Below are 115,343 nucleotides of genomic sequence, written 5' to 3'. Positions count from 1 at the left end.
GCATGAAACAACTACAGCTGGCAGCGATAAATCAGCCAGATGCGAATGCGGGGATGCAGCAGCCTCGCACTACATCCAAGGAGGGCGGCTCAAGTGGAATACTTGACACTGATGTTCCGGACGCTTCTCATCTACTTTATCGTGTTTCTCATTATGCGGCTTATGGGGAAGAGGGAAATCGGCAAGCTGTCCGTTTTTGATTTAGTCATCTCCGTCATGATTGCCGAGATTGCCGTATTCGTCATCGAGGATACGCAACGCCCGTTACTTCACGGTATTTTGCCAATGGTATTTCTGCTCATCATTCAGATTGTCATTGCCGTCATTACGCTGAAAAGCCGTAAGCTGCGCATCCTGTTTGACGGTAAACCGGTTGTACTCGTGGAGCACGGTAAGCTCAATCGAGAAGCGATGCGCAAGCAGCGCTATAATCTGGATGACTTGATGCTTCAGTTTCGGGAAAATAAAACGAATATCGCCGATGTCGAGTTTGCCATCTTAGAGACGACAGGCAAACTATCCATTATCCAGAAGGATCGGCAAGAGCATCACCATCCGGGATCATCGGGCGGTGAGCATGGGGGACAAGGGCAAAGCCATGAAGCCCATTTCCCTAAGCCGTTTCCTAAGAATTACCGCTTCGAAACGCTGCCCGTCCCGCTCATCATGGACGGCGAGATTCAGAAAACGAATTTGGAGCAGCTCGGCAAAGACCGCTTCTGGTTGAATAATCAGCTGCGTCAGCGCGGAATTACCGATGTGAAGCAAGTCTTCCTATGCACGATTGATCACCGGGGCAAAATCTTTCTCGATGCAAGACGAGGCAGAAATCCACATAAGTAAGTGACGAACACCGGCTCATTGAAGCCGGTGTTTTCTTAGGATTTGAACCATCTGCCGAGATACGGGATGCGCTCCGCATCATAACGGTCGATGATGCGCATCATCACCATGAGGACGAGATAGACGACGATGCCAGCGGTGCAAGCGAGAATCAAGTTATGCCACAAGGCAGGAAGCGCCTGCAGATTCATCACCCATAACGACGCGGCACCCATGATGAACATCGCGGCGCCGACTTTTAGGAAATCAAGCAGATCCATGCTGAAACCGACGGAGCGAACAACGGCGATCCAGTGCAGCGCGGTAACAAGGACGATATTGACATTGATGGCAATTAAGGCGCCGTATATCCCGAGGGATGGATTGGATGCGAGCTCAACGATGAGGACCAGCTTCACGACAGCGCCGATAAAGGTGTTCAGGAGTGCAGTGGTCGGCTTATCGAGCGCCTGCAGCGCCGCTTGAAGCGGTGCCTGTAAATAAATGAATAAACCCACAGGGGCCATCCATTGCAGCATTGGAGCAATTTCCACATGATTGTAGAGGATACGGCAAAGCGGCTCTGCGAATAGGAGCATCACCACTACGAAAGGAGCTCCCGTAACAAGGGAGAGGCGCATGGATTGATGGAGTCGTTTATGGATTGTTGCGCGGTCTCCTTTGGCAGCGGCTTCCGAGAGGGAAGGAACGAGCGAAACGGCAAGGGAATAAGTGAGTGCTGTCGGAAGCAGGAGGATCGGGATAATCATCCCTTGCAGCGCACCATATTGAGAGGTTGCCGCTCCGACGGCTATCCCTGCAGCGAGCAAAGCTCTTGCAGTCAATATGGATTCGAGAAGGTAGGATAATGAGCCGATCATCCGGCTGCCCGTTACCGGCACAGACAAACTGATCAATCGGCGCATTACCGGAACACGCCGTTTATGAAAGGGAATATGAAATCGTGGTTTCGCTGCAGCAGGCGGAAGGTCTGATGAGGCGAGCTCAGAAACGGAATCCTCGCGAATGATTGCAAGCTTCACTCGTTTACGGTCAATCGCATATTGCCAGAGCAGAACAACCAGCCCCCCGATTTCACCGACGACCACGCCGAGCATCGCTCCCGCAGCGCCCCAGGCTAGTCCATATGGCAGCAGCCATTTTGCGAATAACAGTGCGAATACGATGCGAATCAACGTTTCGAGCGTCTGAGAAAGAGCGGTTGGGATCATGTTTTGCTTCCCTTGAAAATAGCCCCGATACACCGAAGAGATCCCGATTATAAGCAATAGCGGGCTCATCATGAGGAAGGTTTGATAAACACGCGGATCCGTCATTAACCGCGTCGTGATCCATGGCGTCAGCCACACGAATAAACCGGTTAGCAGGAGGGAGAGCAGTACCGTAAGCGCCATCGCGGAACGGAATATCTGTTTGACCCGCTTGGAATCGCCCTTGGATTCGGCTTCAGCAATCCATTTGGCAACTGCCAGTGGAATACCGCCGGTAATCAAAGTGAGCAAGACGATCAGAAACGGATAACCGAGCTGGTACAAGCCTACTCCCTCGGCACCGATAATGCGGGGAAGCGCAATACGCGGTACGAAGGCAAGGATTCGATTCACAATGCCTGCAAGCAGCAGAATTAACGCACCTTTAATAAAAGATTGCTTGGTCACAGTCGGTTCCTCTCCCTTTACGTTCGATCCCTTTCCTTCACTTCCGATTACCAGCAAGACCTGTCCTGTTCTATCCTTATGCTTATGCGCAGCATGTCCGAATCCATGTCAATTTTTCAAATGCTGATCCGAGAAGCAGGAAAGTGGCGAGCGGGCAGCGAATGAATATAGGATAAAGGGCATAGTAACGTGAGGAGGTCGTGAGTATGACAGGCGAACTAATACCATTAACGAATGAAGAATGGATCGCGACCATCGAGCATTTATGTGATAGCAAAGCGGATGAATTCCGATTGATCGGTTACGAGCATGTATCCGGGAATGATATTTGGCAGTGTGTCAAGGACCGGTATACCAAAACAGGCGAGCCGGCCATGCATCAGGTCGTCAACGATATTTTGTCGCTGAAAGTGACAAAATTTATGAACTTTTTGACGGTAAGTGCCTATAAAGGGACCCATTTTTAACGAGTGGGCTCTTTTTTTTGACTCGTTTTTCAGGCATCGCTATAATAGGAATGTTGACACAAGAGAATTTAAGGGGGAACTGAGGGTATTATGAATCGTCTGTTAGCATTCGTACTCATCGTCGTGCTATCTGCCGGCGTAGTAGCGGGAACAAGCTCTTGGCTTTTCAACGACGTGAAACTAGGACTTGATTTGAAAGGCGGATTTGAAATCCTGTATGAAGCCCAGCCTATAGAGGCAGGCGGGAAAGTGACGAAGGAGTCTCTGATCGAGACGGCTAAGAGCCTTGAGTCGCGTGCCAATGCAACAGGGGTAACAGAGCCGGAAGTTACGACCGAGGGCAGCAATCGGATTCGCGTCAAGATTGCCGGAGTTTCTGATGAGAACAAAGTAAGGGACATCCTCAAGAAACCTGCCGAATTGACTTTCCGCAGCGCGCGCGGCTGCGCGGCTGATAAAGGATACTGTAAAATCGAACTTCACGGCAGCGACTTCAAACAGAACGGAGCTTCCGTTCACCAAACGAACCTGAATGCTTACGAAATTGCGATTAAGCTTAAAAGCGCAAGTCAGTTCGCTGAAATTACACGCGAAATTGCCAAGCTGAGCCCGAACAACCAGCTTGCCATCTATTTGGATGAAACGCAGTTGTCTGCGCCGAACGTTGCTGCTGAAATTAACAGCAACGAAGCGGTTATTACGGGTAACTACACGCGTGAAGAAGCGAATGACCTTAAAAATACAATCAACTTAGGGGCGCTGCCGCTTAAGCTGACCGAGAAATACACACAGAGCGTCGGTGCGACACTGGGTAAATTGTCCCTGCAAGAGACGATTATTGCCGGTGCCATCGGTACCGTGCTGATTTTACTCTTCATGATGGTGTTTTACCGGTTGCCTGGCCTTATTGCGAGCTTCTGCATCATCGTATACATTTGGCTGCTGCTGCTTGGCTTTAACTTGATTGATGCCACGCTGACCTTGCCGGGTATCGCAGCCTTCATTCTCGGAATCGGGATGGCGGTGGACGCCAATATCATTATGGCCGAGCGGATCAAAGAAGAGATGCGCAGCGGCAAGAGCATTCTGTCCTCGCAGAAAGCAGGCTCCAAGAATTCGTTCCGCACCATTATCGATGCGCACGTTACAACTACAATCGCTGCTCTCGTGCTGTTCTTTATCGGTGTTGGTTCCGTTAAAGGGTTTGCGGTAATCCTGCTTCTAAGTATCATCATCAGTGTATTAACGAACGTGTTCTTCTCGCGCCTGCTCCTAACTTTGATTATCCGCAGCGGTCTTGTGAAGAAGAAATCCTACTTCGGTGTCAAGGAGAGTGAAGTACGTGCGCTTTAGTGGATTTGCAGAGGCTTCGGATCGTAAATTCGATTTCGTGAAGAAGGCTCGATACTTTTTCATTTTCTCGATTGTTATTACGGTGCTTGGTATTATTACACTTGGTATCCATGGCTTGAATTACGGAGTTGACTTCCGTGCAGGCTCCAGCGTTGATATTGCAGTGAAGAAAGATTTGACGGGTCAGAAGGATGAGATTGAGAAGTACCTTAAGGATAGCGGGTTCGGTGAACCTGGTTTAACAGTTGGGACAAGCCGTGTTACGCTTCGTTTCGACGATGTACTGACAGATGCGAAGGAAAAGACGCTGAAGGAAGGCTTTAACGAGAAATTTGACAAGGACGCTTCTGCCGAAGTCAATACGGTAGACGTTGAAATTGCCAAAGAGCTTCAGACGAATGCATTGTATGCCATGCTGGTTGCGAGCATCGGGATTGTTATTTATGTCAGCATCCGGTTTGAGTGGCGCTTTGCCATTGCGGCGATCGTTGCTTTGCTGCATGATGCATTTATCGTCATCAGCTTGTTCTCGATCTTCGAATTGGAAGTGAATCTGCCATTCATCGTGGCGATCTTGACTATTATCGGTTACTCCATCAACGATACGATCGTTATCTTTGACCGGATCCGTGAGAACTTGCGATTCGCGAAACTCAAAAATGCTGCGGATATCGCTAAACTGGTCAATGAGAGCATCTGGCAAACGTTGACGCGTTCCATTAATACGGTTATGACCGTTGTCGTGGCTGCGCTTTGCTTGCTTATCTTCGGAAGCGAGTCCATCAGACTGTTCTCGCTGGCTATCTTGTTTGGACTCGTAAGCGGAGCCTATTCGTCCATCTTTATCGCGAGTCAGCTCTGGCTTGTCCTGAAAAACAAACAAAAACCGAAAGCAGCAGTCAAGTCTCCGGCTGCATCGTAGTATGATAAGTAGAGGGTGGCCGAACCGGGCTCATCCACAGGTACAAAACTTAAGCGAACAGGCTTGAACAGGAGGCGTCCATGACAGCGACCCAACGTTATGCCAAAGCCGAGTCTGCCGCATGGACCGGACTTATAGGTAACGGTTGTATAGCAGTAATTAAAGGCGGAATCGGCATGTTGGCAGGCAGCAAAGCGTTAATGGCCGATGCATGCCGTTCCGCTTCGGATGCAGCAGCCTCATTCGTCTCCTTAACAGGTGTCCGTCGCTGCAGGCAGCTGGGATCACCACACGCGCCTGTACCGGCTACCAGAGGGCGAACGGAGGCAGCAACCGGCGTATTGGCATCCATTCTGCTTATGATTATCGGTTTGGAAATTGGCATCTCTGCCATCAAATCCATCGCAGACGGTGTTGATGAAGCACCTGGCTGGCCGGCAGCTCTTGTCGTGTTTCTTGCATTTATTCTTAAAGAGGTTCGCTTCCCGATCAAGGAGCGGGGAGCGGACTTATACGCTTCGCTTGCGGCGCTTGTCGGAACAGGCGGTGCGATGCTGGGCAAGCCGCTTGGCATGCCCGTCATGTACTACTTGGATCCGGCAGCTTCGCTCATCATCGTCGTGATTGTTTTCTCCAGCGGGTACCGGGTCGCTTCCGCTTCCGTCATGCGCAGCCGATACCTGGAAGTAGAGCCGGCAGATATGTCGGAGCTTAAGGCAGTCGTGCTTCGCATGGAAGGTGTAATCGGCGTCGAGGTGCTTCGTGCCAGAGAGCATGGTCACTATGCAGTTGCTGATGTGGTCATCAGCGTCAATCCTCGCATTTCAGTGTTGGAAGGCAATGAGATCGCGAAACGCGTGAAATATTTTCTGATGAAACGGTTTAGTCACATGACGGAAGTCACCGTGCACGTGGAGCCGTATGATCCGGGTTATCCGTACAAAACAAATCATGATCCAAGTCAGGAACAACTACCGACGCTACTGCAATAGCAGCAGCGTTGATTTTTTTTGAGAAAAGAGGTGTCAGGCCAATTGATGCAATCCAAAACACGCTGGAGTCTCGCTTCGTTTGATTTGGAGGGAGAGGCGCGTGCAGCAGGTTTAGCGCGCAGCTTGTCCCTCTCACCGCTTGTCGCGAGACTGCTGGTTCAGCGCGGCTATGACCGGGTTGAATCTGCGCGTCAGTTTTTGAACGGGGGCATCGAATGTCTGCATGATCCTTTTCTGCTAAAGGGCATGAATGAAGCCGTATCTCGTATTCGAGCGGCGGCCCAGAACGGCGAACGAGTGCGGATTTATGGCGATTATGATTGCGACGGCGTCTCGTCGACCACACTCATGACCTACTTGTTTACGCGGCTGGAGCTGAATTTTGATTATTATATTCCCCATCGGACGCTGGAAGGGTATGGACTCAATAAAGCTGCATTACGTGCCGCTGCCGATAGCGGGATTACCCTTGTCGTTACCGTCGATACCGGTATTAGTGCGGTAGAAGAAATCGCGTACGCGAACGAGCTTGGCATCGATATTGTCGTCACGGACCACCACGAGCCGCCTCATCAGCTTCCCGAAGCTTACGCCATCGTTAATCCGAAACAAGAGGATTGCAGTTATCCGTTCAAAGGGCTGGCCGGAGTTGGGGTTGCGTTCAAGCTTGCGCAAGCTTTGCTGGACGAGCCTCCGATTGAATGGACGGATGTCGTTGCGCTCGGCACAATTGCCGACCTGATGCCGCTTAAGGATGAGAATCGCGTGCTCGTCAGACTGGGTCTGGAACAGCTTCGTCAAACCGAGAAGCCGGGCTTCCGGGCGTTGGCCGAGGTCGGGGGTATCGAGCTTGCATCTATGCAGTCATCCAATGTCGCATTTGGAATGGCGCCTCGCATCAATGCAGCGGGCAGACTGGAGCATGCCAAGCAGGCGGTGGAACTGCTCACGTCAACCGATCATGAATCGGCAGCAGCGAGTGCCATCAGCTTAGATGCGTTAAACCGCCAAAGACAGCTCATTGTGGAGACGATCGTGCAGGAAGCGCAGGACATGTGGGCGGCCAAATGTAAAGCTGCCGCAGAAGCAGGCCTACCGGAGCCCTCTGTTATCGTGCTTGCAGGCGAAGGCTGGAACGTTGGCGTTGTCGGCATCGTGGCATCGAAGTTCATCGAGAAATACTATAAACCGACACTGATCCTCGGCATCGACGGCGAAACGGGCAAAAGCAAAGGCTCAGCCCGTTCCATTGAAGGGTATGACCTGCATGCGGCATTAACCGAATGCGATGCCTTGCTGGACCATTACGGGGGCCATCAAGCTGCGGCCGGCATGACCTTGCACCGCGACAACCTGGAAGCCTTTGAAGCGAAGCTTAGCGCGCTTGCGGACAGCTGGCTTACGGAAGAAGACTGGATTCCGAAAACGATGATCGATCTGACCTGCAAAATGGAAGATGCGACTTTGCGCGTCAGGGAGCAGCTCGCTCACCTGGAACCATTCGGAATCGGCAACGAAGCCCCTAAGCTGCTGCTCACCGGTGTTACGCTTGCCGATCGCAAAGCGATGGGGAAAGAAAGCAAACATTTGAAGCTGTCCATAAGCGGGCAAGGCAAAATGCTCGATGCGGTTTGTTTCGGCAGCGGACATCTTACGGAGCATCTCTCCCATGGCGCTGCCATCGAGCTGGTCGGGGAGCTTTCGGTTAACGAGTGGAACGGTCAGCGAAAAGCACAGTTTATGGTGAACGATTTGCGAGTGCCGCATATTCAAGTTTTCGATAAACGCGGGGATACCGGCAGTGAGTCGCTTCCAGCACTGAGGAAACAGCTTGCTGCAGGCAAGTACAGAGTACCTATAGTTCTGGTTCCGAGCGAGGTTTGGCTCGAAGCAGCTCAACCGTCGCAGGAAGCAGCGGATGTCTCTTTCATGACTTATGATGCATTTGTGAAGCAGCAGAAGGTCTCATGCTCCCACTTATTCGTTTTCGGCCGTCCTCCATCCGCAGAGAAACTATCCTATGCCCTGGCGGCTTGTGAAGGACTTGAAGCGGTCCATCTTCATTACGATACAAGCCGAACCCTACCGGCATTTCCAACACGGGAACAATTCGGGGACATGTATAAGCTGCTGCGCCGCGAATGCCCGATGGATGAAGAGGGCATAAGTAAACAATTGGCATCGAAGCTAAGCGGAATTACCGAGTCCACCGTTTCGTTCATGTTAAAGGTGTTTACGGAATTGGAATTTATTCACTCGGAAGAAGGGCTGGTTCAGCTGAGCCCTGTTACGGTGAAGCGAGAGCTGTCGCATTCGGCGGAGTACCGCGATGCACAGCGTTCTGCCGAACTCAACGAAATCATCAGCGCGCCGATCAAAGGGTTAACCGATTGGATTATCAAGGAAGTTCAGAACTCATTATTACACTTAAACGAAGGAGTCGTTATTTCATGAACTACAAAGACTACATCCGCATTATCCCTGACTACCCGCAGCCGGGTATCCGTTTCAAGGACATCACCACATTGACCAATAACGGTCCTGTCTACGCGCATGCAATTGACGCTATTCGTCAAGCCGTTGCCGACAAACAAATCGATTTGGTCGCCGGTCCGGAAGCCCGCGGTTTTATTATCGGTGCTCCCCTTGCCGTAACGCTTGGCGCCGGTTTTGTCCCTATTCGCAAGAGCGGCAAGCTGCCGGGCGAAGTCATTGAAGCCAGCTACGATTTGGAGTATGGCAATGACAAGCTGGCTATTCATAAGGATGCGATCAAGCCGGGTCAGCGCGTGCTGATTGCAGATGACCTTCTTGCTACGGGCGGAACGATTGCAACCACGATCAACCTGATTCGCCAGCTTGGCGGCGAAGTGGTTGGAGCCGCATTCTTGATCGAGCTGGGCTACCTGGATGGCCGCAAGAAGCTTGACGGAATCGATATTTTCTCGCTAATGACTTATTAATCTCTGCCAGACACGATAACGCCGGACACGGAAGGGTCATCCTTCTGCTGTCCGGCGTTCTCTATACCTGCCTTTACGGCCGGATAGCGAGAGGTTGACGGAAAGGCTTTAAAACAGGCATAATAATAGGAAAACTCGGGCGAATCTGATTATCGAAGTCAGGTTCATCACTTTTATTGATTTGGGAAGCAAAACGCGAGGCAGCGTGCTTTTCCGGAAAGGGACATTCATGGGCATAGAGCAGTTACTCGACAAAGCATCGACCTATATGAAGGAGCAAGATCTGACACGGATCAAAGAAGCATACGAGTTTGCCGATCAAGCCCATCACGGGCAAGTGCGTAAATCGGGAGAGCCGTATATTTTACATCCTGTCGCCGTAGCTGAAATTCTCGTCAACATGCAGATGGATGTGTTGTCGATTATCGCTGCGCTTCTTCATGATGTCGTTGAAGATACAACTGTCCCGCTTGAAGAGGTCAGAACCCGTTTCGGTGAGGCTTGTGCCGCTGTAGTAGACGGACTTACGAAGTTGGAGAAGATTCAATTCCGCTCCAAGGAAGAGCAGCAGAACGAGAACTACCGCAAAATGTTCGTTGCGATGGCACAGGACATGCGGGTTATCCTAATTAAGCTGGCTGACCGCCTTCATAATATGCGGACGCTGAAATATCAATCCGAGGAGGCGCAGCGGCGTATCGCGTACGAGACGCTGGAAATTTTCTGCCCGATCGCACACCGGCTCGGCATCTCGGCCATCAAGTGGGAGATGGAGGATATTGCGCTTCGTTATTTGAATCCGCAGCAATACTATCGCATCGCCAATCTCATGAAGAAGAAACGCGCGGAGCGGGAGCAATACATCGCAGATGTCATTACCCGGATCACGGAGAAGCTTGAGGATATGGGGATCGAAGGCGATATCTCCGGTCGTCCGAAGCACATATACAGCATTTATAAGAAGATGACCGCGCGCAGCAAGCAGTTTACGGAAATTTACGATCTGCTCGCCATTCGGATCATCGTTGATAATATAAAAGACTGTTACGCAACGCTCGGTATCATTCATACGTTATGGAAACCGATGCCCGGCCGTTTCAAAGATTATATCGCGATGCCTAAAGCAAACATGTATCAGTCTCTCCATACGACAGTCATCGGTCCTACCGGTGAGCCGACGGAAGTGCAGATTCGGACATGGGATATGCATCGCACGTCTGAATTCGGGATTGCTGCCCACTGGGCTTACAAAGAAGGCGGCGTCGTTCCGGGCGGTTCATTCGAAGAGAAAATGACGTTATTCCGCGAGATCATCGAGCTTCAGCATGAAGCCAGCGATGCCTCCGAATTTGTCGAATCGCTGAAGATGGACTTTTTCTCCGATCTTGTATTTGTGTTTACGCCAAAGGGAGAAGTATTCGAGCTTCCTGCCGGCGCGGTGCCGCTTGATTTTGCCTATCGGATTCATACTGAGGTCGGGAATCGCACCATCGGCTCCAAGGTTAATGGCCGAATCGTTCCGCTCGACTATAAGCTGAAGACCGGGGATATCGTTGAGATCTTGACCTCGAAGCATTCGTATGGCCCTAGCCAGGACTGGATCAAGATTGCGCAATCGTCTCATGCGCGAAGCAAGATCAAGCAGTGGTTTAAGAAAGAAAGACGCGAAGAGAACGTAGTTAAAGGCCGTGACAACATTGAGCGCGAGCTCAAACGCCTCGGACTTGAAGCGTCAGCCTTTATGTCGGATTCTCAGCTGCAGGAAGCCGCCTATAAATTTACGTTTAACGATATCGACGATATGCTGTCTGCTGTCGGGTTCGGCGGGATTACCGCTGCTCAGATCGTGACGAAGCTGACAGAGAAAATGCGCAAGGAAGCGGAAGAAGCGAATCAGATCGAGCTGACGAATGAGATGAAGGAGATGAAATCCTCCCCTTCGCTCCGTAAATCTCGTCCGACGCATGGTGTATCCGTTAAAGGGGTAGACAATCTGCTTGTCCGGTTTGCTCGTTGCTGTAATCCGGTGCCCGGCGATGCTATTGTGGGCTATATCACGCGCGGGCGCGGCGTGTCGGTTCACCGTTTGGATTGTCTGAATGTGAGTCCAAGCGCTGATGGCGAAGAGGCTGCTCGCGTTATTGAGGTGGATTGGGAACAATCGGTCGAGGCGAACTACAGCGTTGATATCGAAATTACCGGACATGATCGCCCGGGTTTGCTCAACGAAGTGCTGCAAGCCGTGTCTGAGAGTAAAACGAATATATCCGCCGTCTCCGGACGTTCGGATAAGAATAAGCTCGCCATGATTCATATGACGGTTTTGATTCGGAACATCGAGCATTTACAGTCTGTGGTGGAGCGCATCAAACGGGTGAAAGATATTTATTCCGTGCAGCGGATTATGCAATAACGGTAGATCTGATTTTTGATTACGTTTGGCAGGGAGAGTTCGTAAGGTTATGAAAGTTGTTGTACAACGAAGCAAACAGGCGTCCGTTACCGTAGATGGAGAAACGGTCGGCTCGATCGATATGGGGCTGATGCTGCTGGTGGGCATTACTCATGAGGATGATGAATCCGATATTCGCTGGATGGCGGAGAAGATTGCGGGCTTGCGCATTTTTGAGGACGAAGAAGGCAAGATGAATCATTCCGTCAAGGAAGTGGGCGGCGCAATTCTTTCGGTATCGCAGTTTACTTTATATGGCGACTGCCGTAAAGGCAGACGGCCGAATTTCATGGCTGCCGCACGACCGGAACAGGCGGAAGCGCTGTATGATGCATTCAACAAGCAGCTTCAATCGAATGGGCTGGCTGTGGAGACCGGCAAATTCGGTGCGATGATGGACGTATCCTTGATCAACTGGGGACCGGTTACCTTGATTATCGACAGTAAAGCTTAAGCCGGGCTTCTGTTGGTTTAAGTGTTAGAATAGCTTCGAACGGGAACACTAGCGTTAGAAGTGCACAGCTTTATTCGTGCACGACAACGGTGGAGGGATTCTCGTTATGCATCAGTCGCGTAAAGAGCAGAGTGTCGAAAGGATTTCGCGGAGACTGCTTCATGCGGATCGACGCGAAGCGCTTATATTCGCAGAGATGGAAGAAAATATTGAAGCATCCGCTGACTTTGGCGGCTTCGCTGCAACACCCAGACGTTCGCCGGTTGGCGAGCATAGGTAACGAAGCAGGAAGGACGGGCTGCCTCTTCGTCGAAGCGCTCCGTCCGTTGCTGTCGGTTGCTGTCGGTTGCTGTGGAAACGGCAAGAAATCGCTTTATATTTTGTAACCAAACTGTAATGTGTTTAAAATGATACTCTAACATAGGCGGGCTATAATGAAACCCGACCCCCTTTTTTGAATATATTACTTTGATGAACCTACAACTTGTTTGTGGGTTCTTTTTCTTTGTGGTGGAGACCCCCTAAATCCCCCTACAAGGGGGACCCCGAGGGACCCGTCCCTCTGGACACCCGGAAGTTGACTAACGTTGGAGTTACAGAGAAGCGCTCGCGAGTCGTGTTTGGTGTAGGATCGCTTTCGTCCCATACGGGACACGCTTAACTTTTGGCCGGGTTTATCGACCTGGTGTCCCTCACGGGACCATCATAACGTAGTCCGCCTCAGAGGCGCATGTGATCGGGTGCGTGCTAGTGCTCGCTTTCGTCCCGTTCGGGACACGCTTTACGTTCGGCGCGACAGGTTACCAGGTGCTCGCGGCTTTGCCGCTCGCACGGTAACCTGGAGGCCCGCTCGTAGCCCGCGGGGATGTTAGTTGGTTTGGTCGCTATCGCGACCGAAGAGCCAAGGGCGACGGCCGCAATCGCGACCTAAGGGCAAGAGCGAAGAGTATGGTCGCAATCGCGACCAAAGAGCGAAAGGCGACGGCCGCAATCGCGACCTAAGGGCAAGAGCGAAGAGTATGGTCGCAATCGCGACCAAAGAGCGAAAGGCGACGGCCGCAATCGCGACCTAAGGGCAAGAGCGAAGAGCATGGCCGCTATCGCGACCATAGGGCAAGGGCGAGAGGTATGCAATTCCGCAAGGCGGGAATAATGAGTGGAAATGATTGTGTGTTGATCTCTTGACACATGGTGAAGTGAACGATACAATAAAGGTTATATTATGTCGATCCGTTGAAGGGACCGATTCGTTCTACCCGCACCGATTCAGAGAGGGATTCCTTGGCTGGAAGAATCCTTGGCGTGCTTGAGCGGACAGACTTCCCAGAGGACATGCGGTGAACCTGCAAGAGCTTTACGCGCTTGCTCATTAGCTGTAATGCGTAGTCGGGGCGTTAACCGATTGAAGCGAATCACTTGGTGATTCGGAATGTGGGTGGTACCACGGTAGCTTTGTATCTAACAAGCTCTCGTCCCTTTGCCTTTTTGAGGCGGAGGACGAGGGCTTTTTTTGATGATTATCCTGGATTGCAGTACTTTTAGGGGGAATGGACATGGGCTTTCAGAAGCCTCCGGGCACGCAGGACTTTTTGCCGGGCTCGGTAGAGAAATGGCAGTTTGTCGAGAGCAAAGCGCGTGAGATTTGCCGTCGCTTTAACTTCCGTGAGATCCGCACGCCGATGTTTGAAATGACGGAGCTGTATAAGCGCGGCGTCGGCGAAACGACCGATATCGTGGAGAAAGAAATGTACACCTTCACCGACCGCGGCAACCGCAGTTTAACGCTGCGTCCGGAAGGTACGGCAGGCGCGGTACGTGCGTATGTCGAGAACAAGCTGTATGGCGAGCCTGATCTGACGAAGCTATATTATATCGGGCCGATGTTCCGTTATGAGCGTCAGCAAGCTGGGCGCTATCGTCAGTTCCACCAATTCGGCATTGAGGCGCTTGGTGCCGTAGATGCTGCGCTGGATGCTGAAGTGATTGCACTTGGCTATACGTTCTACTCCGAAGTGGGATTGAAAGACGTTCGCGTGGAAATCAATTCTGTCGGCACACCGGCTGTTCGGGCAGCGTTCCGCGAGAAGCTGCTTGGTTTCTTGGAGCCCAAACGCGAAATCCTGTGCAAGGATTGCCAATCGCGTATGGATCGTAATCCGCTGCGGGTGCTGGATTGTAAGAATGATCAGCATCATTTTGAAGGTGCGCCTTCCATTCTGGATAGCTTGGATGAAGAGTGCAGCACGCACTTCGAAGCGCTGCAAATGCATTTGACGGGAATGAACATTCCATATTCCATCAATCCACGCCTGGTGCGCGGTCTTGATTATTACACGCACACAGCCTTTGAGTACAAAGCCGAAGGCATCGGCGCCATCGATACGATCGGCGGCGGCGGCCGCTACAACGGGCTTGTGGCCGATATCGGAGGACCGGATCAGCCGGGCGTAGGTCTTGGACTTGGTCTGGAGCGTACGGTTATGCTGCTTGAGAGTCAAGGCGTGCAGCTGGCTAATTTGCATCAGGTCGATGTGTACATGGTAGGTCTTGGCGAGGCGGCCGATCGCGAAGTGACGCGGCTGCTGCACGGTCTGAGAATGCGGGGCATCTCAGCGGAGCGGGATTATCAAGGTCGCAAAATGAAGGCGCAAATGAAGTCTGCCGACCGCCTTCAAGTTCGATTTACAGCTATTCTCGGCGACGATGAACTGGAACGCGGGGAGATCATGCTGAAGAACATGACGACCGGTGAACAGCAGTCTGTTGCGCTTGATCAGCTCGCAGATGAAATTCTGAAATAAGGCAACGCCCCATAATCCCATTATAAAAGGAGCCACTAACCTATCATGATGTTGAAAACTCATTCTTGTGGAACATTGACGAAAGCGGAAGTAGGACAAACGGTTACGTTGAACGGCTGGGTACAACGCCGCCGCGACCTTGGCGGAGTATTGTTTATCGACCTGCGCGACCGTACAGGTATCGTGCAAATCGTATTCAACCCTGATTTCTCCGGCGATGCACTTGCAATCGCTGACCGCGCTCGTAACGAATTCGTGCTTGCCGTTCGCGGTCAAGTCGTAGAACGTGATGCCGAGACGGTTAACAAAAACATTTCGACCGGTGAAATTGAAATCCGCGTGACGGAAATCGAAATTATGAATGCAGCGAAGACGCCTCCATTCCCAATCGAAGATGGCGTTGAAGTGGATGAGTCGCTTCGCCTCAAATATCGTTACCTGGATCTGCGTCGCCCTGAAATGCAGAAGACATTGCTGCTTCGCTCCAAAGCGGCTAAAGTGTTCCGCGACTACTTGGACGGTCAAGGCTTCATCGACGTGGAAACGCCGATCTTGACGAAGAGCACGCCGGAAGGCGCACGTGATTACTTGGTGCCAAGCCGTGTTCATCCGGGCGAATTCTTCGCGCTGCCGCAATCGCCGCAAATTTTCAAACAGCTCCTGATGGTAAGCGGACTTGAGCGCTACTACCAAATCGCACGCTGCTTCCGCGATGAGGATCTTCGCGCAGACCGTCAGCCGGAGTTCACGCAAGTCGATATCGAGACTTCCTTCTTGTCGCAGGATCAATTGCTGAACCTGATGGAAGAGCTCGTTGTGAAATTGTTCCGCGAAACGGTTGGCGTTGAAATTCCAACTCCATTCCAACGCATCACGTATGCGGATGCAATGAACAAATACGGCTCCGATAAGCCTGACCTTCGTTTTGGCATGGAAATGGAAGACATCACGGATATCGTGGCCAACAGTGACGTGAAAGTATTTGCATCCGTCAGCGCAAGCGGCGGCGTTGTTAAAGTACTGAACGCGAAGGGCTGTGCGAGCTGGAGCCGTAAAGAGCTTGACGATCTGCAGCCGTTTGCAGCGCGTTACGGCGGTAAAGGACTGGCTTGGGTAACGGTGAAGGAAGGCGAATGGCGCGGCCCGATCGTGAAATTCTTCAAGCCTGAAGAAATCGCAGCGATGACCGAGCGTCTTGGCGTTGAAGAAGGCGACTTGCTGCTGTTCTCCGCGGACAAGAAGAAAGTCGTTGCGGATGTACTTGGCAACCTGCGTCTTAAAATCGGTAAACAGCTTGGTTTGATCGATGAGTCCAAATTCAAGCTGGAGTGGGTTGTAGACTTCCCGCTGCTCGGCTACGATGAAGAAGCGAAGCGTTATGTAGCGGAACACCATCCGTTCACACGCCCGAACGATGACGATCTGCCGTTGTTCGAGACAGATCCGGGCGCAATCCGCGCACAAGCTTACGACCTTGTCCTTAACGGCTACGAAGTAGGCGGCGGTTCGATGCGGATCTACAAACGTGACGTTCAAGAGCTTATGTTTAAAGCACTTGGCTTCTCCCTTGAAGAGGCACACGAGAAATTCGGCTTCCTGCTCGATGCATTCGATTACGGAACGCCTCCTCACGGCGGATTTGCATTCGGATTTGACCGCCTGGTAATGCTGCTTGCCGGACGCACGAATCTTCGTGAAACGATCGCGTTCCCTAAAACAGCAAGTGCAACCGACTTGCTCAGCGATGCGCCATCCGAAGTGGATATCTCTCAGCTCCAACAGCTGCATATCCGTACTATTCAGAAGCCTGCGAAACAGCCTGAGGCTGCGGCAGCCGGTGCTTCCGCACAGCAAACTAACTAATCCAACGACCGGCTTTCGTCCGCGTGTAGCGGCGAGAGCCGGATTATTTATGTTTATAGCAGGTACAAATTAAAGCCAAGAGGTGTATTTCCATTATGCTGCACCAATTTTCACGAACGGAGCTCGCTATCGGTCCGGAAGGTCTGGAACTGATGAAAGGCAGCACGATTGCCGTGCTCGGAATCGGCGGCGTCGGCGCCATTGCCGCAGAAGCGCTCGCGCGGACAGGCGTAGGCCGCATTATCCTGATCGACAAAGATGTCGTGGATATTACGAACGTTAATCGTCAAATCCATGCGCTTACGACGACGGTCGGCCAGCCCAAAGCGGACCTCATGCGTGACCGCATTAAGCTAATCAATCCGGAATGCGATGCGATTTCGCTGCGGATGTTCTATACGGAAGAAACATACGAGAAGCTTTTCGAATATCCGCTCGATTATGTTGTGGATGCTTCGGATACGATATCCTACAAGATCCATTTGATCAAACAATGCTTGGAGCGCAATATCCCGATCATCTCCAGCATGGGTGCGGCGAACAAAATGGATCCGACCAAATTCCAGGTAGCGGATATTTCCAAAACCTCGATGGACCCGATCGCACGCGTCGTCCGCCAGAAATTGCGCAAAGACGGCATTAAGAAGGGCGTAAAGGTCGTATTCTCGACCGAAGAGCCGATGAAGCCGCGGGAGGATGTCACGCAGCGTATCGTGCCTGAGAATGCGCCTGAAATTCGCAAGGCGAAGCAGCCGCCGTCCAGCAATGCTTTTGTCCCTCCGGTTGCGGGACTAATCATGGTGAGTGTAGTGGTGAAAGACTTGCTCGCTAAAGGAGGTATTTCCTAGATGAATGCGGAACTCGTTAACAAATTACGTCTATCGCTCGATATGCGCATCGCGGTACTGGAAGCGCCTGCTCCTTCCTACGAGGAAGAGCTCGGTGTTGAAGATCACGAGCCATTTGACGAAATGGACGCCGGTACGTATGATTTTGTCATGCTGTTCGCCAAAGACATTGCAAGCTTGAACGAACATGCGCCTAAGGCGCTCAAAGCGGTTAAGAAAGAGGGGCTCCTCTGGATCTGTTACCCGAAAGGAACGGCTAAGATTCGGACGGACATCAACCGTGACCGCGGCTGGAAAGTCGTTAAGGAAGAAGGCTGGGAAGGCGTTGCCCTCGTTTCGGTCGACGAGACATGGTCTGCCATGCGTTTCCGCCCGGTAGGGATGGCTCAGACTTCTGCGAGAGCCAGCCGCGCGGCCGATATCGGTCGTACAACGACTACAGCGGTGAAGGAACTGGTTATTCCGGATGATGTCACTGCAGCACTTACGCTGAAACCGGAAGCGGCAGCGTTCTTCGCAGAGCTCGCTCCTTCGCATCGCAAAGAATACATTCGCTGGATCAATGAAGCGAAGCAAGAAGTGACGCGCGCGAAACGGATCAATGAAATGGCGGAAAAGCTGGCGAAACAGCATAAGCGTCCCTCGGATAAATAACGTGAAAAAGCCCGAATTATGCAGCATTATCTGCATATTCGGGCTTTTTTATGCCAGAGTTTTGTCCTAGTCAACAAAAGTTGCCTTTGACAAACTTTTTTGTATGTGTACAATGAAATTAGGCAACAACAGTTTCACTCCTGCATATGTGTAAGGAGTGTACGATACATTTGATGTTTACATGAGGTGAGAACAATGAGTGATCAATCGGCCGCACAAGAGAAAGGCTGGCGACATAGAAGGACATCGAATACACTTCCTGAAGTGTATCGTTCCATGAAGATTCCAAAGACCGGTTCGTGGTTTCGCAAGTTTCTTGCTTTTGCCGGACCGGGTTACCTCGTAGCCGTTGGCTACATGGATCCGGGCAACTGGGCGACCGACCTGGCGGGAGGCTCAAAGTTCGGATATACGCTCTTATCCGTAATCTTATTATCCAACCTAATGGCGATTCTACTCCAAGCACTTGCTGGGAAGCTGGGTATTGTCACAGGACGCGACTTAGCGCAAGCTTGTAAGGACCATTACAGCAAACCGGTTGCCATGACGCTATGGGTGCTCTGTGAGCTCGCAATAGCTGCTTGCGATCTTGCAGAAGTAATCGGAACTGCGATCGCTCTGAATTTATTGTTTGGCATACCGCTTATAGCGGGGGTCATCATAACGGTATTGGATGTACTGCTAATACTGCTTCTGCAAAATAAGGGATTCCGATATATTGAAGCACTTGTTATCGTTCTGATCGTTACTATCGGCGGTTGTTTCTTGGTTGAACTCTTCTGGTCGCAGCCTCAAGTGGGCGAAGTGATGAGAGGCTTCATTCCAAGCACGGAGATTATTTCGAACCCGGCGATGCTCTATATCGCGATTGGTATACTGGGTGCGACGGTTATGCCGCATAATCTGTATTTGCACTCGTCTATCGTACAAACGCGTCAATTCGAACAAACAGAGCTTGGTAAACGCCAAGCGATCAAATATGCAACTTGGGATTCCACCATTGCTTTATTTTTCGCATTATTCATTAATGCAGCTATTCTCATCATCGCTGCGGCAAGCTTCTACAAGGCAGGACATACCGAGATCGCGGAGATCGGTGAAGCCTACCACCTGCTGGCACCAATGCTGGGAACAACAGCAGCAAGCGTATTGTTTGGCGTCGCGCTGCTCGCAGCAGGCCAGAATTCAACCTTGACCGGCACGCTCGCAGGTCAGATCGTCATGGAAGGGTTCCTGAACATCCGATTGGCTCCATGGCTGAGACGACTGATTACGCGGCTTATCGCGATCATCCCTGCTGTTATCGTAACTTGGCTGTACGGCGCAAGCGGAACGGCGCAGCTGCTCATTCTGAGTCAAGTCATCTTGTCGCTGCAGCTTTCATTCGCCGTCATACCTCTTGTTAAATTCACAAGCGACAAACAGAAGATGGGTAAGTTTGCAAATCCGCTTTGGCTTCAAGTGCTCGCTTGGTTTGTTGCAATCGTCATTGCCGGATTGAATATTTATTTGCTTTTCCAGACGTTTTTCGGTTAATAAAACCAATCGAATCCGAAGACCTTCTCCGCACGGGGGAAGGTCTTCTTGCATGAAGCCACGCGCAGCAATAGCGAACGTTTGTGCTAGTGTGCTATGATAAGCAGGAAAGGAACGGGTGAGCGATGGATTTATTTACCTATCAGAATGAGGAGCAAGCGCCAAGAGCAAAGCTGCTCGCAGACCGTATGCGTCCTCAAACGATTGAAGAATATATAGGCCAGTCCGACATTGTCGGACCGGGCAAGCTGCTTCGGCGCGCGATTGAAGCGGATCAAATCACCTCCATTCTGCTGTATGGACCTCCGGGCTGCGGCAAAACAACGCTTGCACATATCATTTCGAAACGAACGCAAGGGGAATTTGTGAAGCTGAATGCCGTAGATGCGTCCGTTAAAGACGTGCGGGAAGTGATCGAGCAGGCTAGGATAACCAAGTCGATGTATGGCCGAAAGACAATCCTCTTCTTAGACGAGGTTCATCGTTTCAATTCGGCCAGGCAGGACGCTTTGTTGCCGGCCGTCGAGCAGGGGATTATCATCTTCATTGGGGCTACTACGGAGAATCCGTTTCATTATGTGAACGGAGCTCTGCTTTCGAGATCGACGCTGTTTCAGCTGGAGGCTCTGACGCGCGAGGATGCCCTTACTGCGATGCGCCGTGCGCTGGCAGACCGTGATCGAGGGCTCGGCTTCATGGATTTGAATGTCGAGGATGATGCGCTGCAGCATATGGCATCCATGGCAGGCGGAGATATTCGCCGCGCGCTGAATGCGCTTGAGCTTGCAGCGGTGACGACGCCGTCACAGCCGGATGGTTCGGTTATTGTCACCTTGGCAGTAGCGGAAGAGTCCATTCGCAAGCCGACCATTCGGGCAGATGAATCGACACAATACGATGTGCTGTCCGCTTTTCACAAGAGTGTTAGGGGCTCCAGCGACGCGGCTTTATTTTGGTTTCTGTATGCGGTTGAGAAGCTGGGCATGGATCCCATGACATTCATAAGGCGGCTGATTGTGGCTTGCAGCGAGGATATCGGGCTTGCGAATCCGCAGGCGATGGTTCAAGCGGTGACGGCCATGGACGCGTATCACAAAATTGGCTGGCCGGAAGCGAAATATAATATCACCCAGGCGATTCTGTTTGCCGTGGAAAGTCCGAAGTCCAATGCCGCCGCGGTTGCGATCGGTAATGCCATGAATGCCATTGAGCAGCTTGGAGCAGCCGAAGTACCCCATCATTTGAGAGATACCCACTACAGCGGTGCTGCTCGTCTTGGGCATGTAGGCTATAAGTATCCGCACGATTACCCCGGACACTATGTGAAACAGGTGTATTTGCCTGAACGAATTGCGATGAAAACATTCTATCATGCCACCAATCAGGGGATGGAGGACAAGATTCGACAAAATCAGGAGCGGCGGAAATGACGAAAAAGCATCTGAATCCCCAAAAACGTTAGCAGGAGCTAGAAAATAGCGCATAAAGGCCGACCTTTATGGAATAAACATAACTAGAACCGCGAATACGGGCCAGAAGGTGGGATGACGGCATTTGACGTAAACTTGCTTCATCGACTACTCTAGTATTATAACGTTTCTTTATAATTTTAAGTCCCAGAAGGAGGTGCACCTGTTCGTCGCAATCGCGGCAAACAGGGAATCGTTGAGTAGTGACCCGTTACCCATATTTTTAAACTTACTTTTAATCGTTTTTCTCGTTTTTCTGAATGGTTTTTTCGTAGCTGCGGAATTCGCCATGGTAAAAGTAAGAAGCAGCCGGATTGATTCACTGGCGCTGGACGGCAATCGCCGTGCTCATTTTGCATCCAGGCTAACTAGCAATTTGGATGCGTATCTGTCGGCCTGTCAGCTTGGAATTACGCTGGCATCACTTGGTCTTGGTTGGGTTGGTGAACCTGCCATTGCAGCGATGCTTGAGCCTGTGCTTGAGAAGTTCCATTTTAGCCCAGTCGCCATTCATACGATTGCCTTTATTATCGCGTTTACGATCATTACGGTGCTTCACATTGTACTTGGAGAATTGGCTCCCAAGACGTTTGCGATTCGCAAAGCTGAAACGGTAACGATGTGGACGGCTATGCCGCTCATAGGTTTTCACAAAATCATGTATCCGTTTATCTATCTGCTCAATGGTACAGCCAACTGGTTGCTTATGCGCGTTGGTATCGAGCCTGCGGCAGAACATGAATCCGCCCATACCGAAGAAGAAATTCGCATCCTAATGAAAGAAAGCCATAAATCCGGACTAATTGATAATACGGAGCTAACGCTTGTCGATAATATATTTGATTTTGCCGAAACCCATGCGCGGGAGATTATGATTCCACGTACCGAGATGACATGCTTGTATGCCAATCTGACGTTCGACGAGAACCAGGCTATTGCGCTTAAAGAAATGCATACTCGATATCCGGTTTGCGACGGCGACAAGGACAATATCATCGGTTTTGTCCACATTAAAGATTTACTTAAAGTCACGCATCAGGGCTTGCTTGATATTCGAACGATTACGCGACCAATGACAACGGTGCCTGATTCTATGCAAATCAGCAACTTGCTTAAGCTGATGCAGAAGAAGAAGACTCAAATCGCCATCCTTATCGATGAGTATGGCGGCACGTCCGGTCTGGTAACGCTCGAAGACATCATGGAAGAAATCGTCGGTGAAATTCAGGATGAATTTGATGAAGAACGCCCCGATATCGAGCCAAGAGATGACCAATCCCATTCCATCAACGGCATGATGTTGATTGAAGAGGTGAACAGCTACTTCGGATTGGAAATCGAAAGCGACGATTACGATACGATCGGCGGCTGGTTCTATGCACAAATCGAGAATCCTCCGTCTAAAGGCCAACGTGTCGTGCATCCGGACGGCTTCGAGTTTGTAATCGAAGAGACAGACCACTTGCGGATATCCAGAATCATCATCCGCAAGCAAGGAAGTCAAATCGAAGAAGAGAGTATCGAATTGCAAGCCGAAACCGGCTAACTGCCATCATACCTATAACAGGCTGCCCCAAAAGTGCAAGATGACTTTTGGGGCAGCTTTTTTTTGGTCGGATCAATGATAATTTCTTATTACAGACAGCCGCCAATTCGCGGCCAAGCCGAACAGAAGCATTAAACCGCCGACGATCAGCATGATCAATCCTGAACCATACAGATCTGCGTAATAGGAAGACAGAACAAGTCCTAACGAAGGCGCAACACCTGTAAGCGAGCCTAAAGCGCCAAACATGCGGCCCTGCAGCTCTTCAGCCACTTCAACGCGCAGAATGATGTTAATAAGAAGCGTGCAGAATGAAAACATAAATCCGATGAGCACGATTAGAGGAAACGCAGCCGCAGCTGATTCTGTTCTTGCGAGCAGCATATAGAGCGGACCAAGCAGCATGAGATTGATCATAATCCATTTCCCCCGATGCCGCATACGGCTCCCAAGCATCACAATAAGGCCGGATCCGGCCATATAGCCGATGGGGATACAGGCCTCTATAAGGCCGAATTCAAAAGGGGAAGCATGCCAGATCTTGACGGCCATCACTTGAGTCAGCATGAAAGCAGTCATGAAGAACAGAAGCAAGCTCGGTATAAGGATCATAACGGACTTCGCGAATGGATTGCTCCGTACGCTGCGGAGGCCATCCATAAAGGCTGCTCGGAATGAGGAGCCAGATGTGTTCGGCATTGTTTGATCTGAAACGGATATACGGGTCAGGGATCCGGCGCTCCATACAAGCAGGAAGGATGCCAAGTACATTACAGCATCAATGGCGATGGCCCAAGCACCGCCGAAAGCGGCTACGAATATGCCACCGACCGCAAAGCCGATTGTGCGAGCAATGTTATCTGAAATGTTCATCAAGCCTACGGCGCGCTGAACGTGCGCTTTTCCGACGATAGGCGTGATTGAGGCTTGCAAGGCCGGGGATTGAAACAAACCCAATACGGTGACAAATGCAGATAAGACGGCAATGATTGCAAAAGGTGTATGCGGCATCGCGACGCAGAACGCGATGAGCAGCACGACGGCAAAGCGCAGCAGATCAGCGACCATAATAACGGTCCGCCTGTTCATACGATCAGTTACGGTTCCGGCAACGGTTCCGAGCAAAGCGCCGAGTACGAGATTGGTCACCATCATGACGGTCATCAGCTTCGCGCTCCCGGTAACGCTGAGAACCCATAAATTAATGGCTATGCTGTGGAAGGAATTGCCGAATATCGATAACGTGTATGCGGTAAATAGATGGATGAACGGAATGTTGCGAGATAAAGTCGGCTGTTGGGATGCCATTGAAATTGCTGCAGGGATGGACATTAGTTAGGGATACCTCCTGTTGAATAACAGCTTAAACGTTTAAGCCACTATCAAAAAAATCTATTGTACAGCTACTCTAAACACAGTTTGTTCGTCGAGTATGGACTGTTCGTCCCTAGCCAGCAACTTGGTCATTACTGAATAAGCAAGTGCTGCTTTGCTGGCGAAGGTGATGGGAATGATGTCGTTTCTTAGCATTTCGGGACAGCCGCATGAGCAAATTACGGCAAGCTTCTCCATAATCTCCTTGTTTCGGATATGGTTCGCGGTAAATTCATTCATGACGATTGCTTGTCGATAGGGTGCAACGGCATATAGCAAGGCATCCAGTTCATCCATGTTTCCATAAGGATAAGTGGGAATCCGGAGGGCAGTCGCACACTCCTCAATGTATGTCATGTAACCGGCATTATTGCTCTTCTCGATAAACAAGCAGTGCGGAGCATCGAGTGCTTCAACGGCCTTACTCAGTGCAGCCTCGTAGTCGTAAATAACTTGTTTGAACAGGTTATCCGAAATGAGACTGTCAATTAGAATTAAAGGGACGCCTATTCCGAAATTACCGGATACCGTGTAGAAAATATCGTCCATGACATCGAGCAGAAACACGACGTCGAGCTTCCGTTCCGTAATAACGTTCAAGGAGGCAGGATCTGTCCCGTCAAAAGTGAACATGATCAAATGATAGCCTGCGGCGGTGAGGAGACGCTCCAACTCGCTTATGAATGCCAATTGCTCAAACGTTGCTCTCGAAGAGGGCATGCCGGTTTTGTTAATGAGTATCCCTGCCAGGCCCGTTTTGTTCTTGATCAGCGAACGGGCAGCCAAATTGGGCACATACCCGATTTCCTTTGCGATTTGCAGCACTTTCACCCGCGTGGATTCCGGTATGGATTGGTTGCTGGCATTATTAATGATGTAACTGACGGTTGCGACAGAGACGCCGGCTTGTTCCGCAATATCTTTCATCGTTGCTTTACGCATAAGTCTTAATCATCTCGCTTTCAATTGAACTGACGACGCAGTCCCTGATATCAAGTAGTAGGATAACATATTTCGCAATTAACTTAAACGATTAAGTGAAATATTTGACGCAGCAATGCAAAATAAAAGCATCTCCGATCGTAGGATCGGAGATGCTTCCTCGTTTACATTCAAGCTTACTTATTCACGATATCGATGGTTCCGCCGCCCAGACAGACTTCGCCGTCGTAGAAGACTGCAGCTTGTCCCGGTGTGATGGCTTTCTGCGGTTTCTCGAATACAACATCGCCTGTTGTGCCATCTTCGCGCAGCGTCAATGTGACGGTTTGGTCGGCTTGTCTGTACCGGAATTTCGCCGTCACCGTAATTGGAACTTCCGGTTTAACCGGGGAAATCCAGTTGATTCCGGTTGCAGTCAGGCTAGTGGAATACAAACTTGCATGCTGATCGCCTTGCACGACGTACAGAATGTTTTCTTTCAAATCCTTGTCAGCTACGAACCAAGGCTCGCCATTGCCGGACCCGCCGATGCCAAGTCCTTGCCGCTGACCAAGCGTGTAATACATAAGGCCGTCATGACGGCCTTTCGTTTCGCCCGATTCAATGTCAATCATCGGACCGGGCTGAGCAGGCAGGTAGCCGCTGAGGAACTCTTTGAAATTGCGTTCGCCGATAAAGCAGACGCCTGTGCTGTCTTTCTTCTTTGCCGTATGAAGACCGAATTCTTCGGCGATCCTTCTGACTTCCGGCTTCGGAAGATGGCCGATTGGAAACATCGCTTTGGCCAGCTGATCCTGACGAAGGGCGTGCAGGAAGTAAGTTTGGTCTTTGTTGGAGTCTACGCCTCGCAGCAGCTTAGCTTCTCCATCAGCTGTACGTTCCAAGCGAGCGTAGTGGCCGGTTGCCAAATAATCGGCGCCAAGCTCCATCGCTTTCTGCAGGAAGTCGCCGAATTTGATTTCGCGATTGCACATGACATCCGGATTTGGCGTGCGGCCGTTACGATATTCATCGAGGAAATAGGCAAACACCTTATCGAAATAGGCTTTCTCGAAATTTACCGTATAATAAGGAATGCCGATTTGATCGCAGACGCGGCGAACATCTTCCGCGTCCTCTTCAGCCGTGCAATGGCCGAACTCGTCGGTATCATCCCAGTTTTTCATAAATATGCCGATGACATCATAACCCTGCTGTTTAAGCAGCAATGCGGTAACGGACGAATCCACACCGCCGGACATGCCGACAACGACTCGAATAGAAGAATTGCTCATCTCAAATGCCACCACCTTGATAGTTCAAAGCCGCTGCGGAGGTCAATTCCACCGTGCGACCGATTCAATTTATCTATTGTAGCATAGATTGCGAATGATTTTCATGAAAGTGTCATCGTTTTTTCAACAAATTCTGTTTCCGGTATGTTAACATAGATATGATATGGGAATACCATGAATTGTAATCCATGATTGCTCCAGCCTTTAAATAAGATACAGTTTAGCCCGGGAAGAGGTGTCGTAGTTGAAAATTTCAACCAAAGGCCGGTACGGTCTAACCATCATGATGGAGCTTGCAGGTAAGTTCGGAGAAGGTCCAACATCACTGAAGAGCATCGCAGAGCGGAATCATCTATCAGAGCATTATCTCGAGCAGCTTATTGCGCCATTGCGTAATGCGGGGCTAGTTAAGAGTATCCGCGGCGCTTACGGCGGTTATATTCTATCGAAGGAACCGCAGGAAATTACGTCAGGCGACGTCATTCGTATTCTGGAAGGACCTATTTCGCCTGTCGATTTTACGGAAGAGGATGACCCGGCGAAGCGGAATCTCTGGCTCAGAATCCGTGACAGCATTGCAGAAGTGCTTGATTCGACAACGCTCGCGGATCTCGTAACCTATAAAGAAGAGGAGCCTCAGGACTCCTACATGTTCTATATTTAAGGATGATTGTATAATGGAACGCATTTACTATGATCATGCAGCAACTTCGCCCATGCACCCCGAAGCGGCGAAAGCCATGCTTGAAGTATTGACCGGCAATTACGGCAATGCTTCAAGTACGCATAGCTTTGGCCGTGCGGCTAGACAGCTTGTGAATCGTTCGCGCGATGTGATTGCGCAAGGAATCGGCTGTACGGCCGCTGAGCTGGTTTTTACCGGCGGTGGAACGGAAAGTGACAATACAGCGCTCATCGGCGCTGCCAGAGCTGCCCGCAAACAAGGCAAGTCCCATATCATTACGTCCTCAACCGAACATCAGGCAGTGCTCCAATCTTGCAAAGCGTTGCAGCGCGAAGGATTTCGCGTGACGCTTCTGCCGGTAGACGAGCAGGGCCTTGTGAAGGTTTCGGATGTAGAACAAGCTATTGAAGCTGATACAGCGCTTATTAGCGTCATGTATGTAAACAATGAGACCGGAACGATTCAACCGATTGCTGAGATCGGTGAACTCGCCCGGTCTCGTGGCGTGCTTGTACATGTTGATGCGGTACAAGCGTTAGGCACTATTCCGATCGATTTGCGTCAGCTTCCCGTCGACCTCATGAGCTTCTCTGCTCACAAGATTAACGGGCCTCAAGGTATCGGCGCTTTGTATATCCGTAAAGGCACGGCTGTGGAACCGTTGCTTAGCGGCGGTTCACAAGAGCGCAAACGGCGTGCAGGGACCGAGAACATCGCCGGCATCGTCGGATTCGGCAAAGCGTTTGAACTTTCTGTGAATTCGATGGAAGAACGGAAACTTTTCTTGGACAAGCTTCGTTATACATGGATAGAACGGTTGCGTGAGATCGCAGGGGCAGACCGACTTATCGTCAACGGCCATGCCGAACACTATGCTCCTCATATTCTGAATGTGAGCTTTATAGGAGTAAGCACGGAGTCGATGCTGATGAATTTGGATTTAGCCGGAATTGCGGCATCCGGTGGGTCTGCTTGCACGTCGGGAGCCATCGAACCCTCGTATGTGCTTGTAGCGATGAATGTTTCGGAAGAAAGGCAAGCATCCGCTGTACGTTTCAGCTTTGGTTTGGGAAATACTATGGAGGAACTCGAACGGGCTGCCAAGAAAGTTGAAACTTTTATGGAGCGTGTTCGTACTAATGCCTAGGAGGCTCTGCCATCGATGTTGCGTTTACAGCATTTGATTGGTCTTCCTGTCATCGAAATGAATGCCGGCAAGCTAGTCGGACATGTGAAAGATGCATGGTTTGACGAGCATTGGCAGCTTGGCGGAATCATTTTGGACGCCGGCAGACGTTTTCTGACTGCAATGAAATCAGTGATCTGGAATGAAGTAATGGTTTGCGGTGAGGATGCGGTAATCATCATGAATGAAGCATCCGTCCGGAAGACCAAACAAGCCGAAATTCAGCGCTCTTTTCATACCGGATCGATCCGATTGAAGGATCTGCCCGTCATTACGGTGGATGGAGAACAACTTGGTCGTGTATCTGATGTTTATTTTGACGAGATACAGGGTACACAAATAGTAGGATATGAGCTGACTGACGGATTTATCGCGGATATTATGGAAGGTCGCAAGTGGCTTCCTGCTCCGCGGCAAGCTGATGATGTTATGCTTGGTGAAAATGTAATCATAGTACCGGCCGGAAGTGAGGCTTTTCTCTCGCCGGTCGCAGTTTCTGAGTCGGATATAGGGAGAAATGAATGATGAAATGCCCAAATTGTAGTTCCAAGGATATCGGAAAGATCGGATCACACCAGTATTACTGCTGGGGCTGCTTCATTGAATTGACGGTTAACGGTGACAAAATGTCGGTCTATCAAGTTGAAGAAGACGGCACTCTGAGCTCACTGGACGATCTGTTTTTTGAAGACGAAATGCCGCAGGTTCACGCGAACTAAGCGGAGAATAGTCAATGAGGCGACCTTGCCGGGGTCGCCTTTTTTGTGTTTACGGGCGAACCGGAAGAATCCGAAGGATGAATCGAACAACTTGTACATATACTGACAGTAAAGGGTATCGCGAGTCGAGGGGGAGTGAAGCCGTGGAACGGTTTACGAATAACCGTCTTTTTGCATGGCTTGTCTATCTCATATTGGGGCTGACGGCTCTATATCTATTGCTGCTGTTGAAACCGATCATCATCCACATTTACGTTTTTTTGCGCGCGGTGCTGGCTCCGTTTCTCATTGCGATGATTATATCGTATGTACTCAATCCGATAGTCAGCCTTCTGAATGAACGAAAAGTGCCGCGCACAATCGCGGTGCTGCTTATTTATGCCGTTTTCTGTGCGTCGCTTACGGTTGTGCTCGTGAATGCCATTCCGATGTTTATGGACCAGCTTAAGGAATTGAACCGGCATATGCCGGATATCACCATGCAGGCGCGGAGTATGGTGAACGACCTGAACAATTCCTCCTTTCTCCCGGAGAGCATCCGGTCAGGAATCGAGAAGTCGCTGTACAAGCTGGAAAAGCAGGGCTCCGATGCCATATTTGCATTCATCAACAATATTGGGGAAATGATTAACGTGATCTTTATTGCGTTTATTATCCCGTTCCTCGCGTTCTACATCTTGAAGGATTTCGAGGTGTTTGAACGAACATTGCTCACTTATGTGCCGAAATCACATCGTAAGCATGCGGTCAGGCTGCTCAAGGATATCGATCATGCGCTTGGCAGTTATATTCGGGGGCAGTTTCTCGTATGCGTCATTGTCGGTACGCTGGCCTATGTCGGCTACTTGATCATCGGCATTCCGTATCCGCTCCTGCTGGCGAGTGTTGTCGCGGTGACGAACATCATTCCGTATCTGGGACCGTTCTTCGGGGCAGCACCTGCGCTCATTGTGGCTTCTACCGTTTCGATCAAAATGATGCTGCTGGTGGCGGTTGTGAACTCCGTTTGCCAAATCCTCGAGGGCAACATCATCTCGCCGCAAGTGGTCGGAAGAACGCTGCATATGCATCCGCTGTCGATCATTTTTGCCCTGCTGGTCGGAGGCGAGCTAGCAGGCATTGTCGGTATGATATTGGCAGTGCCGATCTTTGCCGCGGTGAAGGTCATTGTGCAGCATATCTTCGCGTATTATGTTAGGCGAAAGACGATTTGACAGACCATGCCAACAGTCGCTATACTTATGACAATTACGCCTGACTATCAATTAAAACGTTGATGAAACCGTAGTAGGTCATAGACCGCCAAGCAGAGAAAGAATTCCTTCGCGATTGCCGATTAGGCTCCGCGTTGGCTGAGAGAATTCTAGGGGTGAAGGATGACTGAAGGCTGGTTTCGGAGTGTGAATGAACTTCACCGGATCAGACCCGTTAACGTCTGTCTAAGGAGATCGTTTGTGCCTGCTCATCGTGAGCGGCTAGGGCGATAACCAGGGTGGTACCGCGAATGATTCGTCCCTGTTTTTTAGGGGCGTTTTTTTGTTTTTATTATAAAATTGGAGGTTGAACCGTGATGAAAGCAAGTGAAATCCGTTCCAAGTGGCTCGCATTTTTTGAGAGCAAAGGGCACAAGATTGAGCCCAGCGCTTCATTAGTTCCTCATAATGACCCTTCCTTGCTATGGATTAATGCAGGGATGGCACCGCTTAAGTCCTATTTTGATGGTCGCGTTATTCCTGACAATCCGCGGATTACGAACTCACAGAAGTGTATTCGTACGAATGATATTGAGAATGTCGGTAAAACACGTCGTCACCAAACGATGTTTGAGATGCTGGGCAACTTCTCGATTGGCGATTACTTCAAGGAAGAAGCGATCACTTGGGCATGGGAGTTTCTGACCAGCAAAGAATGGATCGGCTTCGATCCCGAGCGTCTGTCCGTCACGGTTTATCCTGAGGATGAAGAAGCATTCCGCTTCTGGAATGAGAAAATCGGCCTTCCGGAGAAGCGGATTTATCGTCTGCAGGATAACTTCTGGGATATCGGCGAAGGTCCATGCGGTCCTTGTACCGAGATTTTCTTTGACCGCGGCGAAGCTTTCGGTGATCTGAATGATCCGGAATGCTGGCCCGGCGGAGAAAACGAACGTTTCCTGGAAGTATGGAACCTTGTATTTTCGCAATATAATCATAATAAAGACGGCAGCTACACTCCGCTTCCGAATAAAAACATCGATACAGGCGCAGGTCTGGAGCGGATAACTTCGATTCTGCAAAATGTGGACTCCAACTTCGATACGGATTTGTTCCGTCCGATTATTGACCGCACTTGCGAAATTGCAAGAGTAACGTACCATACGAACGCGGACACGGACATCGCGCTGAAAGTCATTGCCGATCATATCCGTACCGTGGCATTCGCAGTCGGTGATGGCGTAATGCCTTCCAACGAGGGTCGCGGTTATGTCATCCGGCGTTTGCTTCGCCGCGCAGTGCGTTACGGCAAAACACTCGGCGTAGATCGTCCGTTCCTGCATGATCTGGTGAAAGTAGTCGGCGACATTATGGGCGGCCACTATCCGGAGGTTGTGGAGAAACGCGAGTTTATCGAGAAGGTTATCCGTACAGAGGAAGAACGTTTCCACGAAACGCTTTCGGACGGCTTAGCGCTTCTTGGCGAGCTTGTGAAGACGGCAAAGGCCGGCGGAGAAACGCTGATCAGCGGTCCCGATGCGTTCAAGCTTTACGATACGTATGGCTTCCCATTCGATTTGACCGAAGACTATGCAGCTGAACACGGCATGACCGTCGACCGTGACGGCTTCGATGCTTCGATGGACGAGCAGCGTACACGCGCGCGTGCAGCTCGACAGGACACTGGCGGTATGAATGTTCAAGGCGGGCCGCTTGCTGATTTCACCGTGAAATCGGAATTTGTGGGCTATCAGGATCTGACGCTGGAAGGCGCTAAGGTGATTGCGATCGTTAATGGCGATGCTCTTGTGAACGCTGCCGTTGAAGGCAGCCACGTACTTGTTATCTTGGATCGTACAACGTTCTATGCAGAGAGCGGCGGTCAAGTAGGCGATAGCGGTACGATTACTGGCCAAGGCTTCACGCTGACGGTTGAGAATGTCACAAAAGCTCCGCATGGCCAATCGGTTCATCATGCCGTTGTGGCAAGCGGTACCGTATCTGTTGGTGATCAGGTGCAAGCGGCTGTTTCGACGCAAACGCGCGAAGATACGATCAAGAACCATACGGCAACGCATTTGCTGCACCGCGCGCTCAAAGACGTACTCGGCGAGCATGTTAATCAAGCAGGCTCCTTGGTAGAACCGGATCGACTTCGTTTTGACTTCTCGCATTTTGGCAGCATCAGCCAAGAGGAGCTTACTGAAATCGAACGCCGCGTCAATCAACAAATTTGGCTGGGCACAACGCTCCAGATCGACTACAAATCGCTTGCTGAGGCGAAAGAAATGGGTGCTATGGCACTCTTCGGCGAGAAGTACGGCGATGTTGTCCGGGTCGTTCGCGTTGGCGATTACAGCCTTGAGCTATGCGGAGGCTGCCACGTTACCAGCACGGCGCAAATCGGTTTGTTCAAGCTTGTGAGCGAGAGCGGTATCGGTTCAGGTGTGCGTCGTATTGAGGCTGTAACCGGCCGCAATGCGTACCTATACATGGAAAGTCAGCTTGATCTGTTGAAGCAAGCGGCTGCGCAGCTGAAGTCGAACCTGGCCGATGTGCCTAAACGCATCGAAGCGCTGCACGGTCAAGTGAAAGAGCTGGCGCGTGACAACGAATCGCTGCAAAGCAAGCTTAGCCGTATCGAAGCGGGTTCCCTGGAATCGAAAGCGAAGGTAGTAGGCGACGTCACTCTGCTAGCTGCAGAGGTTAATGCTCCGTCGATGGATGCGCTCCGCGGTATCGTGGATGAGCTGAAAACGAAGCTGGGCAAAGCGGTAATCGTGCTTGGTGCAGTTGCAGAGGATAAAGTAAACCTTGTTGCAGCTGTTTCGCCTGAGCTTGTGAAGCAGGGCTTCCATGCCGGTAAAATCATCAAAGAAGCAGCCGCGGCATGCGGCGGCGGCGGCGGCGGGCGCCCTGATATGGCCCAAGCCGGGGGCAAAGATCCATCTAAATTGGGTGAAGCGCTCCAAATTGCCGAAGAACTGGTTCTATCACAGACAAATGTGATATGATAAGAGTATTAAACGGCTGTTAAGCGGCTTGGAAAGTGAGGTGCTGGCGATGAATTCGATGGACAAGACAATGAAATTCGACGTGAAGGCGGAAGGGCTTCAAGCTTCCTCGAGGGAAATTATGCTGTCTGTATACGATGCGTTGCTCGAGAAGGACTATAACCCGATTAACCAGATCGTGGGTTATCTATTGTCCGGAGATCCCGCATACATTCCACGGCATAACAATGCCAGAAGTTTAATTCGCAGGAAAGAGCGAGACGAGCTAATTGAAGAACTAGTCCGTTCCTACTTAAGTCAGCACAGCAAATAATTACCTTCAAGGAAATGAGGCAATCTGTCGTATGCGTCTTATGGGATTGGATTACGGTGATCGCAGAATCGGCGTTGCCGTCAGTGATGCATTCCGCTGGACCGCGCAAGGTTTAGGCGTCGTTGAGAAACGCCGCGATAACAGCGAAGACGAAGTCATTGCCAAGCTTATGGTTGAACATGAAGTATCCGAGATCGTAGTCGGTTTACCGAAGAACATGAATGGCACCATCGGGCCGCGTGGCGAAATTTGCATCGCATTCGCACAACATTTGCAGCAAAAGCTAAATGTACCCGTACACCTTTGGGACGAACGGCTCACGACCGTAGCCGCGGAGCGTACGTTGCTCGAGGCCGACGTTAGCCGTAAGAAGCGAAAGTTAGTGGTGGACAAAATGGCGGCAGCGCTAATTTTGCAAAATTATCTCGATTCTAAAACGAAAAGGTGAGGGTAACGATGACAAAGGACAACATGCAGTTTGAAGAGCCGGAAATCATCTACATTCCGGATGAGGACGGCAACGAAGAAGAATTCGAGGTAGTCATGAAGTTCGAGGTAGACGGCTCCGATCAGAAATATATGATGGTAGTTCCGCTCAACGTGGATTCCGAAGACGAGCAAGACGAAGACTCCGATGAAGTCTACGCTTTCCGTTATGAAGAAGACGGCGATGATTTGAAACTGTATACCATTGAAGACGAAGAAGAGTGGAACATGGTAGAAGAAACCTTTAACACACTTCTTGCTGAAATTGACGATAACGACTAGTTAGCCATAGTCGAAGGGAGCTTAACGCGTGTCTGAAGTAAAACGTATTTCAGTCCTGAAGGACATCTACGGCACGGAAGTGGATCTCATTGGGGAAGAAGGCGCTACGGAACCATTCCAAATTATCGCCGAATTCCAAATGGGAGACAGTTCCTATGCTGGCTTGCAATCGCATGATATGCAGAAAGAAGACGAAATCGCATTCTTCCGCATTACTTTCAAGGAAGGCTCCGATCCGGAGCTGGAATCCATTGAAAGCGATGAAGAGTGGGAGCTTGTTTCTGAAGCGTATGACGATTTGTTGTTCGAAGGCGAAGATCAGCCTTAACATGCACCTCTAGCTTTAAACAGGGCAGCAAGAGCCCGGTTTTACTTATAGGAGTACGGAAGGGCGGCGCCGACCGCCCTTTTTCCGCGCTGATATAGAAATGGAGGATAGGTCGCTTGAGAAGAGCAGAGCATCAGAATTCAGAAGATTTTCCGGAAGAGGGAGCCGTACGGCCTTCCGGACCAAGACGCGGACGCATTACGTTCTGGGTAATTGTGACCATACTCGGCTTAATGCTTATTACCGCGGGAAGTCTTTATCTCTACATCTGGAATGGCTTGCGCCCTGCACCGACAGGCGATGTTGTTCAAGTAGAGCTTAAGAAAGGGACATCTCCATTCGGATTTGCTGAAGTGCTCGAAGATCAAGGGGTTATTCGGAATGCATTTATTTTTAAATATTACTTGCGCTACAAGAACGAAGGACCGCGGTTTCAAGCCGGCGTGTACGAGCTGTCACCGGGCATGGACAAGGATGCCATTATTGCTAAATTAAACGCCGGAGAGACGTTGAAGGAAGAAACGATGCGTTTCACGATTCCGGAAGGGTTTACGGTTGAGCAAATAGCGGAAACACTGGATAAAGCAGGCTATGCGAAGAAAGCGGATTTCATGGCGCTTGCGGATAAGGATCAAGTATGGAGCGACGTGGATGCAGTGAAGAAAATCCCGAAGAATCCTGACCTCCGCCATCGATTGGAAGGGTACTTATTCCCGGACACGTATGAGCTTGTGAAAGCAAGCAAGCCGGAGGAAATCATCAAGCGTCTGCTTCAAGAGCTGGATCATAAGCTGGATACACTTCCTGAGAATTGGGAGGATTCGCTTGCGACCAATAACGTGGATTTTCATGGCATGATGACCATTGCTTCTCTCGTGGAGCGTGAGGTTGTCGTGGATGCAGAACGTCCAATCGTTGCAGGCATTATCTACAATCGACTGAAGAAAGGCATGCCGCTTCAAATCGATGCGACCGTACAGTATTTGCTTGATAAACAGAAGGAACGGCTGCTGATTGACGATTTGCAGGTGGACAGCCCTTACAATACGTACAAAGTGGATGGTCTCCCTCCGGGACCGATCGCATCTCCGAGCTTGAAATCGATCGAAGCTGCGCTTTTCCCGAAAGAGACGGAATACTATTTCTATGTAACGAAGAAAGACGGCAGCCACGAGCATCTGTTTGCGGAAACGCTCAAGGAGCATAACCGCAACATCGAGAAGAGCAATCAAACGGCTGGACAATAGGAGGATTTACAATGGCTACAAAACCGGAGCTGCTCGTTGATGCGGGTTCTCTAGCTGATATGGAGCGGCTCATCGCTGCGGGTGCGAATGCGTTCATTCTTGGTGAATCCCGTTATGGCATGCGCCTGTCGGGTGAATTTGATCTGGCCCTAATGGCAGAAGCAGTAAAGCTTGCCCATTCGCATCAAGTTTCCGTTTATGCAGCAGTCAATAACTTAATGGACAATGAAACCGTCGATGCTTTACCTGGCTACATTCGAGATTTGGCTGAAGCGGGTGTAGACGGCTTAGTATTCGGCGACCCTGCAGTATTGATGGTTGCGCGCGTTGAAGCGCCAAACATGAAGCTGCACTGGAACGCGGAGATGACTTCCACGAACTATGCGACAGCGAATTATTGGGGACGCCGCGGCGCCACGAGGTTCGTTCTGGCGCGAGAGCTGAACATGGATCAAGTGATCGATGTGAAAACCAATACGACGCTTGAAGTACAGGTACAGGTGCACGGTTTAACCAATATTTATCATTCCAAGCGTCCGCTTGTTCAAAATTATTTCCAGCATCAGACGAAAGATGGTGAAACGACCGAGGTTCCGGTTCACGGCAAGCGGGAAGATGGCTTGTATTTAGTGGAAACGGAACGGCCAGATGAACGTTTCCCGATTTATGAGGATGCTGGCGGAACTCATATTATGAGCTCTGATGATCTATGCATGCTCGAGAATTTACATGAGCTAATGGAAGTTAATATCGATAGCTTTCGGATTGAAGGACTGTTAAAATCAATTGAGTACAATGAAACGATCGTTAAAGCGTATCGTGCTGCAATTGATGCCTATTTCGAGGATCCGGAAGGTTATGCCTTCAACGAAGAATGGCTCGATAGCATTGTGAAAGTACAGGATCCGTCCCGTGAGCTATCGTACGGATTTTTCTATAAGGAACAAGTATATTAATCGTCACCTAAGGAAGTTGTGGAGGTGAAGCAGGTGACCACAAAAACATCCCCCCGCTTTACGGGGAAGAGAAATCGTTTAGATAAGCCCGAGCTGCTTGCTCCGGCAGGTAATTTGGAGAAACTGAAGTTTGCCGTCCATTACGGCGCAGATGCCGTTTATATTGGCGGCCAGAAGTACGGCCTTCGTTCCAATGCCGACAATTTCACGTTTGCCGAGATGAAAGAAGGCGTGGAGTTCGCGGAACGTTATGGCGCGAAAGTGTTTGTGGCAACCAATATTTATGCCCATAATGAGGATATTGGCGGTCTGGAAGAGTACTTGCGCGAGCTCGAAGCAGCCGGCATTGCAGCGATTATTGCTGCAGATCCGATCATTATCGAGACCGCGCAGCGGGTAGCGCCTAAGCTCGAGGTTCATTTGAGCACGCAGCAATCGACGCTGAATTGGCAGGCAGTGCAGTTCTGGAAAGACGAGGGGCTGCCGCGTGTCGTGTTAGGCCGCGAGACGAGCCTCGAAGAGATATCGCAAATTAAAGCGCATGTCGATATTGAGATCGAAGCGTTCATTCATGGCGCAATGTGTTCTTCCTTCTCGGGTCGTTGTGTGCTTTCGAACCATTTCACGGACCGAGATTCTAACCGCGGCGGCTGTTGCCAGTCCTGCCGCTGGAAGTATGACATCTATGAAGACGACCTGCAAATGGTTGGTCCCGAAGCGGATAAATTTACGATGGGCTCCAAAGACTTATGTATGATCGAGCATATTCCGGACTTAATCGAGGTTGGCGTTGACAGCTTCAAGATCGAAGGCCGGATGAAGAGTTTGCATTACGTTGCAACAGTCGTGAATGCTTACCGTCAAGCGATTGATTCGTACATGGCTGATCCGGATCATTACGAGTTGAAGCAAGTGTGGCTGGATGACATTCAGAAAGCTGCTAACCGTCCGGTAAATACCGGCTTTTTCTACGATACTCCGGGTCCTGAAGACCATATTTATGGGCCGGAAGACAAAGCCGCTCCTTATGATTTCGCAGGTGTCGTTATTTCTTATGATGAGGCGACCGGACTTGCCGTGGTTCAGCAGAGGAATCATTTCAAGCCGGGGCAAGAAGTGGAATTCTTCGGACCGAACGGCACTTTCTTCAAACAATCCGTTGGTTCCATCACGGACGAAAGCGGCAATGCGCTGGATGCAGCAAGACATCCGCTGCAGCACATCGTGCTGAAGACGGAGCATCCGGTAAAACCGATGGATATGATGCGTAAACGCGTGCGTTAATAAGCATTTGGACCCAAATAATCCTAATCGAGCGATCGATTGGGATTATTTTTTTTTGAGAAAATATTCCCTGTTTCCCTAACAATACGGAGATGTAAAGCCGATATTAAGGATATTGCGTGTATATTGTCGAATTATGGATTTGCGTGACGTAGGCATTTAGCAGCTAGTGTAAGTCATCAGACACATACCCACACGAACGCACCAGCTCCACACACGGAAATTATCCTCAGATTAGGTGGTGTCATGAAGTGAAATTGAAGTTGAATGAGAAGAAAGATAAGATGAAAACGCAATCAGAAGGCGAAGGCAAAGGGGCGAACGTGAAAGCCTTATATTCTTCCTCCATAAATGGGATCAAGAATGTGAAGCTGACGAATCCCATTAAGTCTGTCGGACTTATGTTATTCCTTATTATTTTCAGCGCGATTCTCGTCTGCGTGCTCGTAGTCGGATTATTCTCCTACTCGACCTCGAAGAGCATCATCAAGAAAAAAGTAGCGGATTCGAGCGCGGTGGCCATTTCTCAGTCCAAGGGCAAGCTTGATTTAATGTTTAAGAACTATGAAGCTCTGTCGATGCAGATTCTGCTCGATAAGATCGTTCAAGACAATTTGTTGAAATACGACCAAACTACTGATGACTACGAGCGTTTCGATGTGATGAAGAAACTAAGTGATTCCATTCAATCTTACATACTAGGTAACTCGACTGTTGTCGGAGCGGCGATTATCCCGATTGGCGGTGATGCAGCTTCCGTAACGGTTGGATCCTCCAGTATCAGTACAGAAGACGCGAAAGATACGAAGTGGATGAAGACGATTATTGATGGCGGCGGTAAATTGATGTGGCTTCCGGCTGAAGTGAAAGGCTACAGCGGCAGTGCTTCGGAGGCAACGATCGCGATGGGCCGTGTGATGAAGAACACGGTGACGAATGAAGGCAAGTTTGTTATGATCGTTGAGATCTATTTGAAAGAATTCTCCAAGCAGCTCGAGGATCTCAAGATCGGCGAAGGCAGTGATGTCACGATTGTTGACAGTGAGAATAATTTGGTTTACACCAAAGACCTGGAGCAAATCGGCAAACCATCTCCGATTGCGCTTTCTGAGAAAGAAAAGTCCGGTTCAACTACAGTTGAACTTGCCAGCGGAGAAGTGCTTGCGATGTACAACCAGTTCGCTACGGTGAATTGGAAGTTGGTTGGATCGATTCCGGTAGATGAGCTTGTTAAGGATGCGAAGCAGATCCGCAACGCAACTTATATTATTGCTGGTATCGCAGCGCTGCTTGCAATTGGTATCGGTCTGCTCGTCATCCGTATGGTTGCACTGCCGCTTGTTAGTTTGCGCAACCTGATGAACGAAGGTGAACGCGGTAATTTGACCGTTCGTTCGACGATCAATAAGAAAGACGAAATCGGCCAGTTGGCCCAAAGCTTCAACCAGATGATGACGCAAATCACAGTGCTCGTCGCGCAGACGAATCAGTCCGCGCAGGATGTTCTGGCTACAGCAGGGGAGCTATCGGATGCTTCGAAGAAAACAGCGGTATCCGCTCGCGAAATCGCTGTAGCGACTGAAGAAATCGCAAACGGTGCAACGAGCCTTGCGATGGAAGCCGAGAAAGGCAGTGACCTGACTTCGGAAATCAGCCAGCAGATGCAGCAGGTGATGACGGCGAACCAGGACATGGGACAGGCTGCCAGCGAGGTAGAGAAAGCAAGTCGCCAAGGTACGGCTTACATGAATAGCTTAATTGAGAAAACTGGGATGACGGAAGAAATGACGCGTTCGATGGTGGAGAAAGTCGACCGCCTCAAAGAAAGCACGCGTTCCATTCGTAAGATTCTGGAAGTTCTCAATAATATGACGAAACAAACAAACATTTTGTCTCTGAATGCAACCATTGAAGCAGCTCGTGCAGGTGCGGCAGGCAAAGGCTTCATGGTCGTCGCTGATGAAATTCGCAAATTGGCGGATCAATCCCGTCAGTCCATCGATGTTGTTGGTCAAATTACAGAGACCATCCAGAAGGAAATCGACGAAACCGTACATGTCTTGTCTGATGCATATCCGATCTTCCAGGAGCAAATTCAATCCGTTAAAGAAGCGAACCAAATTTTCTTGACCGTTCAAGGTCAAATGGGCGACTTTGTCGGCAGCTTAAGCTCGGTTACAGATTCCATCAGCATGCTGGAGCGTTCGCAGGTGGTTCTCTCCGAAGCGATGGGTAATGTTAGCGCAGTAGCTGAAGAGTCATCCGCTACTTCCGAGGAAGTGGCATCGCTGAGCAATGAGCAAAACAGTATCAGTGAGGGACTTGTTCGCCTGTCCGATAAACTTGAGACGGTATCATCCGGGCTGAAAGAAACGCTTAGCCGTTTCCGTACCTAAGAAAACGAGGAAGGCTGACATCGATTGTCCGATGTCAGCCTTTTTGCATGGGAATATTAGAAAGAGGCGGGGGAATCAAATCCCCTGCCTCTTTACAATTTTAACTAATTATTTAATCTCGGCTTTGCGTAAAAATCATAATGTACTTGACTAGCTCAAGCAGGGAAATCAATGCTGCTGCAACATACGTTAACGCTGCGGCATTAAGGACTTTCGCTACTCCGCGTTCTTCTTCATTCGTGATGAAACCTTCGGAAATCATGATTTCACGAGCACGGCTGCTGGCATTGAACTCTACAGGCAGTGTAACGAGCTGGAAGGCTACCGCACAAGAGAAGAACAAAATACCAATACCAATCAGCCCAGTGGCTTGAAACAGAAAACCGGCGATTAACAAGAAAGGTGCAACACCGGAAGCGAAGTTCACGATCGGGAAGATCTTATGGCGCAGCGTCAGCATCGGGTAGTGCACGCTATGCTGGATGGCGTGGCCGACCTCGTGACAGGCTACGGAAACGGCTGAGATTGAATTCTCGTAGTAGACGGGCTCTGACAGCCTTACGACGCGGTGAATCGGGTCGTAGTGGTCAGAGAGCGTTCCAGGTACGGGTTCAACCGGTACATCATGCAGTCCGTTGCGATCGAGCATCATCCTTGCGGCTTGATATCCTGTGAGGCCGCTATTGATTGGAACCTCTGACCAGCGGTTAAATGTTCCGCGAACTCTAAACTGTGCCCATAACGATAAAATGAAGGCAATGATGATTAGAAAATCCATTGGGTGAAAAAACATAAATAGTTCCCTCCATTAGTGTTGAAATCCTACATAATGCCGCCTTTGTTAATGAGAAGCATCAAGGCTTCAACGCAGGCGGCTGTTTGGGGCACCAGCCGTTTAAACACCTGCTTCGCCTGTTGAGGCTTCAATTGGTTCAGGACAGGTTCAATCTCCTGAACTTCTCGTTGCAGTTGTTCTAGATGAAGCTGGAGCTCCATAAGCCTTCCTGACACTTGCTCCTCGGTAGAAACCTTGCGCCAGCCTGCCATATTTGCCTTGATTTCATCGAGCGTATATTTGTCTTTCTTCAACTGTACTATACGTTTGAGCCGATTCAAGGTTTCATCACTGTAAAGACGATAATTTTTGGCTGAGCGGCGTTCGGGTTCGATCAGACCCATTGATGTGTAGAAATCGATCGTACGTGAACTTACGCCGGCTAACTTCGATAGTTCGCCAATCCGGTGCAGCACATGTTCGGACAATGGAATCACCTCTCTCTTGGAACGGGGATGGACGTTAATTCTTCTAGTACCTATGATACAGAATCTATAACCATACAGTCAAACGTAATGCTTTGACGAATTTTGTTAGTATAAAACCTAACATGTGACCTTACTACTAGGAAGGATATTCGTAATTTATAGGGGGAGTGTGACATAGGATAGGAAAGAAAAACGATCAAAACGCGAAGGATAAGGCGGTGAAAAGGCGGTTTCGGTGTTAAAATTGTGAAAAAACTTAACATTCGATTCATTTGGAGAAGCGAATGTTAGATTTTTTTCGAGAAAATGAAAAAACTGTATTGTCAAATGTGGTACTTCTGACTATAATGACATTAAGTCTTTCCTAGCATGTCAAGAAACATTACATTAGGGAGTGGTCGTAGTGGTCAAAAAGTTGATTTTATCTTTAGGTGCTCTTATGTTGTTATTTCCAGCAATGGCTTTCGCAGACGACCCGTCTGCAGGAACACTGAACATGGGGTTGAACTCGATCTGGGTTCTGGTCGCGGCAGTGTTAGTTATCTTGATGCAAGGTGGATTTATTCTTCTCGAATCCGGTTCGACACGCATGAAGAATGCCGGGCATATTGCCGGTAAAACAATCTTCACATTGGGACTTTGTACCTTGGTTTACTGGGCAGTAGGTTATGCATTTGCTTTCGGCGCAGATAACGCTGAGAATTCAATCAGTAAATTTATCGGATGGGGCAGCTACTTATTCGCTCCTGCCGTATCTGCGGCAGAAGGCGAAGCACTTCCATCCACGATCTTCTTCGTATTCCAACTGGCTTTCGCTGCAGTATCGCTTTCCATCGCATGGGGCGGTTTCGCAGAACGCGCTAAGCTTTCCGCATACCTCGTATTTACCGTATTGTTTACTGCACTCATCTATCCGGTTATCGCCCACTGGATCTGGAGCCCAACAGGCTGGTTGTTCGCTGAAGGCGCACAAGACTATGCAGGTTCCACGGTAGTTCACTTGACCGGTGCGCTTGCAGCCTTTGCGGCAACCGTACTTCTGAAGCCGCGTATCGGCCGCTTCAATAAAGACGGCTCCGCAAATGAAATTCTAGGTCATAACCAAGTATTTGGTGCTTTGTCCGTTCTTATACTATGGGTTGGCTGGTTCGGCTTTAACGCAGGTAGCGCACTTGGTGTAGGCGACGGCTTCTTCGGATACGTTGCATTCAACACCCAACTCGGCGCAGCTGGCGGCGCAGTAGCAGCGCTTCTGATTTCCTGGCTTGTAAACGGCAAAGCAGACATTCCTACAACATTGAACGGTGCGCTTGCCGGTCTCGTAGCCATCACTGCAAGCTGCGCGTTCGTAGATCCTTGGGCAGCTGTTGTAATCGGTTTGCTTGCAGGTGTACTCGTATTCTTCAGTGCTAAGTTTTTCGAGAAAATCAAAGTCGACGATCCAATCTATGCACTTTCCGTTCACGGCGCAGCAGGGGTTTGGGGTACGCTGGCGAATGGTATCTTTGCAACGGATGAGCTTGCAACAAAGCTTAATGTAGGTAAAGGCGGTATCATCGACACAGGCAACTGGCATCAAATGTGGGTACAGCTTGAATCCGTACTCGTTTGCGGCGGCTACGTACTCGTCGTTTCCTTCGTATTGCTCGGAATCATGAAAGTCGTTATGGGTCTTCGTGTTACGGAAGAGCAAGAAATTATCGGTCTTGACCTTTCCGAGCATGGTACATTCGGCTATCCGGAGCAAATGAAAAAAGCACAACAAAGCTTGTAAGCGGCAAAATAACAGCCTGAATAAGTTGTTCGATACTGACATAGGGGTGAGCACAGCATGAGCGATCCGGTTCGTGCGAAGCTGCTTACACGCATCGGGACTACCGACGATGTGGTGACGCTGCGCGGCTTGCGGGATCAAATCCACGAGCGGATGGAAGCTCTGCACGCGAAGCAGCCGATTGAACAATTTAATACGGATCTGAATGAGGTACATGATGCGTTTATTCGTCGGGCGATCTCATTATCAGAAGCGCAAATGGCACGGCTGGGGCACGGTTCCCCACCCGTGCCTTACGCGTATTTATTGTTCGGCAGCGGAGGCAGGGCGGAACAAACGCTGTCAAGCGACCAGGACAGCGGAATGATTTACGACGATCCGGAAGAAGAATCGGAGCGGAAGGAAGTCACGGCTTATTTTCGAACCTTTGCCGACACGATTGTCGATATGCTGCAGAAGCTCGGTTATCCGCCATGTGAAGGTGAGGTTATCAGCTCCAATCCGATCTGGTGCCAATCCCTCTCACAGTGGAAAGAGAAGCTGGACAGCTGGTTTGAAGATCCGGATTGGGAATGTGTCAGGTATCTTCTCATCGTAGCCGATAGCCGGATGATTTATGGGCAGCACCGGCTGCTGCAATTGTTGAAGGATCATTATTATACCGATATGTTAAATCACCGTGTTATCGTGCGTCACATGCTTAATAATACGATGCGTCATAAGGTGCTGATTGGCGTGTTCGGCCAGCTGCTTAAAGAACAATACGGCACAGACGCCGGCAGTTTGGATCTGAAATACGGCGCCTATATTCCAATGGTCAATGCGATGCGATTATTAAGCATTCAAGCAGGTGTTCGAGAGACTTCCACGCTTGCACGAATTAATCGTTTACGCCAATTGGAGGTCCTATCGGAAGAAGACTGCGTCATGTACGCGGACATTTTTCGTTTGTTCATGCGTCTTCGGCTGATGAGCACGGAGAAACGTGAAGACGGGCTGTACATGAACAATGGGAAGCTGCCGCATGTGAAGCTAACGAAGGAATTAATCGAGGAGCTGAAATCCGGACTCAAGGGAGTAAAGAAGCTGCAACGCTTCGTTCAAAAGCAGACGACGGGAAGGCTCTAGAGCAGCGGAGGGAGAACCATGAAGGAGCAGAAAAGTGTAGGCAGGATGTGGCATTTATACAAAATGGGCGGAATTACACCGGCGATTGCTTCGATGATGGGCGCTCAAAACGCGCAGCAAATGGCTTTCATCCGCTCGATGTCGAAGGAGCAGCGCAAGGAATCGATGATGGATCAGTCCCTGCACGATATGGAGGTCGTTGTCTTCGACCTGGAGACGACCGGGTTCTATCCGACGAACGGGGATGAGATTCTATCGGTTGGAGCCGTGCTCGTGAAAGGAGATCAGCTTGTGGAAGGGGAAGGCGGAACCTTCTACAGCTTAGTGAATCCTAAACGGAAAGTGCCCAAGCATATAACGGAGCTAACCGGAATTACGAATGAAATGGCCCAGGATGCGCCGGATCTCATGCAGGTGCTTCATGATTTCATGGAGTTCGTCGGCAAAAGATTGCTGATCGCCCACGCCAGCGGCCATGACAAGCAGTTTCTCAATGCAGCGCTGTGGCGGACATCGAAAGTGAATCTGACGCATCGCGTGCTGGATACGATGCTGGTAGCGAAATGGCTGGAGCCTAACCGGCTGACGTATAACTTGGACGATATGTTGACATTAAGCGGGATCGAGATTACACAGCGGCATCATGCGCTGGAGGATTCCCTTATGACAGCCAAGCTGTGGGTACATTATTTACGGCGCATGCATGATCGAAACGTCATTACGCTTGAGGACTTATATGCTTATTTGAGTCAGCATTAAAGGTGTGAAGCTGCCTTTCTCTGCCCAATAGGGCTGAATGAACGGCTTGTCTTCCTGTTTGAGCGAAACAATCCAATAATTGATGCCCGTTGCCGTCGTGTACAGACCATTCCAATCCGCAGTGCTTGGGATCGGCATGGACGATGGATGGGAGTGAAAGTAGCCGACAAGCGATTGTCGGTTTTTTTGCATGCTGTAATAAGCCTGAATCCATTCCTCGGGGTCGAACGCGAACCGATTGAGCGGCTGCTGCGATCTATTACGAACACCTTGGATGCCTGTTACGGTTACGAATGGCTGCTGTGCCTGCCCGGCAGTACCGCTCAATATCCCGCATGCCTCCTCCGGTAATGCTCGGAGACAGCATTCGATCAGGGATTGATAGGCTTCGGTCGTAATGAATACTTGGGCCGGAGCAGAATCGAGTTCTGGCTCGTTAGCATGGATGATGGTGTTCTTCATACAATGCCTCTTTTCATATCGAAGGTCATTGTCTCATTATATCGTTTCCGATCCTCGGAAGACAGTAACTGGCATTAAGCATCTCCGGCTGTCTTAGGCGGATGGACCATGAAAATAATGATGAGTAAAGCGCCGAATGAAAGCGCGGCTACAACACTGTACAGCAGCGTATCGGAACGTTTGGCCATCCAGCCGAATAAAGGGGGTCCGAAGGCTACTCCGAAGAATCGTAAGCTGCTGTAGAGGGAAGTGACCATGCCTCGATGCTCGCGATCCACAGAGCCGGTGATGAGCGTATTCAGACAGGGAAGCAAGAGGCCGGTGCCGGCGCTGCTGAGCGCCGCGAAGCCGATTAACGCATATACACTGTTGTGGATGAAAGCCGCGGCTGCCAATGCCGAGCCCATAACAGCTAATCCGATGATCATTAGATGCCGCATGAGCGTGCCGTTGTTTTTGATTTTGCGGCCGGTCACGTATGCGGTAATAACCAAGAAGAGGAGCGGGATCGCCAGAACGCCGCCCTTAGCTACACCGTCAATATTATAGGGAGCTTCTTCCAATACGTCAGATAGCCGGAAGAGGACACCGAACAGAATAAAAAGCCCGAGGGAACCGGATACGAATGCAGAAATGAGCCAGCGCCCCTTCTCCTTGAAGACTTTCGCGATACCCCCAATATACTGCTTAACCGGTGTTTTCTCTTTTTTTTCATTGGGCGGTTCTTTAATCAAGAACATCATGGCGAAGAATGACCCTGCACAGAATAATGGAAAAGCAAACAATGGGGCGTACCAAGCCATCAAGGCGAGTAGAGAGCCGATAATCGGACTTATTACCTTGCCTGCGCCGTTGGAAGCTTCTATGAGGCCTAAAGCTTCGCTTTCACTGCCGTCCTTGTACATGTCTCCTACAAGAGCCATCGCAATCGGGGAAGTGCCGGCAGCGCCGATTCCTTGAAGCGCGCGTGCCGTAATGAGAAGCCAATAGGCATGCGTAACCGCTCCGATGCCCGCTACTATACCGGCTATCCCATAGAGTGCAAGAGAGGGCAAAATAACGGCTTTACGCGTGAAGCGATCGGATAAGTATCCAGAGATTGGGATGATAAGACCGGCTGCAACTGAAAACAACGTAATGACCAGACTGGCTTGGAATCCTGAAATGCCAAGCTCCTTCTCCATATCCGGCAAAATCGGGACGAGCATGGAGTTACCTAAAACAAGCACGAGCGGTACAGTAGCGAGCGCGCAGTATTGAAGCCATTTGCCTTTACCTTGTTCGCTTTGATTATTCTTGTTCTTGCTGCCGCTGCTCGATCCGCTTGTGCGCAGCTTTCCCGGTTTCCCTTGGGCCCAACCGGATTTTGTTGCTTGCTTCATTAGAACAGCTCCCATGGCGAAATTGTGTCATCTCGACGGTAATGTTCCCACGAACTTGAGCATCCATTCCCAAGCGTGGTAACATGTAGGGAGGTTGTCCGAAACAGATATTGCATATAAGAAAGAAGGCGCAAGGATGAAACGTTCGATTGTACTGATCGTCATCGTGCTGGTGTTGGCCGGTGCCGCAGTCTACCAAAATAAAGGAAAACATAACGAAGCGCTTGCCGCTTCAGGCGATATGCTGCCCAAACCGGGTTATACGGCTCCCACTCTGGAGCTTCCGAACTTAACGGACCAAGTAACCGCGATCGGCGGTAAACGCGAGAAGCTGCTGATGGTGAATTTCTGGGCTTCATGGTGCTGGCCTTGTGAGATGGAGGCGCCGGATATGCAGGCACTTTCGGAGAAGTATGGCGATAAGCTGGAGCTTTACGGCATCAATGCAACAAGCCTGGATAAAGAGCGTCAGGCAAGAGAATTTGTCACGGAGCAAAAGCTGAAATTCCCTATCCTGATGGATCGGGACGGCAAAGCGACTGACTTGTACAAAGTGAACACGTTCCCAACCACGCTCTTGATTGACAGCAATGGGATTGTAAGAGAGCGGATAGGCGGGGTCATCTCTAAGAGCAAATGGGAAGCGATCATCGACAAGTGGATTGACGTTCAAGAAGAGCAGCATACAGGCACATAACCACCATTCCAGCGTAAAATAAAGAACGCCGTATCAGCCAATAAAGGCGGATACGGCGTTCTTGCCGTTTAGTGATTAACCAATCCGAACTGTTCGCGAGGCTCATCCATAGCATTATCTATCCTAGACATATTGAGCAGCGCATAACGGATGCTGTCGACCAGCGCTTCCCAGCTCGCTTCAATCACGTTGTTCGAGACGCCGACCGTGTTCCAAGTGTTCTTGAAGTCTGTGGATTCCATTAACACGCGTACTTTAGCCGCCGTTGCGTCCTTCTCGTCGATGACCCGGACTTTATAGTCGGAGAGGTGGAAGTCATTGATGCTTGGATAGAACTGCTCCAGCGATTTGCGAAGGGCGTTATTCAATGCATTAACCGGACCGTTGCCTTCAGCCGCCATATATACGGTTTGGCCTTCGACATTTACTTTAACGATCGCTTCGGCGTTCATGTGGTTGCCGTTTGTTTTCTCAACGATCATTTTGAGCGATTCCAGCTTGAAAATTTCTTTCATTTCGCCGAAGGCATCGCGCAGCAGCAGCTCGAGCGATGCATCAGCACCCTCGAATTGGTAGCCTTGATGCTCCAGGTCTTTGATCCGTTCCATAATTTCTTTGGTCTTGTCGTTATTCGCGTTAATGTCAAGTCCGAGCTCTTGCGCTTTGGAAATGATATTGCTTTGACCGGCAAGCTCAGAGACGAGTACGCGCTGCTTATTGCCGACCAGCTCGGGACGGATATGCTCGTACGTCTTGGAGTCTTTCATAATGGCGGAAACGTGGATGCCGCCTTTATGCGCGAAAGCTGCGTTGCCGACATACGGCTGCGCAACAGGCATATGGACATTCGCGATCTCGCTGATGTAGCGGGCTGTGTTCGTAAGGGATTGAAGCTGATCATCACTCACGCAGCGATAGTTCATTTTGATTTGAAGATTCGGAATGATCGAGCACAGATTGGCGTTGCCGCAGCGTTCGCCGTAACCGTTGATCGTTCCTTGCACTTGACGAGCGCCGGCTTGTACGGCAGCTAAAGTGTTGGCTACGGCAAGCTCGCAGTCATTGTGCGTATGAATACCAATTGGCGCGTTGAGCTCCATTCGGATGCGTGTGACGATATCATGTACTTCGGACGGCAATGTGCCGCCATTCGTGTCGCAAAGCACGATCCAGTCCGCACCTGCGTCTTGCGCTTTGCGCAGGACAGAGAGTGCATATTCAGGGTTATGCTTGTACCCATCAAAGAAATGCTCCGCATCGAAGATCGCTTCAACGTCATTGCGTTTAAGGAAGGCAAAGGAATCGTAGATCATTGCCAAATTCTCTTCAAGCGTCGTCTGCAGAGCGGTATGTACATGGAAATCCCATGACTTGCCGACCAGCGTCGCAGCAGGTACACCGGACTCGACGATTCGCAGCAGGCTGCTATCTTGCTCTGCCAGTGAATTTTTGCGTCTTGTGCTGCCGAATGCGGTGATCTTGGCTCCCAGCTTCAAATGCTTGACACGTTGAAAGAACTCGATATCCTTGCTGTTGCTGCCTGGATTTCCGCCTTCAATATAATGAACGCCAAGTAAATCAAGCTTCTGGGCAATTTTTATTTTGTCGTCTGCGGAGAGGCTGATTCCTTCGCCTTGCGTGCCGTCTCTCAGCGTAGTGTCGAAAATGGAGATTGTGTTTGCCATCATTTGCAGAAGCCCCCTTCACTACTAATCCTATGCATAGTCATAATTTTTTATTATAGCATTACTTGTGCGGTGCGTAAATGTTAGGTTAACGCGCCGTAATGCCGCAAGTTGACTGCCTCTATCGGCAATTGTATGCTGAGATTAGAAGCATTTTTTGCGGAATAGGAGGAAGTCGGTCATGCCCACGGATCATCAGAAACCAGCTGCCAAGAACCGCATTATTTTACACCTGGACATGAATGCATTCTATTGCTCCGTGCATGAAGCGGAAGAACCGCATCTCTATAAAGGAAAGCCAACAGCGGTCGCCGGCAGCGTGGAGCTGCGCAAAGGCATTATCGTCACTTCTTCCTATGCGGCCCGCAAGCAAGGGGTTAGGACGGGGATGACGGTCCGCGAAGGGATGCGGCGCTGCCCGGATTTGATACTCATTCGCCCTGACTTTGATCTGTACCGGACCTATTCGCGTGGGTTTATGTCGATTGCCCGGCAGTACACACCATTAGTTGAAGCGATGTCTATCGATGAATGCTATATGGATATAACGGGCTCATCCGCATTTGGTGAACCGCTGGAGATTGCGCACGCCATTCAGGATCGAATTCGGACCGAATGGAACCTTCCATGCTCGATAGGCGTAGCGCCGAATAAGCTGCTGGCCAAGATGGCCTCCGATATGCAGAAGCCGAACGGGTTCACCGTGCTCCGAATTCGAGATGTTCCGAAGCTGCTGTGGGATAAACCCTGTGACTCGCTGTTCGGTATCGGACGGAAGACGGCCGACAAACTCACGAAACTGAATATACGAACAATCGGGCAATTGGCAGAAGCCGATGAAGCCATGCTGACGAAACATTTTGGCGTACTCGGATCTTGGATGAAGTCGGCATCCTACGGAAATGATCATTCACCGGTCAATGCGGCCAGAGAACGGAACAAATCCGTCGGACATACGACGACATTGCCTAACGATGTGAAAGACCGCACGGAAGTGCATCGAATACTGCTGAACTTGGCTGATCAAACCGGACGCAGAATGCGTCATCAGAAAATGATGGCATCCACCGTTCAGATCGTCATCCGCAAACCGGATATGACAACGGTAAGCAGATCTATTACACTTCCCGTACCGACCGATTCCGCAGCAGATATTCATAAGGAAGCTTGTAAACTATTCTATAAACACTGGCCGCTTGGCGAGCCCGTCAGACTGCTGGGAATTACGCTGCAGAATCTATCATTGCAGGATGAAACGGCGGTGCAGCTAGACTTGTTCGAATATAAAGAACAGCCTAAGAAAGCCGCTTTAACGAAGGCTATGGATATGCTTCGCGATAAGTTTGGCGAGGATGCGGTGCTTACAGCGGGCATGCTCGGAGACGACCCGTCGGCGTTAATTCGCAACAAACGAATTAGGGGGACATCCTTGCAAACAGACGAGCATATGTTATATAGTGATGAGTGAGGGTTGTTCGCTAAAAAACCACACAATCGTAAGTTTCTTGGCTTACAATTAATAGGAGGGAATACGATGTCGAAGTTTACTTGGGTTGAAAAAGATACGTGCATTGCTTGCGGAGCATGCGGAGCAACGGCACCGGACATTTATGACTACGACGATGAAGGTCTAGCAGAGGTTATTTTCGGCAGTGACGGTAACCACGGCAATACAGAAATCCCATCGGATCTATATGATGATTTGCAAGACGCGGCAGACGGCTGCCCGACGGATTCCATCAAAATCGCAGACGCTCCTTTTAATAACTAATTCAGCTAAATAGGATTGAAGAATAATCCCATTTCTTGTTTCGACAAGGGATGGGATTTTTCTCGTTGTTTCGACATGTTTATATTGCCTTCTCTTCTGAAAGTGAACTAGAATAGAAGGAAGATTACTAGGAAAAATTTACTGATTTTTGAGGAACTAGGGGGAAAATATGCTTAGGCGAAAGTGGTTGATTACAACAGCCCTAGGGCTGTTGATCTGTTTGTTCTGGTCGTTTCTAAGCAGTTTGGGAACAGGCGGCACACTGGGACTGGTAGAGTCCGTTTTACAGGATAAGATCATGCAGAAGGCAGACGCGGATCGTGCACCTAATGTGAACATTAAACTCATTAAGATCGACCAAGCCTCGCTCGACAATTTAGGTCAATTCCCCTGGGATCGCGGACTCTATGCACAGCTTATCTCGATGCTGGCGGACGCAGGCGCCAAAGCGATCGCGCTGGACGTTGTGCTGGCAGAGCCGGGGAATGATCCGGAGAGCGACAAGCTGATGGCGGAAACGATGAAGAAGTACCCCAATGTCATCTTACCTGTCGTCTTTAACTTCAAGGCCAGACAAGATGAAGCCGGCGAACTGGAGACGGAATCGATTTCCTATCCTGCCGAGACGATTGGAGCAGGTCCGGAGCAATTAGGACATATCAATGTACTGCAGGATAAAGACGGTACAGTCCGTAAGCTGACGATCGGATTGAAAGATGATAAAGGCCAAGTAATGCCGGCTTTCAGCGTGAAGCTGGCCAACTATTTGCTGGATCAAGAGCATCAGATCGTATGGAGTGAGGAGAAGAAGGGCTGGTATCGAGGAGAGCAATGGATTCCGGCTGACAGCCGCAATCAGATTGCCACGGAGTTCTACACGGAGCCTCGCGAAGAGATGAGCCTTGCAACGGGGTATGATTCGCAATCCTTCTTCGACGTGCTGTCGGGAAACATCCCCGCAGATTACTATCAAGGCGATGTTGTTCTGATCGGACCTTTCGCACCCGGCCTGCAGGACGAGTATTTAACTCCGCTCAGCACGACGCTGAAGATGTACGGAGTCGAGATTCATGCGAACATGATTCAATCGCTGGTTGCCGGAAAATTCTCGACGAAAGCAAGTCCTGTGGTGAACTACGCTTTGATTATATTGCTGACATTCCTTTCTACGATTCTGTTTGAACGGTTTACCGGTAATAAGGCGTTTGCTGTATATGGAGTGCTCGCAGCCGTATTTATATTGGTGTGGATCGAGCTCTATCAGCTTAAATCATTATTTATTACCTTTACATATCCGTTCTTGGCCTTAACAACGGTCTTCATTTGGTCCGTCGTCAGTCATTATCTTGCGGAACGACGCGAGCGCAGCCGGGTTACGAATATTTTCGGCCGATTCGTACCGCGAACGGTCGTGGATGAAATGCTTGCTTCCGGCGAGGAAGTGACGGTAGGCGGTCAACGCCGTGACATCAGCGTTATATTCGTCGACATTCGCGGGTTTACTCCGATGTCAGAGAAGCTGGAGCCGGAGCAGGTCATTCAAGTGCTTAATGAATACTTGGATATTTGTACGAAGGCTGTGTTCAATTGGAACGGCACGCTCGATAAGTTCATCGGCGATGGCGTCATGGCAATCTTCGGAGCACCGATCACGCAACCGAACCATCCTGAGCTCGCCGTACGTGCGGCACTGGAGATGAAACGCCAATCAGCGGAGCTCGAGGAACGATGTCTGCGAGAGATCGGCGTTCCCGTTCGTTTCGGCGTCGGCGTTAACAGCGGCCCTGCCGTCGTCGGCAACATCGGCTCTCAGATGCTTCGGCTTGATTATACGGCGATAGGCGACACCGTCAATTTGGCGGCTCGGTTGGAGTCTAATGCGAAGCCGGGGCAAATTTTGATCAGTGAAGAAACACTCGCCCGGGTGAAGGGGAAGTTCATTACGCAATCCATCGGCGAAGTGAAAGTGAAAGGGAAAGAGCGGCCTGTCCTGGTTACGGAAGTGTTAGGCGAGGCTGAGGAACATACGCAAACGGAAACAACGAATAAGGAAGCGATCATGAATGATCAGCTGAGAGGGAGAGTAGGAACATGATCAGCACAAACAACCGCAGGCTGCTCACGATGCTATGCTTGCTGCTCGCAATCGGGCCGGCATCTTTTTTTGCTGGTGCAGGCAAAGCTTCGGCTCAAGTGATGCGCGTTGCCATTGTCGATTCGATGAAAGGTTCCGTTACGGTCCTTAAATCAGGCGGAGCCAAGCCATTCGCGGCATTTAAAAACATGAGCTTAAATGAAGGCGACCAAATTGCCACGAGTAAAGACGGAAGCGTGGTACTCCAGCTGGCGAGCGATGATGCGGACAAGGACAGCGTTACGATTGGTCCCAGCTCACAAGTTACATTCACGAAACTAAAGGAATCCGGCGGTACCAAAACCAAGATGAGTGTGTGGGCGGGTTCGCTGTGGGTGAAAGTGAAATCCGTATCGAATGCGAATGATCAATTCGAAGTGGAAACGCCAACCTCCATCATGGGTGTTCGCGGCACGCAGTTCTATGTCGGCGTCAATCCGAGAACGGGGCTGACGAGCGTTTTCTTGGCAGCAGGTGTTATTGAGGCTATTACCGGCGGTATTCGTCTTGAGACCGATGGAACACCGGCGAAGGATAACACGGTTACGTTGTACCCGGCGGAGCAGCTTGATGAAGCCAACAATGAAGACGGACAAGGGCTGATGACTTCCGTTTCGATTATGGATATCACCAACTTCATTAATGGAGCATCTCCGGACATCATCAAAGCTATCTTGGCGGACGCAGCTAACATTCGCAAGGAGCAAGATGAAATGCTGGAGAAAGCCAAAGACAGTCTGGGTGAAGCCGCGAGCAAGGATAACTTCGGCGGGACGATTAATTCGGAAGAGGATCTGGAGGCTGCGGCCAATAATCTGACGAACCTCCTGTCGCTCATAGCTCGCGAAGCGTTGGAACAGCACAAGATTGATAAATCCCAAATCGATCAAATCAATAAGGACGCCAAAGAGAAGCTGCTGGATCTCGACACGGCTGCCGAACTGAAGCTCTCCGAAGCGGATAAGCTGAAGCAGAAAGCAGCCGAAGAGCTTAAGGAGAAGCAGAAGAAGCTGGGCGAAGCCAAAGAGAAACAGCTTCAAGAGCAGAAGGATAAACTGGCAGAGGCCGTAAAGAAGGCACAAGAAAATCAGGCCAGGATCGCAGAAGAGAATAGGAAGGCTTTGGAAGAGTTCACGAAGAAGCTGGAGCTGCTCTACTTCGAGAAATTGACGAAAGCCGAACAGGATAAGTTTAATGAAAAACGTGAAGAAATCGAGAAACCGCCGATCAAGGAAGATAGCACGGGCGGCGGTAATGTAGGGACTACAACACCGAATGCGTTTGCGAGCTTGAAATTCAGCCAAGCCGGCTACGCTACCTCGCCGCTCATTATGTCAGGTCCTACCGGAGCAGTCGATCTTGAAGTCGAGTTCAGCGGTTTTAGCGATTCACGTAAAATCAAAGGTTATCAAATCGAGATCGAGTACGATGCATGGACAGCCACTTTCGATACGAGCAGCTTTGACGGTGTATCCACTTCGCTGAATTACCGTTCAGGCGGAGGAGGCTTCGTAGTGGAGCCTGATGGACAGCATGTAACCGGCGCCAACAGTGTAGACGACTACCGGATCGTGGAAGGCGAAACGAGCAATACGTTAGTTTATACGGTTGCGAAATTCGCAGGGGATTCTGTTGAAATCAGGAATGCTGCATCGGTCGTGAAGCTGCCGTTCTTGGTCAGAGCGATACTGCCTGTTAATGAAGAGATCGGTCCGGATACAATGGCAGCACCGGTTCATTTCCGCATCAAGTCCATTACTGCCGTAGATGCTGCCGGTGTTCCGGTGGCAACGGTTAAAGGGCCGGAGTTGACGCTCCAAGTTAAACCCGCCAAAAATTGACGTAAGGGGAAAAGCATCTCATGATCAATAAACAGAAAACAGCCGCGCTGACACTTGCAGCGGCTGTACTGCTTGGTTCGTTCAGCGGCAGCGCGCATGCTGCTTCATCCACATCCGCCGCTGCTGCGGCCGATTCCGTGCTCAGAAACAAACCGCTTTACGAGGTCTATACGGCAGCAGGTACCGGCGCTTCTGAATTAACAAACGGCAAACCCGCTGCCGCAGCATTTCGCGAACCTACCTCGCTGCTGTATGATTCCGGCGCGGATGCCTTCCTGGTGGCAGATTCCCGTAATCAGAATTTGCGCGTTGTAACACCTTCGCAGACAGCAACGGCAGCCGGGATTTACATTGGAGACGATGAGCTTAACTCACCGATGGGAAGCTTGCTTGATGGTTCCGCTGCGGAAGCGGCATTCAATCGTCCGTCCGGTTTGGCTGAAGATGCGAGCGGTGCCGTATATGTCGCGGATGCCGAGAACAATGCCATCCGCAAAATTACGAATGAAGGTAAAGTAATCACGATTGCGGGTAATGGGGTAATGGGTTCGGCTGATGGCAGTGGCGAAGCAGCTCGCTTCTATCATCCGCTGGATGTAGCCGTTTCGGGTGATGGGGTCATTTATGTAGCGGATACGTTAAATCATGTCATTCGTCAAATCAAAGCAGGTAAAGTGACGACGTTGAACGCGGCTTCTACACGTATAGTCGAGTATTTCCCCGGTGTCGTTGAAGGAGTCGGCGATTATGCGGACGGCCCGCTCAGTCAAGCGAAGTTCAATGAACCGAGCGGCCTAGCTTTAGATGCGAAAGGCAATTTATACGTAAGCGATACAGGGAATAATCGCATTCGTTATATTGATTTCAAAACACAGACGGTTACAACCGTTGCAGGCGGGGTAACCGGAACCGCAGTCAGCTACGAAACCAATGATCCTTACAGCGCAGGGGGATATGCGGATGGACATGCAGCCAGTGCGAAGTTCCAAACACCGCGTGGTTTGGTCGTTACGCCGGAAGGCGGCGTTCTGATTGCGGATTCGCTTAATCATGTTATCCGCTATTTGTATAAAGGGATGGTATCCACAATTGCGGGTACACCCGGAGAAGAAGGCAGAACCAGCGGAGTTGCGGGAAGTGCGACGCTAAATCGGCCGACCGATGTTGCTTTGATGGAACACGGCGCATTCGCAATTGCCGATGCAGGCAGTAATACGATTCGAGTCGTGATCCCCTATACGGTTCCGGAGCAATTGAAAGCGGATGGACGCATCCATCTGCTCTACCATCAGAACGTGCTGGACGCCAATGTAGCACCGACCATTAAGGCGGGAACGACGTTCGTGCCGCTTAGAGTGCTGACGGAGAAGCTTGGTTTCAAAGTGAATTATGCAGGTGGCTCGGCCGTTCTGGAGCAAAACGGTGTCAGCTATACGGTGAAGAGCGGTTCTGCTCAAATCGTGAAGAAGCTTCCAAGCGGAGCGACTGAAACATTGACGCTTCGTTCAGCAACGTTCACGTCAGACAGCAGATTGTTCCTGCCGGTCCGTTTCTTCGCGGAGGAGCTTGGCCTTGATGTCCAGTGGTTATCCGATACCCGGGCAGTCTTGCTGCGCGATAAGAAGTTCTAAGGGCGAACATTAAAATTTTCACAAAAAAGCTGTACGGTGCAAACCGTACAGCTTTTTTTGCCGATATAGTAGCTACAACAATGCGAAGAATCGGAGGTTCAGTTTCATGTTTGAGGATCAGAATGATAAATCCTATTTGAAGCGCTACGTACAGAACCATCCTACCAATCGAATGGCATGGTATCTACTTGGCAAACAATATATGGAAGAAGGCAAGGAAGCAAAAGCCAATTACTGTTTTCTGCAGTCCGGCAGCGTGTATGAAGCATATGAACGCAAACAGCATGAGCTGGCTCAGGATCCGAGCGTTATCCTCGAGCAGTGGAACAAGAAGCGAAGGATTAGCCGGCTCTTGACCCGCATCTCTGTGGCTTCCGTAGTCTTTCTCGGGATTATATTGGCAGCACCCTTCGGCTTGGCAAAGGATGAGGCAGAGCAAGATAGCGGCAAGGAAACCGTCCAAATGAAGTCGCTTTCTGCCGCTAAGAATGGTCTTAGAGTGGCCTTCATTAAACCGGCAAGGGAGAAAACATTAGGAAATGCACTGGGGGCTTTGTTAACAGGCGAAGGGAATACGTCGCAAACAGGGTTAGCCGTTATGCTGCAGCAGGACGGGAAATGGCGCAAATGGACCGGGAAGACTCGGATATTGGCTGAGGCGAAGCGGGATGGGAAAGCGGATGCGGCAGCGGTCCGACTTCTTGATGGTCAAACTTGCGATTGTCAGCCGGGAAATGCATCTTCGGCCTTCAAAGCGTATGGCGAGTGGAGCCGTGAGCAGGAAATGCGCTGGACGCTGTCAAGTGCGATTGTCCACTACCACGAACGAACGAAGTCTTGGCCCTCCGGCATGGATGATCTGACACGCTCGTATCCGAATAATGTCCTGTCAGGAACATCCCCGCAGATGAAGAAGCTGTTCCCTGAGTTGCTGCAGGCAGCGAAGCAACGAAAATCCGGCAAGCCCCCAAGTGGAGATGCTGATGCGAATGCGGGCAAAGCAGGCGGTGAAAGCTCCAATTCCACTTCTGCCTCACCATCCACCGCAGCGAATGCGTCTGAGTCGAAGCTCTCCGAAGCGCCTTTATCGATTATTGTAGATAAAGACAGTCATCAGCTTGCCGTGGTCTCCGGTGATGTTGTTGTCCGCAGCTATACCGTTGGTCTTGGCGGTAAGAAAACACCGTCTGGCCAGTTCTTCATCAGCGAGAAGGTGAAAAATCCGAATGGCCGGGATGACAGCGAATTCGGGAGCCGCGGCATGACGCTCTCCAATACCCTTTATGCGATTCACGGTACGGATGAACCGGATAGCATTGGGAAGGATGAGTCACATGGGTGCGTGCGGATGAATAAGAAGGACCTGGAGGAACTATATGATCTGGTGCCGCTCGGAACAAAGGTAGAAATAAAAAGCGATGTCCTCCCCGGCGCTGCGACTCCGGCTGCTGAGCGTTTCCGCTTGAAGCCGGTGCAGGACGAGACGAACACCGCTGTTGTTTATCGCTGGTTAACCTAATGCGATGCTATTTATTATCAAGAATTAGCAGCACAGCCATCACGATGACGACAACACTGAAAATTGATCCAATCCAAATGAGCGCCTTCTTATTGATTTGTTCCTTGGGCTTGCTCTTCATAATTGGGGGTCTCTTCTTGGCTTGGCTCACGTGGATCAACCTTTCTTTTACTATAAGTGGGTTTGTACCCTTATTGTAATCGTTTTCTTGCTTGGATACAACTACTCTGCCGCATGTAAATAGGGGGCTTGCACGCAGGAAAGCCGCGGCAGGCTCTTTCTTTTTCCCTTCCAACACGTTAAACTGTTCGGTAGAGCTAACACGAAGAACGGAGTGAGTTACGTTGTTGTATTCAAAATTGGCCAAGCCTTATTTCTTCCGAATGGACCCCGAGAAAGCCCATCATATGGTCATCGATGGCCTTCATTCCGCAAGCCGAGTACCGGGAATACCGGCTCTGATGCGCGCGATGTACGGTGTACCGGAAGCGAAGGAGCTTGAAGTCGATCTGTTTGGCCTCCATTTTGCCCATCCGATCGGACTGGCGGCAGGACTGGATAAGAATGCAAAAGCTGTCGATATGTTTGCCAATATCGGCTTCGGATTTGCAGAGGTAGGTACGGTTACACCTAAAGGGCAGATCGGCAATGATCTCCCGCGATTGTTCCGGTTACCTTCCGATGAAGCGCTCATTAACCGAATGGGCTTTAATAATGAAGGCGCAGCCGCGATGGCGGCAAGACTGGCACAGGATACGAACAGACGTATACCGATAGCCGTCAACATAGGTAAAAACAAAACAACACCGAACGAACTCGCTCACGAGGATTACCGTGCTTGCTTGCAAGCCTTATATACATACGGCGACTTCTTTGTCGTCAACATCAGTTCGCCGAACACCCCGGATTTACGCGCGCTGCAGCATGGTGATGAATTGAGACTTCTATTGTCGACCGTAATGGAAGAAATGGCTGTTCAAGCGAAGAAGAACGGCGGCACCCGCAAGGCGGTTCTGGTCAAAATCGCACCGGATATGACGGACGAGCAGCTCGGCTATACTGTAGATACGATAAAAGCGAGCGGCGTTAACGGTATTATTGCAACTAATACGACAATTAGCCGAGATGGCCTGCAGCATGCGAATGCTAAGGAAACGGGCGGCTTAAGCGGAAAGCCGTTGAAGGACCGATCAACGGAGGTCATTCGCGAGGTATATCGACAAACAGGCGGCAAACTGCCTATTATTGGATCAGGCGGCATCTTTACCGCGGCAGACGCATACGATAAAATTCGCGCAGGTGCAAGTCTTGTTGAAATCTACACGGCACTCATCTATCGAGGGCCGGAATTGCTGCGCGAACTTGCGGACGGGCTGAAAGATGCCTTGCGCAGAGATGGATTTAAATCGATTATTGAAGCAGTAGGAGCAGATCATCGGTCTTAGACAGGAGGCGGCCGGATGGACGGTAGAGACTGGGGACTTTTTTTGCAGCCTTACGAGCAAGCGGTAGAAGAATTAAAGGTGAAGCTGAAGACGCTTCGCACGGAACTCAAGAACAGGGAAGCTTATTCGCCGATTGAGTTCGTAACCGGTCGGGTTAAGCGGATCTCCAGTATATTGGAGAAGGCGAAGCGGTTGTCGGTGCCGATGGAGAATATCGATACGGGCATAGAAGATATAGCGGGCATCCGCATCATGTGTCAATTCGTCGATGATATTCATCGCGTAGCGTCATTTATTCGGTTACGCAAAGATTTGAAGCTTGTCTACGAGAAGGACTATATTACGAATTTCAAAGACAGCGGTTATCGCAGCTACCATATGATTATTGAGTACCCGGTTCAAACGGCAATCGGGCTCAAGCAAGTATTGGCTGAAATTCAAATTCGTACGCTGGCTATGAATTTCTGGGCGACGATCGAACACTCGCTCAATTATAAATATAAAGAGAGCTTGCCGGATGAGGTTCGCGATCGACTGAAGAAAGCAGCTGAAGCGGCATCGGTCCTGGATACGGAAATGTCCAGCATTCACAAAGAAATTCTTAACGCGCAGCGGGAATTTGAAGAGAAGTCGAATATGGTATCCAGCGTACTTAGCGATATTCAGGAGCTGTATTTCTTCCACCGCGTCCGCGAAGCCGTTCAGTTCCAGCTGCGGTTTAACGAGCTATGGGAGCAGGAAGACGCCTATGGCATCCGGATGCTGTCCGATGAAGTTCGTACAGCGATCAATCGGGCGAAGAAAGGCGGCACGAGCTAAGTGGGAACGGATCATGCGTATGATGAGAGGTTCGTTCACTTTGTCGTGCTGTTTAATGTAGACGAAGATTATTTCGAATGCCATGAAGTGATGGAGGAACTGTGGCTCGAGGAGGGCCGCAACGTCCTCTATCAAGGGCTTCTGCAGGCGGCAGTTGGTCTGCACCACTTCCGCAATGACAATTTCTCCGGCGCGGTAAAGCTGTTCACGCAGGCGGAGAACAAGCTTGTCCATTATCCGGACGAGCTGATGGGACTGGACTTAAAGCAGCTTCGGGCTGACATCGCCGAAAGCTTGGCGCCGCTTCGTGCGTGGCAGGAGCGAGGGGCTGCGTCCTCTGGGGAGGCGCCGCCTGCTTTTGCTCCTTTCCGCCTTGTTGTGCTCGATGCCCAGCTGCGCGAACTCACGAAAGCGCTTGCGGAAATTCCGTTTGATATTCGTCTTCATGGAGAGGATTAACCGATGATTGATGTGCAAGGGTTAACGAAGGTGTACCGTGTTCATGTCAGGAAGCCCGGCTTTGCCGCTTCCCTTCGAAGCTTGTGGCACCGCGAATATCGCGAAGTGCGTGCGGTAGACGGTATCGATTTCCATATCCCGGAGGGACAGATTGTTGGATTTCTTGGGCCGAACGGGGCGGGTAAAACAACGACAATGAAGCTGCTGACAGGTCTTCTGCATCCGACTTCGGGACAGATCAAAGTAGGCGGCTTTATTCCGTTTCAGCAGCAAAATGCGTTCAAGAAACGCGTAAGTCTCGTGATGGGGCAGAAAAGCCAGCTGATCTGGGACATTCCGGCTTCAGAGACATTTCTGATCCATAAGGAAGTGTACGACATCGCACCGCCCGATTACCGCCAGCGGATTGATTATTTTACAGAAATGCTCGATCTCTCGGCGGTGATCGATAAGCCGGTACGGCAGCTGTCACTGGGGGAGAGAATGAAATGCGAGCTGGTAGCCGCCCTGCTGCACCGGCCAGACCTGGTGTTTCTCGACGAGCCGACGATCGGACTCGATGTGAACATGCAGGAAGCGATGCGCAGGTTTATCTCCTCCTATAACCGAGATTATAAAGCAACGATTCTACTGACAAGCCACTATATGGCGGACGTATCAGCGTTATGCGAGCGGGTGCTGGTCATCAATCATGGCAAGCTCCTCTATGACGGTGCGATTAGCAAGCTCATCGATCGCTTCTCGCCTTATAAGCGGATTGCCCTGGTATTGGGTGACCCGGTTGCGGCTGAAATCGTTGAGGCCGCGGTACGCAGCGGCGGCGGAAGACTTGTATCCTATGTGTATCCGCAGCTCGAAGTGGAAGCACCGCGCGAGGATGTGACCGGCTTATCGGCGAAGCTGCTCACTTCGCTGCCGGTCGTTGACTTGACGATCGAAGATCCTTCATTGGAATCGGTCATCGGAATGGCCTATGCGAATGTAGAAGAACCGCAGCAGGAGCAGGCTCGGCTGCCGAAGGAGATTGGGGTATGATGCTTGCGGCAGGGGCATTCTGGCGTAAGTATGCGGTCGTATTCAAAGCGGATTGGGCGATCATGATGGCCTATCGCAGCGAAAGTCTGATCTGGATGTTCGGTGCGTTTGTACAGCCGCTTGTCAGCTTGGCCGTATGGACATCACTCAGCGGCAGCGGTTCCATTGCCGGGTATCGAGCGTCGGATTACGTGCTCTATTTCTGCGCGGTGCTGGTTGTAGATCGACTTACGCGTTCGTGGGATGTCTACGAGCTGGATAATGATATCCGGCAGGGTACCTTCTCCGGTAAGCTGCTACGGCCTTTTCATCCGATTCATTGGAGCATTAACGGAAATCTCGTCTACAAAGTATTTTTCGCCGCGCTGATGATTCCGTCTTGGCTTGTTCTTGCCTTATTCGTTCCTTCAATGCGCACGACGGTAGGTCTTGGGATGTTCGGACTGGTGCTGCTCGCTGTTGCGCTTTCGTCGGCATTACGGTTTATGATCGGATACATGTTCGGCCTGCTCGCGTTCTGGAGTAATCGGGCGACTGCGATTTATGCCTTATATGAAGGCGTTCATCTGTTTCTATCGGGAAGAATCGCGCCGCTGTCGATGTTTCCGGATTGGGTTACCTATGCGGCCAAGTATTTGCCGTTCTATGTAACGGTTGCGTTCCCTGTCGATTTGCTTACAGGCCGATTGCAAGGAGAGCCGCAGCAAATCATAGTTGGTTTTGCACAGCAGCTGGGGTGGCTCCTCGCATTGCTGCTCTTATTCCGTGTCATGTGGAGGCAAGGACTTAAACGATACGGAGCGTCGGGAGGATGATGCGGACATGAGGCGGGCTTATCGATTGTTTCGGACATTCTTCCATGCGTGTCTGGCAGAAGAATTTGAGTATCGGGCTAACTTCGCGGCAAACTTGGGCTCTACCTTGTTTTCGCTGGCGATGTCGATACTGACGGTCGTATTGTTTTTCTATCGTTCTCCTTCGCTCGGGGGCTGGTCCTTTGATGAAGTGCTTGCCCTTCTTGGCGTATTCAATGCCCTTTATGGCTTCGTGGAGCTGTTTCTGCAGCCGAATATGTCGCGGCTGGTCGCGCATATCCGGCAAGGGACGCTCGACTTCGTCTTGCTGAAACCGGTGGACAGCCAGTTTTTCGTCAGCTTCCGGCATATCGTACTGTGGCGTTTCGCCGATATTGGTTTAGGACTTGGGTTGACCGGTTTTGCCGTATGGCGGTTAATGGGACTGCCAAGCTTTGGCGGTGTAGTGATGTTCGGTTTACTGTTTATTGCTTCGCTCGTCATTATCTATGCGTTATGGACAGGCATGATGGTGATGTCCTTCTGGGCGGTGAAGGTCGATAATTTGGCTTTCTTGTTCGGTTCGTTATTCGAGACCTCGCGTTATCCGGTAAGCGTCTATAAGGGAGCTCTGCGGCTCGCACTCTTATATGTCTTGCCTATCGGACTCGTGACGACGGTTCCGGCTGAGGCGTTGATCGGCCGCTTCGACGCTTCGCACGCAATTGGCGCGCTGCTGCTGGCTATGCTGTTTCTATTGGCTGCTAGATTGTTATGGAAGCGGGCATTGCGGGCTTATACGAGCGCAAGCAGTTAAAAAGGATAGTCCCCGTTTGCGCTAGTTTGCAGACGGGGGCTGTTTTGTTTGGATAGGGAGTAATGGGGCAGGTGTTGGTCAAGATAGCGGCTTTATTATACAATGGTTGAAGATGAAGGATGTTGGAGGCGTAAAGGGAATGGCGAAACGTATGCGGCTGGATAAGCTGCTGGCAAATATGGGATTTGGTACGCGCAGTGAAATCAGACGAGCCGTGAAGCTGGGAAGAGTGACCGTGGATGGCGCGGTGGTCAAAGATTTTGGTTTGCAGCTGGATCCGGAGGCAGCGGCAGTGCGCTTCGATGATGAGGAAGTAATCTACCGCGAAACGATCTATGTCATGCTGCATAAACCGCAAGGTGTTGTTTCCGCGACGGAGGATACGCGGGACCGCACTGTAATCGACTTATTGGATCCTGAGGATCGGGTGCTGCAGCCGTTTCCGGTCGGTAGGCTGGATAAGGATACAGAGGGATTGCTGCTGCTGACAAACGATGGGAAGCTCGCACATGATCTGTTATCCCCGAAGAAGCATGTTCCGAAGCTGTATGAGGCGATCGTACACGGTGACGTGGATGCGCGTGATCAAGAAGCGTTCGCTGTCGGCGTAACGCTGGATGATGGTTATGAGACCATGCCGGCAGAGCTTGTCATCGGCGAGAAGGAAACCAAGGAAGACGGCGTATATAGCCGGATCACGCTGACCATTCATGAAGGCAAATTTCATCAGGTCAAGCGGATGTTCGAAGCAGTCGGGAAGAAGGTTGTCTATCTTCGCCGCAATGCCATGGGACCGCTGCAGCTCGATCCGGAATTGCCGCTTGGCTCCTATCGTCCGCTCACGGAAGAAGAATTATTGCAGCTGCAATCCGTCCATAAGAAGGCAGATGCATCGGAAGATTAACTGAGACAAAGAGAAGAGGCTGACAACAAGATGGGAAAGATAAACTATGATATTATCGCACTGGATGTTGACGGGACGCTGTTAACGGACAATCATGTACTGACACCTGCCGTGAGAGAAGCCGTCAGGGAAGCTCACGCGCGAGGCGCAGAAATCGTCTTATGCACGGGCAGGGGACCGGCCAATGCGCTGCCTGTACTGGATGCACTCGGGTTATCGGGCACGATGATTACTCACAATGGTGCTGCAACCATCGATGCGGCGCAGCGCAAAGTGCTGCACCAATATAGCATTGACGCGTCCGAAGTCGCTCGTTTCCGTGATTATAGCTTGCAAGGCGGCCATCATTTTGACATTAATACCGCATTTGACATGTTGGTGGAAGGGATAAGCCCGGAAGCGGCGGAAATGTACAGGAAGTACGAAGCAAAGCCGGTCATGCGTGATCCGAAGGATCCGTTGCCGGACGGACTTGTAAAATTTACGTTGTTCGGCAGCATCGAAGATCTCAATCTCATAGAGGCGGAGTGGAATGGCTGGGAGCATGGGCTGCAGCATATCCGAAGCGGCGACTATTTCATCGATGTACAGCACAAGGAAGCAAGCAAAGGAACGGCGCTGCGTAAGCTGGCCGAAGTGCGAGGTGTCGATCCAAGCCGGGTCATGGCGATCGGCAACTATTTCAACGATGTGGGTATGCTGAAGTTTGCGGGTCTCGGCGTTGCAGTTGCCAATTCGCCGGACGGCGTGAAGGAAGCGGCGGATGTCGTTACACGTTCAAACGAAGAAGATGGCGTTGCAGCTGCATTACAAACGTATGCGTTCGTTTAACATGAAAAACCGTCGAAGGGTTTACTTCCCTCGACGGTTTTTGCATATCAGTTCGTGGCTATATTCCTACAGGATTAGTACATAAACCCGCGGGATACGATGACCAGTAGAATGAAAAGTACCAGGATCACGCCAGCAGAAGTAAAGCCTCCGTGTACACCGGACATGCAAATTCCTCCCTTAAAGGTGATTTCCGGCGCCAGATGGTGCAACTTGTGGTTGGTTTTCTTGGCACTCGGTATACAGTATTGTATGAAAACTAAGGTACAACGATTGGACAGATGCCCTCGTTCACTCACAATTGGGCATTTGCCTTAGGGTGAATGTCTTCGGTTTGAGACATTGGTACCTGAGACAGATGATGGTGTTACAATGCCTATAGACGTTTGCGGAGTGGTCAAGTATGCTAGGAAAACAGGTAATTAGTGGGAATGATTAGTCGTTTAAGGATGAGGAGTGAACCTACGGATTGAACACGTTACGTACGGAAACGTCAGCCGATCGTGGAGCGGTGTGGCAGGTGAATGTGGAAGCTTTCGGCAACCGGGAAGAGGAAGCCAAGCTGGTGGAGCGCATTCGGAAGTCGGATTCATTTATCGCGTCGTTATCTCTGGTTGCCGAATCGGAGGGGGGCATAGTCGGCCATGCATTATTCAGTAAAGCGAGCATCGTAGTAGGGGATAAGGACCATGAAGTCATCGTGCTCGCACCGATTGCGGTTCTTCCCGCATTTCAGAAGCAAGGTTCAGGCAAACAGTTGATTGAAGAGGGGTTATCGCGCAGCCGTGAGCTTGGATATCCCGGCGTGCTGCTCATTGGGCATCCGGACTATTATCCTCGATTCGGGTTTCGTCAAGCACGTACATTCGGACTTGTCCTCAAGCAGTTTGAAGTGTCGGATGAAGTATTCATGGCAGTAGAATTGACGGATGGCGCATTACTGGCTTTGCAGGGTGGAGAATTGAGATATCCTGATGCGTTCTTTCGCAGCTAGAAAAAGAAACGTTCCGGCAATCATGAACGAGGTGACTTCGCAATGGTAACCGTAGAGACGGAAGTACTGATCGACGCGCCTATTGAGGTGTGTTTTGACTTAGCCAGAGATATCGATGTGCATACCCGCACCGTATGGCAGCATACGAAGGAGAAAGCAGTCGCCGGTGTAACAAGCGGTCCGATCGGACTCAATGAGACGGTCACCTTCGAAGCTACCCACTTCTTCGTGAGACAGAGGCTGACTTCAAAAATTACGGAATTTCGCGCCCCGTATTTCTTTGTGGACGAGACGCAGCGCGGCGCTTTCAAGTATTTGCGCCATGAACATAGGCTCGAAACGGTAGAAGGCAAAACGCTTATGAAAGATCGATTAACCTTTGCCGCTCCGCTTGGCCCGCTCGGTTGGGCTGTGGAACGGCTTGTACTTAAACGTTATATGCGTCGATTCCTTGAGGATCGGAATTTACAGGTGAAACGCATCGCGGAAGAGCGCGGGAAGTGAAAGAAATTTGTTTGTGAGGAGGAGAGGCGCGTGCAATTCATAGCCGGATTTGCCGATAACGACGGTGTTCGCATTCATTATTTGGATTCAAACAACCTCGCCGATCCAGACATAGCTCCCCTTATTATATGTCCCGGCTTATCGGAAACGGCGGAAGAATATATAGATTTACTCGAATTTCTGCTGCCCAGACGATGTATAGTCCTCTCGTTCAGAGGCAGGGGGAATAGTGACACGCCGGAACGCGGCTATGATTTGGATGAGCATAGGCGTGATATTGAAGCCGTCATTCGTACGCTCGGACTACAGCAGTTTCATCTGTTCGGTCATTCGAGAGGCGCCTCTTATGCGCTTGGCTGCGCCGCCGCTCGCAACGAACAACATATGCGCTCTCTCCTGCTAGGCGATTACCCGCCGGAGCACCGTCAAATGCCAAGCGGCTGGGCCGATGAATACATCCATGATTATTTGATTCCTTATCAGCGGACCTCGAATATCCGAACAGAGGCTGTATGGGGCATTGCGCGCGAATCCCGGCTTGTTGCTCTCGATTCTCCGTCTCCGTTGCCGGCACTCATTCTGCGGGGAACACTGGAAGGATCGCTAATTAACGATTTGGACATGCAGCGATATCGTAACAAGTTCCGGCATCTGAAAGTGGAGGAATTTCATCGCTCGGGCCATGACCTAATGGGGACGGAGAGAGAGGGTTGTTACGAGGCGATCCGCGATTTTTTGAATGCTCGGGATTCCGTAAATGCTGTGTGAAGGAGCTCTAACGTTTGTAGGAGCATGGGGGCGGTAATATGAACGTTATTATTGTCATTTTACTCATTTTCATAGTTATCTTGTTAATTGAAATAAACAGCAAATTGCCGAAACCACCGAAACGTGACCCGGGCAAAGAGGCCTTGAAGCGGGATTTGCGAGCAAGGCGAAAGCAAGAACAATCGCATGAGGACGACTAATTCATTGAGGTGATCATATGGGAACTGCCTATTCATCCATTCTTCCTGAGCATGCCGAGTTTATTTCGAATCAGAAAATGTTCTTTGTCGGTACGGCCGCTGCTGAAGGTCATGTCAATCTATCTCCGAAAGGCCATGATGCCTTCCGCATTTTGTCGCCTAATCAAGTGGCTTATCTGGATTTGACCGGAAGCGGGAACGAGACGAGCGCTCATCTGACGGCTACCGGGCGGATTACTTTTATGTTCGCAGCCTTTGAAGGGAAACCGCTCATTCTAAGATTGTATGGCACGGGCCGTGTTGTGCTTCCAAGCTCCCCGGAGTGGGAGGAGACAGCGGCGCCGTTCCAATTGTACCCCGGCTACAGGCAAATTATTGTGGCTGATATTGATATTGTGAAAACGTCGTGCGGCTTCAGTATTCCGTATTATTCGTATGAGGGTGAACGCGATTTGCTTCTCAAATGGGCGGCTAACCAAGGAGAAGAGAAGCTGGTGCAATATCGCGCTAACAAGAACAGTACCAGCATGGATGGCTATCTGACACCGATAGGGGCGGAACTGGCAGCAGATGAAGAGCGATAATAGGAATATCCCAAGTAGCGATATTCAGCTGCATGGAGAACTCGACATGGACAATGAAGTTGAACTTGCGGAACAGTTAAAGCGGATATTACGGTCAAATGAATCCTTCATGCATGATCTTCAGATCGTAGCAAGCTTACAGCTTCCGCAATGTTACATAGCAGCGGGTTACATCCGTAATATGGTTTGGGATCATCTGCATCGTTATCCTTACCGGGCGGCACATGATGATATTGATGTTGTTTACTTTGATCCGGAGCATCTCGATGAAGAGAAGGATCGTGAAATAGAGCATCACTTAGTGAGCGGCACCGGAAATGTGAAATGGTCGGTCAAGAATCAAGCCAGAATGCATATTCGTAACGGCAATGCACCGTATCTCTCAACGGAAGATGCGCTCATGCGCTGGCCGGAGACGGTCACTTCAATCGGTGCGAAGCTGAATGATAAAGGTCAATTGGAGCTGTGCTGCCCGAATGGATTATCCGATCTGTTCCGGATGCAGGTGAGGCAAAGCCGCTATTTTGAAGATCGTGCCTATTATTTGGAACGTATTGGGCGGAAAGCTTGGCGCACGCTCTGGCCGAAGTTAATCGTCGTGGAGTGAGAGATATGGGAAGTAGATGCTCATTGGTATGATTTTCGGTTACAATAAGAGTAAGTTTAAAAATATATACATCCAGATAGATACAGGGGTCTTACGAAATGAGCATGGTTGTAAAAGGAATGATAATTGGATTATCGATTGCGGCACCGGTTGGACCGATCGGCATTCTGTGCATGAAGAAAACGATTAATCAAGGACGCCTATATGGCGCGATTGCCGGTATGGGAGCAGCGACAGCCGATGGCATCTATGGGCTGATTGCAGCTTTCGGATTCGATGCGATTACGAGCGGGTTAGTCGCACAGCAGCTGTGGATTCGATTGATCGGCGGGTTATTCCTCTGTTATTTGGGCTACCAATCCTTCCGCTCCAGCGCGGCAGATGCCAGCGTAGAACCGTGACTGAGTCGCAATGCTGCAGCAGCTTATTTTACGACCTTCTTGCTGACCATTACAAATCCGATGACGATCTTGTCTTTCCTGGGTATTTTTGCAGGGCTTAACATCATGCAGTCTTCAACTGCGGAGTCCGTATCGCTTGTACTCGGAGTGTTTATAGGCTCTATGCTATGGTGGATGTTCTTGAGTGTAATCATCGGAGCTATCAGGCAAACCTTGAATGCTGGTGCCATGCGCGTCATCAATCAATTTTCGGCGTCCGTCTTACTGGCGTTCGGGGTATATTCACTTTATCGGGTATTCTCTTCGTAATATCACGACACCATATGTAATCAACAAGCAACATGAAGGATGATGACCAATGAACAAAATAAATGTAACGCTGCGGACGAAACATCTGACGCTGCGGATGATTGACGAATCCGATATTTCGAAAGTGCATGAATTTGTCATGCGGAACAAAGAAGCGCTTATTCCATGGGAACCGGCCAGAAGTGACGAATATTATACGATGGCGTTTCAGAAACAGCTTGTACAAAGCGATATGCAAAGCATTCACAGCGGGCAAAGCGTAAAGTTCTGGATATGCAAAAACGATCAGCCGCAAGGGGATCTCATCGGGACCGTCACCCTTAACAATATCGTCAGAGGGGCGTTCCAATCCTGTCACCTTGGGTATCGGATGGATATTGCGGAGCGCAGCAAAGGGTATATGAAAGAAGCGTTGGCCCGTACGATTTCTTATGCATGGGAAGAGTTGAATTTGCACCGCATCGAGGCGAATATTATGCCGCGAAATACCGCTTCTCTCAGAGCGGTGGAGAAGCTTGGTTTCAAGCAAGAAGGATTGGCGCACGATTACCTCCGTATAAACGGGGAATGGGAGGACCATATTCATATGGTGCTGCTGAATCCTTATTGGGAAGAGCAATAACGATGGATGGAGCGCGAGAATGCATCTTAAGGGCATTCCTGTTGCAGCGAATTTCGTGTTAAAATAGATCACGTGTATTAGTTTGATAACCAGGAAGCGAAGGTAACGTTGACATGCTCTCACTGATGAAATCAACGCATGAACATATAGCAAGTGAGCTTGCGGTATTGAACTCCAATCCGTATTTTAATTTCATTTCCAAAGATAAAGAACGGCTGACCGAAGAAGACATTGCCGCTGATTTGAAAGATGCGGAGCATGTCGGAGCTGAACGATATATCATTCGCGAGCAAGGGAACACTGTTGGTATTCTCGAGTTTCTCATGATTAACCCCAATGATTCCTGTCCGTGGATTGGGCTGCTTGTTATTCATGGGGCCTACAAAGGCCGCGGTTACGGAAAAGCTGCGCTGGAACTTTACGATACCATTATGCGAGAACGAGGCGTATCCTCCCACAGGCTCGGTGTACTGGCTTCGAATGCGGCAGCGCATGCTTTCTGGCAGCGAAATGGCTGTGTACCCGTTAAACCTGCCGTGCTGCCTGACGGTAAAGACATTATGATTTATGAACGAACCGTCGATTTAGATGGGTGACAAAGAAATTAGAAGACGGGAGCATACATGACATGTACAGAACGGCGACGCTTTGCTTGCTGCTAAGCTTAATTCTTCTGCTTAGCGCCTGTACAGCAAAAGAAAAACCTGATAATGAACAAGGGCCTGTTACCGGGGATCCAATCGACTATCAAGAGACGGGCGCCAATCGCGTCATGAACGCTTATGAAGAATCGATGGTAGAGGCTATCAATAAGAAACGGTTCTCTCTGGTGGAAGGACTGCTGGATCCGGCCGGTCCCCTCTATAAGCAGCAAGAAAGCCTGGTAAGACGGCTAAGCGATAAGAATATTAAAGAAAAGCTCATTCGCTATCAAATTATGAACATCCAGAAAATCAACGGTGAATACAAGTTTTATATCATCGAGAAAATAGGCATCTATTATGCGGATGGCCGCTCCTCTATCAATGAGTACAATTGGATCTATACGGTTACCGAGAATACGAGCAATAAGTCGTTCAAGGTTTACAGCATTGAACGTTGGGAATAGAATGAATAAAACATAGGCGGGCAGGTGGCAGCTCCAACGGAGCGGTCTGCCTGCCTTCCTTGCAACTAAACTAGATTCGAATTACGAGGTGCAACTATCATGAGAGAACTAGCGTTTGAGAACTATACGGACCAATATTTGGAACAAGTTCGCCGGACCTACAATTATTTTGTGGAAAATACGACCGTTTCGTTCGATATGTATCCGTATTCTTCGGAACAGATGAAGCAGTTAATCGAGCCGACGGCCGATATCTATCGTTCCTATATTGTGAAGCTGAATGGGCAATATGCGGGGTATGCACTGCTGACGCAGCATAAGAAGCGCCCGGCGTTTAATGTGACGGCCGATGTAACCATCTATCTGAATCCGGAATTTACCGGTAAAGGAATTGGCCGTGAAGCCATGGTGTTTATTGAAGGTGTTGCGAGGGAATTGAAGTTTCATTCCTTGGTGGCTCTAATTTGCACGGAGAACGAAAGCAGTATGGCGTTGTTTAAGAAGCTCGGCTACGAACAAGTTGCATGCTATAAAGAAATTGCGTACAAATTCGACCGCTGGCTTGACTTGGCTTCCTTTCAGAAGCTATTGAGGTAACGCGCATTCGAAAATGACTTGTATGGGCGGGATGCTATATGATTCAAGGCAATCCAAAAAGCATCGCAAGTAGGCTTGCATTTACAGCCGCTATTCTCTTAGTAGCTGCCGGCTGCAGCGACAAGTCGGAACAGCTGGAGCAGCAGGTCATATCTCAGCAGAAACAGCTAACGGATTTGCAGGCAGCAAGCGACAAGCTCGCAGCCCGGTTGATGGAATCCGATGGTAAGGTTGCGGCATTAACGGCAGAGAAAGAGCAGCTTACCAAGGAAAGTGAGCAAGCGGCGCTCATCGATAAGGAAATTCCCGGTGATGTCATTGCGTTCTTTTTTAATTATTTACATACGGTTCAATTAAAGCCAGACGCTTCAGCCCCAATATGGGGCGACTATTTTGCCGATAATGAGCGAATGAAATGGTTTATCGATGCCATCCTTTCACGACCGGAACTCTCGTATGCCAAGCTGACCTATCAAGGAGAAACTACCTATATGAAGCCGGGCATTTCGAATCGAATCATGGGCGTCTTTGCATTCAAGGCGGATGACGAGGTGGATGCCTATTCTCTGTCGAATGTGAATAATTCCGGCTGGAAAATTGTCGATGTCGATTAATAGGACGGATGTTAGGGCGAAGAAGCTGGTCGGCCTTATTACAATACTCTACTTAATACTGCTTTTATATTGGATGTTTATCGGCTTTGGCCGCTCGGGAACGCAGTGGTCCGGCTACCGCTATAATCTCGTTCCGATGCGAACGATCAGACTGTATTTCGATCATGCGGACAGCTTTACGCCTACCCACTGGCTCGTTAATATCGTAGGCAATGTGGCGGTGTTCGTCCCATTCGGACTTTCAATTCCTTATTTATACCGTATTCGAATCGTACGATTAACGCTGCTTAGCGTCGCAGTTTTGTTCATACTCGAGCTGCTGCAGCTGCTTCTTCATCGAGGCAGCTTCGATATTGATGATATTCTGTTGAATACGGTGGGAGTGCTTGTCGGAGCGGGACTCTACAGCTTGATTCGGAGGCGGGTGAGCTAGCTATGTATAAAGCGATTCTGTTTGATTTGGACCAAACGCTGCTGGACTATAATGCAAGCGAGTTCGAGTCGATGCAAAACACGATCATGCATCATCGGCTCTTCGAACTTGCCGGATTCGAAGAAGAACGATTTCGTTCCATGTATGCACCGATTAATTGGACCTATTGGAGCGAGCGAACGGAGAGAAAGCTTCATATCTCGCAAGTGCTGAACTACTCCTTTCGTGATACACTCGTACAAATGGGGCATGACGACACCTTGTCGATCGATTTAGCAGAGACGTATTGGGAGTTCTTCTGTTCCAACTGTCATCTAATGGATGGAACGCAGGGCCTGCTCTCCGCGCTGCACGGCCGATATCCGCTTGGCGTCATTTCTAACGGAGTTGGGGAGGCGCAGCGAAGACGGCTTCTTGCGGGAGGTCTGTCGCATTACTTTGATCATCTGTTTATTTCGGATGAAGTAGACTGCCGGAAGCCGGAGCGGCAAATATTCGATCTCGCCATACAAGCGCTTGGCGTGGATCGGCAGCAGGTGCTGTTTGTCGGTGATTCTTTAACCGATGATTACGCTGGGGCACGGAATGCGGAAATCGATTTCTGCTACTTTAATCCCGGCAGAGGATCGGTGGATCCGACGATCCAACCGACTTTCATCATTCATTCCTTATCTGAGTTGAATGCTTTATTAGCGATGAAGAAGAACGAGTAGTAGAGAGAGGAAGAGGACATCCATGAAATTCAGACCTTGTATTGATTTGCATCACGGCAAAGTAAAACAAATTGTCGGAGAAACGCTTGGAGCGGGCAATAAGCAGGTGGTCGAGAACTTTGTATCCGAGTATGATTCGGGCTATTACGCAGCGATGTTTAAACGCGATAAGCTGACCGGCGGTCATGTCATCATGCTGGGCGGCGGCAACGAGGAAGCGGCTTTATCCGCATTGCGCGCGTATCCCGGCGGGTTGCAGATTGGCGGCGGCATTCACGCTGAGAATGCGGCGCAATACTTGGAAGCAGGAGCTACTCACGTCATCGTAACCTCGTATATATTCCGAGACGGTGAGCTCGATATGAATCACTTGCAGAAGATCGTCTCCGAAGTAGGCAAAGAACGGCTGGTAATCGATTTAAGCTGCAAGAAGCGGGAAGACGAATGGTTCGTCGTAACCAATCAGTGGAAAACGTTCAGCGAGTTCCGCGTCAATGAAGCGCATCTTCGCGAGCTGGCTCAATATTGCGACGAGTACCTGGTTCATGCCGTGGATGTCGAAGGTAAACGTACGGGTATCTTGGCAGACTTGGCGCAGCAGCTTGCCGACTGGGTGACCATTCCTACGACATATGCCGGTGGGGCCAGGTCGTTCGAGGATTTGGAACTGTTCCGTTCGTTAACGTCGGGTAAGCTTGATATTACCATTGGCAGTGCGCTCGATATTTTTGGCGGCAATTTGTCTTACGATGAAGTTGTAACCTTCTGCGGGAATCGCTCGTAATAGAGGTATATTCTTACAAATGAGGGAGGGGTGATCAAATGGGTTCGATGGATCCTTTTACAGCGGGAGATCGCATGTTCAGCTTCATGAGCATTGTTTTTCCTCTGATGTTTCTACTTGTGTTTGGTTTGATCATCTACGGCATCATTGCTTCGATTCGTCAGTCGCAGCGCAATAACAAGCAGCCGATCTTAACTGTTCAGGCGAACATCGTGAATAAGCGGACGAATGTGAGAAGCACCACGCATCATCACCACGACAACGATGGGATTCACAATCATTCTTCCGGCACGAGTACGGACTATTACATCACTTTCCAAGTCGAGAGCGGCGATCGCATGGAGTTCGAAGTGAGCGGTCAGGAATCCGGCTTGCTGGCTGAAGGCGACTATGGAAAGCTCACATTTCAAGGTACCCGGTACCTAGGTTTTCAACGATAGGCTAGGCTAGATGTAACGTTTTCAATGAGTTAGTCCGAACCTCGCAGAAGAGGCTCGGGCTTTTTTTGCTTTGCGGACCTTATACTAACACTTTCCAAATAAAATCGTCGCAATATCACACAATTCAAACGACGATTAAGAACTTACCAAATATTTAGGTTCTATAATCAGTGTAGTGGTCATTCGAAGGAGGTACGCAATCTTGACACAAAAGAGCATGCGTATAGGTGAACGGTTATGAAGCTGCTGGATTTCTACAAAGACCTGTTTGATGAAGCTACGAGTCGGTTTGAACCTGTTTGGCAAATCGACGAAGATTATACGCATGGGTTCAGATGGACCAAAGAAAATTACCCGATTCATGAGCAGTTTCGCATTACGGATATGGGGGACGAACCCCCGATTCTCATGTTCTCGGTTGCCTTGCCCGATATGTACGCCGAAACGAATGTGTTTGATGAGGTATATCGCTATCCGACGCACAATGAGATGTCGATCGTCATCATGAACCAGAAGATTTGGGTCAATGCCTCGTTATGCACCAGTAAGATGGAGCATTCCATATTGGGTTTTGTGCATCGTGCCAGAAGCGAGATCATGAACATATTCGATTGTGCGATATTGACAGTGGACGTCGCTCATATGAAAGATTCCGAGAGATACATTCCATAAGCATTCCATAATAACCAGTAGGAGGTCCGGACGGTGTCGAATTATATCGTAGTAGGGTTGAATGAAGAGAAGTTTGCGCTTCCGATCACAGCTATTCAAGAAATCATTAAGGATATGCCAGTTACTGAGATTCCGGCTGCGAGGGCGCATGTCAGGGGGGTCATTAACCTGCGAGGGACGATAGTGCCGGTCATCGGACTTCGATCCAAATTCCGTATGATGGAGAGTGCTCCTTCAGCTGCTTCGAGAATCGTTATCGTGCAGACACCGGATGGGGAACCGGTTGGACTTTATGTTGATCGTGTCGAGCAAGTGGCTTTCTTCTCGGAAATATTGCCTACGCCGGACGGTATCGGCGGTGCTAACGCCGGCTATTTGTCCGGGATTGGAAAAATCAACGATCAATTGGTCAGCATCCTTCATTTGCCGGCCATTCTTAATACCGGAGGTGGACTGGGATGAACGAAACTTTCGCCATGACTTATCTGGGCGTATTCCTGGATGAATTGGAAGAACAGCTGCAGGTGCTGGATGAATCGATCCTTGAGCTTGAGAATGGCGGTAATTCACCCGAGACGATTCAAACGATTTTCCGAGCAGCGCATACATTGAAAGGTTCATCCGCTGCAATGGGCTTCCACTCCATGAAAGAAGTGACTCACAAGGTTGAAAGTGTGTTCGAATTGCTGCGCCAGAATCGCCTTCTGGTCAGCAAGCCGTTAATCAACGTGCTATTCCAATGCATCGATTATTTGAAGGCAAAGAAAGAAACGCTGCGTAAAGGCGATTTTAACGATGAACCGATTGAAACACTTGTCGAGCTGCTGGACGGCATTATGAACGACCAGCCCGAAACGGTTCATGCGTCTGCCGGTAATTCTAACACGGGGAATGAAGCGAAGCCGCATCTCTTTCAAGGGTGGAGCGACTCGGAGATCTCGCTTCGCAATGAGAAGCAGAGCGAAGGTATTCCTTCGTACGAGGTAAGTATTACGTTGGCGGAGCATGTGGACATGCCGACGGTGAAAGCTATGGTTATTCTGCGAAATCTCGGCGAACTGGGCGAAGTGATAGGAACTACCCCGCCAATCGGCATGTGGGAGCAAGAGGATCTTCTGCGCGCGGAACCGATATATTTCCTGCTTGCCACGGTATCCTCGGAATCGGACATTATTCGTAAAGTTGAAGAAGCATCGCAAATCTCTGAATTTAGCGTGAAGTCGATGCTGGCAGAAGGCGCGCAGGCTGCAAGCCCGACGAAAATTGTGAATCAGCCTATTCTGAGCGTGGAGCAATTTGCAGCAGCACCCGGCGTATCCTCTTTAGGTGATCAATCAGCGGCCGGAGCCGTGCAATCAGATACCAAAGTGCAAATTCAACATACGGTACGTGTAGATGTCAATCGGTTGGAGCATCTGCTCAATTTGGTCGGAGAGCTGATTATTGACAATACACGCATCAGGGAAGTGCGCAGACGGTTCGAGGAACGGTTCAAACAAGAGCCGGAGACGGTGTTATTAGGCGAAATTACGGATCATTTGGGCCGCGTGATCGCTGAGCTGCAAGAAGGTACGATGAAGACAAGAATGATGCCGATTGAACAGCTGTTCAATCGATTCCCACGCCTGGTGCGTGACGTAGCTGATCAATCCGGCAAAGAAGTTTCGTTTGTCCTGGAAGGAAAAGAAACAGAGCTGGATCGTACGCTTATCGAAGAAATCGGCGATCCGCTCATTCACATCATTCGTAATGCGATCGATCACGGCTTGGAAACGCCTGATATACGCGAGAAGCTTGGCAAGAACCGCAAAGGGAATCTCTTGCTTCGTGCCAGTCATCAAGAGAATGCCATCGTAATTACGCTAGCGGATGACGGACGAGGAATTGACCTGAACCGGATCAAGCAGAAAGCGATTCAGAAGGGGTTTATTACCGAAGAGGAAGCAGCACGGCTCTCGGATAAAGAAACGATCAGTCTGATATTCCACTCGGGCATGTCGACGGCGGAACAAGTGACAGAGCTGTCGGGACGCGGGGTCGGCATGGATATCGTCCGTTCCCATATCGAGAAGCTGAACGGCATTATCAATATTGAGACAACGCCCGGCGAAGGTACCGTATTTACGATCAAGCTGCCGCTAACCTTAGCGATCTCACGTTCCCTGCTTGTACAGATGGGCAAGCATACGCTGGCAATTCCGCTAACGAACGTAGTGGAAACCTTCCGTTTAACACCAAATGACGTGCAGATCGTGAATGGGGAGGAAGTCTGCGTCGTTCGCGGTGAAATATTGCCGCTCGTTCGCATGCATCGTCGCTTAGGCACCACTGAGAATGATAGCAATGCCAAAGGGTATGCGGTTATGATCGGGTTGGCCGAGAAGCGCGTTTGTCTCTATGTGGATAAGCTGATCGCCAATCAAGAAATCGTCATGAAATCGCTCGGTTCATTTTTGGGACAAGTCGCTTACGTTTCTGGTGCGACGATTCTCGGTGACGGCCGAATTGCATTAATTCTGGATGTAAATGCCGTCATTCGCGATTCCGGCGCAACGATCAGGAAGAGCGATAGCAGCGAACAGCAGGCTTCCGCCCGCAAAGTTAAACTAGTCACCTTTGATCTGGAGAAAGAGCATTATGCGCTTGATATTAACCGCGCGAAAGAGATCATCAAGGTACCGTCGATTCTTAGAATGGCTAATGCGCCTGCCGAAGTACTCGGCTTGATGAATTTACGGGGTGAGCTGTTACCGGTTATAGACATCAAAACCTGCCTCGGTATGTATCCGACCGAACCCGACCAGCATTCTCGCATTATTATCTTAAACGAGGATGGACGGGACATCGGTATTTTGGTCGATCGCGTGAAGGAAGTGCTGCACGTACGGCAAAATCAGATAGAATCAGCACCAAAGGATTTCGCGATGATATCGGAACAATATATTGGTGGCATATGCAAAACCGATGACCAACTTGTTATCATCTTGAAACTCGATAGAATGCTGAGGTCGAGGGGCTGGGATCTAATCCATGCGTAAATTTTTGGGTCTGATGGAACGACCGGAGAAATACGGTGTATTGGTCGTTGATGATTCCGCCGTTATGCGGCGCATGATAACGATGTTAATCGAGAAAGATCCGAAATTGTGGGTCATGGGCACAGCGGCAAACGGACAGGAGGCGCTCGACCAATTGGTTGAGCTCCAGCCTGACCTCGTGACGATGGATATCGAAATGCCTGTGCTCGATGGGCTTACAACCTTAAGCCAATTGATGATCCATTATCCGATCCCCGTCATTATGCTTAGCAGCTATACGGATGAAGGGTCATCACCGGCGCTTACGGCACTTTCGAAAGGTGCCGCAGATTTCTTTCATAAAGATACGCTGTTTCAATTCCCTCACAACGAGCAGGTAGAAGAAGAGTTTCTGCTTCGCTGCCATGCGGCAATCGAGGCGAAACCATTCTGGAAGAAACTTGAGCAGGATGAACTGACCAATCGCGAATTCAAGCTGCTGCTGGAGTTTATGACGGGCTGTCTTGTGGGCGAGAATACGGTTCATGAAGAATTAAACCGAACGATGAGATTGTTGAATGGTATCTATGCTTCGGTGATTAAGGTGAATGGCCAATTTACGTTCATGGACTTCAAAGGGGAATTGTTGTACCGCTTTGGCAAATCCAGTCAAAGTTTTGTCGGACAACCGATTGATCGTGTGTTTCAGCCTGAGAATGCTTCCGTATTGAATGAGCAGTTTCAACGGGCATGGGAGAGCGATCGGTGTATCAGCTTTGAGATGGAATGGAAGAAAGCCTGTTTCCTGCTCGTGTTGCGGCCCTTGCGAGTCAATGGGGTAGTGAAGGAGCTTATCGGCGTTTGTTTCGAAGTGACGGATCAGAAGCGAATGGAAGAGAAGGTTCATTTCCTGTTGAATCATGACCAGCTCACAGGTCTGCCTAACCGGAATCAGCTTCATGATGAAATGGATCGCGTCATTACGCTCTATGATCGCTTTGCCGTCATGTATTTCAATTTCGATCACTTTAAGCTGATCAATGATTCTATCGGACATCAGAAGAGCGATTCGTTGCTTCAGCTGTTCTCCAGACGATTGAAGCGGATTACGGATGATAAAACAATGATCATTCGGGCAGGCACCGATGAATTTATTTGCATTATAGGCGACGCTTCCGCGGAAATAACCTACCAGAAGGCGCAGAATTTATTGGATACGATTCGTACGCCGGTCATGCTTGACGGTCAAGAAATCCATATGACGGCAAGTATTGGGATCAGCCAATATCCGGGCGATCACAGAGACAAAGAGATGCTCATTCGTTATGCCCATATGGCGATGAATATTGCAAAAGGTGACGGCGGCAACCGACTGCAATTCTATGAGCCGCGTTTCCATGAACAAATCCATCGTAAAATGGATATTGAGAGCCGTCTTCGCAAAGCGATTGAACGGAAGGAATTTCTGTTGCATTTTCAGCCGATCCTCAATGGCAGAGATCGCATTATTACAGGCCTCGAATGTTTAATTCGCTGGCAAAGCCCGGAGCTCGGAAGGGTATCGCCGGCTGAATTCATTCCGATTGCGGAAGAAACGGGATTGATTCATTCGATTGGGGAATGGGTGCTGCTGGAAGCCTGCCGGCAAAACAAACGGTGGCAGAATGAAGGGTTGCCGAAAATTCCGATCGCGGTCAACTTATCGACACAGCAATTCAATGACGGGAAAATCATCGAACGCATCGAGAATATATTGAATGAGACCGGTTTGGCAGCGGAGTATTTGGTCATCGAAATCACGGAGAGCATGACGATGAATAAACATCATGCATTGACGCTCTTGCGTAACTTAAAGAAACTGGGCGTGTCGATTGCCATCGACGATTTCGGAACCGGCTATAGCTCACTTAGCTATCTTAGCGAATTGCCGATCGACAAGCTGAAGATAGATCAGTCGTTCGTGAAGGGGATGGACCTGCATAACGTAAATGCTTCCATCGTCAATACCATTATTACTATGGCGGAGAACTTGAATCTGCAGGTTATTGCCGAAGGGGTCGAAACGGAAGAAGAGTGCAGGCTGCTGCTCCAATACGGCTGCATGACCATGCAAGGCTACATGTTTGGCCATCCGATGGAGTCGGGAGCTGTATCGGAGCTGCTGGCTCTGGAACAGCTTGTCTAGCAGTGAAAGTTGTATCGGTAGTACACGAGAATCCAGTAACGGTATGTTACTGGATTCTTTGTTTAGATGAGCAGCAATATCGGTCTTCTTGTTACATGATTAGTTTATAACCGACGCCCCAGACCGTCTTAATGATGACGGGTTGCTTCGGATTCTCTTCGATCTTCTTGCGCAGATTCGTCACATGGAAGTCAATGGAGCGTTCATTTATAAAGGAATCATATCCGCGCAGGCTGTTCACGAGGGCCTCTCTGCTGAAGACTTTCCCGGGAGAGTGGAACATCAGACGCATGATTTCGAATTCGGAGAAGGTGGTTTCGATCATATCGCCATGAATGAGAATATGTCTGCTGTCCATATCCAAGTTAATACGTTGGGTGGCATCGTTAGCCGGACGTTCATTGTCGGCTTCAAGCGGCTTAGGAGAGGTCCGGCGCAGCACGGTTTCTATACGAGCTTTCAATTCCTGCAAACTGAAAGGCTTGCATATGAAATCGTCAGCCCCTTCGGTCAGAGAATGGATCTTCATGGAAACTTTCGTTTCGCTGGAAATGACGATAATGGGGATAGGGGTAAATTGTCTAAACAAAATACAAGGATTAGCATCCTGGGTGTCCGGCAAAATCAAATCAAGCACAATGAGATCCGGAGGCTCAGACTGTAGGGAAGCAATTCCACTCGCGGCAGTCGGAACCCGCGTCACGTTATAGCCTTCTTCTCTTAAATAAAGAGAGAGCATATCGCCGAAAATGATATCGTCTTCAACAATCAACAAATTCGTCAAACAATAACATCCCCTTGCACTTAAACATAGTCTTGTATTTTTCGGACAGGTTAAGTATCGTTGTATGTATCATTATATAATGTCGAATCGTGTCAGTCTATCTCCTTTCGCGTCGAATAAGAGGAGGGAATTACATGTATCAGGATTTATTGTTTAATTTTACCTTATTGGGACTATGTGTTTTTCTCATTACGAGGTTATATGTAAAACTAAAGGCCGGCTCACGTTTGCGGCTCATCATCGCCATGGGAATTGCCAACGGCTTCGCCGGTATCTTGTTAAGCCAGTTCGGTCATGAAATTGGACGCGGCATTACCGTCGACCTGAAGACGATTGCCGTCTTCATAGCCGCAGAACTTGGCGGGCCGTATGCGGCTATTCTCGCTTTTGCCTCGATGATGGTGTATCGAGCCGTGAACAACGCCAATTACTTCTACCACATCGTAAGCGTCGGTTTCTTCATCCTATTAAGCTGTATTCTTCTTCTCCGCTATGTTGTACATTATTGGACACGCTGGTGTCTGATGATTATATCCCCTCTACTGATTATTCTCATTTATGATTTGCTCTTTGATGCGATCACGACAGAATCCGGCTTGTTGATTTGGTCTTTTTATGTGTTGCTTGGAGGTGCTCTTGTTGCGTCGTTCTTGCATTATCTGCTGCGTTCAGATGCCTATCGAGCGGAACTTCAAGGGGTCAAAACCGATTTATCCGAAATGCTGAACAATCAGCCCGGATTCTCCTTTAAGTTGATCCGCAGTCCAAACAGCTTCGTTTTCTCCGTTATGGGGGGACAGCTGCTGCCGCATATCGCATTAAAGCCATCCGACTTTCTGGGTAAATCGATAGAAGAAGTAACAGCCCTTTCTCAAGAAACGAACCGTTTCCTCGAAGAGCGTTATATCGATGCCTGGAAGGGAAGCAAGCAAAGCTATGAATTGAGCATTCAAGGCGGCATTTTCATGACACGATTGTGCCCTGTCTATACCAATGGAGTCGTTACCAGCGTGATAGGCTCTGTAACCGATATTACGGAGCTGAAAGAAGCGCAAGATCGAATCAAGGAGAGCGAGGAGCGTTATAAGGTCATTGTAGAGAGCTCCCAGGATTGCATCGTAAGCTTAACTCCGCAAGGAGAGATTATCTCCATTAATGCGAAAGGCATGAGCGTGTTCGAATGCGATGAAATGCCGCCATTCAGCAATCTGCATGAGGTGCTCGACATTGAGGATTGGGCGGGTTGGGACGCGAAATTTGCAAGCGCGCTATCCAACTTACAAGTAGAAGTCTTTGAAGCAAAATTAAGAGTGAAAAAAGGGCAAACGATCGATTATTATGTCACGCTCTCGCCAATTCTGGGATCTGATCTGGCTGTTGTCGGCCTAACGGCGACATTGCATGACCTATCAGCGTTAAAGCGAAGACAGGAAGCCGATCAAGCCAATAACGCCAAAAGCCAAATCATGGCCAAAGTGAGCCATGAGATTCGCACGCCGCTCAATGGCATTATCGGACTATCACGATTGCTGCTCAATACGGATTTGTCTTTTGTACAGAAGGATTACACGGATAAAATCATTACTTCCTCGCATTTGCTGCTCGGATTGATAAACGATATTTTGGACCTTTCCAAGCTCGAAGCGAACAAGATGATGCTGGAGCAAATTTCGTTCAATATGGATGACATGCTAAGTGAAATTACAAATACGCTCAGTGTGTTAATGGACAAAAAGCAAATCGAAATTATTTTGGACACCCCTGCGGAGCTTCCTGACCTTGTATTGGGGGATCCGCTTCGAATGAAGCAAACACTGCTGAACTTATGCAGCAATGCGATTAAGTTTACGGAGCTTGGTTATGTTCGCATTCGAGTGGAGCTTGTGAAGCAGACAGACAGTTCGCTGTCACTGCGTTTCCTAGTGGAGGATACCGGAATCGGCATATCGGACGAGCAGATCAGCAGACTGTTCGAACCCTTTTGGCAGGGTAATTATTTGAATCAACATAGCGGGACGGGACTTGGCTTATCGATTGCTTATCAGCTTGTCAGCTTGATGGGCGGTGAGCTGCAAGTAGAGAGTATGTGGGGAGTCGGGAGCAAGTTTACGTTTACTTTGGAGTTTCCGATTGTGCAAAAATGCAATCCCGACAGCTGGGATCTCACCCTAATCGGCGGTCCGCTCCATGTCCTTGTAGTCGAGGACCATGAGGTCGCGCAAGAGAGCTTGAGTCAGATGCTGGAGTCCTTCTCCTGCCTGGTCACGGCAGCAAGCAATTGGAGCGCTATGTTCAAGAAGCTGGAAGAGAAGAACGAGGCGCTTGGACCGGTTTCGTGTATCGTACTGGATATGGAAATCGATGATATGTATGGCCATTATTCGTGGGAAGAGCTGATACGCATCAGCCGAAAAAGAGGGATACATATCATTACGTTATCGACGGCCTATGCGCGAGAAGAACTGCTGTCCATGATGAAGAATGATTATCCCGACGATATGCTGATCAAGCCGATAAGCCGCAAGGAGCTGTTCCGCACTTTAAACTCGCTGCTGTATCCATCGCTGAAGCATCGTTCAGAACATAGCGCATCATTCATCGTAAAGAGCAAGTCGATCCATTTGCTGCTCGTTGAAGACAACTATATTAATCAGCAGGTAGCGCGCGAGACACTGCTTATGCATGGTTTTCAAGTAACCGTGGCCAGTTCCGGGCAAGAAGCGATTAAGCTGCTGGATACGACCAAGGTGGATCTGGTTCTGATGGATATTTTCATGCCGGAAATGGATGGCGTGGAGACAACCACGCAAATTCGCTGCAATGATGCCTTTAAACAGATTCCGATCGTGGCTCTGACAGCTAATGTGCTCAAAGAAGATCATGACCTGTACATCGCGTCAGGTATGAATGAAGTCATACTTAAGCCGCTTGATATTAACCAGCTGCTGTCCGTGATTCAGAAATGGCTTCCGATGAAGAGTGCTCCAGCGGGAATTCCACTGGATAAATTGCGAGAGCGGTTGGATGGCAACACAGCCATCATGGATCATGTGCTGAAGCTGTTTAAGAAGGAATACGAACATTTTACCGGACATGTACTTGTTGATTTGGAAGAAGGAAACATAACGAAAGTGAAACGGGATGTACATACATTAATCGGGGTTGCCCGTAATTTAATGGCGGATGAGCTCGCGCAAGCTGCAGTGCTCTTCGAGGAGGTATTGATCGAGGACACGGCCAACTTCAAATCGCAATTGCTCGAGGTTCAACGCGTGTTGCGGGAGACCATAGATTCCATTCCCGAGGAATTACAATGCTAAACCAGTCAGTCAACAATAGGGGGTAATTGGGTATGAATATTCGTACGAAGCTGCTTGGGTCATTTGCACTTGTAATTGTTCTGATGGTTGCGCTGGGTCTTCTTGCTTATACGCATATGACTCACACGAAGTCGGCTTATACGGAGATGCTGCAGGATGGGGAAGTTCGGTATCAGCTTAAATCATTGGAAAATACGATTACCGGCATGTCCAATGATGAACGGGCTTATTTACTGTCACAGGATGAGCAGTTTGAAAGTCAAATCGCGGATAAGTACAAAGCAGTTGAAGGTTTGCTTGCGAAGATTCTCGCGAATCCGACTTTAGATGATGAGAACAGGCAAGTCATTGAACAAATTAAAGCGACATTTGAGAAATTCGGGCATTCCAGTACTCAAACGCTGGAGCTAATGCATGCGGGCAAGAGCAAGGAAGCGCTGGCGCTTCATTTTGGCGAGGAACGGTCGACGCGCAAAGAAATCGAGAAGATTAACGATGAGCTGCTCGCGGGCCTCGATTCCGAGATGGCGGCTGATGTTGTAGACCGTGATCACGAGGCAAAAGCACAAAATAGGTGGATCATGAGTTTATTCGCAGCTGCTTTGCTCTCTGCAATCATGCTCGGTTTATTGCTCACTCGCTCCATTACAAGACCTCTTAAATTAATTAATACGCAACTCCGTGATATTGCCGATGGTCGCGGCGATTTAAGCCGGGATCTGGAGATTCGTACACAGGGTGAGCTTGCTGAGCTGGCGCAATCCTTCAATCTTATGATTGCAAATCTAAGAACGATACTTACCCGGGCGATGGCTACAGCGAAGCAGGTGTCGTTCTCTTCCGTACAGCTTAGTGAGAGCGCGGAACAGACCACGCGGGCAACGGAGAATATCGTAGAGGCGACGCAGTTTATTGCCATTCGCGCGGAACGTGAGCAGGAGCAGCTGGCGTCTGCGATTAGCGCAATTGCCCAAATGTCCGAAGGCATTAGCCGGGTATCGGAAGCGAACGAGGAAGTAGCCAAGCTTGCCTCCGCCGCATCCGAATCTTCTACGCAGGGGACCCATTCGATTAAAGAAGTGCTGCATGAGATGAAAGATATCCATGACCATGTACAGGATGCTTCCGGCGTTATTCTATCGTTAGAGAAGCAGTCCCAAGAGATTGGCGGCATTACGAGCATGATCTCCGAAGTCGCTAACCGGACGAATCTGCTCGCGCTTAATGCATCGATCGAAGCTTCGCGAGCCGGCGAGCATGGCAAAGGTTTTGCGGTAGTCGCGCTTGAAATTCGGAAGCTGGCCGAGCAGTCGAAAGTGTCGGCTCAGCAAATTACGGAGCTGATTCAAGAGATATTAAGCCGTGTGAATCAGGCTGTTGCTAGTATGAACACGGTTTCGAAGAAAGCGGGCAGCGGACTTGTGAAAACAACTCAGGTTGACCGGTTGTTCCAATCCATCGAGACAAGCATCGAAGCCGTATCTACCCGTGTTCAGAATACGTCGGATACGACCGGCGAACTAGCCGAATCGAGCCGCAGCATCGTTCGGATGGCGGAGGCCGTTGCTGCGGCAAGCCATGAAGTAGCTGCATCTTGTCAGAACAATTCGGCGGCAACCGAAGAGCAGCTGGCTACGATGCAGGAGATTTCATCGGCTTCGCTGGAGCTGACGAAGCTGGCTGATGATTTGCATGCCGTTCTAAACGGATTCAAGCTGAGCTGATGGTTGGGAATGAACGGAATCAATGACTTGATGAGCGCACAGGCTGCCCGAGATTGTCTCGACAGCCTTTTTTTTCTGCTCTAACGGTTGTAACAGAAGTTATTTGCACCAAATTGGTCGATTCCTGGTGGAAAAGGTTCAAATAAGCTCACTGGCAACCGTTAGAATATAAAAAGGGTAAATTTATGCCCAATTGCACGAATGGAGTCGATGAAGAGTGATGAAGCTACAACCTTATACGAGCGGCTTTGAGCATTGGAGTGACGAGCTTCGTAAGCTCGATCTCATGATTGCATTTAAGCTGCAATGCAAGATAGAGCTGGAAGGCGATGAGAATCCGCTCGATCCCATGCGAGGGCTGCTCATTACGGACGATGAAGTGATGCGTCTGCTCCGGACCAATGGCAAAGCGGGGAGCAACGGGGAGCTTCCGCCGACACTTGCCGGGATGCAAGACGAAATTGCAGAGCTCAATGAAGTCATTGCAGAGCGGTTAAGTTTAGCCGTTGAATCAACAGCCGGCTGGCAGTCTGCATTAATGCGGCTTGTGAAGCGGTTTAAGCTCAATCGGTTCGAACAGGAAGTTATTGTTATGGCGCTTGCGCCGGAGTATAACCGCAAATATGAGAAGCTGTATGGCTATTTGCAGGATGATGTGACAAGCAAGCTTCCGACGGTTGATTTGGCGTTGCGGCTGTTATGCGATAACGAATCGGAGCGTTATGCGGCACGGTCATCTTTCCAGGCGGAGCAGCCGCTGCAGCGCTGGCTTCTCGCAGCTGATGAGGGAGATGCGACATCGACGCTTGCCCGGCCGCTGCGGTTGGATGGACGAATCGTTTCCTTCTTGCTCGAGGCGGAGCGCAGCGATGGCCGGCTGGAAGGGTGGGTCAGTCGCTTCGAAGGCGGTGTCAACGGCGACGGCGAAAGCGAAGATGACGGCAAAGGTGAGGAGCTTCAACCGCTTCTAATCGGTGCTTCCAAGCAAGGTGAAATGCGCCGCTTTGCGGAGCTGCATCTTGAGGCAGGCAAACCTGCCGTGCTTCATCTGTATGGTGCCGGCGGGTCAGGGAAGCAATTGCATGCGAAGCATTTGGCCGCGTCATTAAACCGTCCGTTGCTTCTGCTGCAAGGGGATAGCTTGGAAGCCGAGCGTATGAAGACGGTTACGGTATTGCATCAATTATTCCGGGAAGCGAAGCTGACGGATTCCATTGTCGGCATTGCCGGAGGCGATCACTTCATGGCACCGGACGGCAAGCTCACGATGTACCGGACCGTAATCGAGCAGTGGATCCGCAGAAGCGGCGGGCTGTTGTTGTGGCTTTCGCGGGAACGGGCTCATTACAGCGAGCTGCCCGTGCCGAGCCGGTCCGTTATCTATCAGGTAGAGCTGACGCCGCCGACAATCGAAGAGCAGCGTATGCTTTGGCGGATCTGGGGGGAGGAAAGCGCGGCAGCATCCGAATCAGCGGAAGCGATGGCCGATAAGTTTCGACTCTCTCCGGGTCAAATCAATCGCGCTGTTCTTGAGGCGAAGCGGCTTGCCGAGCATGAAGGTGCCGATTATACGGAAGAGGTGCATTTCGAGCGGGGGGCTGCCGTGCAGTTGAACCACGAGCTCGAGAAGAAAGCGAAGAAGCTGAATCCGCGCTACACGTTCGAGGATCTCATTCTCCCGCACGAGCATCTCGATTTGCTGCGGCAGGCTTGTAATATGATGAAGTACCGGCGCGATGTGTATGGGACATGGGGATTCGATCGGAAGCTGTCCTATGGCAAAGGTCTCAGCATGATGTTCGCCGGACCGCCCGGAACGGGTAAAACGATGGCAGCTGAAGTTGCGGCCAACGAACTGGGACTTGAAGCATACAAAATCGATCTCTCGCAGGTGATTAGCAAATATATCGGGGAGACCGAGAAGAACCTGCATGACATTTTCAAGGAGGCCCAGCGAACGAATGCGATCCTATTCTTCGATGAGTCTGACGCCCTGTTTGGCAAACGATCCGAGGTAAAAGACGCACATGACAAATATGCCAATGTGGAGACCGCGTACCTGCTTCAAAAGATGGAAGAATACGAGGGCGTGTCCATTCTGGCAACGAATTTTCAACAAAATATAGATGACGCTTTCCTGCGAAGAATCAATATTGTCGTTAAGTTTCCGTTTCCGGACGCCGAGCATCGGGAGAAGCTGTGGCGTACGATGTTCCCGGCAGCGACGCCGCTTGCGAGCGATGTGGATTTCGCTGCTTTAGCTGCCAGAATTGAAGTTGCGGGCGGCAATATCAAAAATATTGTGCTTACGGCAGCCTTCATGGCCGCGGCCGCGGGACGCCCCGTCGGTATGCGAGAATTGGTCGCTTCCGCACGCCAAGAACTGAAAAAAACAGGAAAAATTCTTGTGAACAGTGAGTGGGACAGCTTTTTTTAATAATTGCCAGCAATCTAGTAAATTTCCGTGGTCATCCGACATTTTAAGCGATATAATAGGAAAATAGTTTGGTATATTTTGCTGAACTTTGTTGAATATTGACGAATCGCTAATTGCATTACATATTGCCTGCTACGGCGGCTACGGAGGGATCGTTATCGGGACTTATTCCGCAATCGCAGATGCCGGCGCATCGGTGCTTAAGCTGCTGCGAGAGAATATGACACCGGAGCCGGTCGCGCAATCCGAACTGATCGGAATGGCATCGCCTGCCGATAAAGGCGATCTTGTTCTATCGCTCTATCTCTACCGAATTACGGAGAACAGCGAGGCAAGGCGCAACGAGATGCAAGCGCGGGGAAGCGGTATGCTGCAATTCCCGCCAATGGCAGTAGATTTGCACTATATCTTGACTCCCTATTCCAGCGCAGATTTACATTCCAGAACGCTTGACGAGCATGTCATAATCGGACGTGCCATGCAGGTGCTGCATGATCATGCAATCGTTCGCGGGGGCTACTTGCAAGGATCGCTCGCCGAAAGCAATGAAGAATTGAGGGTCGTCGTGGAATCGCTTCCCGTAGATATTCTGACAGGGCTTTGGAACTTCGGCGATATGCCTTACAAGATGTCACTGCCTATACGAGTAGGACCGGTGAACATTGATTCCACCAGATTGAAATCGACTACACGTGTCGTGGAACGTCATATCAAGCTCGAAGAGAAAGGGTAAGGAGGGCGTTTCGTTGGGAATACACAAGACGCGCTGCTCTGTAGTGCTTCTGCTGCGGGATGCATACACCGGCTTGAAGCCTGCTCCATCTTCCGTTTCTCTTCAAGTGGAAGGTGCTCATTCAGCCAAACCGATTGTGAAAATGGCAGAAGGACTATGGGTATTTGCCGATTTGGTGCAGGATCAGGCAATCATCACAATTAACTCGCCGATCTATAGCAAGCAGGTGCTCACGATTCGTCTGGCAGAGCTTGACCCGCTTGATCCGCTTGTTACGGTCGCACTGCTACCCGGACGTTCGTATCCGCTGCCGTCTGATGCCGTTGTGTTATCAGGGTATTTGAATAGCGCAGCAGGAAAGCCCCTTGATTGCGTTTCGGTGCAGGCCGCTCTCTGTGACGAGCGCGGCTGGAAGGCCAGACTTACTGCTGATGCATTACCCGGTTCAGCCGAAATTGAAACGGCTCCCATACTCGGGATTGTTGCCGAAGGGGATCGTTACGAGATTCGCAGCAGAGATGGGCAATTGATAGAAGAATGCAAGATTGTAGGCTTCGGTACGGACAGACGAAAGCTGAAGTTATCCAATCCGCTTCAATCCGCCGTTCCCAGAGGAAGCGTGCTTCTGCCGGTTATAACCGCAATCAGCGATGCTGCAGGAGAGTTCCATATCGTCTTTAGACCTCCCTTACCCAGCTCCGCATTCAAGGTTGAAGTTCGTGCCGGCAGCCAACAGCTCCATCATGAGAGCGTGCACATTCTTCAAGCAAGGCGTAATCGAGTTCAAGATCCATTCATTCTTACATAGAGCAGCATCTGACATGTGTGTAGGTTCATTGATGCCGTCCAGTGCCCGTGGGTGCGGGGTATCAGTTTATCTTAAATAAAGTACAGTAAGCGGGAGGGGCATATGGCAGAATATTTGTCGCCTGGAGTGTATGTCGAAGAGTTTGAGAGTGGTGCTCAGCCGCTTGAAGGGGCAAGCACTAGCACGGCCGGATTTATTGGTCTTGCGCAACGCGGTGCCGTGGAAGGCTTGCCGCAGCTCGTAACAAGTATCGCTGAATTCCAGCGTGTGTTCGGCTCTTACTTGTCCGAGAATGCTTTCGGATCGTATCGTTTTCTAGCTTACGCAGTTGATCAGTTCTTTACGAACGGGGGCTCACGTTGTTATGTCATGCGCGTAGCACCTTCGGATGCTAAGCCGGCCAGCAACACTACGCCGGAATCGGCAGTTCTGGCATTTACGGCTAAGAACCCGGGTGCGTGGGGCAATCAGATTCGCATCGGAATCGTTCCGTCAAGCAAAGCAAAGACACAAATTTATGAAGTGCTCGGTACGCCGGGCGAGTCGAAGCGTTACCGCGTCAAGAACAATGCTGGCTTTAACCCCGGCGATGTTGTTGCATTCGATGACGGCACAGGCAAGCAATACAATCGCATCCTCTCCTCACAAGACAACCTAATCGAGCTTGAGTCGCCGCTTGCCGGCGAAGCAGACGTTGTTGACAACCAGCTGCTTCCGAGCAAAGTGCTGACGACAAGCGAGTTTACGATTCATATTTTCTCCGGCGACGAAATCGAGACCTTCGAGAAGCTGTCGCTGAACGTTTCCGCCGCTAACCATGTCGACAAAATTCTGGCCCGTTCCGGAATCGTCACGGCCCAAGATTTGAGCCAAGGTACGGCAGGAGAAGCAATCGCTCCTTTCACTGTCATCAGCGGCTTGCCTGAAGAATCGGGCAAATACGATGTAATCTTCGGCGGTGGCAGCGACGGCTCCCTTGCTAACCTCAGCGCAGGCGACTTTATGGGTGAAGACCGTGGTCCGGGTAAGAGAACGGGTATCCAGGCGTTCATCGATAACGACGTGGTCAGCATCATGGCTGTACCGGGTGTAACCGATCCTAATGTACAATTGGCACTCGTTGCCCATTGCGAGAATCTTGGCAGCCGCTTCGCGATTCTTGATATCCCGCGCGAGAAAACAAAAGTAGCGGACGTCATGACGCACCGGAATATTTTCGATTCCAGCTATTGCGCGATGTACAACCCTTGGCTGCAAGTGTTTGATCCGCTGGACAAGCGCAATATCTTCATTCCGCCATCCGGCACGGTTGCTGGGATTTACTCCCGTTCCGATCAGACGCGCGGCGTTCAGAAAGCTCCGGCCAACGAGGTGCTTCGCGGCGTAGTGGGTTTGGAAGTGCAGTACAACAAAGGGGAACAGGATATTCTGAACCCGGCCGGCGTTAACTTGATCCGTCACTTTACCGGTCAAGGCACGCGCGTATGGGGTGCACGTACCTGTTCGTCCAATGGCTTATGGAAATATGTCAACGTACGCCGCTTGTTTATCTTCTTGGAAGAATCCATCAAGAACGGCACGAACTGGGTGGTCTTCGAACCGAACAATGATCAGCTGTGGGCACGCGTACAACGGACGATTGACGCCTTCTTGACACGCGTTTGGCGTGACGGCGCTTTGCTAGGCAACAGTGCTTCGGAAGCGTTCTACATCAACATTGGCCGCGAAACGATGACACAAGATGATATCGACAACGGCCGGCTTGTTTGTGTGATCGGTGTCGCTCCCGTGAAACCGGCAGAGTTCGTTATTTTCCGCATCACTCAGAAAACCGGCTCCGAATAGACGATTGGTGCAGTTCAGTTCATTTTGATGGAAGGGGATAACCATGCCAGGCGAACGTAATGATCCATACCGCAATTTTAGATTCCGAATTGAAATTGAAGGCATTCAACAAGCCGGCTTCAGCGAAGTATCCGGATTTGAGGCGTCACTTGACGTCATCGAATACCGCGAAGGCAATGAAGTCATCACTCCGCGCAAACTTCCGGGCCTAGCGAAATACGGTAACATTTCGCTTAAATGGGGCGCAACAGATTCGATGGATCTGTACGATTGGATGCAGGAGTGCATCGAAGGCACGATTGAGCGCAAAACCGTAACGATTATCGCCATTGATGAAGAAGGCGGCGACGTTGCTACATGGCAGGTTATTGAAGCATGGCCGGTCAAATATTCCGCTCCGAGCTTTAACGGTACCGGCGCTGAAGTCGCGATTGAATTCGTGGAATTGGCGCATGAAGGCATGACTCGCACAGCGTAGCAGCAACGATAATACAGAAGCTTTTTGACGAGAACAAGGGATGGTTGCGGGGCGTATCGAAGCTCCGCGCATCTCTTGTTTTCCGCTTCTGCCTCGTTCATGGTGTATCTTGGTAATTTGCATTTTGATGAAAGATAACGGAGGGAACCAAGCATGGCGTTTCAAACGGAATATGAATTTGAGCTCCCTCGGGGCTATGTGGATGATAATGGCACGCTGCATAAGCGCGGCGTTATTCGGCTTGCTACCGCAGCTGATGAAATTTTACCGATGCGCGACCCGCGCGTTCAGCAAAACCCGGGTTATTTGACTGTCATTTTGCTTGCTCGCGTCATCACGCGATTAGGCGATTTGAAACATATTGATACGAAAATTATCGAGCGGCTGTTCACGGCCGATCTCGCTTACCTACAGCATGTGTACCGTCAAATCAATGATATGGAAGCACCGAAGGTGCATACCGCTTGCCCGAAATGCGAGCATGATTTTGAGGTGGATGTGGATTTTTTGTCCGTAACGGAAAGCCTTTAACGGGCTATCCGATCGAGAAATTGTATGAGGAATCCGGCTTTATCGCGTATTACTTCCATTGGCCGCATGATGACATCATGAATATGGAGCATCGGGAGCGGCGCAGATGGTGTGAAGAAATTTCGCGGATTAACCGGAAGCTTAATGACGATTCCGAGAAACCGAACGTATTTGATGTGTTTAAGAAGAGGTGATAACGGTTGAGTGCTGCAGCGCATGGAGTTAATGTTGTCGGAGGCGTATTTCGTTTCTGGGTAGAGCTGGACGGAATTCTTGCGGGCGGTTTCACCGAAGTCAGCGGTCTGGAGGCTGAGGTCGAAATCGAAGAATTTCGCGAAGGCGGGCAGAACGGTTTCGTACATAAGCTGCCAAAGTCTACCCGATTCTCGCCTATTTTGCTCAGACGCGGCATTACAAGCTCCAGCAGTTTATGGGATTGGTATGCGGGCGTTATGGCCGGCAAGGTGGTGCGCAAGAGCGGTTCTATTATTTTGCAGCATTTGTCGGGGGAAGAGCTATGCCGATGGAATTTCTTTGATGCCTATCCGGTCAAATGGAGCGGGCCAACATTGAACGCGTCGCAGAGTGATGTCGCGATTGAAACGTTAGAACTCGTTCATAACGGGTTGAAAACCATTTATAAGAAGTAAATCGAGATAGAAGACAGCCAGCGCGTGCAGGCCGGAAGGAGGCGAGCGAATGAGACGAGAACAGCGCGGAAGAAAAGGGAATCCGTTCCTATTGCGACAAGATGGTGCAGAAGCACATCAGGCTTTCGGAGCATCGATCCGCGATAAGTATCGTCTAGTGCGCCGAGACCAGTGGGGACGATTACCGTTAACGCTGCGCGAGCCTGATTCCGGCGGGGAGGCTGTTCCTCAATTGCCGCCGACGATCCTGCAGCAAATTGCTTTGAAGCTGCAGCTGCTCATGCCGCTCCATGTACAGTGGGAGGCCAAAGAGCGCGAATGGTTGACACTGGCGCAGAAGATCATTCGCCATGCGTCTGTGCAAGCTAGGCAGGAGTCTGATCGGAAGGCCATAGGTGCTGATGCTATTGCGAGGACTGAACGGGATAGAGCGGAACGGACAGTTGCGAACAGCGCTAATGCCTCGCAGTCGCGGAGCGGTTTGTCTGGGGAGGAAGCGGTACGGGCGGAGCAAGTGAAGCCGGACGCGCCACGTGCTGAGCAGACGAAGTCAGAAGCGGCAAAGTCGGAACAGACGCGAACTAAGCATGCGAATACGGAAGCGGAGCGAACCGAACAGGCACGGCCGGAAACGGATTTGGCTTCAGCAAGGGCTGAGTTTCGAGGTTCTGATCGAGCCAGGGATGATGTTCGCGGTCGCACGCTGAATGAGCAGGCGGAGTTTGAACAGGACATTCGCGTAGCGGATTTGTTCGGTGATGTGCTGGACTGGACGGAAACGAAGAGGATGGCGGGCAGACTCCGAGCATTAGCAGCTTCTCCGGTAACCGGTCAACGTTTGGCGCAGGAGGATGAAGGGAAAGCAGCTGTACTTTTGCTTCAAATTGGGGCTCTACTTAACCGATACAGCGGAACGGGAATGTCTCTCTCTCCTCTTAACCGAATAAGCGGAAGCCGTCGAAGTCCAGTCTTGAAATCCGATGATCAATCAGAGGCTGAAGTCGGTAGCGTTCGCGGAGAACTGAACTGGCAGACGCAGAAGCCGTTATGGCAGCGTGATGCCAGCGGCATGGTTTGGCGGATGGCTTCTATCGGCGAACAACATCAACAGCCGAATTGGATGGAAGGCGCGGTTCGCGTATTGCTGGGGCGCATCGGCGATGCAGGATTGCCTTTAGCTGCAGCGTTGGCCGCGCGTGATGAGAAGGCGAAGCAAGCACAGCCTTTGGTTCGAGATAGACAACAGGCTGCTTCCGGAACTACTCGGACTGCCGCTATACCGATTCAAGATGCTCAACAGGCTTTGGAACCGCAAACAAAAGAGAGTGGTAATGCTGTTCTAGTGCCGGGCAATAGACAAGCAGCTGCCGGTACATCCGAGGTGGTGCCAATTGTTGGAACAGCACCTCCCGATGCGATGCAACTGCAGCCAATATATGCTACTGCTAAGCGTGAGCAAAGACTCAATCGCAAACCGGTAACGATGACACTCCGCAGAAGGTTGGAGGAGTCTGACTCTACCTACCACGATTTGGCGGCTGAGAGGCTGTCGATGGTTCGCAGGTCTTTGAAACAGCTTCATGAAGATAGGGCTAATCGCTCTGATCGCGCTACTGCCCCAATGCTTCCAAATGCAGCCAACCATAACCATTCTCCGGTTCAGCAAGCGAATACCGATAGAGCTGCTGATCGAAGAGTTCATCCTGCATCTGAGATTATTCAGCGCAGAAGCGCAACCAGATTAGACAGTCCTGTTATACTGCCTGCGTCAGGAAAGCACATCCGAGTTCTTCAGGCTGCTTCGGCACGAAAGGATACCCTACTTACGGATTCATCACGCCATGAAGCTGTTCGTCGTGAGCTTCAGACGGTTCACGGCAAGCTGATCATTTCAGAAATGAGAAGAATCGCTCCAACGCATATTCTTCATCGCGATCGGCCGATAGCGCTACATCCCTTCTCGGTAAAGCGAGAAAACCCGAAGTTGCCTCCTGTGGATTCAGGTCCAGTTGAACAAGGCGCGAGTCATACTTCGGCAAACGGTTCCGAATCTAGTGCCTCTAATCAAGTCATTAGAGCAAAATCGAGCCGAACCAGTGCTATACAGAGATTCGATCTGCCGAACAACTCTAAACAACAAATTTTCAGCACTCTTACTGCCGAAGAGACACCTGCAAGACAAATAAACGCTGGGCCTTCGGCAAAAGGGGCATTAACGGGTGGAGCAAATTGGGGCACGATCCTGTTTGTCAATCGCCTTCGCTTATTGACAGCGACAACTCCAACAACGCCGGGGGGCGTTCGTACGGAACGGATTGTCAACCGTCTATTAGCGGGCAACCATACGACACCGAAATCAATACATATAGATTCAGCACGCTCAGATGATGAGAAGATGCAGAACAAAACAAAAGATTTCGATCGTAGAGATAAACAGCAGATCGTGGAAGCTCCATCCTTAGCTATCACAGGCAAGAAGCAAAGTAGAATGCTGCCCAACGATTCGGAAGCTGAAGGACAGAACGAGCATGGAGAACCGGAGATCGTGTTGGATCGCGCTCGCGGTACGCTTGCAGAAAGAGTGAGACAAGCTGGTGATCAGGGGTTAATCCTGGTACAACGGAAGACTTCTGCCGCACCGTCTAATGAGCAAGCGCCAACACTGAGCTCCAGCCTCCAAGCTCCACCGCCTTCAAGTGTACCTAGTCAGCAAGCAGCAAGAAATCAAACAAGTAATGGCTCAGCTGTTTCGGGATTGAAGCAATCGCAGGCACGGGCTGCTTCTGCAAGCAAACTGCAGTTCAATGATGGTATAGAGATAAAAGCAGCATCTGTGCGAGGCTCGTTCGTTAGTCGCGCTCGTAGCGCGGGAGATAAAGCGCTGGCTTTGATACAGCGCCGTCTGTCCGCTCAGGCAAGTGCGATCCCACCTGTCCTTGCGGCGAAGCAACGAAGAATAGCCTCTTCACCTGGCGATTCTAGTCAGCAAATTCAACGAATCGTTCAACCAAGTGAAGCTAACAGGGTATCCAGGTTGGAGCACCAAGCTCAGGGACAGCAAAACATCGATATTCGAACGAATGCACAATTAAAGCCCGGCTCAGCTTCAGTTCTATCTGCTTCTGACCCGGCTGTGACACTAGTTCAACGGCGTGCAAATGCAGCGAGTGCAACTGACCTTGACTCTGTATCTTCAGGCAGAATCATTTATAGATCCGGTAAGCTTATGCAATCTATCAATACGCAGCAGCGTAACGAAACGAATCAATCCGCTGCCCCTAAATTCATAGGTAGACTTGTACAGCGTCGACAGAGGAATCTCGACTCACAATCAGGCGCCACAGAACTTGGTTCGCCACGATCCATTCTTGTACAGCGACGACAAGCGATGCCAGTGTCGAGAGAATCGGCTCTAATGGAAGCAACCAGCGCGAGTCAGGCTCCACAGGTGATCTATCAATCGAAAACGGGGACTGCTGCGCAAAGTGGTTCTCAACCAAGCAGTCAGCTCATACAGCGACGCGCGGTTGCACAATCAGACGTTATGAGCGGCACCATGGTCCGTGGTCAAGCTCTATCGACTGCCAGCTCCAGCCAAGCAAGGCAACAAAGATCGCCTAATCAAGCTGCACCTACAGTATCGTTGCAGCGTTCAGTATTAGCTCCACCGGGGAGAATGCTTCAGCATCGTGCAATTGCACAAGCTCCCGGTGCGGCCGGAGTGGGGGCAGCCGCGACATCGCGAATTTCTGCTGCACAGCGGAACGCAGCTTCGTCGAACATGCCGGCAGCTGCCTCGATACCGGCATTTCCTGCATCGGCAACTGCAGCTCAACGTGCCGGCAATCTGATCCAGCGTCAAATTGCTTCGCGTACGCAAGCAGCATCGACGTCATCCAAGCCTGCTAGTTTGCTGGTAAAGAATCAATCATCGTCGCAGCAATCGATGTCATCTTCACAAGCTCTGTTCGTCCGGCGACAAGCGGACTTACAATCACAGAACAAGTCTACGAATCTACCGGCTCAGCCTACGCTTCATTATGCTGCGAAGCCTTCAAATCAGGCAGAGCCCGACTTCACGCGAAGCATCGCTTCACCGGCAATGCAGCATCATGCTTCTAAGGCAGCCGTCGCGGCCGCAGCAGCCGAAACGGTGAGGCAGAGTGTTGCCGCAATGAAGCCGCCTGCTGCACCAACCATCGATGTGAAGCAAGTGCAGCAGATGCTCATGAATATGCCGCAGCTCCAGCCGGATGCCATTGCGGATAAAGTCTTTAAAGTATTCGAGAAGAAAATGAAATTCGAGCAGCGCAGAAGCGGTTACTAGCAATAACGGGATAGGAGGAGCGATTACGGTATGGCACTGAAGAAAGCGAAAATCATCGTTACCAAGGGTACAGGTCAAGAGCAGCTTGAAGTGCTGTTCAATCCCAGCGAGTATTCGCTGGAATCAGCGAATAATTTTGCTTGGCAGACCATACCGGGGCTGCAAACTCCGATTGCCCAATTTATTAGCGGTGAAGCGACTACGCTCAGCATGGACCTGTTCTTCGACACGTACGAGAAAGCAACGGATGTACGTTTACTTACGGCTAAGGTATCCAGACTGCTCGATGTTGATAAGGATTTGCATGCACCGCCGAGCTGCCGCTTCGTATGGGGGTCGTTGGATTTTAAAGGCGTAGTGGAACGCGTTTCGCAGAAATTCACGATGTTTCTCGATTCGGGACTTCCGGTTCGGGCTACATTAAACGTTACCTTCCGTGCCTTGCAAAGCATGAAGGAGCAGTACCAGAACATTCCGCGCCAGTCCGCTGACCGGACGAAGCAGAAGACGCTGAAGCAAGGAGACCAGCTCTGGATGATTGCTGCTGAAGAGTACGAGGATCCGGGGGAATGGCGGGCGATAGCGGAAGCGAATGGGATCGACAATCCAAGACAGCTGCGGACAGGCCGCAAAATCATCGTTCCGAGGTTGGACTAGCATATGGCAGACGTAAAGTTCGATAACAGCACCTATCAATTCGATTCGCTGGAGCAGAAGTATCGCAATTTCTTTGCGCCGGCTTTTGAAATCGTCATTGATGGCAACAGCATGATACGGCAAAGTGTCGCCATTTCATCGGTAAAGGTGAATACGACGGTGAATCAGAAAGCGGATTCTTTTCATTTTACAGTACAGAACGCATTTGATCCGGTTCGCCGTGAATTTCAATGGATCAACAGTTTTCTTGCTGTCGGCAAGTACGTGGAAATTAAGATGGGCTACACCGATAAGCTCGAGACCGTGTTCTATGGCATCATTACGTCGGTGGATCTGGAATATCCGTCTGACGGCAATCCGACAGTTAGCGTATCGGGCATGGATATTTCTTTCCTCATGATGAAGGGCTCCCATTCGAATTCATGGAAGGAAAAGAAGGACAGCGACGTGGTGAAAGTTATCGGAGCGAAATATGGCGCGAAGCTTTCCGTCGATACAACGACGGTGATGAGGCCGATCATCGAGCAAATTCGGATGACGGATTACCAGTTTCTGAAACAGCTGGCCAAGTCGAACGATTATGATTTTTTTGTGGTCGGCAAGACGCTATATTTTCGCGAATCGAAGAATTCCAAGACACCGGTCATCACGCTGATGTACGGTAAAAACTTGCGCAGCTACTCCACCAGCGTCGATATCACCAACCAGGTGAGCCAAGTTATCGTCAGAGGGTTTGATCCGAAAACGTCCACAGCTATCGAAGCTACATCCGGTCAAGTCGATATTATCGGTTCGAATTCCCGCACAGGGAAGGACATTATGCGCTCGCTGGCGGACTACACCAAGGAATATGTCTACACGAATGCGACGACGATGCAGGAAGCGCAGGATCTGGCAGACGCGATGATGAATGAACGGGCCATGGATCTGGTCACAGGCTCAGGCGAAAGCATCGGGATTCCTGAAATCCGTGCCGGCCGCTATATCAAACTGGACGGGCTTGGCGCGAAATTCAATCAACCGATGTATCTCACTGAAGTCAGCCACTCCATCTCCGCATCCGGATATACGACAAGCTTTGAGGTAGGGGGAAATGCAATATGAGTAACGGCATGTACGGCGGCGGCTCCGGCGGTTCAGGCGGTATAGAAGGGGTTATGCTCGCAGTCGTCACGAATAATAAGGACCCTGACAAAATCGGCCGCGTGAAGCTGAAGTTTCCACATCGCGAAATTACGCAAGAGACGGACTGGGTTCGCTGCATTACCTTTATGGGCGGCAAAGATCGAGGAAGTCTGTTTGTTCCCGAAGTGAACGACGAGGTGTTGGTCGCGTTTCATATGGGCGACTTCAATCAGCCGTATGTCATCGGTTCTTTGTGGAACAAGAGCAATCCGGCGCCGGCCGGCGATGAGAACAACAATATCCGCAAAATCAAATCCAAAGCGGGACATGAGTTTATTTTCGACGATACGTCTTCCAAAGAGAAAGTAACGCTGCAGACGAAGAAGGGCAGCAAGATCGAATTCACCGACAGCACCGAGGAAATCAAGCTGACCGACAAGAGTGGTAAGAACAATCTTACCATCGTGGGAAGCGGAACAGGGAAGCTGACTTTAACAAGCTCATCCACCAAGATCGAAATTTCCGGCGGCGGCGATGTGACGATCTCGAGTTCGAAGGAAGTCACGATTAAATCGACGCAGATTAAGATTGAAGCAAGTGCAGCACTGAACCTTAAAGGCGGCGGAACCGTCGATATCAAATCGGACGGCATCGTCAACATCAAAGGCGCGATGGTCAAAATCAATTAGGCTGCGACAGGCAGAAGGGGGATGGCGGTTATGGCATCATTTCTGGGTAGAGGCTGGAAATTCCCCATAGAAGTCGACTCCACCACGGGACGAATCAAGACGGCGGAGAAAGAAGACGACATCGCGGAGGCCATTCGCATTATACTGTGGACGAATAAAGGGGAGCGTGTCATGCGCCCCGACTTCGGCTGCGGCATTCAAGAGTTCGTGTTCGAGACGACGGACGAAACGACGCTGCGATTATTGGAGACCAACATTCAAGAGGCGATCCGAATCTGGGAGCCTCGCGTGCATGAGGTCGAGGTTCACGCAGAGCGGGACGGTGCTGGGGCCGGCAAGCTGCTGCTCCATATTTCGTATGTCGTCCGGAGCACGAACAATCTGTTCAATCAGGTCTATCCTTTCTATTTGGAGGAAGGCACGAAGTAGATGACAAAGGGTGGAGCAGGAGACCATGATGAACAATACCCGAAGCGGGGCAGGCGCGCCGCAGGCAATTGATAAGCGCGATCTGGCTGCTCTTGCCCGCTGGATGAAGGAAACGGCCCCCTTTTATACCCCGGAGTGGCGTTTCTCGCCTGAAGACCCGGACCCCGGTACGGCGCTATTCTATTTGGCGGCGAATATGCTGCAAGAGAATGCGAAACGGCTTAACCGGACGCCTGAGAAGAATTTTATCGCGTTCCTAAATATGCTGGAAACGAAGCTACAGTCGGCACGACCTGCACGTACCCATGTCGTATTTCGCATCAATGAAGGAGCCACTGAGCCGGTATGGATTCCGAGAGGCACGCAATTAACGGCTCCGTCGCCTAGCGGCGGCGAAGAGCTGCTCTTCGAAAGTGAACGCGCGATGCTCGTAACGCCCGCCAAACTGACGGACGTCATTAGCGTTAGCCCGGCACTTGATGCGATTACGTTATCTGCAGAATCCTATACGGAGAAGCTTGCCGAAGGAAAAGGGGATGTACCGCTCTTCCAAGCAGCTTATGGCCTTAACCTGCAGGAGCACGCCATCTACTTGCGCGAGGATGACCTATTCTTAGCGACGCATCCCGCGATCATCCGTGTAAATCTATTCCATTCCGCCAAGCGGTACAAGCAGCCGCAGTTAGCTGCTGCTATGGCAGATACGGAGCTGCTCGAATGGACGTATCATTCCGAAGGCGAATGGGTGCCTTTTGACGATATTACGAGCATGGGAAACACGGTTTTCTTACATAAAACAAAAGTTCGACCGATCGAACCGGTGGAAGTTGGCGGTATCGGAGGCCGCTATATTCGGTGCAGGCTCAAAGTGAAGGAGACAAGCGCCAATCCGCTGCTGGCTCAAGATTTAGAACTGGATCAGCTATCGTTAACGTCTGCGTTCGACCCGAACCAGGGCGTTGACGGCATTCCGCCAACGATGATTATTCACAACGATATGGAGCTGAGCAGCGACGGATTTTATCCGTTCGGAGAGCATTTTGCGCCATACTCTACGTTTTATATCAGCAGCGAAGAAGCATTCTGCAAGAGAAATGGCAGACTTGATGTGAGCTTCAGGATGAAAACATTGCCGAGTGCGCTGCGCACGGCACCGGATCCGGAAATCCGCTGGCGGATGATTATGCGCCGTTCAGAGCTGGAGAAGAAGGATCCGCCGAAAATTCGGATTCAGCGCGTCCTGTGGGAATATTGGAACGGCAGCGGATGGGTGCGAATACCCGGAAGCGAACGTTACGAATCCTTGTTTAGCGAGCTGCCTGAGCATGAAGATCTACGCTGCCATGTTTCCCTGCATTGCCCGCAGGATTTAGAGCAAACCTTCGTCAATGCACAGTTTGACTATTGGATTCGTGTCCGTGTCGTGGCGATGGATAACATGTACGCGCCGGAAATGATTTATGTCACGCCCTGGTTGGACCAATTGAAGCTTCAATATCATTACGAGGACCGGACTTTCCCGGCAGCTTCCGCCATCGTGTTCAATAATGCAGCGATGAAGGAAGTGACGAGAGAGGCAAGCGGCGGCGGCAAGCCGATCCGTCCGTTTGAGCCTATTGATTGCAGCTATCCCGCCGTTATATTCGGCTTTGATTCACCTCCGCTCAAAGGGCCGATTACGATGCAAGTTACGCTCCAGCCTTCGAAGTGGGATGCATCGAAGCGGCCATGGATCGAGTGGGAGGCACTCGTCCGCGAAGGTACTACGGTGCATTGGAAGCCTCTATCTGTCCTAGATGAAACGAACGGATTTACCGAAAGCGGCCTAGTCCAATTTGCGGGTCCGCCGGAGCTTCATCAGACGCTGCTCTATGGCAGAGAACGTTATTGGTTGCGCGCGGTCAATCGTGATGGCTGTTATGACTTGGCAGATCAATTAAAACCTGCTGCCAAACGGCTGGATATGAACGCCGTTCAAGTGCTGCAGCAGCGAACCATTACCGGAGAGACGCCGGAGCGAACACGCGGCGTGTACAGACTATCCAGGTCGCCGGTCATTGCGGAGGAAGTTTGGGTCGATGAGACCGAAACGATGCCCAAGCATGAGCTGGACGAGATGTTGCTGCAAGCTCCCGCCGATATCGAGGTTTTATATGACAGCGAAGGGCAAGTGCAGCGCGTGTGGGTCAAATGGAGCGGGGTAGAGTCATTCCTTACTTCTTCGGCGCTGGATCGTCATTTTGTACTTGACGGTTCTGCAGGGACCGTTACCTTCGGCGAAGGGATTAGAGGTCGCGCTGTCCCAGGCGGCGGTCCGGATAGCATTCGCGTGAATTACAAAGTAACGGCAGGAGCAGAAGGTAATGTTGGGGCCGGCGAGATTACAGGACTGCTGCAATCCATCGCGTTCATAGCCGGCGCAACGAACCCAAGCGCAGCCGGCGGCGGCTGTCACACTGAGAGCCTCGATGCTGCTCTGCTGCGCGGGCCGCAGCGACTGAAGCATCAAGGTCGCGCCGTAACGGCTGAGGATTTCGAATGGCTTGCAAGAGAGGCATATCCGGGACTGGCTAAAGTGAAATGTCTGCCTAATCGGAACGTGCATCTGGAACGCAGCTTAGGTTCGATTACACTCGTAGCCTTATCGGAGCCGGGCGATTCCGGTTATGCATTGTTTCCCGCGTTGAAACGTCAGATCGAAGCGTATTTGATTGAACGTGCGGCAAACACGGTTTCACATCAACCTTCGGTTCAAGTCATTGCTCCGGCATTTCTGTACGTATCTATCACGGTTTCAGTTACAGTTGAATCGCTTGAGGATGTGCTGCCTACGGAGGCGGCATGCCAAACCAGGCTTGCCCAATTTCTGGATCCGATTCGCGGCAAGCTGGACGGACGAGGCTGGGAGATTGGCGAAACCTTGCATGAATCGCTCTTCTATTCCCTGCTCAAATCCGTTCGTACGATCAAAAATATAGATAAGCTTTATATGTCCATGTTAAAGAAGGAGGACGGCACAACGATCGAAATTGATCCGTCCAAACAATCTATGTATCCGCATGCTTTGCTCTGCAGCGGCATGCATACCGTGAAAGTGACAACGAGCTAATACGAGCGTGCCTTCAGGCACTGAATAAGAAAGGAGGTGCATGTCTTGCTGCCGATTCCCAATTTAGACGACCGTCGTTTTCAGCAAATCGTGGAAGAAGCGCGTAAAGCGATTCCGAAGTTTATGCCGGAGTGGACGGATGAGAATGCGCATGATCCCGGTATTACGATGATTGAACTGTTCGCATGGTTAAGCGAAATGCAGCAGTTCTATATCAATCGGGTGCCGGAGCGCAACCAGCTCAAGTTTCTGAAGCTGCTTGGCGCTAAGCCGCAGCTTGCCCATCGCGCGCATACGCAGGTCAGCTTCCAAGGCGCGAATCGGCCGCTAATGCTGCCGAAGGGCACGAAGCTGCAGGCACAGGATCAACCTTTCGAAACGACGGAACCGATCCGGCTGCATCCGGCCCGGATCGACCGCATTATCGTTCGAACGGATAAAGAGGCCAATGATTACACATCCACTAACGACCATGTCGGCGTTTCGTTCTACGCATTCGGCCCTGAAGCTCGTCAAGGCAGCAGACTGTACATCGCTTTTGACCTTGAGCTGATGCCTGGGGATGAGCTGACCATGGCGATCTCGTTATTCGACGATGGGCTGGTTCCGCTTATCCCCTTAGATGACGCAAGCAAGGCAATCGTACCTTCTGCCAAGGTATCGTGGAAATTTTATGGAAATAACGGTACGCCGCCTGAACTAACAGGAGCAGAGAACGGTCAACAAGCAAGTGAGATCGGCGCTGCCGGCAGCGGACCTTCCGCGTGGATGCCGCTCGAGCTTGTCCATGATGATACCGTTCAGCTGATGTACAGCGGAATGATCACATTCCGCGTCCCTCATGGAATGAGACCGGTCATGGTCCATCCGGCGAATGACAGAGGGCGCTACTGGTTCTGCTGCACCGTTGAGCAATCGGGCTATGAGAATCCGCCGCGCATCGAACATATTGCGTTTAATACGGTGAAAGCCGTTCAACAGTATACATTCAGTGAATTGTTCCACGCCGATCTGACAGGCGGGGATAAGGATGAAATAATCGTTTCGTCCTACCTTGCCGCTAACGGCTTCATACGCGTGCAATCCCCGCATGAGTCAGGCGGCTGGATCGATCTGTTGGAAGCTTCAGACTACGAGCTGCAACAGAATATTGAAACGGGTGAAGCGGTTGTCGCTTTGAGAACCGGGGATGGAAGTCCAAGTCGGGCATCACTTCCAGAGCAAAGGAAGACGACCTTGAGGGTGATCGCCCAGACCGAGACTTTCCGGGAGCAGTGTATCATCGGGCAGAGCAACGGTTTGCCGGGGCAGAAGCTGGTTGTCTATGATTATCCGTTGCAGAATGATCGATTTACACTTCAGATCGGACGTAGGCTTCAAGACGGAAGCTGGCTGTGGGAGGATTGGACCGAAGTGGATAACTTCGACAACTCGACCTCCACGGATCGGCACTTCTTGTTCGACGCAGCGGAGCATGAGATTAAATTTGGCGATAATGAGCGAGGAAGCGTGCCTCAAGCCTGCGATGAGCCTAATATTTGGGTGATTGCCTGCTTACTGGGCGGCGGAACTCGCGGTAACGTGAAGCCCCATCTGATTACAGAAATCACCTCGCTCAATGAGGCAAGCGAACAACTGCTCGAACAGCTAACCGTAACGAACTATCAGTTTGCTGTAGGCGGAACTGAAGCGGAATCGCTTGAAGCCTGCATCGAGCGCGTTCGCAGAGAACTCCATGAGCCGTTTCGCGCGGTTACGGCAGAGGATGTCGAGCATATCGTTCGACATACGCCCGGACTGCGGGTAGCAAGAGTTAAGGCGCTGCCGCTCTATATGAAAGGGTTAAAGGATTATCCTCGCAACCAAGCGCCGGGCCAGTTAACGGTAGCGGTTGTTCCGTACAGTCCTGCAGTTACGCCGACGCCGAGCATGGGGTTTCGGGAGAGCGTGAGGCGCCATCTGGATGAACGAAGATTGATTACGACTGAGGTTCATGTCATTGCACCTGAATATATCGGGATTACGGTGCATGCGATCATCGTCGTCGAGCCTCATTTTGTCGATGAAAGCAAACAGATCGTAACGGCGCTCAATCGGCTGCTGAAGCCGCTTGATGGCCGTGACGGGTCGAAGGGCTGGCCATTTGGCAGAACGGTATACAAAGGAGATTTGTTCGGACTCATGAATGAAATGAAAGGCGTCGCCTATATTCAGGAACTGTGGCTGGACGCTGAAGGGCAGGGCTGGACCAAAACTTCCGGCGGCGATATCGAGCTTCCTCCATACGGATTGGCGTACTCGGCCGGGCATGAGATCGAGCTAATCAGCAGAACGAACCTGTAAGAATGAAACCTTGCATTGGAGCGGAGTAGGACATCAGAAAGCATAAGGGGGGAAACGGGCTGGAGCAGGGGACGCTGTTTTTCTCACTGAATAAGGAAAGTGACTGGGCCGCGAGCAGTAAGGCTAACTTGGAATGGACAGAGGCCGGACTTCGCATTACTCAAACGCAAAAATACGGCATTCGCAGCACACTGCATCTAAACGAATTAGACGGCATCCGCGATGTGCACGAGTTCGTCATCGGGCCTTACGGCAGACTTTATGTCCTGGATGCAGCCAGTGACGTTTGGCTATATGATTCGGAGTACCATCATCACGAGAAGCTGTTTCCGAGCGGTCATGGACTGTTTGGCATCCGATCGTTGCTTGCAGTCATCGGCGATACGCTTCTGGTGGCGGATCCGGAGAGGCAGCAATGCTCGGCTTATGCCATCGGGAACTCCCAGACGTATTGGAGCTTAAGCGAATGTAATGGAGTCGGGCTCTATCCCATCGCCGCGGCTTCTGATGATCATTATTTCTATGTGGTAACCCCGCTGGCAGTAGAGCGGAACCCGGCAGGCGACCTAATCGTTCCGGCAGGCACCGGAATTGGGATTGTGAAGATCGACCGGAACGGACATTGTGCAGGCATCGTTTCGGAGGAGAAGTGGGTTCTGCCTACAGCCGTGAAGCTGCATTACTTATATAAGCGCTTCTACGTTGCAGTCTCTAAGGAACGAAGCGTGTATGTGTTTGATAGTGAGGCGCATACGCTGCGCGGCTTCAATTATGAAGGGGACATGCTCTCTCGGATGTTTCTCCCATCCTTGAAATTTGCCGGACTGGCTGTCGATTCGATGAATCAGCTCTACATCGGTGACTCCAGGCATATCGCCGATGAGGGGGAAGACGATCGGTTCGTATTGAATCTCGGTGAAACGGGGGAATTCATTACCAAGGTACCGGGTTCCAGGGGCAAAACGGATAAGCTGATGTTCGACGCACGCGACCGCATGTATATTCTGAATGCCGAAGAAGGCACGGTCACGGTGCTTGAGCTTCAGCCAAGGACGATGGAGCGGATGGAAACGGGCGCCCTCGAAGGCATTTGCCTGACAACGGCATTAGACAGCACGGAAGCAGAGACGGTGTGGCACAAGATGGTGCTGGAAGCGGACATTCCGGACGAAACGCAGCTGCGTATCTCGTATTTCTGCTCCGATCAGAAGCAGATGATCATCGGCGGCAGATTCATGGCGATGGATGATTTCTTGCGGGATCCGAGCCGTGACATGCTGGAGAAATCGCGAACGCTGGAATCGTTCTGGTCGGCGCCGGTTACCAATCCGAAGGACGCGCTGTTCTTCGATGCCAAAGGCCGGTACATGTGGCTGAAGATCGAATGGATCGGCAGCGAGCGGAAAACACCTTGCCTTTCAAAACTTCGGGTTGTATTCCCGCGCAGTACGTATTTGAGTCATCTGCCTGCCGTTTACCAGGAGGATTCGACGGGTTTCACAGAACGATTCCTTGCCCTGTTCGGCACGATGTTCGATAGTATCGAGACGCAGGTTCAAGATATTCCGCGCCACTTGGACAGCGATCTGACGGAGGGACCGTATTTGAAGTGGCTGGGCAGCTGGCTTGGCATCGAGGTGGATGAGCATTGGAGCGATGAGCAAATTCGCCGGTTCATCCGAGAGGCGCCGCAGTTGTACCGGTACAGAGGTACCCGTCGGGGAATTGAGAAGATGGTCGAGATTTACACGGGCAGCAAACCGTTTATCGTGGAATATTTTCAATATAAAATGATGCGGGAATCCGCGGAGCTTCGCGAGCTGACCGATTTATTATACGGGATGCATCCTTGCAGCTTCTCCGTGCTGGTCACGACAGAACAGGCGAATACCGAGAAGCAGAGGCTCATGCTTGAGCGGATGCTCAATGAACATAAGCCGGCGTTTACGGATGCGCATCTGATTGTGCTTCAGCCGTGGATGTACCTCGATATGCATACGTATCTGGAGGTCAACACCTTGTTATCGGAGCCGTCGCTGCTGCGAATCGATCCGAACCGTTCGATGCCAAGCGACACGATCATCGTCGACGTCGACCGCGACAGACGGCTTGATCTGCATACCCGCTTAGGCTTGGATTCAGAGATGGAATAGAGCATGAACAGACGTATGATCCTCGACTAATTGATTAGGAGCTGATGGAGTGAAAAAAAGCAGGTATTACCCGTTTGAACGGAATCGTTATTTCTATGGGAAGCTGCTAACGGTTCGGGATTTCGAATCCGAGCAAAAATATGTCGGCGATAAGCGCCGTCTGCTGAATCGGCTTCTTGTTGGAAGCGGGGTCGTGTCCGGCATGCATGTCGTGGCGGTCGACGACAAATCCATTACGGTTGAGATGGGCGTGGCAATCGATTATGCCGGCCGTGAGATCGTTATTCCATCCCCGACGACGCTGAAGCTGTCGATGATCGAAGGTTTCACGAATAACGAGTATAAGAAGAACGTTTATCTCTACGCGGCTTATGATGAGAAAGGCAAAGAGCCGGTCCATGCGATTGCGAATTCCGCGGTTCGATCCGAGGATGTCAGCGAATATAATCGCGTACTGGAGAGCTACCGTTTATTTATCAAGGAAGAGGCGCCGGATCCGGCCTCCTTCGAGCATGTTCGTCTGTCTGAGGTCATTGCGCCAATCTATCAGGATGGACAAGTTCGCATCTATCAGCGTATGCCGAAGTATGCAGGACAGGAAGCGGTAGTCGATGTGACGCTTGTTGTAGAGAAAACGCTGCAAACACCGCGCATTTCGCTGGAATATCAAGTGGAAGCGGACGGTCTGACGCCGGTCGGGCTGGCGGATGGTTTGGTTTCGTTCTCAGAGCCGGGGGATGGCCAGGAAACCGAATATACCTACACGTATTCCGTGAAAGCGGCAAATTGGGCGAATGGGCGGAAAGCATCGCTGCGCATCGATAGTCAGAGTTTCGTCCTAAATATCGGAGACCTGCGCGTTCCGATCGATAGTAATCCGACACATGAAGTTGAGATAATTAGCGAGTCGGCGGTTGAACGCATCATGCGGGATTATTTTGATCGGACGCTGGATCAAGCGGTCGATGGCGTTGCTGAGCAAAGCATCTGTCTCGCGAAGATCAGCTTGCTTCAGATGGGACCGACTTATATGATCGAAGGCGTCGAGCGCGTGCCATTCGGCGAATATGTGTACAATCCATCGCTATTGCAGCGAGTAGGCGCTTTCGGAACGAATGAACAGCTGTCTAAGTTCTTCACTTCATCGGAAGCTTTTACCGTGCCGTTCGGCGAAGAACCTCGACTGGATGTGGATTACAATCCGGAGCGGAGTGAATTCTCCTTCAAGCTCGGCGTTCCGCAGCCGCAGCATTTGCAAGATGAGATGGCTACCGGTACGGTAACGGTGGAGTTGGAGCCGAATGCCAAGAGCGGTCTTTATTTCTTCTCTCGCGGGCAGAAGAATTATGTGACAGGCGAAATTGAGAGCGGGCTTGGCGAAGGGCAACTTTACGTAATGGTCGGTCTCGAAGATAAGGATGTGAATATTACATCCGATCTGCTGCAAGCAAGTGATCAGGTATATTATGGATCTTCCGATGTGTTCAAAGGAAGCGAATTTGAATCCCAGCTGCCTAACGTTACGTTCGGCACAGTGGTTTATCCAAGCAAAGGGACGTTCCGCATCGGGATGAAACTCGGACAAGCGACAGAAGCTTCGGCGATCAAGCTGCGCTGGTGGGCGTTCAAGAAACTGCCGGGAACGGAAACGGCTGTAGTGGTCGAATCGGCAGCAACGACAGCTGCGAAGGTGATCCAAGCGGGGATGAAGGAAGCAGCGGCATCAACTGATAAATAGATATGGAATGCAAAGTGAAGGGCTGTCTCAAAAGTGGAGTAGTGACTTTTGAGACAGCTTTTGTTTGGCATGGGATAGCGTGCTCCAAATACTGCACGATACGATTTGCAACATATTCCCCTACCCAACAGCAATACAGCACTAATGTTGCCGAAAAGGCAACATTCTCTTAGAATACGAGCCCCCAAAAGCCATATAAAGCCTAAATGTTGCGTATTACGCAGCATATCTACCTTCCCTACCGTATATAGTTGCTTATGTTGCATTTTCATGCAGTATTTACTCGACACGCATGTAATCAGCTGCCACTCCGATCATTTGACAATAAAAAAGGCGGTGCAGAGGTTGAACGCTGCGCCGCCTTTTTGCCGTGGAGCTATTATTCGGTTTGCAGCATCGATTTCGTCACGCTGAGTCGGACCGGTACTTTCTCCGCTTTAAAATAAGTAAAGGTGAGATAGAAGTCGCCGAGCTTATAAACCATGATGGATTTGTCGGCATCGATGGTTTCTTTCTTGCCTTCAATCTTCAAGGCTTGGACTTGTTTCAGGAGCTCGGCAATAATGAATTTGTTCCAGAGGTTCACCTCGGCTACATAGGCCTCTTCGGGATTCGCTTCGTCCGGCTCCAGCATGAACGACAGCTGATAAGCGGCATAGGTCATTAACGATGGACCGGCTGGTAATGTCGCCTCAGCATCGCCGGCAGGAAGCTCTTCAGGGGCGGTTGGCGGCTCAGTAGTTGAAGACTCTGGAGTGGAAGTCTCGTTAGTTGTCGCAGTTTGCTCCGTTGTCGACGACTTCTCGGCAGATGCCGTCTTCACCGGTTTTGATTTATCGCCCTCTGCAGCTTTATCATCACTTACAGGAGGGGTGCTGGCTGCTCCTTTCCCATCGCTTGCTTTCGCACCGGCATCTCCGCCTGTTCCTGTTCCTGCATCAGCTTCAGTTCCCGGACTTGATTCAGTTCCAGCGCCAGCATCTGTACCGCTACCTGAAGTGCTTCCATTTGCATTATCTTGAACCGCACCGGCTCCGTCCTCAGCGGGGGCCAGCTCTTCAACAGGAGGATCAACCAATGCGCCTGCTTCTTCAGCGCCTTCCGTGGCCGCCGTTTCAGCCGGAGCATCCGCTTCGCCGAGCACATCTTGCAGCTTCTTGCGTGTGAGGCTGATGAAACCGGCTAGGTTGATCTTGCCGCCTTGGAAAAATCCTTTGTACACGGTATTGCCATCCGCGTCATTAAGCGCGCCAACGCCGTCATAACGACCGTTCTTATATTTGCCGGCATAGAGCACGGTTCCCGTAGCGATATCGAATGATTGCCCGTCTCCGTGCTTCACGCCGCTGCTGAAGCCGCCGGTGTAAGCTATGGTTCCTTTCTCAGTGAACAAGGAGCCGAGACCGTTGTATAAACCAAGCTGGAAGGCGCCTTTGTATTTCACGACCCCATTGGGATAATATTCGGTGCCATCACCGGAGAGCGCCCCGTTCTTGAATTCGCCTTCGACCTGCACCGTCTGGTCCGGCCTCATCAGCTTCCCGGCGCCTTCATACACATTGTTAGCCCAGTTGCCGTCATAGACGACAGCACCGCCTGTATCGTACGATTTGCCAACGCCTCCGTAAGCGCCTTGCAGGAAACCGCCTGCATACAGCATCCCGCCAAGCTCGTTGTAGAGCGTGCCATTGCCTTCGAATTTACCTCCGACAAAGTCGCCTGCATAATGCGTCTTCCCATCGCTGAAGAACAAAGTCCCGGGACCGCCATATTGATCAAGAGCGAACGTTCCGCGGTAGAGCAGCTTGCCGTCTTGATCGAACAGCTCGCCCATGCCGTTCTTGAGCCCTTTTGCAAAGTCTCCTTGGTAGAGGAGTTTGCCATCCTTGCTATATAACTTGCCGGGACCTTCATATAATCCGGCAGCGATGCCGCCCTCGTAGAGCAGCGAACCATCCGCATTAACGATCTTGGCCGTGCCCGTGAAGGAAGCCAAGCTTGCTGCGGTTGCTTCAATCTTAGGGGTGCGTGCAAGCAGCTTATTCAGGATCTTCGGCGGCTTGATGAAGCCGAAATAGAAGATGACGAGCCCGACTAGCACAATGATGACTACAAGCTTCTTCGCAATGAAGAAGCGGCCGAACGGAATATAGTTTTTGACCGATTGTTCCGCCGGATTAAGAATCGATTTGACCCATTTGCCAAGGAACACGAGCAGAAACTTGGGCAGCTGCTTCGCATACTTCATGGGGATCATGAAGAGTTTCTTGAATGGTTTAATAAACGGTTTGAGGAATTGCTCCAGCATCTTCATCAGGGCACCTGGATCGTGAACTGACCGGGCACTGTAATTTGAATCATGCCGCCCCAGTTGCACAGACATTTGGAAGAATTGTTTAATGCCGGCATATTAGCGACTAAGACCGTCGGAGAACCGGGCGCCCAAGGGGCGGCCGTAACCGGGATGCAGGGCATTGGCGTCAATGCCCCGAGCGCCGCCGCAGTAGCTGCCGCAACCTGGGGATTCGCGAGCGAGCTGCACATACCGAAGGGCATAATATTGACCATTGGCTTATTGTCCATAATGTTGGCAATCGGCATCGCAGTCATGACCCGATTCGCGGGCAAGACGTTGAGCGCACTCGGTGCTACACCAAATGAGCACTGCAGCATCGCGCCTTGACAAACAAGCTGACCCATAATCGTTCCCCTTTGTCTGATAGACTTTCAATGATGTCTTCCGAACTATATTCTCTATAGTTAATAGTACTATAAAGCATTTCCCGGCTTCAATAAGAGATGTCGGTTTTTGGCGAAATTATGCAGTTTTTTGATGTCTCTTGGCGCACTTTGTAGTAGTATGGTAGTAAATCGCTATTTTTCTCTCTGAAAGGGAGCGTCCTACAGATGAATCAGCAAAGGCCTATTAAATCCTCGAACAGAAGCAGCTTTCCCCGTCTATGGTTGACTATACTTTTATGCGGTTTACTAGGATTGTCGGTATACTTGTTTCTGCATCGAAACGAGCTCACCCGGAATCCGACGAAGGATGCGACTGCACTTTCGAATTTGTCGGCTATTGCACCCGGAAACAATGGCGATGTCTACGTAATTAGCGATGCGAAGCAGCAAATTCAAGCCATTGACAGCGATGGCAAGCTTAAGTACAGGATCAAACAATCGAGTAATAATCGCGGCAATTTCAGCGAGCTGGCCGTGGATGAGCAGGGCCGGGTTTATACCATCAATACGGTACTCGATCAATACGGCTTGTATGTGGATTCCGAGGAAATTGTACGCTATACCCAAGAGGGCAAGTTCGATAAACAGCTCTTCATGTGGAAAGGCGGCCAGACGAGCAAGCGAATCGGCCAGCTAAGAGCGCTTCAAATAAAAGATAATCTATTAACCTTCTACATAAGCAAGGCAAACGAAGTTCAGCAAAAGCAGCTTTCTCTGGAAAACGGGAAGTGGACACAGCCCTTCGCATTTAAACTCCCGCCAAACCGATTCCTCTCTGAGGTGTATGGAACAGAGCCGGGCTCCATTTATTTCACAACTAAGCGAGGCGCGATTTACCAAGTGGCTGCAGACGGGACGAGCAAGTCGCTCTATCCGGTCGCAGGCATGGAGAAAACACGCAAAAACTTCCCGGAGCGTCTGAAGCTGGACGGCAACGGAAATATCTTGTTCATCGATCGATCCATAAACGCATTAACGAAACTTTCGCCTGATACAGCGAACCCGATCACTTTGCTGCTGGAAGAACCTGCACTGTCAGCGGCTGCTCCGGAAGCGGAGAGCTTGGAGCTTGCGGACTATTCCCTGCATGCGGATGGGACCATTGAGCTGCTGTTGGCTGACCGATTGATGAAACAGAGCAGCAACGGGGCAGTAACGCCGTCTTTTGCACAGCTGCATTTCAGCAATCAAGAACGAACGCAGCAGTGGCTCGTCTGGGGTGCCGCCGCCGCAAGTTTGCTGTTGCTGGCAGCATCGGCGCGTCTTGTGTACATCCATATCATGCGCCGTCGCATTTCGTTTTTCCTCAAGCAAATGGTCGTTTTTGTACCTCTGGTTACGATATCAATGGTGCTGCTTTCTAATTCCATCTACGACGGTTTCTCCGGCAAAATGGAAGAGGAAATGAAGCGAGAACTGTCTGTGCTGGCGCAGAGCGGCAAATACATCATCGATGGGGATCGGCTGGAGAAGCTCACATCACCGAATGATTTCATGAGCGCTGACTATCAAGAGATCA

General features: G+C 50.4%; 100 protein-coding genes and 1 pseudogene (1 of these 101 cut by a window edge). 88 read left to right on the top strand and 13 right to left on the bottom strand.

Features of this window, described 5'->3' with window-relative positions; translation table 11 throughout:
- Positions 1-93 precede the first annotated feature (93 nt).
- Positions 94-843, top strand: a complete 750-nt coding sequence (locus I8J30_RS01530; RefSeq protein ID WP_338044761.1) for a YetF domain-containing protein — start codon at positions 94-96, stop codon at positions 841-843.
- Positions 844-878: 35 nt separating this feature from the next.
- Here I8J30_RS01530 and I8J30_RS01525 read toward each other — a convergent pair whose 3' ends face one another.
- Positions 879-2,501 (bottom strand): putative polysaccharide biosynthesis protein, encoded by a 1,623-nt coding sequence (locus I8J30_RS01525; protein ID WP_210654786.1) that lies wholly within the window; start codon positions 2,499-2,501, stop codon positions 879-881.
- A 206-nt stretch (positions 2,502-2,707) separates the two neighbouring features.
- On the opposite strand from I8J30_RS01525, the gene I8J30_RS01520 reads away from it, so the two are divergent.
- From I8J30_RS01520 to I8J30_RS01445, 16 genes are all read left to right on the top strand, one after another.
- Positions 2,708-2,968, top strand: coding sequence for a post-transcriptional regulator (locus tag I8J30_RS01520; RefSeq protein WP_210654784.1), 261 nt, complete (start codon positions 2,708-2,710; stop codon positions 2,966-2,968).
- A gap of 90 nt (positions 2,969-3,058) precedes the next feature.
- Positions 3,059-4,321 (top strand): protein translocase subunit SecD, encoded by a 1,263-nt coding sequence (secD, locus tag I8J30_RS01515; RefSeq protein WP_210654782.1) that lies wholly within the window; start codon positions 3,059-3,061, stop codon positions 4,319-4,321.
- The gene (secF, locus tag I8J30_RS01510) at positions 4,311-5,243 is read left to right on the top strand and encodes a protein translocase subunit SecF (RefSeq protein ID WP_210654780.1); all 933 of its coding nucleotides are present in this window, start codon (positions 4,311-4,313) and stop codon (positions 5,241-5,243) included. The genes secD and secF overlap by 11 nt, the downstream gene beginning before the upstream one ends.
- Before the next feature lie 80 nt (positions 5,244-5,323).
- Positions 5,324-6,235, top strand: a complete 912-nt coding sequence (locus I8J30_RS01505; protein ID WP_091214878.1) for a cation diffusion facilitator family transporter — start codon at positions 5,324-5,326, stop codon at positions 6,233-6,235.
- Between the two features lie 45 nt (positions 6,236-6,280).
- On the top strand, positions 6,281-8,689 hold the full coding sequence (gene recJ / locus I8J30_RS01500; protein WP_240547730.1) for a single-stranded-DNA-specific exonuclease RecJ: 2,409 nt from the start codon (positions 6,281-6,283) through the stop codon (positions 8,687-8,689).
- The gene (locus tag I8J30_RS01495) at positions 8,686-9,198 is read left to right on the top strand and encodes an adenine phosphoribosyltransferase (RefSeq protein ID WP_210654776.1); all 513 of its coding nucleotides are present in this window, start codon (positions 8,686-8,688) and stop codon (positions 9,196-9,198) included. Before recJ ends, I8J30_RS01495 begins: the two co-directional genes overlap by 4 nt.
- A 229-nt stretch (positions 9,199-9,427) precedes the next feature.
- On the top strand, positions 9,428-11,611 hold the full coding sequence (locus tag I8J30_RS01490) for a RelA/SpoT family protein (RefSeq protein WP_210654774.1): 2,184 nt from the start codon (positions 9,428-9,430) through the stop codon (positions 11,609-11,611).
- A gap of 49 nt (positions 11,612-11,660) precedes the next feature.
- Entirely contained in the window at positions 11,661-12,104 is a 444-nt protein-coding gene (gene dtd, locus I8J30_RS01485; RefSeq protein ID WP_210654772.1) for a D-aminoacyl-tRNA deacylase, read from the top strand.
- Between the two features lie 106 nt (positions 12,105-12,210).
- Positions 12,211-12,384 (top strand): hypothetical protein, encoded by a 174-nt coding sequence (locus I8J30_RS01480; protein ID WP_210654770.1) that lies wholly within the window; start codon positions 12,211-12,213, stop codon positions 12,382-12,384.
- A gap of 1,273 nt (positions 12,385-13,657) precedes the next feature.
- Positions 13,658-14,905, top strand: a complete 1,248-nt coding sequence (gene hisS, locus I8J30_RS01475; RefSeq protein ID WP_210654768.1) for a histidine--tRNA ligase — start codon at positions 13,658-13,660, stop codon at positions 14,903-14,905.
- 45 nt (positions 14,906-14,950) lie between these two features.
- On the top strand, positions 14,951-16,768 hold the full coding sequence (gene aspS, locus I8J30_RS01470; protein ID WP_210654766.1) for an aspartate--tRNA ligase: 1,818 nt from the start codon (positions 14,951-14,953) through the stop codon (positions 16,766-16,768).
- A gap of 95 nt (positions 16,769-16,863) precedes the next feature.
- On the top strand, positions 16,864-17,616 hold the full coding sequence (locus tag I8J30_RS01465) for a tRNA threonylcarbamoyladenosine dehydratase (protein ID WP_210654764.1): 753 nt from the start codon (positions 16,864-16,866) through the stop codon (positions 17,614-17,616).
- Positions 17,617-18,270, top strand: coding sequence for a YdeI/OmpD-associated family protein (locus I8J30_RS01460; protein ID WP_210654762.1), 654 nt, complete (start codon positions 17,617-17,619; stop codon positions 18,268-18,270).
- A 195-nt stretch (positions 18,271-18,465) separates the two neighbouring features.
- Positions 18,466-19,806 (top strand): Nramp family divalent metal transporter, encoded by a 1,341-nt coding sequence (locus I8J30_RS01455; protein ID WP_210654761.1) that lies wholly within the window; start codon positions 18,466-18,468, stop codon positions 19,804-19,806.
- Positions 19,807-19,931: 125 nt separating this feature from the next.
- A complete protein-coding gene (locus I8J30_RS01450) occupies positions 19,932-21,236 on the top strand; it encodes a replication-associated recombination protein A (RefSeq protein ID WP_210654759.1) in 1,305 nt (434 codons plus the stop codon).
- Positions 21,237-21,471: 235 nt separating this feature from the next.
- On the top strand, positions 21,472-22,821 hold the full coding sequence (locus I8J30_RS01445) for a hemolysin family protein (RefSeq protein ID WP_210654757.1): 1,350 nt from the start codon (positions 21,472-21,474) through the stop codon (positions 22,819-22,821).
- Positions 22,822-22,893: 72 nt separating this feature from the next.
- Here I8J30_RS01445 and I8J30_RS01440 read toward each other — a convergent pair whose 3' ends face one another.
- The 3 genes from I8J30_RS01440 to mnmA all read right to left on the bottom strand — a co-directional run bounded on the left by I8J30_RS01440 (position 22,894) and on the right by mnmA (position 26,411).
- Positions 22,894-24,153 (bottom strand): MFS transporter, encoded by a 1,260-nt coding sequence (locus I8J30_RS01440; protein ID WP_210654755.1) that lies wholly within the window; start codon positions 24,151-24,153, stop codon positions 22,894-22,896.
- A gap of 60 nt (positions 24,154-24,213) precedes the next feature.
- Entirely contained in the window at positions 24,214-25,137 is a 924-nt protein-coding gene (locus I8J30_RS01435; protein ID WP_210654753.1) for a LacI family DNA-binding transcriptional regulator, read from the bottom strand.
- 176 nt (positions 25,138-25,313) lie between these two features.
- Complete coding sequence (gene mnmA, locus I8J30_RS01430) at positions 25,314-26,411, bottom strand: tRNA 2-thiouridine(34) synthase MnmA (protein WP_210654750.1); 1,098 nt, start codon at positions 26,409-26,411, stop codon at positions 25,314-25,316.
- 244 nt (positions 26,412-26,655) lie between these two features.
- Here mnmA and cymR point away from each other — a divergent pair, with 244 nt between their 5' ends.
- From cymR to I8J30_RS01360, 14 genes are all read left to right on the top strand, one after another.
- Positions 26,656-27,075: a cysteine metabolism transcriptional regulator CymR gene (gene cymR / locus I8J30_RS01425; protein ID WP_090983150.1), complete on the top strand. Its 420-nt coding sequence runs from the start codon at positions 26,656-26,658 to the stop codon at positions 27,073-27,075.
- 13 nt (positions 27,076-27,088) lie between these two features.
- Positions 27,089-28,243 carry a cysteine desulfurase family protein gene (locus I8J30_RS01420; protein WP_210654749.1) on the top strand — a complete coding sequence of 385 codons (1,155 nt, stop codon included), beginning with the start codon at positions 27,089-27,091 and terminating at the stop codon, positions 28,241-28,243.
- 15 nt (positions 28,244-28,258) lie between these two features.
- Complete coding sequence (locus I8J30_RS01415; RefSeq protein ID WP_210654747.1) at positions 28,259-28,807, top strand: PRC-barrel domain-containing protein; 549 nt, start codon at positions 28,259-28,261, stop codon at positions 28,805-28,807.
- Complete coding sequence (locus tag I8J30_RS01410; protein WP_090983156.1) at positions 28,804-29,001, top strand: hypothetical protein; 198 nt, start codon at positions 28,804-28,806, stop codon at positions 28,999-29,001. The genes I8J30_RS01415 and I8J30_RS01410 overlap by 4 nt, the downstream gene beginning before the upstream one ends.
- A 143-nt stretch (positions 29,002-29,144) precedes the next feature.
- Positions 29,145-30,215 carry an AI-2E family transporter gene (locus I8J30_RS01405; RefSeq protein WP_091214925.1) on the top strand — a complete coding sequence of 357 codons (1,071 nt, stop codon included), beginning with the start codon at positions 29,145-29,147 and terminating at the stop codon, positions 30,213-30,215.
- Between the two features lie 356 nt (positions 30,216-30,571).
- Positions 30,572-33,208 (top strand): alanine--tRNA ligase, encoded by a 2,637-nt coding sequence (alaS, locus tag I8J30_RS01400; RefSeq protein ID WP_210656004.1) that lies wholly within the window; start codon positions 30,572-30,574, stop codon positions 33,206-33,208.
- Between the two features lie 49 nt (positions 33,209-33,257).
- On the top strand, positions 33,258-33,521 hold the full coding sequence (locus I8J30_RS01395; protein WP_090983162.1) for an IreB family regulatory phosphoprotein: 264 nt from the start codon (positions 33,258-33,260) through the stop codon (positions 33,519-33,521).
- 31 nt (positions 33,522-33,552) lie between these two features.
- Positions 33,553-33,969, top strand: a complete 417-nt coding sequence (gene ruvX, locus I8J30_RS01390; RefSeq protein WP_090983164.1) for a Holliday junction resolvase RuvX — start codon at positions 33,553-33,555, stop codon at positions 33,967-33,969.
- An 8-nt stretch (positions 33,970-33,977) separates the two neighbouring features.
- Positions 33,978-34,289 (top strand): DUF1292 domain-containing protein, encoded by a 312-nt coding sequence (locus tag I8J30_RS01385; RefSeq protein WP_090983166.1) that lies wholly within the window; start codon positions 33,978-33,980, stop codon positions 34,287-34,289.
- A 28-nt stretch (positions 34,290-34,317) separates the two neighbouring features.
- Positions 34,318-34,617 (top strand): DUF1292 domain-containing protein, encoded by a 300-nt coding sequence (locus I8J30_RS32760; RefSeq protein WP_210654745.1) that lies wholly within the window; start codon positions 34,318-34,320, stop codon positions 34,615-34,617.
- 116 nt (positions 34,618-34,733) lie between these two features.
- Positions 34,734-35,864, top strand: a complete 1,131-nt coding sequence (gene mltG, locus I8J30_RS01375) for an endolytic transglycosylase MltG (RefSeq protein ID WP_240547728.1) — start codon at positions 34,734-34,736, stop codon at positions 35,862-35,864.
- A gap of 11 nt (positions 35,865-35,875) precedes the next feature.
- A complete protein-coding gene (locus I8J30_RS01370) occupies positions 35,876-36,820 on the top strand; it encodes a peptidase U32 family protein (protein WP_210654743.1) in 945 nt (314 codons plus the stop codon).
- Between the two features lie 33 nt (positions 36,821-36,853).
- The gene (locus tag I8J30_RS01365; RefSeq protein ID WP_210654741.1) at positions 36,854-38,104 is read left to right on the top strand and encodes a peptidase U32 family protein; all 1,251 of its coding nucleotides are present in this window, start codon (positions 36,854-36,856) and stop codon (positions 38,102-38,104) included.
- Positions 38,105-38,355: 251 nt separating this feature from the next.
- Positions 38,356-40,500, top strand: coding sequence for a methyl-accepting chemotaxis protein (locus tag I8J30_RS01360; protein WP_338044760.1), 2,145 nt, complete (start codon positions 38,356-38,358; stop codon positions 40,498-40,500).
- Positions 40,501-40,612: 112 nt separating this feature from the next.
- Here I8J30_RS01360 and I8J30_RS01355 read toward each other — a convergent pair whose 3' ends face one another.
- Positions 40,613-41,293 carry a zinc metallopeptidase gene (locus I8J30_RS01355; protein WP_210654739.1) on the bottom strand — a complete coding sequence of 227 codons (681 nt, stop codon included), beginning with the start codon at positions 41,291-41,293 and terminating at the stop codon, positions 40,613-40,615.
- Between the two features lie 29 nt (positions 41,294-41,322).
- The gene (locus I8J30_RS01350; RefSeq protein WP_210654737.1) at positions 41,323-41,763 is read right to left on the bottom strand and encodes a MerR family transcriptional regulator; all 441 of its coding nucleotides are present in this window, start codon (positions 41,761-41,763) and stop codon (positions 41,323-41,325) included.
- A 403-nt stretch (positions 41,764-42,166) separates the two neighbouring features.
- Between I8J30_RS01350 and I8J30_RS01345 the strand changes: the two genes are divergently transcribed.
- From I8J30_RS01345 to I8J30_RS01335, 3 genes are read left to right on the top strand one after another with little or no spacing between them, the layout of a single operon-like run.
- Complete coding sequence (locus I8J30_RS01345; protein WP_420831193.1) at positions 42,167-43,537, top strand: ammonium transporter; 1,371 nt, start codon at positions 42,167-42,169, stop codon at positions 43,535-43,537.
- 57 nt (positions 43,538-43,594) lie between these two features.
- Entirely contained in the window at positions 43,595-44,665 is a 1,071-nt protein-coding gene (locus I8J30_RS01340) for a DUF294 nucleotidyltransferase-like domain-containing protein (protein WP_210654734.1), read from the top strand.
- Between the two features lie 18 nt (positions 44,666-44,683).
- Positions 44,684-45,424: an exonuclease domain-containing protein gene (locus I8J30_RS01335; RefSeq protein ID WP_091214949.1), complete on the top strand. Its 741-nt coding sequence runs from the start codon at positions 44,684-44,686 to the stop codon at positions 45,422-45,424.
- Here the strand turns inward: I8J30_RS01335 and I8J30_RS01330 are convergent.
- Entirely contained in the window at positions 45,398-45,886 is a 489-nt protein-coding gene (locus I8J30_RS01330) for a M67 family metallopeptidase (RefSeq protein ID WP_210654731.1), read from the bottom strand. The two genes, I8J30_RS01335 and I8J30_RS01330, sit on opposite strands and share 27 nt — an antisense overlap.
- 74 nt (positions 45,887-45,960) lie before the next feature.
- Positions 45,961-47,268 carry an MFS transporter gene (locus I8J30_RS01325; protein WP_210654730.1) on the bottom strand — a complete coding sequence of 436 codons (1,308 nt, stop codon included), beginning with the start codon at positions 47,266-47,268 and terminating at the stop codon, positions 45,961-45,963.
- A gap of 136 nt (positions 47,269-47,404) precedes the next feature.
- On the opposite strand from I8J30_RS01325, the gene I8J30_RS01320 reads away from it, so the two are divergent.
- Complete coding sequence (locus I8J30_RS01320) at positions 47,405-47,965, top strand: TlpA family protein disulfide reductase (protein WP_210654728.1); 561 nt, start codon at positions 47,405-47,407, stop codon at positions 47,963-47,965.
- Between the two features lie 68 nt (positions 47,966-48,033).
- Here I8J30_RS01320 and cimA read toward each other — a convergent pair whose 3' ends face one another.
- Entirely contained in the window at positions 48,034-49,650 is a 1,617-nt protein-coding gene (gene cimA, locus I8J30_RS01315; protein WP_210655998.1) for a citramalate synthase, read from the bottom strand.
- 181 nt (positions 49,651-49,831) lie between these two features.
- On the opposite strand from cimA, the gene I8J30_RS01310 reads away from it, so the two are divergent.
- The 14 genes from I8J30_RS01310 (at position 49,832) to I8J30_RS01245 (ending at position 65,650) form a co-directional block, all read left to right on the top strand.
- The gene (locus I8J30_RS01310) at positions 49,832-51,118 is read left to right on the top strand and encodes a DNA polymerase IV (RefSeq protein ID WP_210654726.1); all 1,287 of its coding nucleotides are present in this window, start codon (positions 49,832-49,834) and stop codon (positions 51,116-51,118) included.
- Between the two features lie 66 nt (positions 51,119-51,184).
- The gene (locus I8J30_RS01305) at positions 51,185-51,421 is read left to right on the top strand and encodes a ferredoxin (RefSeq protein ID WP_091214960.1); all 237 of its coding nucleotides are present in this window, start codon (positions 51,185-51,187) and stop codon (positions 51,419-51,421) included.
- A gap of 169 nt (positions 51,422-51,590) precedes the next feature.
- Positions 51,591-53,516 (top strand): CHASE2 domain-containing protein, encoded by a 1,926-nt coding sequence (locus I8J30_RS01300; RefSeq protein ID WP_210654724.1) that lies wholly within the window; start codon positions 51,591-51,593, stop codon positions 53,514-53,516.
- Positions 53,513-55,396 (top strand): FecR family protein, encoded by a 1,884-nt coding sequence (locus I8J30_RS01295; protein ID WP_210654722.1) that lies wholly within the window; start codon positions 53,513-53,515, stop codon positions 55,394-55,396. Before I8J30_RS01300 ends, I8J30_RS01295 begins: the two co-directional genes overlap by 4 nt.
- Positions 55,397-55,416: 20 nt before the next feature.
- A complete protein-coding gene (locus I8J30_RS01290; protein WP_210654720.1) occupies positions 55,417-57,027 on the top strand; it encodes an NHL domain-containing protein in 1,611 nt (536 codons plus the stop codon).
- Positions 57,028-57,133: 106 nt separating this feature from the next.
- Positions 57,134-58,546 (top strand): L,D-transpeptidase, encoded by a 1,413-nt coding sequence (locus I8J30_RS01285; RefSeq protein WP_210654718.1) that lies wholly within the window; start codon positions 57,134-57,136, stop codon positions 58,544-58,546.
- Between the two features lie 344 nt (positions 58,547-58,890).
- Positions 58,891-59,991 carry a quinone-dependent dihydroorotate dehydrogenase gene (locus tag I8J30_RS01280; protein WP_091215025.1) on the top strand — a complete coding sequence of 367 codons (1,101 nt, stop codon included), beginning with the start codon at positions 58,891-58,893 and terminating at the stop codon, positions 59,989-59,991.
- A 15-nt stretch (positions 59,992-60,006) separates the two neighbouring features.
- On the top strand, positions 60,007-60,810 hold the full coding sequence (yjbM, locus tag I8J30_RS01275) for a GTP diphosphokinase (protein WP_210654716.1): 804 nt from the start codon (positions 60,007-60,009) through the stop codon (positions 60,808-60,810).
- Positions 60,811-61,269, top strand: a complete 459-nt coding sequence (locus tag I8J30_RS01270; RefSeq protein ID WP_210654714.1) for a DUF309 domain-containing protein — start codon at positions 60,811-60,813, stop codon at positions 61,267-61,269.
- Between the two features lie 3 nt (positions 61,270-61,272).
- Complete coding sequence (locus I8J30_RS01265; RefSeq protein ID WP_210654713.1) at positions 61,273-62,304, top strand: ABC transporter ATP-binding protein; 1,032 nt, start codon at positions 61,273-61,275, stop codon at positions 62,302-62,304.
- Positions 62,301-63,119 carry an ABC transporter permease gene (locus tag I8J30_RS01260; RefSeq protein ID WP_210654711.1) on the top strand — a complete coding sequence of 273 codons (819 nt, stop codon included), beginning with the start codon at positions 62,301-62,303 and terminating at the stop codon, positions 63,117-63,119. Before I8J30_RS01265 ends, I8J30_RS01260 begins: the two co-directional genes overlap by 4 nt.
- Before the next feature lie 7 nt (positions 63,120-63,126).
- Positions 63,127-63,915, top strand: a complete 789-nt coding sequence (locus tag I8J30_RS01255) for an ABC transporter permease (RefSeq protein ID WP_210654709.1) — start codon at positions 63,127-63,129, stop codon at positions 63,913-63,915.
- Between the two features lie 139 nt (positions 63,916-64,054).
- Positions 64,055-64,819 (top strand): pseudouridine synthase, encoded by a 765-nt coding sequence (locus I8J30_RS01250; protein WP_210654707.1) that lies wholly within the window; start codon positions 64,055-64,057, stop codon positions 64,817-64,819.
- A gap of 30 nt (positions 64,820-64,849) precedes the next feature.
- Entirely contained in the window at positions 64,850-65,650 is an 801-nt protein-coding gene (locus I8J30_RS01245) for a Cof-type HAD-IIB family hydrolase (RefSeq protein WP_210654705.1), read from the top strand.
- A 74-nt stretch (positions 65,651-65,724) separates the two neighbouring features.
- Here the strand turns inward: I8J30_RS01245 and I8J30_RS01240 are convergent, their stop codons facing one another.
- The gene (locus I8J30_RS01240) at positions 65,725-65,817 is read right to left on the bottom strand and encodes a YjcZ family sporulation protein (RefSeq protein WP_210654703.1); all 93 of its coding nucleotides are present in this window, start codon (positions 65,815-65,817) and stop codon (positions 65,725-65,727) included.
- A 302-nt stretch (positions 65,818-66,119) separates the two neighbouring features.
- On the opposite strand from I8J30_RS01240, the gene I8J30_RS01235 reads away from it, so the two are divergent.
- From I8J30_RS01235 to I8J30_RS01145, 19 genes and pseudogenes are all read left to right on the top strand, one after another.
- A complete protein-coding gene (locus tag I8J30_RS01235; RefSeq protein WP_210654701.1) occupies positions 66,120-66,644 on the top strand; it encodes a GNAT family N-acetyltransferase in 525 nt (174 codons plus the stop codon).
- Between the two features lie 42 nt (positions 66,645-66,686).
- Positions 66,687-67,148, top strand: coding sequence for an SRPBCC family protein (locus I8J30_RS01230; RefSeq protein WP_210654699.1), 462 nt, complete (start codon positions 66,687-66,689; stop codon positions 67,146-67,148).
- A 30-nt stretch (positions 67,149-67,178) separates the two neighbouring features.
- The gene (locus I8J30_RS01225; protein WP_210654697.1) at positions 67,179-67,916 is read left to right on the top strand and encodes an alpha/beta fold hydrolase; all 738 of its coding nucleotides are present in this window, start codon (positions 67,179-67,181) and stop codon (positions 67,914-67,916) included.
- Between the two features lie 217 nt (positions 67,917-68,133).
- A complete protein-coding gene (locus I8J30_RS01220; protein ID WP_210654695.1) occupies positions 68,134-68,700 on the top strand; it encodes a pyridoxamine 5'-phosphate oxidase family protein in 567 nt (188 codons plus the stop codon).
- Between the two features lie 46 nt (positions 68,701-68,746).
- Positions 68,747-69,307 carry a nucleotidyltransferase family protein gene (locus I8J30_RS01215; RefSeq protein WP_210654693.1) on the top strand — a complete coding sequence of 187 codons (561 nt, stop codon included), beginning with the start codon at positions 68,747-68,749 and terminating at the stop codon, positions 69,305-69,307.
- A gap of 98 nt (positions 69,308-69,405) precedes the next feature.
- A pseudogene (locus I8J30_RS01210) lies at positions 69,406-70,017 on the top strand (LysE family translocator).
- A 49-nt stretch (positions 70,018-70,066) separates the two neighbouring features.
- Positions 70,067-70,639, top strand: a complete 573-nt coding sequence (locus I8J30_RS01205) for a GNAT family N-acetyltransferase (protein ID WP_210654691.1) — start codon at positions 70,067-70,069, stop codon at positions 70,637-70,639.
- A 113-nt stretch (positions 70,640-70,752) separates the two neighbouring features.
- On the top strand, positions 70,753-71,235 hold the full coding sequence (locus tag I8J30_RS01200) for a GNAT family N-acetyltransferase (protein ID WP_210654688.1): 483 nt from the start codon (positions 70,753-70,755) through the stop codon (positions 71,233-71,235).
- A gap of 32 nt (positions 71,236-71,267) precedes the next feature.
- Positions 71,268-71,747 (top strand): TcaA NTF2-like domain-containing protein, encoded by a 480-nt coding sequence (locus tag I8J30_RS01195; RefSeq protein ID WP_210654686.1) that lies wholly within the window; start codon positions 71,268-71,270, stop codon positions 71,745-71,747.
- Between the two features lie 99 nt (positions 71,748-71,846).
- Complete coding sequence (locus I8J30_RS01190; protein ID WP_210654684.1) at positions 71,847-72,344, top strand: GNAT family N-acetyltransferase; 498 nt, start codon at positions 71,847-71,849, stop codon at positions 72,342-72,344.
- Positions 72,345-72,382: 38 nt separating this feature from the next.
- Positions 72,383-72,958, top strand: a complete 576-nt coding sequence (locus tag I8J30_RS01185; RefSeq protein WP_210654682.1) for a hypothetical protein — start codon at positions 72,383-72,385, stop codon at positions 72,956-72,958.
- The gene (locus tag I8J30_RS01180; protein WP_210654680.1) at positions 72,948-73,391 is read left to right on the top strand and encodes a VanZ family protein; all 444 of its coding nucleotides are present in this window, start codon (positions 72,948-72,950) and stop codon (positions 73,389-73,391) included. Before I8J30_RS01185 ends, I8J30_RS01180 begins: the two co-directional genes overlap by 11 nt.
- Positions 73,392-73,393: 2 nt before the next feature.
- On the top strand, positions 73,394-74,104 hold the full coding sequence (locus I8J30_RS01175; protein ID WP_210654678.1) for a YjjG family noncanonical pyrimidine nucleotidase: 711 nt from the start codon (positions 73,394-73,396) through the stop codon (positions 74,102-74,104).
- A gap of 22 nt (positions 74,105-74,126) precedes the next feature.
- Positions 74,127-74,888, top strand: a complete 762-nt coding sequence (gene hisA / locus I8J30_RS01170) for a phosphoribosylformimino-5-aminoimidazole carboxamide ribotide isomerase (protein ID WP_210654676.1) — start codon at positions 74,127-74,129, stop codon at positions 74,886-74,888.
- Between the two features lie 38 nt (positions 74,889-74,926).
- Complete coding sequence (locus tag I8J30_RS01165; protein WP_210654674.1) at positions 74,927-75,328, top strand: DUF2500 domain-containing protein; 402 nt, start codon at positions 74,927-74,929, stop codon at positions 75,326-75,328.
- 237 nt (positions 75,329-75,565) lie between these two features.
- On the top strand, positions 75,566-76,000 hold the full coding sequence (locus I8J30_RS01160; protein WP_210654672.1) for a hypothetical protein: 435 nt from the start codon (positions 75,566-75,568) through the stop codon (positions 75,998-76,000).
- Positions 76,001-76,033: 33 nt separating this feature from the next.
- The gene (locus I8J30_RS01155) at positions 76,034-76,462 is read left to right on the top strand and encodes a chemotaxis protein CheW (RefSeq protein ID WP_091215065.1); all 429 of its coding nucleotides are present in this window, start codon (positions 76,034-76,036) and stop codon (positions 76,460-76,462) included.
- Positions 76,459-79,038, top strand: coding sequence for a chemotaxis protein CheW (locus tag I8J30_RS01150; protein WP_210654670.1), 2,580 nt, complete (start codon positions 76,459-76,461; stop codon positions 79,036-79,038). The genes I8J30_RS01155 and I8J30_RS01150 overlap by 4 nt, the downstream gene beginning before the upstream one ends.
- Positions 79,031-81,202: an EAL domain-containing protein gene (locus I8J30_RS01145; protein ID WP_210654668.1), complete on the top strand. Its 2,172-nt coding sequence runs from the start codon at positions 79,031-79,033 to the stop codon at positions 81,200-81,202. Before I8J30_RS01150 ends, I8J30_RS01145 begins: the two co-directional genes overlap by 8 nt.
- Positions 81,203-81,293: 91 nt before the next feature.
- Here I8J30_RS01145 and I8J30_RS01140 read toward each other — a convergent pair whose 3' ends face one another.
- Positions 81,294-81,986 carry a response regulator transcription factor gene (locus I8J30_RS01140; protein ID WP_210654666.1) on the bottom strand — a complete coding sequence of 231 codons (693 nt, stop codon included), beginning with the start codon at positions 81,984-81,986 and terminating at the stop codon, positions 81,294-81,296.
- A gap of 134 nt (positions 81,987-82,120) precedes the next feature.
- Here I8J30_RS01140 and I8J30_RS01135 point away from each other — a divergent pair, with 134 nt between their 5' ends.
- The 19 genes from I8J30_RS01135 to I8J30_RS01050 all read left to right on the top strand — a co-directional run bounded on the left by I8J30_RS01135 (position 82,121) and on the right by I8J30_RS01050 (position 111,082).
- On the top strand, positions 82,121-85,306 hold the full coding sequence (locus I8J30_RS01135) for a response regulator (protein WP_210654665.1): 3,186 nt from the start codon (positions 82,121-82,123) through the stop codon (positions 85,304-85,306).
- A gap of 32 nt (positions 85,307-85,338) precedes the next feature.
- Entirely contained in the window at positions 85,339-87,030 is a 1,692-nt protein-coding gene (locus I8J30_RS01130) for a methyl-accepting chemotaxis protein (RefSeq protein ID WP_210654662.1), read from the top strand.
- 220 nt (positions 87,031-87,250) lie between these two features.
- A complete protein-coding gene (locus I8J30_RS01125) occupies positions 87,251-89,467 on the top strand; it encodes an AAA family ATPase (protein ID WP_210655996.1) in 2,217 nt (738 codons plus the stop codon).
- Between the two features lie 91 nt (positions 89,468-89,558).
- Positions 89,559-90,200 carry a Pvc16 family protein gene (locus I8J30_RS01120; RefSeq protein WP_240547727.1) on the top strand — a complete coding sequence of 214 codons (642 nt, stop codon included), beginning with the start codon at positions 89,559-89,561 and terminating at the stop codon, positions 90,198-90,200.
- A gap of 13 nt (positions 90,201-90,213) precedes the next feature.
- Complete coding sequence (locus I8J30_RS01115; protein WP_210654660.1) at positions 90,214-91,008, top strand: hypothetical protein; 795 nt, start codon at positions 90,214-90,216, stop codon at positions 91,006-91,008.
- Positions 91,009-91,110: 102 nt separating this feature from the next.
- A complete protein-coding gene (locus I8J30_RS01110) occupies positions 91,111-92,853 on the top strand; it encodes a phage tail sheath family protein (protein WP_210654658.1) in 1,743 nt (580 codons plus the stop codon).
- A 43-nt stretch (positions 92,854-92,896) separates the two neighbouring features.
- On the top strand, positions 92,897-93,331 hold the full coding sequence (locus tag I8J30_RS01105; protein WP_091215083.1) for a phage tail protein: 435 nt from the start codon (positions 92,897-92,899) through the stop codon (positions 93,329-93,331).
- Positions 93,332-93,484: 153 nt separating this feature from the next.
- On the top strand, positions 93,485-93,862 hold the full coding sequence (locus tag I8J30_RS01100) for a hypothetical protein (RefSeq protein WP_090977939.1): 378 nt from the start codon (positions 93,485-93,487) through the stop codon (positions 93,860-93,862).
- Between the two features lie 20 nt (positions 93,863-93,882).
- Positions 93,883-94,056, top strand: a complete 174-nt coding sequence (locus tag I8J30_RS33855; RefSeq protein ID WP_256256138.1) for a DUF6760 family protein — start codon at positions 93,883-93,885, stop codon at positions 94,054-94,056.
- A gap of 6 nt (positions 94,057-94,062) precedes the next feature.
- Positions 94,063-94,512, top strand: a complete 450-nt coding sequence (locus I8J30_RS01095; RefSeq protein WP_210654656.1) for a phage tail protein — start codon at positions 94,063-94,065, stop codon at positions 94,510-94,512.
- A 49-nt stretch (positions 94,513-94,561) separates the two neighbouring features.
- Entirely contained in the window at positions 94,562-98,839 is a 4,278-nt protein-coding gene (locus tag I8J30_RS01090; protein ID WP_210654654.1) for a prolipoprotein diacylglyceryl transferase, read from the top strand.
- A 30-nt stretch (positions 98,840-98,869) separates the two neighbouring features.
- Positions 98,870-99,496, top strand: coding sequence for a CIS tube protein (locus I8J30_RS01085; protein ID WP_210654652.1), 627 nt, complete (start codon positions 98,870-98,872; stop codon positions 99,494-99,496).
- A gap of 3 nt (positions 99,497-99,499) precedes the next feature.
- Positions 99,500-100,600: a phage late control D family protein gene (locus I8J30_RS01080; protein WP_210654650.1), complete on the top strand. Its 1,101-nt coding sequence runs from the start codon at positions 99,500-99,502 to the stop codon at positions 100,598-100,600.
- The gene (locus I8J30_RS01075; RefSeq protein ID WP_210654648.1) at positions 100,597-101,310 is read left to right on the top strand and encodes a phage baseplate assembly protein V; all 714 of its coding nucleotides are present in this window, start codon (positions 100,597-100,599) and stop codon (positions 101,308-101,310) included. Before I8J30_RS01080 ends, I8J30_RS01075 begins: the two co-directional genes overlap by 4 nt.
- A gap of 30 nt (positions 101,311-101,340) precedes the next feature.
- A complete protein-coding gene (locus tag I8J30_RS01070; protein WP_210654646.1) occupies positions 101,341-101,739 on the top strand; it encodes a GPW/gp25 family protein in 399 nt (132 codons plus the stop codon).
- Positions 101,740-101,764: 25 nt separating this feature from the next.
- Complete coding sequence (locus I8J30_RS01065) at positions 101,765-104,848, top strand: baseplate J/gp47 family protein (protein ID WP_210654644.1); 3,084 nt, start codon at positions 101,765-101,767, stop codon at positions 104,846-104,848.
- Between the two features lie 45 nt (positions 104,849-104,893).
- The gene (locus tag I8J30_RS01060) at positions 104,894-107,191 is read left to right on the top strand and encodes a putative baseplate assembly protein (protein ID WP_210654642.1); all 2,298 of its coding nucleotides are present in this window, start codon (positions 104,894-104,896) and stop codon (positions 107,189-107,191) included.
- Positions 107,192-107,319: 128 nt separating this feature from the next.
- Entirely contained in the window at positions 107,320-109,344 is a 2,025-nt protein-coding gene (locus tag I8J30_RS01055) for a phage tail protein (RefSeq protein WP_210654640.1), read from the top strand.
- A gap of 49 nt (positions 109,345-109,393) precedes the next feature.
- Positions 109,394-111,082, top strand: a complete 1,689-nt coding sequence (locus tag I8J30_RS01050) for a hypothetical protein (protein ID WP_210654638.1) — start codon at positions 109,394-109,396, stop codon at positions 111,080-111,082.
- Positions 111,083-111,461: 379 nt separating this feature from the next.
- Here I8J30_RS01050 and I8J30_RS01045 read toward each other — a convergent pair whose 3' ends face one another.
- Positions 111,462-113,390, bottom strand: a complete 1,929-nt coding sequence (locus tag I8J30_RS01045) for a hypothetical protein (protein ID WP_210654636.1) — start codon at positions 113,388-113,390, stop codon at positions 111,462-111,464.
- A gap of 5 nt (positions 113,391-113,395) precedes the next feature.
- The gene (locus I8J30_RS01040; RefSeq protein ID WP_091215108.1) at positions 113,396-113,782 is read right to left on the bottom strand and encodes a DUF4280 domain-containing protein; all 387 of its coding nucleotides are present in this window, start codon (positions 113,780-113,782) and stop codon (positions 113,396-113,398) included.
- 306 nt (positions 113,783-114,088) lie between these two features.
- Between I8J30_RS01040 and I8J30_RS01035 the strand changes: the two genes are divergently transcribed.
- A protein-coding gene (locus tag I8J30_RS01035) for an adenylate/guanylate cyclase domain-containing protein (RefSeq protein ID WP_210654634.1) crosses the window boundary here: on the top strand, positions 114,089-115,343 show its start. It continues 1,427 nt past the right edge of the window; the window shows 1,255 of its 2,682 coding nt (coding positions 1-1,255); the start codon lies at positions 114,089-114,091; the stop codon falls past the right edge of the window.

Source organism: Paenibacillus lignilyticus, assembly GCF_017942085.1.
Classification (GTDB): Bacteria; Bacillota; Bacilli; order Paenibacillales; family Paenibacillaceae; genus Paenibacillus_Z; species Paenibacillus_Z lignilyticus.
Note: the sequence above shows the minus strand (reverse complement) of the source record. Positions and strands in the feature narration are given on the sequence as shown.

Coding starts and splice junctions, on each gene's coding strand:
- I8J30_RS01520 (WP_210654784.1), top strand. CDS start 2,708: ATGACAGGCGAACTAATACCATTAACGAATGAAGAATGGATCGCGACC.
- secD (WP_210654782.1), top strand. CDS start 3,059: ATGAATCGTCTGTTAGCATTCGTACTCATCGTCGTGCTATCTGCCGGC.
- I8J30_RS01505 (WP_091214878.1), top strand. CDS start 5,324: ATGACAGCGACCCAACGTTATGCCAAAGCCGAGTCTGCCGCATGGACC.
- recJ (WP_240547730.1), top strand. CDS start 6,281: ATGCAATCCAAAACACGCTGGAGTCTCGCTTCGTTTGATTTGGAGGGA.
- I8J30_RS01495 (WP_210654776.1), top strand. CDS start 8,686: ATGAACTACAAAGACTACATCCGCATTATCCCTGACTACCCGCAGCCG.
- I8J30_RS01490 (WP_210654774.1), top strand. CDS start 9,428: ATGGGCATAGAGCAGTTACTCGACAAAGCATCGACCTATATGAAGGAG.
- dtd (WP_210654772.1), top strand. CDS start 11,661: ATGAAAGTTGTTGTACAACGAAGCAAACAGGCGTCCGTTACCGTAGAT.
- I8J30_RS01480 (WP_210654770.1), top strand. CDS start 12,211: ATGCATCAGTCGCGTAAAGAGCAGAGTGTCGAAAGGATTTCGCGGAGA.
- hisS (WP_210654768.1), top strand. CDS start 13,658: ATGGGCTTTCAGAAGCCTCCGGGCACGCAGGACTTTTTGCCGGGCTCG.
- aspS (WP_210654766.1), top strand. CDS start 14,951: ATGATGTTGAAAACTCATTCTTGTGGAACATTGACGAAAGCGGAAGTA.
- I8J30_RS01465 (WP_210654764.1), top strand. CDS start 16,864: ATGCTGCACCAATTTTCACGAACGGAGCTCGCTATCGGTCCGGAAGGT.
- I8J30_RS01460 (WP_210654762.1), top strand. CDS start 17,617: ATGAATGCGGAACTCGTTAACAAATTACGTCTATCGCTCGATATGCGC.
- I8J30_RS01455 (WP_210654761.1), top strand. CDS start 18,466: ATGAGTGATCAATCGGCCGCACAAGAGAAAGGCTGGCGACATAGAAGG.
- I8J30_RS01450 (WP_210654759.1), top strand. CDS start 19,932: ATGGATTTATTTACCTATCAGAATGAGGAGCAAGCGCCAAGAGCAAAG.
- I8J30_RS01440 (WP_210654755.1), bottom strand. CDS start 24,153: ATGTCCATCCCTGCAGCAATTTCAATGGCATCCCAACAGCCGACTTTA.
- I8J30_RS01435 (WP_210654753.1), bottom strand. CDS start 25,137: ATGCGTAAAGCAACGATGAAAGATATTGCGGAACAAGCCGGCGTCTCT.
- mnmA (WP_210654750.1), bottom strand. CDS start 26,411: ATGAGCAATTCTTCTATTCGAGTCGTTGTCGGCATGTCCGGCGGTGTG.
- I8J30_RS01420 (WP_210654749.1), top strand. CDS start 27,089: ATGGAACGCATTTACTATGATCATGCAGCAACTTCGCCCATGCACCCC.
- I8J30_RS01415 (WP_210654747.1), top strand. CDS start 28,259: ATGTTGCGTTTACAGCATTTGATTGGTCTTCCTGTCATCGAAATGAAT.
- I8J30_RS01410 (WP_090983156.1), top strand. CDS start 28,804: ATGATGAAATGCCCAAATTGTAGTTCCAAGGATATCGGAAAGATCGGA.
- alaS (WP_210656004.1), top strand. CDS start 30,572: ATGAAAGCAAGTGAAATCCGTTCCAAGTGGCTCGCATTTTTTGAGAGC.
- I8J30_RS01395 (WP_090983162.1), top strand. CDS start 33,258: ATGAATTCGATGGACAAGACAATGAAATTCGACGTGAAGGCGGAAGGG.
- ruvX (WP_090983164.1), top strand. CDS start 33,553: ATGCGTCTTATGGGATTGGATTACGGTGATCGCAGAATCGGCGTTGCC.
- I8J30_RS01385 (WP_090983166.1), top strand. CDS start 33,978: ATGACAAAGGACAACATGCAGTTTGAAGAGCCGGAAATCATCTACATT.
- I8J30_RS01370 (WP_210654743.1), top strand. CDS start 35,876: ATGGCTACAAAACCGGAGCTGCTCGTTGATGCGGGTTCTCTAGCTGAT.
- I8J30_RS01355 (WP_210654739.1), bottom strand. CDS start 41,293: ATGTTTTTTCACCCAATGGATTTTCTAATCATCATTGCCTTCATTTTA.
- I8J30_RS01340 (WP_210654734.1), top strand. CDS start 43,595: ATGAGCGATCCGGTTCGTGCGAAGCTGCTTACACGCATCGGGACTACC.
- I8J30_RS01335 (WP_091214949.1), top strand. CDS start 44,684: ATGAAGGAGCAGAAAAGTGTAGGCAGGATGTGGCATTTATACAAAATG.
- I8J30_RS01330 (WP_210654731.1), bottom strand. CDS start 45,886: ATGAAGAACACCATCATCCATGCTAACGAGCCAGAACTCGATTCTGCT.
- I8J30_RS01325 (WP_210654730.1), bottom strand. CDS start 47,268: ATGAAGCAAGCAACAAAATCCGGTTGGGCCCAAGGGAAACCGGGAAAG.
- I8J30_RS01320 (WP_210654728.1), top strand. CDS start 47,405: ATGAAACGTTCGATTGTACTGATCGTCATCGTGCTGGTGTTGGCCGGT.
- cimA (WP_210655998.1), bottom strand. CDS start 49,650: ATGGCAAACACAATCTCCATTTTCGACACTACGCTGAGAGACGGCACG.
- I8J30_RS01310 (WP_210654726.1), top strand. CDS start 49,832: ATGCCCACGGATCATCAGAAACCAGCTGCCAAGAACCGCATTATTTTA.
- I8J30_RS01305 (WP_091214960.1), top strand. CDS start 51,185: ATGTCGAAGTTTACTTGGGTTGAAAAAGATACGTGCATTGCTTGCGGA.
- I8J30_RS01300 (WP_210654724.1), top strand. CDS start 51,591: ATGCTTAGGCGAAAGTGGTTGATTACAACAGCCCTAGGGCTGTTGATC.
- I8J30_RS01295 (WP_210654722.1), top strand. CDS start 53,513: ATGATCAGCACAAACAACCGCAGGCTGCTCACGATGCTATGCTTGCTG.
- I8J30_RS01290 (WP_210654720.1), top strand. CDS start 55,417: ATGATCAATAAACAGAAAACAGCCGCGCTGACACTTGCAGCGGCTGTA.
- I8J30_RS01285 (WP_210654718.1), top strand. CDS start 57,134: ATGTTTGAGGATCAGAATGATAAATCCTATTTGAAGCGCTACGTACAG.
- yjbM (WP_210654716.1), top strand. CDS start 60,007: ATGGACGGTAGAGACTGGGGACTTTTTTTGCAGCCTTACGAGCAAGCG.
- I8J30_RS01265 (WP_210654713.1), top strand. CDS start 61,273: ATGATTGATGTGCAAGGGTTAACGAAGGTGTACCGTGTTCATGTCAGG.
- I8J30_RS01260 (WP_210654711.1), top strand. CDS start 62,301: ATGATGCTTGCGGCAGGGGCATTCTGGCGTAAGTATGCGGTCGTATTC.
- I8J30_RS01255 (WP_210654709.1), top strand. CDS start 63,127: ATGAGGCGGGCTTATCGATTGTTTCGGACATTCTTCCATGCGTGTCTG.
- I8J30_RS01250 (WP_210654707.1), top strand. CDS start 64,055: ATGGCGAAACGTATGCGGCTGGATAAGCTGCTGGCAAATATGGGATTT.
- I8J30_RS01245 (WP_210654705.1), top strand. CDS start 64,850: ATGGGAAAGATAAACTATGATATTATCGCACTGGATGTTGACGGGACG.
- I8J30_RS01240 (WP_210654703.1), bottom strand. CDS start 65,817: ATGTCCGGTGTACACGGAGGCTTTACTTCTGCTGGCGTGATCCTGGTA.
- I8J30_RS01230 (WP_210654699.1), top strand. CDS start 66,687: ATGGTAACCGTAGAGACGGAAGTACTGATCGACGCGCCTATTGAGGTG.
- I8J30_RS01220 (WP_210654695.1), top strand. CDS start 68,134: ATGGGAACTGCCTATTCATCCATTCTTCCTGAGCATGCCGAGTTTATT.
- I8J30_RS01215 (WP_210654693.1), top strand. CDS start 68,747: ATGGACAATGAAGTTGAACTTGCGGAACAGTTAAAGCGGATATTACGG.
- I8J30_RS01205 (WP_210654691.1), top strand. CDS start 70,067: ATGAACAAAATAAATGTAACGCTGCGGACGAAACATCTGACGCTGCGG.
- I8J30_RS01200 (WP_210654688.1), top strand. CDS start 70,753: ATGCTCTCACTGATGAAATCAACGCATGAACATATAGCAAGTGAGCTT.
- I8J30_RS01195 (WP_210654686.1), top strand. CDS start 71,268: ATGTACAGAACGGCGACGCTTTGCTTGCTGCTAAGCTTAATTCTTCTG.
- I8J30_RS01190 (WP_210654684.1), top strand. CDS start 71,847: ATGAGAGAACTAGCGTTTGAGAACTATACGGACCAATATTTGGAACAA.
- I8J30_RS01185 (WP_210654682.1), top strand. CDS start 72,383: ATGATTCAAGGCAATCCAAAAAGCATCGCAAGTAGGCTTGCATTTACA.
- I8J30_RS01180 (WP_210654680.1), top strand. CDS start 72,948: ATGTCGATTAATAGGACGGATGTTAGGGCGAAGAAGCTGGTCGGCCTT.
- I8J30_RS01175 (WP_210654678.1), top strand. CDS start 73,394: ATGTATAAAGCGATTCTGTTTGATTTGGACCAAACGCTGCTGGACTAT.
- hisA (WP_210654676.1), top strand. CDS start 74,127: ATGAAATTCAGACCTTGTATTGATTTGCATCACGGCAAAGTAAAACAA.
- I8J30_RS01165 (WP_210654674.1), top strand. CDS start 74,927: ATGGGTTCGATGGATCCTTTTACAGCGGGAGATCGCATGTTCAGCTTC.
- I8J30_RS01160 (WP_210654672.1), top strand. CDS start 75,566: ATGAAGCTGCTGGATTTCTACAAAGACCTGTTTGATGAAGCTACGAGT.
- I8J30_RS01150 (WP_210654670.1), top strand. CDS start 76,459: ATGAACGAAACTTTCGCCATGACTTATCTGGGCGTATTCCTGGATGAA.
- I8J30_RS01145 (WP_210654668.1), top strand. CDS start 79,031: ATGCGTAAATTTTTGGGTCTGATGGAACGACCGGAGAAATACGGTGTA.
- I8J30_RS01135 (WP_210654665.1), top strand. CDS start 82,121: ATGTATCAGGATTTATTGTTTAATTTTACCTTATTGGGACTATGTGTT.
- I8J30_RS01130 (WP_210654662.1), top strand. CDS start 85,339: ATGAATATTCGTACGAAGCTGCTTGGGTCATTTGCACTTGTAATTGTT.
- I8J30_RS01125 (WP_210655996.1), top strand. CDS start 87,251: ATGAAGCTACAACCTTATACGAGCGGCTTTGAGCATTGGAGTGACGAG.
- I8J30_RS01110 (WP_210654658.1), top strand. CDS start 91,111: ATGGCAGAATATTTGTCGCCTGGAGTGTATGTCGAAGAGTTTGAGAGT.
- I8J30_RS01105 (WP_091215083.1), top strand. CDS start 92,897: ATGCCAGGCGAACGTAATGATCCATACCGCAATTTTAGATTCCGAATT.
- I8J30_RS01100 (WP_090977939.1), top strand. CDS start 93,485: ATGGCGTTTCAAACGGAATATGAATTTGAGCTCCCTCGGGGCTATGTG.
- I8J30_RS01090 (WP_210654654.1), top strand. CDS start 94,562: ATGAGACGAGAACAGCGCGGAAGAAAAGGGAATCCGTTCCTATTGCGA.
- I8J30_RS01085 (WP_210654652.1), top strand. CDS start 98,870: ATGGCACTGAAGAAAGCGAAAATCATCGTTACCAAGGGTACAGGTCAA.
- I8J30_RS01080 (WP_210654650.1), top strand. CDS start 99,500: ATGGCAGACGTAAAGTTCGATAACAGCACCTATCAATTCGATTCGCTG.
- I8J30_RS01075 (WP_210654648.1), top strand. CDS start 100,597: ATGAGTAACGGCATGTACGGCGGCGGCTCCGGCGGTTCAGGCGGTATA.
- I8J30_RS01070 (WP_210654646.1), top strand. CDS start 101,341: ATGGCATCATTTCTGGGTAGAGGCTGGAAATTCCCCATAGAAGTCGAC.
- I8J30_RS01065 (WP_210654644.1), top strand. CDS start 101,765: ATGATGAACAATACCCGAAGCGGGGCAGGCGCGCCGCAGGCAATTGAT.
- I8J30_RS01045 (WP_210654636.1), bottom strand. CDS start 113,390: ATGCTGGAGCAATTCCTCAAACCGTTTATTAAACCATTCAAGAAACTC.
- I8J30_RS01040 (WP_091215108.1), bottom strand. CDS start 113,782: ATGGGTCAGCTTGTTTGTCAAGGCGCGATGCTGCAGTGCTCATTTGGT.